96 protein-coding genes, 58 tRNA genes, 2 rRNA genes and 4 other annotated features (2 of these 160 running past the window's edge) are annotated in these 111,916 nt (G+C 35.4%); of the genes, 142 read left to right on the top strand and 14 right to left on the bottom strand.

Annotation, left to right across the window (positions count from 1 at the left end):
• A protein-coding gene (locus tag J0J69_RS05600; RefSeq protein ID WP_055243893.1) for a M18 family aminopeptidase crosses the window boundary here: on the top strand, positions 1-535 show its 3' end. It extends 761 nt beyond the left edge of the window; the window shows 535 of its 1,296 coding nt (coding positions 762-1,296); its start codon lies beyond the left edge, outside the window; it ends in the stop codon at positions 533-535.
• A 31-nt stretch (positions 536-566) separates the two neighbouring features.
• On the opposite strand, the gene J0J69_RS05595 is transcribed toward J0J69_RS05600, so the two are convergent.
• The 3 genes from J0J69_RS05595 to yidD all read right to left on the bottom strand — a co-directional run bounded on the left by J0J69_RS05595 (position 567) and on the right by yidD (position 3,531).
• Positions 567-2,468, bottom strand: coding sequence for an ABC-F family ATP-binding cassette domain-containing protein (locus J0J69_RS05595; protein ID WP_237252730.1), 1,902 nt, complete (start codon positions 2,466-2,468; stop codon positions 567-569).
• Positions 2,469-2,570: 102 nt separating this feature from the next.
• Positions 2,571-3,185, bottom strand: coding sequence for a trimeric intracellular cation channel family protein (locus J0J69_RS05590; RefSeq protein WP_055243886.1), 615 nt, complete (start codon positions 3,183-3,185; stop codon positions 2,571-2,573).
• A 91-nt stretch (positions 3,186-3,276) separates the two neighbouring features.
• The gene (gene yidD / locus J0J69_RS05585) at positions 3,277-3,531 is read right to left on the bottom strand and encodes a membrane protein insertion efficiency factor YidD (RefSeq protein WP_055305745.1); all 255 of its coding nucleotides are present in this window, start codon (positions 3,529-3,531) and stop codon (positions 3,277-3,279) included.
• Positions 3,532-3,678: 147 nt separating this feature from the next.
• Between yidD and asnB (J0J69_RS05580) the strand changes: the two genes are divergently transcribed.
• From asnB (J0J69_RS05580) to J0J69_RS05535, 10 genes are all read left to right on the top strand, one after another.
• On the top strand, positions 3,679-5,487 hold the full coding sequence (asnB, locus tag J0J69_RS05580; protein ID WP_212726095.1) for an asparagine synthase (glutamine-hydrolyzing): 1,809 nt from the start codon (positions 3,679-3,681) through the stop codon (positions 5,485-5,487).
• Between the two features lie 130 nt (positions 5,488-5,617).
• A complete protein-coding gene (locus tag J0J69_RS05575; RefSeq protein ID WP_212726096.1) occupies positions 5,618-6,382 on the top strand; it encodes a DUF2953 domain-containing protein in 765 nt (254 codons plus the stop codon).
• Between the two features lie 4 nt (positions 6,383-6,386).
• Positions 6,387-6,806, top strand: coding sequence for a GerW family sporulation protein (gene ytfJ, locus J0J69_RS05570; RefSeq protein ID WP_055243870.1), 420 nt, complete (start codon positions 6,387-6,389; stop codon positions 6,804-6,806).
• Between the two features lie 336 nt (positions 6,807-7,142).
• Positions 7,143-8,129 (top strand): class I SAM-dependent methyltransferase, encoded by a 987-nt coding sequence (locus J0J69_RS05565; protein WP_055243868.1) that lies wholly within the window; start codon positions 7,143-7,145, stop codon positions 8,127-8,129.
• Positions 8,130-8,145: 16 nt separating this feature from the next.
• Positions 8,146-9,333: an acetate/propionate family kinase gene (locus J0J69_RS05560; RefSeq protein ID WP_055305748.1), complete on the top strand. Its 1,188-nt coding sequence runs from the start codon at positions 8,146-8,148 to the stop codon at positions 9,331-9,333.
• 130 nt (positions 9,334-9,463) lie between these two features.
• A complete protein-coding gene (locus J0J69_RS05555) occupies positions 9,464-10,423 on the top strand; it encodes a DHH family phosphoesterase (RefSeq protein WP_055305742.1) in 960 nt (319 codons plus the stop codon).
• A 52-nt stretch (positions 10,424-10,475) separates the two neighbouring features.
• Positions 10,476-13,586, top strand: a complete 3,111-nt coding sequence (dnaE, locus tag J0J69_RS05550; RefSeq protein WP_237252722.1) for a DNA polymerase III subunit alpha — start codon at positions 10,476-10,478, stop codon at positions 13,584-13,586.
• A gap of 111 nt (positions 13,587-13,697) precedes the next feature.
• Positions 13,698-14,657, top strand: coding sequence for a 6-phosphofructokinase (gene pfkA / locus J0J69_RS05545; protein WP_055243861.1), 960 nt, complete (start codon positions 13,698-13,700; stop codon positions 14,655-14,657).
• A 59-nt stretch (positions 14,658-14,716) separates the two neighbouring features.
• Positions 14,717-16,150, top strand: coding sequence for a pyruvate kinase (pyk, locus tag J0J69_RS05540; RefSeq protein ID WP_055243859.1), 1,434 nt, complete (start codon positions 14,717-14,719; stop codon positions 16,148-16,150).
• A gap of 59 nt (positions 16,151-16,209) precedes the next feature.
• Positions 16,210-16,713: an NUDIX hydrolase gene (locus J0J69_RS05535; RefSeq protein ID WP_212726097.1), complete on the top strand. Its 504-nt coding sequence runs from the start codon at positions 16,210-16,212 to the stop codon at positions 16,711-16,713.
• A 31-nt stretch (positions 16,714-16,744) separates the two neighbouring features.
• Here J0J69_RS05535 and J0J69_RS05530 read toward each other — a convergent pair whose 3' ends face one another.
• The 3 genes from J0J69_RS05530 to J0J69_RS05520 all read right to left on the bottom strand — a co-directional run bounded on the left by J0J69_RS05530 (position 16,745) and on the right by J0J69_RS05520 (position 19,343).
• The gene (locus tag J0J69_RS05530; protein ID WP_237252724.1) at positions 16,745-17,191 is read right to left on the bottom strand and encodes a hypothetical protein; all 447 of its coding nucleotides are present in this window, start codon (positions 17,189-17,191) and stop codon (positions 16,745-16,747) included.
• A gap of 145 nt (positions 17,192-17,336) precedes the next feature.
• Positions 17,337-18,368, bottom strand: a complete 1,032-nt coding sequence (locus J0J69_RS05525) for an FAD:protein FMN transferase (protein ID WP_055305739.1) — start codon at positions 18,366-18,368, stop codon at positions 17,337-17,339.
• A 99-nt stretch (positions 18,369-18,467) separates the two neighbouring features.
• On the bottom strand, positions 18,468-19,343 hold the full coding sequence (locus J0J69_RS05520) for an FMN-binding protein (RefSeq protein WP_212726098.1): 876 nt from the start codon (positions 19,341-19,343) through the stop codon (positions 18,468-18,470).
• Positions 19,344-19,735: 392 nt separating this feature from the next.
• Between J0J69_RS05520 and J0J69_RS05515 the strand changes: the two genes are divergently transcribed.
• The 11 genes from J0J69_RS05515 to tnpA (J0J69_RS05465) all read left to right on the top strand — a co-directional run bounded on the left by J0J69_RS05515 (position 19,736) and on the right by tnpA (J0J69_RS05465) (position 31,945).
• A complete protein-coding gene (locus tag J0J69_RS05515; protein WP_212726099.1) occupies positions 19,736-21,733 on the top strand; it encodes an NAD(P)/FAD-dependent oxidoreductase in 1,998 nt (665 codons plus the stop codon).
• A 128-nt stretch (positions 21,734-21,861) separates the two neighbouring features.
• Positions 21,862-22,827 carry a polyprenyl synthetase family protein gene (locus J0J69_RS05510; RefSeq protein ID WP_055305737.1) on the top strand — a complete coding sequence of 322 codons (966 nt, stop codon included), beginning with the start codon at positions 21,862-21,864 and terminating at the stop codon, positions 22,825-22,827.
• Between the two features lie 218 nt (positions 22,828-23,045).
• On the top strand, positions 23,046-24,623 hold the full coding sequence (gene ptsG, locus J0J69_RS05505) for a glucose-specific PTS transporter subunit IIBC (protein WP_055276447.1): 1,578 nt from the start codon (positions 23,046-23,048) through the stop codon (positions 24,621-24,623).
• A 125-nt stretch (positions 24,624-24,748) separates the two neighbouring features.
• A complete protein-coding gene (locus J0J69_RS05500) occupies positions 24,749-25,252 on the top strand; it encodes a PTS sugar transporter subunit IIA (RefSeq protein ID WP_055243840.1) in 504 nt (167 codons plus the stop codon).
• 86 nt (positions 25,253-25,338) lie between these two features.
• Positions 25,339-25,602, top strand: a complete 264-nt coding sequence (locus J0J69_RS05495) for a phosphocarrier protein HPr (protein WP_212725021.1) — start codon at positions 25,339-25,341, stop codon at positions 25,600-25,602.
• A gap of 181 nt (positions 25,603-25,783) precedes the next feature.
• Entirely contained in the window at positions 25,784-27,493 is a 1,710-nt protein-coding gene (gene ptsP / locus J0J69_RS05490; RefSeq protein ID WP_055276445.1) for a phosphoenolpyruvate--protein phosphotransferase, read from the top strand.
• A gap of 117 nt (positions 27,494-27,610) precedes the next feature.
• Positions 27,611-28,396: a polysaccharide deacetylase family protein gene (locus J0J69_RS05485; protein ID WP_237252726.1), complete on the top strand. Its 786-nt coding sequence runs from the start codon at positions 27,611-27,613 to the stop codon at positions 28,394-28,396.
• Positions 28,397-28,538: 142 nt separating this feature from the next.
• Entirely contained in the window at positions 28,539-29,405 is an 867-nt protein-coding gene (locus tag J0J69_RS05480) for a polysaccharide deacetylase family protein (protein ID WP_212725020.1), read from the top strand.
• Between the two features lie 15 nt (positions 29,406-29,420).
• A complete protein-coding gene (locus J0J69_RS05475) occupies positions 29,421-30,104 on the top strand; it encodes a hypothetical protein (RefSeq protein ID WP_212725019.1) in 684 nt (227 codons plus the stop codon).
• 344 nt (positions 30,105-30,448) lie between these two features.
• Positions 30,449-31,309, top strand: coding sequence for an NAD(P)-dependent oxidoreductase (locus tag J0J69_RS05470; protein ID WP_212725018.1), 861 nt, complete (start codon positions 30,449-30,451; stop codon positions 31,307-31,309).
• 180 nt (positions 31,310-31,489) lie between these two features.
• The gene (gene tnpA / locus J0J69_RS05465; protein WP_055166236.1) at positions 31,490-31,945 is read left to right on the top strand and encodes an IS200/IS605 family transposase; all 456 of its coding nucleotides are present in this window, start codon (positions 31,490-31,492) and stop codon (positions 31,943-31,945) included.
• Between the two features lie 148 nt (positions 31,946-32,093).
• Here tnpA (J0J69_RS05465) and J0J69_RS05460 read toward each other — a convergent pair whose 3' ends face one another.
• Both J0J69_RS05460 and J0J69_RS05455 read right to left on the bottom strand, forming a co-directional pair.
• Complete coding sequence (locus tag J0J69_RS05460; RefSeq protein ID WP_237252680.1) at positions 32,094-32,486, bottom strand: hypothetical protein; 393 nt, start codon at positions 32,484-32,486, stop codon at positions 32,094-32,096.
• A gap of 71 nt (positions 32,487-32,557) precedes the next feature.
• Positions 32,558-33,358 (bottom strand): metallophosphoesterase, encoded by an 801-nt coding sequence (locus J0J69_RS05455; protein ID WP_212724799.1) that lies wholly within the window; start codon positions 33,356-33,358, stop codon positions 32,558-32,560.
• A gap of 522 nt (positions 33,359-33,880) precedes the next feature.
• Here J0J69_RS05455 and polA point away from each other — a divergent pair.
• On the top strand, positions 33,881-36,517 hold the full coding sequence (polA, locus tag J0J69_RS05450) for a DNA polymerase I (protein ID WP_055243309.1): 2,637 nt from the start codon (positions 33,881-33,883) through the stop codon (positions 36,515-36,517).
• A gap of 68 nt (positions 36,518-36,585) precedes the next feature.
• On the opposite strand, the gene J0J69_RS05445 is transcribed toward polA, so the two are convergent.
• Positions 36,586-37,083: a GNAT family N-acetyltransferase gene (locus J0J69_RS05445; RefSeq protein WP_212724798.1), complete on the bottom strand. Its 498-nt coding sequence runs from the start codon at positions 37,081-37,083 to the stop codon at positions 36,586-36,588.
• Between the two features lie 426 nt (positions 37,084-37,509).
• Between J0J69_RS05445 and J0J69_RS05440 the strand changes: the two genes are divergently transcribed.
• The 19 genes from J0J69_RS05440 (at position 37,510) to radC (ending at position 60,931) form a co-directional block, all read left to right on the top strand.
• Positions 37,510-38,940, top strand: a complete 1,431-nt coding sequence (locus tag J0J69_RS05440; protein WP_212726040.1) for a hypothetical protein — start codon at positions 37,510-37,512, stop codon at positions 38,938-38,940.
• Positions 38,941-38,975: 35 nt separating this feature from the next.
• The gene (gene mutM, locus J0J69_RS05435; RefSeq protein WP_055305586.1) at positions 38,976-39,821 is read left to right on the top strand and encodes a DNA-formamidopyrimidine glycosylase; all 846 of its coding nucleotides are present in this window, start codon (positions 38,976-38,978) and stop codon (positions 39,819-39,821) included.
• Positions 39,822-40,439, top strand: coding sequence for a dephospho-CoA kinase (gene coaE / locus J0J69_RS05430; protein WP_212724796.1), 618 nt, complete (start codon positions 39,822-39,824; stop codon positions 40,437-40,439).
• A gap of 44 nt (positions 40,440-40,483) precedes the next feature.
• Positions 40,484-40,849 (top strand): hypothetical protein, encoded by a 366-nt coding sequence (locus J0J69_RS05425; protein ID WP_055243304.1) that lies wholly within the window; start codon positions 40,484-40,486, stop codon positions 40,847-40,849.
• A 74-nt stretch (positions 40,850-40,923) separates the two neighbouring features.
• A complete protein-coding gene (locus tag J0J69_RS05420) occupies positions 40,924-42,282 on the top strand; it encodes a replication initiation and membrane attachment family protein (RefSeq protein ID WP_055305596.1) in 1,359 nt (452 codons plus the stop codon).
• Between the two features lie 5 nt (positions 42,283-42,287).
• Complete coding sequence (gene dnaI, locus J0J69_RS05415; RefSeq protein ID WP_055243303.1) at positions 42,288-43,196, top strand: primosomal protein DnaI; 909 nt, start codon at positions 42,288-42,290, stop codon at positions 43,194-43,196.
• 86 nt (positions 43,197-43,282) lie between these two features.
• Positions 43,283-43,497 (top strand) — a binding site (T-box leader).
• 80 nt (positions 43,498-43,577) lie between these two features.
• On the top strand, positions 43,578-45,515 hold the full coding sequence (thrS, locus tag J0J69_RS05410) for a threonine--tRNA ligase (RefSeq protein WP_055243302.1): 1,938 nt from the start codon (positions 43,578-43,580) through the stop codon (positions 45,513-45,515).
• 166 nt (positions 45,516-45,681) lie between these two features.
• Positions 45,682-46,668, top strand: coding sequence for a CvpA family protein (locus J0J69_RS05405; RefSeq protein WP_212726039.1), 987 nt, complete (start codon positions 45,682-45,684; stop codon positions 46,666-46,668).
• A 54-nt stretch (positions 46,669-46,722) separates the two neighbouring features.
• Positions 46,723-46,862: a sequence feature (ribosomal protein L20 leader region), on the top strand.
• A 25-nt stretch (positions 46,863-46,887) separates the two neighbouring features.
• On the top strand, positions 46,888-47,424 hold the full coding sequence (gene infC / locus J0J69_RS05400) for a translation initiation factor IF-3 (protein ID WP_201023070.1): 537 nt from the start codon (positions 46,888-46,890) through the stop codon (positions 47,422-47,424).
• Positions 47,425-47,448: 24 nt separating this feature from the next.
• Complete coding sequence (gene rpmI, locus J0J69_RS05395; RefSeq protein WP_055243299.1) at positions 47,449-47,646, top strand: 50S ribosomal protein L35; 198 nt, start codon at positions 47,449-47,451, stop codon at positions 47,644-47,646.
• Between the two features lie 43 nt (positions 47,647-47,689).
• Entirely contained in the window at positions 47,690-48,049 is a 360-nt protein-coding gene (rplT, locus tag J0J69_RS05390) for a 50S ribosomal protein L20 (protein WP_055243298.1), read from the top strand.
• A 193-nt stretch (positions 48,050-48,242) separates the two neighbouring features.
• Positions 48,243-49,328, top strand: coding sequence for a M42 family metallopeptidase (locus J0J69_RS05385; protein WP_055276430.1), 1,086 nt, complete (start codon positions 48,243-48,245; stop codon positions 49,326-49,328).
• 578 nt (positions 49,329-49,906) lie between these two features.
• Positions 49,907-51,337: a hypothetical protein gene (locus tag J0J69_RS05380; protein WP_055276428.1), complete on the top strand. Its 1,431-nt coding sequence runs from the start codon at positions 49,907-49,909 to the stop codon at positions 51,335-51,337.
• On the top strand, positions 51,321-52,304 hold the full coding sequence (locus J0J69_RS05375; RefSeq protein ID WP_212724794.1) for a phosphotransferase: 984 nt from the start codon (positions 51,321-51,323) through the stop codon (positions 52,302-52,304). The genes J0J69_RS05380 and J0J69_RS05375 overlap by 17 nt, the downstream gene beginning before the upstream one ends.
• 315 nt (positions 52,305-52,619) lie before the next feature.
• Positions 52,620-52,839: a binding site (T-box leader), on the top strand.
• Positions 52,840-54,795: 1,956 nt separating this feature from the next.
• Complete coding sequence (locus J0J69_RS05370) at positions 54,796-57,432, top strand: valine--tRNA ligase (protein ID WP_212726038.1); 2,637 nt, start codon at positions 54,796-54,798, stop codon at positions 57,430-57,432.
• 211 nt (positions 57,433-57,643) lie between these two features.
• Complete coding sequence (locus J0J69_RS05365) at positions 57,644-58,138, top strand: PASTA domain-containing protein (protein ID WP_055243293.1); 495 nt, start codon at positions 57,644-57,646, stop codon at positions 58,136-58,138.
• A 20-nt stretch (positions 58,139-58,158) separates the two neighbouring features.
• Positions 58,159-59,439, top strand: a complete 1,281-nt coding sequence (locus tag J0J69_RS05360) for a bifunctional folylpolyglutamate synthase/dihydrofolate synthase (protein WP_055243292.1) — start codon at positions 58,159-58,161, stop codon at positions 59,437-59,439.
• Positions 59,440-59,540: 101 nt separating this feature from the next.
• The gene (locus tag J0J69_RS05355; protein ID WP_237252676.1) at positions 59,541-60,224 is read left to right on the top strand and encodes an SPOR domain-containing protein; all 684 of its coding nucleotides are present in this window, start codon (positions 59,541-59,543) and stop codon (positions 60,222-60,224) included.
• Between the two features lie 23 nt (positions 60,225-60,247).
• On the top strand, positions 60,248-60,931 hold the full coding sequence (gene radC / locus J0J69_RS05350) for a RadC family protein (RefSeq protein ID WP_272875256.1): 684 nt from the start codon (positions 60,248-60,250) through the stop codon (positions 60,929-60,931).
• 55 nt (positions 60,932-60,986) lie between these two features.
• Here the strand turns inward: radC and J0J69_RS05345 are convergent, their stop codons facing one another.
• Positions 60,987-61,340 (bottom strand): DUF1622 domain-containing protein, encoded by a 354-nt coding sequence (locus J0J69_RS05345; protein WP_256637936.1) that lies wholly within the window; start codon positions 61,338-61,340, stop codon positions 60,987-60,989.
• Between the two features lie 204 nt (positions 61,341-61,544).
• Here J0J69_RS05345 and asnB (J0J69_RS05340) point away from each other — a divergent pair, with 204 nt between their 5' ends.
• The 16 genes from asnB (J0J69_RS05340) to J0J69_RS05265 all read left to right on the top strand — a co-directional run bounded on the left by asnB (J0J69_RS05340) (position 61,545) and on the right by J0J69_RS05265 (position 75,606).
• On the top strand, positions 61,545-63,128 hold the full coding sequence (asnB, locus tag J0J69_RS05340) for an asparagine synthase B (RefSeq protein ID WP_212724791.1): 1,584 nt from the start codon (positions 61,545-61,547) through the stop codon (positions 63,126-63,128).
• A gap of 22 nt (positions 63,129-63,150) precedes the next feature.
• On the top strand, positions 63,151-63,720 hold the full coding sequence (locus J0J69_RS05335) for a GNAT family N-acetyltransferase (RefSeq protein ID WP_055243290.1): 570 nt from the start codon (positions 63,151-63,153) through the stop codon (positions 63,718-63,720).
• Positions 63,721-63,906: 186 nt separating this feature from the next.
• On the top strand, positions 63,907-64,758 hold the full coding sequence (mreC, locus tag J0J69_RS05330; RefSeq protein ID WP_212724790.1) for a rod shape-determining protein MreC: 852 nt from the start codon (positions 63,907-63,909) through the stop codon (positions 64,756-64,758).
• A complete protein-coding gene (mreD, locus tag J0J69_RS05325; protein ID WP_212724789.1) occupies positions 64,751-65,269 on the top strand; it encodes a rod shape-determining protein MreD in 519 nt (172 codons plus the stop codon). The genes mreC and mreD overlap by 8 nt, the downstream gene beginning before the upstream one ends.
• Positions 65,270-65,738: 469 nt before the next feature.
• A complete protein-coding gene (locus J0J69_RS05320) occupies positions 65,739-66,302 on the top strand; it encodes a hypothetical protein (protein WP_256637935.1) in 564 nt (187 codons plus the stop codon).
• A gap of 265 nt (positions 66,303-66,567) precedes the next feature.
• Complete coding sequence (locus tag J0J69_RS05315) at positions 66,568-67,368, top strand: M23 family metallopeptidase (protein WP_212724787.1); 801 nt, start codon at positions 66,568-66,570, stop codon at positions 67,366-67,368.
• 15 nt (positions 67,369-67,383) lie between these two features.
• Positions 67,384-68,202, top strand: a complete 819-nt coding sequence (locus J0J69_RS05310) for a metalloprotease (protein ID WP_212724786.1) — start codon at positions 67,384-67,386, stop codon at positions 68,200-68,202.
• A 58-nt stretch (positions 68,203-68,260) separates the two neighbouring features.
• Positions 68,261-68,626 carry a response regulator gene (locus tag J0J69_RS05305; protein ID WP_212724800.1) on the top strand — a complete coding sequence of 122 codons (366 nt, stop codon included), beginning with the start codon at positions 68,261-68,263 and terminating at the stop codon, positions 68,624-68,626.
• Positions 68,627-68,803: 177 nt separating this feature from the next.
• Positions 68,804-68,879, top strand: a sequence feature (ribosomal protein L21 leader region).
• Between the two features lie 17 nt (positions 68,880-68,896).
• Positions 68,897-69,205 carry a 50S ribosomal protein L21 gene (rplU, locus tag J0J69_RS05300; RefSeq protein WP_055243284.1) on the top strand — a complete coding sequence of 103 codons (309 nt, stop codon included), beginning with the start codon at positions 68,897-68,899 and terminating at the stop codon, positions 69,203-69,205.
• A 10-nt stretch (positions 69,206-69,215) separates the two neighbouring features.
• Positions 69,216-69,527, top strand: a complete 312-nt coding sequence (locus J0J69_RS05295; RefSeq protein ID WP_212724785.1) for a ribosomal-processing cysteine protease Prp — start codon at positions 69,216-69,218, stop codon at positions 69,525-69,527.
• An 11-nt stretch (positions 69,528-69,538) separates the two neighbouring features.
• Positions 69,539-69,823: a 50S ribosomal protein L27 gene (rpmA, locus tag J0J69_RS05290; protein WP_055243282.1), complete on the top strand. Its 285-nt coding sequence runs from the start codon at positions 69,539-69,541 to the stop codon at positions 69,821-69,823.
• Between the two features lie 147 nt (positions 69,824-69,970).
• A complete protein-coding gene (gene obgE / locus J0J69_RS05285; RefSeq protein ID WP_305888111.1) occupies positions 69,971-71,254 on the top strand; it encodes a GTPase ObgE in 1,284 nt (427 codons plus the stop codon).
• Between the two features lie 630 nt (positions 71,255-71,884).
• Complete coding sequence (locus J0J69_RS05280) at positions 71,885-72,820, top strand: LysM peptidoglycan-binding domain-containing protein (RefSeq protein WP_055276416.1); 936 nt, start codon at positions 71,885-71,887, stop codon at positions 72,818-72,820.
• 781 nt (positions 72,821-73,601) lie between these two features.
• Positions 73,602-74,087: a peptidylprolyl isomerase gene (locus J0J69_RS05275; protein ID WP_343288202.1), complete on the top strand. Its 486-nt coding sequence runs from the start codon at positions 73,602-73,604 to the stop codon at positions 74,085-74,087.
• A gap of 105 nt (positions 74,088-74,192) precedes the next feature.
• Positions 74,193-74,750: a PepSY domain-containing protein gene (locus tag J0J69_RS05270; protein ID WP_055242537.1), complete on the top strand. Its 558-nt coding sequence runs from the start codon at positions 74,193-74,195 to the stop codon at positions 74,748-74,750.
• Between the two features lie 79 nt (positions 74,751-74,829).
• Positions 74,830-75,606: a hypothetical protein gene (locus tag J0J69_RS05265; RefSeq protein ID WP_055242536.1), complete on the top strand. Its 777-nt coding sequence runs from the start codon at positions 74,830-74,832 to the stop codon at positions 75,604-75,606.
• A gap of 533 nt (positions 75,607-76,139) precedes the next feature.
• On the opposite strand, the gene J0J69_RS05260 is transcribed toward J0J69_RS05265, so the two are convergent.
• Positions 76,140-77,087 (bottom strand): pectinesterase family protein, encoded by a 948-nt coding sequence (locus J0J69_RS05260; RefSeq protein ID WP_212724783.1) that lies wholly within the window; start codon positions 77,085-77,087, stop codon positions 76,140-76,142.
• Positions 77,088-77,259: 172 nt separating this feature from the next.
• Between J0J69_RS05260 and J0J69_RS05255 the strand changes: the two genes are divergently transcribed.
• Positions 77,260-77,739, top strand: coding sequence for a hypothetical protein (locus J0J69_RS05255; protein WP_055242534.1), 480 nt, complete (start codon positions 77,260-77,262; stop codon positions 77,737-77,739).
• Here the strand turns inward: J0J69_RS05255 and J0J69_RS05250 are convergent.
• Positions 77,731-78,906: an MFS transporter gene (locus J0J69_RS05250; protein ID WP_212724782.1), complete on the bottom strand. Its 1,176-nt coding sequence runs from the start codon at positions 78,904-78,906 to the stop codon at positions 77,731-77,733. The two genes, J0J69_RS05255 and J0J69_RS05250, sit on opposite strands and share 9 nt — an antisense overlap.
• Positions 78,907-79,130: 224 nt before the next feature.
• Between J0J69_RS05250 and J0J69_RS05245 the strand changes: the two genes are divergently transcribed.
• The 73 genes from J0J69_RS05245 (at position 79,131) to J0J69_RS04885 (ending at position 101,896) form a co-directional block, all read left to right on the top strand.
• Complete coding sequence (locus J0J69_RS05245; RefSeq protein ID WP_055242532.1) at positions 79,131-79,934, top strand: hypothetical protein; 804 nt, start codon at positions 79,131-79,133, stop codon at positions 79,932-79,934.
• Positions 79,935-80,046: 112 nt separating this feature from the next.
• A complete protein-coding gene (locus J0J69_RS05240) occupies positions 80,047-81,081 on the top strand; it encodes an aromatic acid exporter family protein (RefSeq protein WP_055242531.1) in 1,035 nt (344 codons plus the stop codon).
• A gap of 194 nt (positions 81,082-81,275) precedes the next feature.
• The gene (locus J0J69_RS05235) at positions 81,276-82,448 is read left to right on the top strand and encodes a THUMP domain-containing class I SAM-dependent RNA methyltransferase (protein WP_055242530.1); all 1,173 of its coding nucleotides are present in this window, start codon (positions 81,276-81,278) and stop codon (positions 82,446-82,448) included.
• A gap of 209 nt (positions 82,449-82,657) precedes the next feature.
• Positions 82,658-82,858 (top strand): cold-shock protein, encoded by a 201-nt coding sequence (locus tag J0J69_RS05230; RefSeq protein ID WP_212724781.1) that lies wholly within the window; start codon positions 82,658-82,660, stop codon positions 82,856-82,858.
• A 174-nt stretch (positions 82,859-83,032) separates the two neighbouring features.
• A complete protein-coding gene (gene tnpA, locus J0J69_RS05225; protein ID WP_212724780.1) occupies positions 83,033-83,506 on the top strand; it encodes an IS200/IS605 family transposase in 474 nt (157 codons plus the stop codon).
• Between the two features lie 196 nt (positions 83,507-83,702).
• Positions 83,703-83,990, top strand: coding sequence for a rhodanese-like domain-containing protein (locus J0J69_RS05220; RefSeq protein WP_055245309.1), 288 nt, complete (start codon positions 83,703-83,705; stop codon positions 83,988-83,990).
• Between the two features lie 231 nt (positions 83,991-84,221).
• Positions 84,222-85,064, top strand: coding sequence for a phosphatase PAP2 family protein (locus tag J0J69_RS05215; RefSeq protein WP_237252671.1), 843 nt, complete (start codon positions 84,222-84,224; stop codon positions 85,062-85,064).
• 165 nt (positions 85,065-85,229) lie between these two features.
• A tRNA-Glu gene (locus J0J69_RS05210) sits at positions 85,230-85,306 on the top strand.
• Between the two features lie 8 nt (positions 85,307-85,314).
• Positions 85,315-85,390: transfer RNA gene (locus J0J69_RS05205), tRNA-Thr, on the top strand.
• 14 nt (positions 85,391-85,404) lie between these two features.
• Positions 85,405-85,478, top strand: a tRNA-Trp gene (locus J0J69_RS05200).
• A 2-nt stretch (positions 85,479-85,480) separates the two neighbouring features.
• Positions 85,481-85,556: transfer RNA gene (locus tag J0J69_RS05195), tRNA-His, on the top strand.
• Between the two features lie 4 nt (positions 85,557-85,560).
• Positions 85,561-85,634 (top strand) — tRNA-Gly (locus tag J0J69_RS05190).
• Positions 85,635-85,882: 248 nt separating this feature from the next.
• Positions 85,883-85,959 (top strand) — tRNA-Glu (locus tag J0J69_RS05185).
• A 6-nt stretch (positions 85,960-85,965) separates the two neighbouring features.
• Positions 85,966-86,041 (top strand) — tRNA-Val (locus J0J69_RS05180).
• A 7-nt stretch (positions 86,042-86,048) separates the two neighbouring features.
• Positions 86,049-86,123, top strand: a tRNA-Gln gene (locus J0J69_RS05175).
• Between the two features lie 5 nt (positions 86,124-86,128).
• Positions 86,129-86,204 (top strand) — tRNA-Lys (locus J0J69_RS05170).
• A 39-nt stretch (positions 86,205-86,243) separates the two neighbouring features.
• A tRNA-Leu gene (locus tag J0J69_RS05165) sits at positions 86,244-86,332 on the top strand.
• 8 nt (positions 86,333-86,340) lie between these two features.
• Positions 86,341-86,417, top strand: a tRNA-Arg gene (locus J0J69_RS05160).
• Positions 86,418-86,425: 8 nt separating this feature from the next.
• Positions 86,426-86,502: transfer RNA gene (locus J0J69_RS05155), tRNA-Pro, on the top strand.
• A gap of 19 nt (positions 86,503-86,521) precedes the next feature.
• Positions 86,522-86,598, top strand: a tRNA-Met gene (locus tag J0J69_RS05150).
• Between the two features lie 19 nt (positions 86,599-86,617).
• Positions 86,618-86,710: transfer RNA gene (locus J0J69_RS05145), tRNA-Ser, on the top strand.
• Between the two features lie 21 nt (positions 86,711-86,731).
• A tRNA-Met gene (locus tag J0J69_RS05140) sits at positions 86,732-86,807 on the top strand.
• Positions 86,808-86,810: 3 nt separating this feature from the next.
• Positions 86,811-86,886, top strand: a tRNA-Asp gene (locus J0J69_RS05135).
• 10 nt (positions 86,887-86,896) lie between these two features.
• Positions 86,897-86,972 (top strand) — tRNA-Phe (locus tag J0J69_RS05130).
• A gap of 9 nt (positions 86,973-86,981) precedes the next feature.
• Positions 86,982-87,057 (top strand) — tRNA-Asp (locus J0J69_RS05125).
• A gap of 9 nt (positions 87,058-87,066) precedes the next feature.
• Positions 87,067-87,142 (top strand) — tRNA-Lys (locus J0J69_RS05120).
• 39 nt (positions 87,143-87,181) lie between these two features.
• Positions 87,182-87,270, top strand: a tRNA-Leu gene (locus J0J69_RS05115).
• Positions 87,271-87,278: 8 nt separating this feature from the next.
• Positions 87,279-87,355 (top strand) — tRNA-Arg (locus J0J69_RS05110).
• Positions 87,356-87,460: 105 nt separating this feature from the next.
• Positions 87,461-87,534 (top strand) — tRNA-Trp (locus J0J69_RS05105).
• Between the two features lie 2 nt (positions 87,535-87,536).
• A tRNA-His gene (locus J0J69_RS05100) sits at positions 87,537-87,612 on the top strand.
• 4 nt (positions 87,613-87,616) lie between these two features.
• Positions 87,617-87,690 (top strand) — tRNA-Gly (locus J0J69_RS05095).
• Between the two features lie 429 nt (positions 87,691-88,119).
• The gene (locus J0J69_RS05090; protein ID WP_237252669.1) at positions 88,120-88,584 is read left to right on the top strand and encodes a DUF4825 domain-containing protein; all 465 of its coding nucleotides are present in this window, start codon (positions 88,120-88,122) and stop codon (positions 88,582-88,584) included.
• A gap of 897 nt (positions 88,585-89,481) precedes the next feature.
• A tRNA-Glu gene (locus J0J69_RS05085) sits at positions 89,482-89,558 on the top strand.
• 6 nt (positions 89,559-89,564) lie between these two features.
• Positions 89,565-89,640: transfer RNA gene (locus J0J69_RS05080), tRNA-Val, on the top strand.
• 13 nt (positions 89,641-89,653) lie between these two features.
• Positions 89,654-89,729, top strand: a tRNA-Thr gene (locus J0J69_RS05075).
• A gap of 3 nt (positions 89,730-89,732) precedes the next feature.
• Positions 89,733-89,817, top strand: a tRNA-Tyr gene (locus J0J69_RS05070).
• A gap of 9 nt (positions 89,818-89,826) precedes the next feature.
• Positions 89,827-89,901 (top strand) — tRNA-Gln (locus tag J0J69_RS05065).
• 5 nt (positions 89,902-89,906) lie between these two features.
• A tRNA-Lys gene (locus J0J69_RS05060) sits at positions 89,907-89,982 on the top strand.
• Between the two features lie 39 nt (positions 89,983-90,021).
• Positions 90,022-90,110, top strand: a tRNA-Leu gene (locus tag J0J69_RS05055).
• Positions 90,111-90,119: 9 nt separating this feature from the next.
• Positions 90,120-90,228, top strand: a 5S ribosomal RNA gene (rrf, locus tag J0J69_RS05050).
• Between the two features lie 6 nt (positions 90,229-90,234).
• Positions 90,235-90,311, top strand: a tRNA-Asn gene (locus tag J0J69_RS05045).
• Between the two features lie 7 nt (positions 90,312-90,318).
• Positions 90,319-90,395 (top strand) — tRNA-Pro (locus tag J0J69_RS05040).
• A gap of 16 nt (positions 90,396-90,411) precedes the next feature.
• Positions 90,412-90,487, top strand: a tRNA-Ala gene (locus J0J69_RS05035).
• A 26-nt stretch (positions 90,488-90,513) separates the two neighbouring features.
• Positions 90,514-90,590, top strand: a tRNA-Met gene (locus tag J0J69_RS05030).
• Between the two features lie 19 nt (positions 90,591-90,609).
• A tRNA-Ser gene (locus J0J69_RS05025) sits at positions 90,610-90,702 on the top strand.
• Between the two features lie 21 nt (positions 90,703-90,723).
• A tRNA-Met gene (locus J0J69_RS05020) sits at positions 90,724-90,799 on the top strand.
• Between the two features lie 3 nt (positions 90,800-90,802).
• A tRNA-Asp gene (locus J0J69_RS05015) sits at positions 90,803-90,878 on the top strand.
• Between the two features lie 10 nt (positions 90,879-90,888).
• A tRNA-Phe gene (locus tag J0J69_RS05010) sits at positions 90,889-90,964 on the top strand.
• Between the two features lie 6 nt (positions 90,965-90,970).
• Positions 90,971-91,046, top strand: a tRNA-Val gene (locus tag J0J69_RS05005).
• 13 nt (positions 91,047-91,059) lie between these two features.
• Positions 91,060-91,135: transfer RNA gene (locus tag J0J69_RS05000), tRNA-Thr, on the top strand.
• A 3-nt stretch (positions 91,136-91,138) separates the two neighbouring features.
• Positions 91,139-91,223, top strand: a tRNA-Tyr gene (locus J0J69_RS04995).
• Between the two features lie 9 nt (positions 91,224-91,232).
• Positions 91,233-91,307, top strand: a tRNA-Gln gene (locus J0J69_RS04990).
• 5 nt (positions 91,308-91,312) lie between these two features.
• Positions 91,313-91,388, top strand: a tRNA-Lys gene (locus J0J69_RS04985).
• A 39-nt stretch (positions 91,389-91,427) separates the two neighbouring features.
• A tRNA-Leu gene (locus tag J0J69_RS04980) sits at positions 91,428-91,516 on the top strand.
• Positions 91,517-91,525: 9 nt separating this feature from the next.
• A 5S ribosomal RNA gene (gene rrf, locus J0J69_RS04975) occupies positions 91,526-91,634 on the top strand.
• Positions 91,635-91,640: 6 nt separating this feature from the next.
• Positions 91,641-91,717: transfer RNA gene (locus J0J69_RS04970), tRNA-Asn, on the top strand.
• A 13-nt stretch (positions 91,718-91,730) separates the two neighbouring features.
• Positions 91,731-91,807 (top strand) — tRNA-Glu (locus J0J69_RS04965).
• Between the two features lie 6 nt (positions 91,808-91,813).
• Positions 91,814-91,889 (top strand) — tRNA-Val (locus J0J69_RS04960).
• 13 nt (positions 91,890-91,902) lie between these two features.
• Positions 91,903-91,978: transfer RNA gene (locus J0J69_RS04955), tRNA-Thr, on the top strand.
• 14 nt (positions 91,979-91,992) lie between these two features.
• Positions 91,993-92,066 (top strand) — tRNA-Trp (locus tag J0J69_RS04950).
• A gap of 2 nt (positions 92,067-92,068) precedes the next feature.
• Positions 92,069-92,144: transfer RNA gene (locus J0J69_RS04945), tRNA-His, on the top strand.
• A 4-nt stretch (positions 92,145-92,148) separates the two neighbouring features.
• A tRNA-Gly gene (locus J0J69_RS04940) sits at positions 92,149-92,222 on the top strand.
• A 99-nt stretch (positions 92,223-92,321) separates the two neighbouring features.
• Positions 92,322-93,656: a CoA-disulfide reductase gene (locus tag J0J69_RS04935; protein WP_237252733.1), complete on the top strand. Its 1,335-nt coding sequence runs from the start codon at positions 92,322-92,324 to the stop codon at positions 93,654-93,656.
• Between the two features lie 88 nt (positions 93,657-93,744).
• Positions 93,745-94,065: a hypothetical protein gene (locus J0J69_RS04930; protein WP_068758931.1), complete on the top strand. Its 321-nt coding sequence runs from the start codon at positions 93,745-93,747 to the stop codon at positions 94,063-94,065.
• 116 nt (positions 94,066-94,181) lie between these two features.
• Positions 94,182-98,591, top strand: coding sequence for a PDDEXK-like endonuclease domain-containing protein (locus J0J69_RS04925; protein ID WP_212725206.1), 4,410 nt, complete (start codon positions 94,182-94,184; stop codon positions 98,589-98,591).
• Positions 98,592-98,732: 141 nt separating this feature from the next.
• Positions 98,733-98,809, top strand: a tRNA-Glu gene (locus tag J0J69_RS04920).
• 130 nt (positions 98,810-98,939) lie between these two features.
• Positions 98,940-99,015, top strand: a tRNA-Thr gene (locus J0J69_RS04915).
• Between the two features lie 8 nt (positions 99,016-99,023).
• Positions 99,024-99,099: transfer RNA gene (locus tag J0J69_RS04910), tRNA-Val, on the top strand.
• A gap of 130 nt (positions 99,100-99,229) precedes the next feature.
• Positions 99,230-99,304, top strand: a tRNA-Gln gene (locus tag J0J69_RS04905).
• Between the two features lie 10 nt (positions 99,305-99,314).
• A tRNA-Lys gene (locus tag J0J69_RS04900) sits at positions 99,315-99,390 on the top strand.
• Positions 99,391-99,452: 62 nt separating this feature from the next.
• Positions 99,453-99,536: transfer RNA gene (locus J0J69_RS04895), tRNA-Leu, on the top strand.
• A 167-nt stretch (positions 99,537-99,703) separates the two neighbouring features.
• Positions 99,704-100,603: a cation diffusion facilitator family transporter gene (locus tag J0J69_RS04890; protein WP_055274732.1), complete on the top strand. Its 900-nt coding sequence runs from the start codon at positions 99,704-99,706 to the stop codon at positions 100,601-100,603.
• Positions 100,604-100,840: 237 nt separating this feature from the next.
• Positions 100,841-101,896 carry a patatin-like phospholipase family protein gene (locus J0J69_RS04885; protein WP_055274733.1) on the top strand — a complete coding sequence of 352 codons (1,056 nt, stop codon included), beginning with the start codon at positions 100,841-100,843 and terminating at the stop codon, positions 101,894-101,896.
• Positions 101,897-102,602: 706 nt separating this feature from the next.
• On the opposite strand, the gene J0J69_RS04880 is transcribed toward J0J69_RS04885, so the two are convergent.
• The gene (locus J0J69_RS04880; protein WP_212725208.1) at positions 102,603-103,964 is read right to left on the bottom strand and encodes a sodium-dependent transporter; all 1,362 of its coding nucleotides are present in this window, start codon (positions 103,962-103,964) and stop codon (positions 102,603-102,605) included.
• 316 nt (positions 103,965-104,280) lie between these two features.
• Between J0J69_RS04880 and J0J69_RS04875 the strand changes: the two genes are divergently transcribed.
• The 10 genes from J0J69_RS04875 to J0J69_RS04830 all read left to right on the top strand — a co-directional run bounded on the left by J0J69_RS04875 (position 104,281) and on the right by J0J69_RS04830 (position 111,534).
• Entirely contained in the window at positions 104,281-104,595 is a 315-nt protein-coding gene (locus J0J69_RS04875; RefSeq protein WP_055245049.1) for a DUF1540 domain-containing protein, read from the top strand.
• Between the two features lie 101 nt (positions 104,596-104,696).
• Positions 104,697-105,398: a 5'-nucleotidase gene (locus J0J69_RS04870; RefSeq protein ID WP_212725209.1), complete on the top strand. Its 702-nt coding sequence runs from the start codon at positions 104,697-104,699 to the stop codon at positions 105,396-105,398.
• Positions 105,399-105,816: 418 nt separating this feature from the next.
• A complete protein-coding gene (locus J0J69_RS04865) occupies positions 105,817-106,794 on the top strand; it encodes a 5'-nucleotidase (RefSeq protein WP_068758926.1) in 978 nt (325 codons plus the stop codon).
• Between the two features lie 32 nt (positions 106,795-106,826).
• On the top strand, positions 106,827-107,084 hold the full coding sequence (locus J0J69_RS04860) for a zinc ribbon domain-containing protein (RefSeq protein ID WP_068758925.1): 258 nt from the start codon (positions 106,827-106,829) through the stop codon (positions 107,082-107,084).
• 278 nt (positions 107,085-107,362) lie between these two features.
• Positions 107,363-107,791 (top strand): helix-turn-helix domain-containing protein, encoded by a 429-nt coding sequence (locus J0J69_RS04855; RefSeq protein ID WP_212726105.1) that lies wholly within the window; start codon positions 107,363-107,365, stop codon positions 107,789-107,791.
• Between the two features lie 115 nt (positions 107,792-107,906).
• On the top strand, positions 107,907-108,881 hold the full coding sequence (locus J0J69_RS04850; protein ID WP_212726104.1) for an aldo/keto reductase: 975 nt from the start codon (positions 107,907-107,909) through the stop codon (positions 108,879-108,881).
• A gap of 106 nt (positions 108,882-108,987) precedes the next feature.
• On the top strand, positions 108,988-109,791 hold the full coding sequence (locus tag J0J69_RS04845; protein WP_212726103.1) for a hypothetical protein: 804 nt from the start codon (positions 108,988-108,990) through the stop codon (positions 109,789-109,791).
• Positions 109,792-110,080: 289 nt separating this feature from the next.
• The gene (locus tag J0J69_RS04840) at positions 110,081-110,584 is read left to right on the top strand and encodes an ATP:cob(I)alamin adenosyltransferase (protein WP_068758922.1); all 504 of its coding nucleotides are present in this window, start codon (positions 110,081-110,083) and stop codon (positions 110,582-110,584) included.
• A 12-nt stretch (positions 110,585-110,596) separates the two neighbouring features.
• The gene (locus J0J69_RS04835) at positions 110,597-111,040 is read left to right on the top strand and encodes a DUF4430 domain-containing protein (RefSeq protein WP_212726102.1); all 444 of its coding nucleotides are present in this window, start codon (positions 110,597-110,599) and stop codon (positions 111,038-111,040) included.
• A 2-nt stretch (positions 111,041-111,042) separates the two neighbouring features.
• Positions 111,043-111,534: a hypothetical protein gene (locus J0J69_RS04830; RefSeq protein WP_212724839.1), complete on the top strand. Its 492-nt coding sequence runs from the start codon at positions 111,043-111,045 to the stop codon at positions 111,532-111,534.
• Between the two features lie 36 nt (positions 111,535-111,570).
• Here the strand turns inward: J0J69_RS04830 and J0J69_RS04825 are convergent, their stop codons facing one another.
• On the bottom strand, positions 111,571-111,916 hold the end of the coding sequence (locus tag J0J69_RS04825) for a site-2 protease family protein (protein ID WP_212724838.1). The gene runs 473 nt beyond the window's last position; the window shows 346 of its 819 coding nt (coding positions 474-819); its start codon lies beyond the right edge, outside the window; it ends in the stop codon at positions 111,571-111,573.

The raw sequence follows: 111,916 nt of genomic DNA, 5'->3' as shown, positions 1-111,916 counted from the left end.
AACTGCTGCAACGAAAATGATGATCTGTATGGATAATGAGGAAATTGGAAGCTTAACTGCACAAGGGGCTAACTCAAACTTCATTCCAAATATCATTGAACGAGTAACATTAGCGTTAGGAAAAGACCGTGAGGGAATGCATCGTACTTTAGCAAATTCAGTTATGATTTCAGCTGACTTAGCACATGCGGTTCATCCTAATGTATCTGAAAAACATGATCCGACACATCGTCCAGTATTAGGGAAAGGACCAGTACTTAAAATTGCTGCTTCTGGTTCATATAGTACAGATAGCCATTGTATGGCAATTTTTGAAGGATTATGTCAAACAGCCGAAGTACCATATCAAAAATTCTATAATCGTTCAGATGTACGTGGTGGAACAACAATTGGTCCAGTTACATCATCAATTTTAACGATTCCGGTTATGGATATGGGGGCTCCTTTACTTGGGATGCACTCAATTCGTGAATTAGCTTCAGTTGAAGATCACGATTTTACGGTTAAATTATTTACAACATTCTTTGGATTATAAAAAATACTCGACCTTTTGGTCGAGTATTTTTTTATTTTTTAGAATTTTCAATTTCTTCAGCTAATTGATTTAGGTATTCCCAACGCTCATATTTATGAGCTAATGTTTCTTCAACGACTGATTTTTCTGACATAATTTCTTGTAATTTAACGTAGTCAGTGGCGTATTGAACGAGTTGTTCATCTAATTGTGAGATTTTTTCTTCTAGCTCAGCAATTTCATCATCAATCGTTTCAAATTCTTTTTGCTCAGCAAAGGTAAATTTAATTTTTTTCTCAAGACGTGGCTTTGCTTTTAGTGTTTCTTTAACTTTAACTTCTTCTTGTGCAGCTTCTTGAGCTAAAGCGTTAGCTTCTTGAAAAACAAGGTAATCACTGTAGTTACCTGTATAAATAGTGATGTGCCCGTTTCCTTCATAGGCAAAGATTTTATTACAGATACGATCTAAGAAGTAACGGTCATGAGAAACGGTAATCACAATTCCGTTAAATTCGTCAAGATAGTCTTCTAAGCGGCGTAATGTATCGATGTCTAAGTCATTGGTTGGCTCATCTAGTAGTAAGACGTTTGGTGCATCCATTAAAATACGTAATAAGTATAGACGACGACGTTCTCCCCCTGATAAAGTACCAATTTGAGAATATTGTAGATGTCCGTCGAATAAGAAACGTTCACACATTTGTGAAGCCGTGATACGGGTTCCATCGGCTGTTTCAATATATTCACGTTTCTCTTTAATATAATCGATAGCTCTCATGGTTGGTTTCATTTCTTCACTTTCTTGAGCAAAGCAACCGATCTTAACTGTTTCTCCAATATCAATGGTTCCTGAATCAGGTTTAATTTTTCCGCGAATTAAATTGATTAATGTGGATTTTCCAATTCCATTTGGTCCAACAATTCCGATACGATCCGTTCTTGCTAGTGTGTAGTCAAGATCTTGAATGAGGCAACGGTCTCCATAAGATTTAGAGACGTGGTTAAACTCCATGATTTTACGACCAAGACGCGTGGAAGCAACTGAGATATCAAGATTTTCTTGGGTAGTTGGTTTTTCTTGATTTTTAAGTTCGTCAAATCGTTGCAAACGAGCTTTTTGTTTGGTTGAACGTGCTTGTGCCCCACGACGTACCCAGGCTAATTCTTTTCTTAATAAGTTTTGACGTTTATCTTCCATAGCTGCTTCTAATTGAAGACGTTCCATTTTCTTTTCAAGGAATAATGAATAGTTTCCATCGTAGCTATATAATTTTCCTTTATCTAATTCAATGATACGGTTTGTGACACGATCTAAGAAGTAACGGTCATGGGTAATCATTAAGAGTGACCCTTTACGTCCATTTAAGTAGTCTTCTAATTTAGTGATCGTTTCGTTATCTAAGTGGTTGGTAGGCTCATCTAAGATTAATAATTCACATGGTGTGATAAGAGCTGAAGCAAGAGCGACACGTTTACGTTGTCCCCCTGATAGTTCTTTCACCTTTTGTGAGAAATTCGTGATTCCAAGTTTAGTTAAAACAGATTTGGCCTCGCTTTCTAAATCCCATAAGTTTAAGCGGTCGATTTGATCTTGTAGCTTTAATAAACGTTCATTGATTTCGTCATTATATTCGTTTTGTAAGACATCAAGAATTTCTTGGTAGTCACGTAATAGCTTCATTTCAGGAGAATTTCCTTTGAAGACTTGCTCTAAAACGGTTGCTTCTTCATCAAAGTGTGGGTTTTGTGAGAGGTATTCTATGCGAACACGATTTCCTTTTGTAATTTTTCCTGTTTCAGGTGTTTCAACACCAGCAATAATTTTTAAAAGAGTTGATTTCCCTGTTCCGTTAACTCCGATAATTCCAATTTTTTCTCCTTCACTGATTCCAAATGAAATATCTTTGAGCAATGTTTTAACGGAGTAGCTTTTACTTATATTTTCAATTGTCATTAAATTCAACTTTATCACCACTACATTTCTAAAATTATAGAACTATTATACCGTGTTTTAAATTCAGAGCAAAGAAAAAACCCGATTTATCATGTAATCGGGTTAGAAATGAATTTCTTCTTTATCTGCATAAGGGAGTTCAATATGATAATAGAGCGTGATAAGTCGAATAAACAAAATTAATCCTAAGCATAAATACGAACTTAGCGTTATTCCTAGTATTGGATGAATAAACCAAAAACAGATTGCTCCTATTAAAGAAGCAACAGCATAAACTTCGCGTTTTAAAATGGTAGGAACTCGCTGAGCTAAGACGTCACGAATAACTCCACCACCTACTGCTGTAATGACAGAGACAAATAAGAAAGTCATAAAATTATAATTAGATTCAATGGCCTTCATTCCCGCTGCAATAGTAAATACGGCTAAACCGAGCGCATCTAAAATGATAAATGAATTTCTCCATTTTATTTGTCCACGAAATAAGATGACTAAATAGGTTGCAATTATGATCACTAATAAGTATTGATAGTTGGAAAAAAAGACGGGGATTCCAACATCAGTGACGACATCTCGAATGACACCACCTCCAATGGCAGTTACAGTTGCTAAAATTAAAATTCCGAATAGGTCCATTTTCTTTTCCATGGCACAAATAGCTCCGGATGCAGCAAATACAAATAAACCAATATACTCAAAGAGTGTAATTAAATCCATCCTTTCATCTCCTTTTATCGATCGAATTTTACAATGTTATGAGTATAGCAATCCTGTTGTTTTATGTCAATTATTCAAATGAAAAAATAGTTTACTTTTGAGAATGGGGAGTATCTTTATGATGTTTGCAGCATTTGGATGGGACAGGGTCATAGCCCATTTTTCCCCATGGGTGACAACGTAAAATTCGCTTAGCTGCTAGATAACCACCTTTAATAGCACCATGTGTTTCGATGGCCTCGATGGCATAATGAGAGCAGGTTGGGATAAAGCGACAGCTTGGAGCTGATTGTACAGAAATATATTTTTGATAAAAACGAATCATTTTAATCATTAGACGTTTCATATGAGAAAATGTCCTTTCTTGTAAATATAAAAATATATTAACAGAAGTGAAAACTTGTTTCAACCTCGTAGGTTTTTGCATAGGATATGTCGTACAAATTATTTTTATTTTATCCCACTAAAGAGATTTTGATGAGGTGATGTAGAGATGTGTGGAATTTTTGGAGTCGTTAATTATCAATTGAATGAGGTGAAGACACCTTATGATATGAGTTGCGTGCAAGCTGTTTTACATCGTGGACCGGATGAAGGTGGAACCTTTTATGATAAACATGTATTTTTAGGACACCGTCGTTTATCAGTCGTTGATATTGAGCAAGGAAAACAACCAATGGCGTTTCACCATTATACAATGGTATACAACGGTGAGCTATATAATACAGAGGAAATTCGTCAAGAGTTATTAGAGGCAGGTTATACATTTAAAGGTCATTCAGATACAGAAGTATTGTTAAAAGCGTATGTGTGTTTTGGAGAAAAAGTAGTTGAAAAATTAAATGGGATTTATGCATTTGCCGTATGGAATAGTAAAGAGCAAAGTCTGTATGTCGCGCGCGATCGTGCGGGGGTAAAACCTTTATATTATTGTTTATTACCAGACGGATTAATTTTTGCATCAGAGCAAAAACAGATTTTACAGTATACGCGCAAAAATGAAATAACATTAGAAGGATTTAAAGAACTATTAGGGGTTGGCCCTTCTCATACACCAGGTCATGGATTATATAAAGGGATTGAAGAGTTAAAACCAGGTTATTATATGAAAGTTTCGGCTGGTCATGTTGAATTGACTCAATACTGGGAGCTTGAAGCTAACGAGCATAAAGATGATTTTGAAACAACTGTTGCTAAAACGAGAGAAATTTTATTAGATGCGATTAAGCGTCAATTAGTATCTGATGTTCCATTGTGTACTTTTTTATCAGGAGGTATTGATTCATCTGCGATTACCGCGATTGCGGCAAGTCAAATGAAAAATCTTCATACGTTTTCTATTGATTATGAAGATAATTTAAAATATTTCAAAAAAACAGATTTTACGGTATCCCAAGATAATGATTTTATTAAATTAATCTCCGATTTAAATCATACAAATCATCATTATTGTGTCATTAGTAATCAAGACTTGGCTGATGCTTTGACGGATGCTGTTCATTTTCATGATATGCCGGGAATGGCAGATGTAGATTCGTCACTTTATTGGTTCTGTAAAAAAATTAAAGAGGATTTTACCGTGAGTTTGTCAGGAGAATGTGCAGATGAGATTTTTGGTGGTTATCCTTGGTTTTACCGCGAACCAATGAATGGAATGTTTCCATGGCTTCGAGATTTGGCTATCCGTAATACGTTATTAAAACCAGAGTGGCAAGAAAAATTAGATTTGGTCGGGTATGCGACAGAAAGATTTAATGAATCAGTAGCGATGGCACCTATTTTAGAGGGTGATAGTGACTTAAATAATGAAAAACGCCAGTTAACTTATTTGAATACGAAATGGTTTATGACAACGCTTCTTGACCGAAAAGATCGGATGAGTATGGGAGCTAGTCTTGAGGTTCGTGTCCCATTTGCGGATCATCGTTTGATGGAATATTTATACAATATTCCATGGGAGATGAAATTTTATGATGGAATGGAAAAAGGGTTGTTACGTAAAGCATTAGAGGGGGTGCTTCCTGATGAGGTGTTATATCGTAAAAAAAATCCGTATCCAAAAACACATAACCCTCACTATACTGAATTAATTCAAACATTGTTAAGAGAAGCATTGAGTGATTCTGATTCAATTTTACATGAGATTTTTGATGAGCAAAAATTATGGGCACTTGCGAATACCAATGAAGAAATTATTACGCGTCCATGGTTTGGACAATTAATGACTCAACCTCAATTAATTGCTTATTTATATCAATTTCATGTTTGGTTTAAAGAGTATCATATGTCATTTATTGAATAAGAGAAAAGTCGTTAGCAGTAGTGCTAGCGACTTTTTTTGCTAGAGGGGAGGGGGGAGAAGTGAAAGGCAGGAATAAAATTTTTTATTTGAAGCATACTATCAGAAAAGACTAAATTAAGGGGATTAGATTATGCGATGGATTGGTTATTTTTTGTTAGTACTCTCGGGGATTATCATTCTGTTATTATTCATTAGAATTAAAATAGAAATTTTTGTTCAAAATCAATATGGATGGATTGAACTAAGATATTTATGGTTTAAATATCGAGTCAATGTTGATGATGTCTTAAGTGAGTCGATGAAAGAAGAGGCAAGTCAACAAATTCATGAAGTTAAAAAGGTAGCAGAAGAGAAAGCTACAAAGACTGAAGTAAAGGAAGCCGTTAAAGTTAAGGTGAAATCTAAAGTGCTAACGGTTGAACAACCTGAAACAAAAGGACGAAAGGTTGAAAAAGTGACGCTTAAGAAAAAAGAAAAGGTTAAAGAGAAGAAGGTGAAGCAGAAATTAGATTTCAAGGAGATTAAGCAAATGATTCACCGAGGAAAGGTGATTTTAAAAGAGGCGAGAACCGTTCTTATCCGGCTAACCACAAAAATTAGAATTCAGAAATTAGACTCGGTTGTTGAGTTTAGTTTAGATGACGCGATGACAACCGGATGTCTACTTGGAGTGATTTGGGGCGTTCAAGCAAATATTTATCGGTTTATTGAGCGTTATGTGAAAAAAATTGATTCGTATCACTTTGATGTGACAAGCAAGTTTAGTGGAAATTCGATTTTCCTAAATCTCTCATGTATACTCTCGTTTCGAATCGTTGATATTATAATTGTTCTTTTATTATCTTTTAAAGAATTGTTAACGATTAAACAAATGCTTAAGTTAGAGGAGGAATGATATCATGGCTGAACATCCAATTCATAATTTGATGAAAATCTCCATGGAAAATATTAAACAGATGGTGGACGTTGATACGATTGTTGGGAATCCAGTGAAAACTGAAAATGGAGAAACTATTATTCCAGTTTCAAAAGTGAGTTTTGGATTTGCAGCGGGTGGTAGTGAATTTGAAGCGGAACGTAAAACATCATCTAATGATCAACCCCCATTTGGAGGTGGAAGTGGAGGTGGAGTTTCCATTACACCAATTGCTTTCTTAGTCGTAAATCAATCAGGTGTCGAATTAAAGCATATTGAGGAACGTACCTCTTTATATGAACGATTATTAGATCAAGCACCTAAAGTCATTAATAGTATCATGAATGAATTTGATAAATCAGGAATTAAATCATCTCAAGGAATGGAAGGAAAAAATGAGTAAAACAGCCGTTTTACTCATTTTTTTGCTCTGTTAGACAAACGTGTTGAAATTCAATTAGTCATGATACGGTAAAGTGACAATAGATTAAATTAGAAAAATCGTTGTTAATAAGAATGTCTTTACCACCCAAAATATCTAATACAACTTTTTTTAAAAAAACATCTAGATGAATTAAGCGTATGCGCTGCCGAAGAAACTCATTGAGGTTTAAGTTTAAGCGCTTTTTCACAAACTCCAAAATAAGATAAACGTTATAACATTTTTTGGAGTAAAACAGTGACATTGGCTTTAAGTTGTAGTAAAATCAATGTGTATATCATGAAGAGGTGATTTTTAGTGCTTAGACCTGAAGTAATTGAACAACTATTTGATCTCGTAGATGAAACCTCGATGATCATTAGCTCAGAGCTTAAGATGAGTTATTTACATGCGATGTGTGAATCTTGTCAAAATATCATGTCGCAAGAGATTAACCAATCAATAAATGAAGAGTCAAAGAAAGCTTTGCAAACACATTATGCAACATTAGAGGGGTTAGAGTTTACGCAAGAGGAAATTAGAAAAGCGCTTCAATTAGCGATTTTGAAAGGACTAAAATCAGAACGTTTAACCAATGCGATTATGACACCAGATTCAATAGCTCTTATTTTGGGGTATTTAATCTCTAAGTTTGTTAAAAACTTTAATGAAGTTCGTCTAGGTGATTTAACAGTAGGAACTGGAAATTTATTAACGGCTGTTTTAAATCATTTAGGGACTGAACCACAGGAGATTTATGGAGTCGAAGTCAATCATGATTTATTAAAAATTGCATGTACACTTTCTGATATGCAAGAATATGCGGTTCAGTTTTATCAACAAAGCTCGTTAAAACCATTATTTATCGATCCGCTCGATTTAATTATAGGAGATTTACCTGAGGGAGACTTATCACAGGAAGAAATGAATGAATTAGGATTAACGTTAGCTGCTCAAGGGATCAACTATCTACCGTATTTATTAATTGAGAACCATTTAAATTATTTAAAACCAGGTGGGTATGCCTTTTACGTCATTCCAAATGATTTATTTAGTCAACCTCAGTCACATGCGTTTCATCAGTTACTGACATCAAAAGCAAATATTCAAGCTTTATTACAGTTACCGACAACTCTATTTAAACAAGATGAGCTTGGAAAAAGCTTATTTATTGTACAAAAAAATGGGGAACAGGTTAAACCAGTTAATGAAGTGTTAATTGCACAATTACCAAACTTCAATGATCCGCATCAATTTAATAAGATGCTAACTCGTATTGAAAATTGGATTAAACTTAACAAATAAAATGGAGGGTATGGTCATGACTAAAATTTTATCAGTCAATGCAGGAAGTTCATCATTAAAATTTCAATTATTAGAGATGCCAGCTCAAACAGTAATCACTAAAGGGTTAGTTGAGCGTATCGGATTTGAAGACGGAGTTTTCAATATCAAATTTGAAGATCAAAAAATTGAAAAAGTATTACCAATTAAAGATCATAGTGTAGCGGTTCAATTATTAGTAGAAGCTTTATTAGATTTAAAAATCGTTTCTAGCTACGATGAAATTAGTGGAGTTGGACACCGTGTTGTTCATGGTGGAGAGAAATTCGATCGCTCAGTAGTTGTGACACCAGAAGTGTTAGCAGAAATTGAAGCTTTATCAGAGTTAGCGCCACTTCATAACCCTGCAAATGCTTTAGGAATTAAAGCATTCATGAAAGAATTACCACATGCAGTTTCTGTAGCGGTATTCGATACAGCATTCCATCAAACAATGGAAAAAGATGCTTACTTATATCCAGTAAAATACGACTGGTATACAAAATATGGGGTACGTAAATATGGATTCCACGGAACTTCTCACCAGTATGTAGCAGAGCGTTGTGCTGAGTTATTAGAAAAACCATTAGCGGATACTAAAATTATCACAATTCACATTGGTAACGGTGGTTCTTTATCAGCAGTTAAAGGTGGACACTCAGTTGATACAACAATGGGATTCACTCCATTAGCAGGAATTATGATGGGAACTCGTTCAGGTGATATCGATCCAGCTGTTTTACCATTCGTTATGGAAAAAGAAAATTTAACAATTGATCAAGCGGTTAATGCGTTAAATAAAGAATCAGGGTTATATGGAGTATCTGGGGCTTCTTCAGATATGCGTGATATCTTAAAATTAGTAGCAGAAGGTGATGAGCGTGGAACAATCGCGTTTAATTTATATATTAAACGTATCTGCGATTACATTGGATCTTACTTCTTATACTTAGACGGTGTAGATGCTATTGTTTTCACTGCAGGTATTGGAGAAAATTCTATTCCAGTTCGTAAAGCAGTTGTTCAGCGTTTAGGTGCTTTAGGAATTCAATTAGATGAGCAAGCAAATAACGTAATGGGAGAAGAAGCGTTAATTTCAACGGCTGATTCAAAAATCAAAGTGTTTGCGATTCCAACAAATGAAGAGTTAATGATTGCAAAAGATACTTACGCATTTGTTAAGTAATTCATATAAATAACAAAAAGCGAGATTCTATAAAGAATCTCGCTTTTTTTGATAGCTAAGGGATTAAAACGTCAATTTATGTTTAGTTATGTTATAATTTAATCATGATAAACGGGTTAGAGGTGAAATTATGTTAAATGAAATTTGGAGCGAAATCGTCGCTTTTGATAAGATTATTATTCATCGTCACGTTAGTCCGGATCCAGATGCATTAGGATCTCAGTTAGGATTAGCGGCTTTGATTCATGAGAATTATCCAGAGAAATTTGTTAAAACTGTTGGTTTTACTGAGCCATCACTTGCATGGATGGGAGTTATGGATGAGGTGAAGGATGAAGAGTATGAGGGGGCATTGGTTTTTGTAATGGATACTGCCAATTCAGCTCGTATTGATGATGGACGTTTTAAGTTAGGTGCGAAACTTATCAAGCTAGATCATCATCCAGTGGTTGAAGACTATGCGGATCTTAATTATGTAAATACGAATGCAACAGCGACATCAGAAATTGTTGTCAGTTTATTTTTAGCTAATAAAGAACAATATGATTTGAAAATGTCCTTAGAAGCTGCACAACATTTGTATACAGGAATTATTGCAGATAGTGGACGTTTCTTATATGACAATACGACAACAGCCACTTTAGGAGCAGCAAGCTTTTTATATGATTGTGGAATTGATCGTAATAAAATTCATGAATTATTATATCGCCGTCCACTAAATATTGTTCAGGCCCAAGGATTTGTTTTAAGTCAATTTGAAGTGAGTGAAGCAGGTGTTGCTTATTTTAAGATGTCAAAGGATGTTCAAGATTCTTATGGATTAACGACTGGAACACGTTCGGCATTAGTAAATACATTAGCTAATATCGAAGGGATTCGAGTATGGGTATGCTTTTTTGAAAATGAAGATGGGCGTATTCGTGCCAATATTCGATCAAACGGGCCGATTATTAATGAGGTAGCCGCTCGATTTGAAGGTGGAGGTCATCCTAAAGCATCGGGTGCGATAGTCAAAGCATGGGATGATTGTCAAGCATTATTGGATGAACTAGAACAAGTGTGTCATACTTATGTTAAAGAATTAAACTAACGTTTTGATGTATAAAATCTTATGATTTTGGAAAGACTATTGACAATTGCCAATGGTCTTTTTCTATGTTAAAATCGATGCGAACAAATGTTTTTATTTTGAAGAAATGGTAGGGGTTCGAATGGGATTTACACATTTACAGGTACGGTCAGCCTATTCTTTATTAAATAGTTCTATCAAATTAGCTGATTATGTGAGTTTAGCCACTTTAAATCAATTCAAGTCATTGGCTTTAGTCGAAGAAGGGTCGATGCATAGTGCGATAAAGTTTTATATTGCATGTCAAAAAGCAGGGATTAAACCGATTATTGGGATGAGTTTGAAGATTAGAGGTGAAGGTTTTGAAGATGAGTGGACGTTATTAGCTAAAAATAGTAAAGGTTATGAAACTTTATTAAAGTTAGCTTCTTTGACAGCACTAGAAGATGGGGGAGCTGATGTTGAAGAGGTAATCGCACAATCATCAAACTTGATCGTTATTACGAGTGGCGAACGTGGTGTTTTAGTTTCTGCTATTGAGCAGCATCAAGAAGAACGTTTAAATAGATATTATCATCAGTATTTAAAGCGCCTTGAACATCTCTATATTGGACTTTTACGTGTTAATCATCTGACGTATGAAGTCTCTCGCCATCTGATTCATTGGTCTGAAAGGGTTGGACTAAAGACAGTGGCCTTAAACGATGTACGTTATATTAGGAAAGAAGATGCAAAAACTTTAACCTTTTTGAGAGCCATTAAAGAGAATCAATCGATTGGTCAAACTGACATTCAAGATGTGGAGCGATATTTTAAAACGGAAGAGGAGATGCGTGCTTTATTTGCTGATTGTCCGCAGGCCATTGATATGACAGAGGAGATTGTTGCTAGCTGTACAGTAAAGATTCCGTTACATCAGCAATTGTTACCGAAGTTTCCTACGCCTGAGGGAGCCTCTTCTGATAGTTATTTAGAGGCATTATGTTATAAAGGGTTGATGAAACGTTATGGTGATAACCTGTCACCTGTTCATAAAAATCGTTTGAGTTATGAGCTGTCTATCATTAAGGAAATGGGATTTGCTGATTATTTCTTGATTGTTTGGGATTTTATTAAGTATGCGAAGATGAATCAAATTTTTGTTGGCCCGGGTAGGGGGTCTGCTGCTGGATCGATTGTGTCTTACGTTTTAGGAATTACTAATGTCGATCCAATTAAATATAATCTTTTATTTGAACGATTTTTAAATCCTGAACGTATATCCATGCCAGATATTGACATAGATTTTCAAGATAATCGACGTGATGAAGTGATTCAATATGTACAGACTAAGTATGGTTCTAGATGTGTTGTTCAGATTGCGACATTTGGAACATTTCAATCACGTTCCGCTTGGCGTGATTTAGCGCGTATTCATGATGTTGAGACTCAGTTAATTAATAAAGTAGCGGGATATATTTATTCTGGCGTTACATTAAAGGATATTTATGAACAAAGTCGTGAGTTACGAGAGTTCTTTTCAAGTTATCCCAAGCTAGAAGTGATTTATCAAGAAGCAATGAAAATTGAGGGGTTACCTCGTCATACTTCAATTCACGCTGCAGGGGTCATTATTAGTGATCATGATTTAACGGATTATACAGCGATTATGGAAGGACCAACAGGAGTTTACGTGTCGCAATATGAAGCGGAGGATTTAGAAGCGATTGGTCTATTAAAGATGGATTTTTTAGGACTTAAAAATTTAAACATGCTTCAACAAATCATTACATTGATTAAGAAGAAGTCTGATCCAACGTTTGATTTAACGGCTATTGATTCTAATGATGCGAAGACTTACGAGATGATTGCGAAGGGGCAGACAACTGGGGTGTTTCAACTAGAGTCTGAGGGAATGCGTCAAGTTTTAAAGAAAGTTTGTCCAACGTCTTTAGAAGATATTGTGGCATGTAATGCTTTATTTAGACCGGGACCCATGGAGAGTATTCCTCTTTTTGCGGCCCGTAAACATCATGAACAGCCAGTGGATTATTATCACCCGAGTTTACAGGGTATCTTACATAACACTTATGGAATCATTGTTTATCAAGAACAGATTATGCAAATTGCCAATGTCGTTTCTGGCTATACATTAGGAGAAGCTGATGTTTTACGACGCGCAGTTTCGAAAAAGAAAAAGGATGTATTAGAGGAAGAAGAGCGAAAGTTTGTGGCTAAAGCAGTCGAACGAGGTTATCCAATTGAAATTGCCAGTCAACTATATGCTCTTATTTTAAAGTTTGCGAATTATGGATTTAATCGTAGTCATGCCGTAGCATATAGTATGATTGCTTATCAAATGGCATACTTAAAAGCACATTATCCCGCTTATTTTATGAGTGTTGCTTTAACGAATGTCATTGGAAGTGAGCGTCATACTTCACAGTATATTCGTGAAGCTAAGCAATTAAACTTATCTATCTTACCTCCTTCTGTGAATAAGAGTGGTTTGAGTTATCAGATTGAAGAAAATCAAATTCGATTTAGCTTGTTACCGATTAAGCATATTGGTTTGAATTTAGCGCGTCAATTAATTGAGGAACGTGAAGCGGGATTGTTTAAATCGGTATATGACTTTGTTGTTAGGACAAGACGATTTATGAATCAGCGAGCATATGAAGGATTAATTGATGTTGGAGCATTAGATGAGTTTGGATATAATAGAACAACACTACATCATAATTTAGGAGCTATCTTAGATTTTTCAAAGTATGATGGTGGGTTATTCGAGACTGATTTTGAAATTCAAGTTTTACACAAGGATTTATCAAAGCTAGAAATGATGAAGCGTGAGAAAGAATTATTAGGATTTTACTTAAATTCTCATCCGATTCATATGCTAGCAAAAGCTGCCCAGGAAAATGGCTGGTATTATCCAAGTGACATTATGAATATTAATCTATCACAAGCTACTTTTATCGGATTTGTAGAAAAATTTAGAGAAATTAGAGATAAAAAAGGAAAGTTGATGGCATTTATGGATATTACTGATGAACACATGTCATTAACTGTAACGGTTTTCTCAGATGTCTATACAAGTGAGTATAAAAGTCTTTTAGGAAAAGTGATAGCGGTTAACGGAAGAATTAATATGCGAAATAATGAAAAAAATCTCAATCTTAGCAAAATAATAGCGGTTTCATGACGAAAACCGATAGGAAAAAGATTTATAAATATTGAAATTATTGATATAATATGTGAGGAATAATCTTCATTAAATGGATGATGATCAAAATTCTAGTGTGAGGTGAACACTATGGTAAAAAGAATTGGTGTGCTTACTAGTGGTGGAGATGCACCTGGTATGAACGCAGCCATTCGTGCCGTTGTAAGAGCAGGTATTGCTAACAATATTGAAGTATTCGGTATTTACAATGGATATGCTGGTTTAGTTAAAGGCGATATTAAACCATTAACTAATAGTGATGTTGGTGGCATCATTAACCGCGGAGGTACATTCTTAGGTTCAGCACGTCTTCCTGAGTTCAAAAACATTGAAGTTCGTGAACTTGGTGTAGAGCAACTGAAAAAACATGGAATTGAAGCATTAGTTGTTATCGGTGGCGACGGTTCTTATATGGGAGCTAAAAAATTAACTGAGATGGGAATCAACTGTATCGCATTACCAGGTACAATTGATAACGACATCGTAAGTAGTGACTTTACAATTGGATTCGATACTGCTTTAAATACAGTTGTCGATGCAATTGATCGTTTACGTGATACATCAGCATCACATGCTCGTTGTAGTGTTGTTGAAATCATGGGACGTCACTGTGGTGACTTAACTGTTTGGGGAGCTATTGCTAGCGGTGCCGAAGAGTTAATCGTTCCTGAAAAAGGAATCAATATGGATGAAATTGTTGCTCAGATTGAAGAAGGTAAAAAACGTCAAAAGAAACATTTCATCGTTACTTTAGCTGAATTAATGACAGATGCTCATGAATTAGCTAAAGAAATCGAAAAACGCACTGGTGTTGAAACTCGTGCAACTGTTTTAGGACACACTCAACGTGGTGGTGCTCCAACAGCAGCTGACCGTGTTTTAGCAGGTCGTATGGGTGCTTATGCCGTAGATTTATTAATCGAAGGTCAAGGTGGACGTTGTGTGGGAATTCGTGATAACAAATTAACACATTACGATATTTTAGAAGCACTTGATTTACCACGTGTATTCGATGAAACATTATATAACTTAGCTAAACAATTATCTTAATTTGAATGAATTATTGAAGTAAGATTATTGAATATATTTTAAAAGGAGCGTACTAGGATATGAAACAAACTTTCAAAAACACAAAAATGATTTGTACAATTGGTCCTAAATCAGAATCAAAAGAAATGTTATCAAAATTAGTTGATGCAGGAATGAACTGTGTTCGTTGTAACTTCTCTCACGGTGATCATGCAGAGCAAAAAGCTCGTATGGATTTAATCCGTGAAATCAACAAAGAAAAAGGAACTCATGTTGCAGTATTATTAGATACTAAAGGACCTGAAATCCGTACTCACTTATTCGAAAATGGTGGAGTTGACTTAGTTGCTGGTCAAACTGTACGCGTTGCTATGAACGAAGTATTAGGAACAGCTGAAAAATTCTCTATCACTTACCCAGGATTAATCAACGACGTTAAAGTTGGTGGAACAATCTTAGTTGATGATGGATATGTTGAATTAACAGTTAACGAATTAGATCAAGCTAACCAAGAAATCGTATGTACAGTTAAAAACTCTGCATTCATTAAAGACCGTCGTGGAATCAACGTTCCAGGTGCTAAATTAAACATGCCATTCATTTCTGAAAAAGACCGTGCAGACATGATCTTCGGATGTGAAATGCAAGTTGATTACATCGCTGCATCATTCGTTCGTCGTGCAGAAGACGTATTAGCTATCCGTGAAATCTTCGCTGAGCAAGGAAACACTCATACTCAAATCATCGCTAAAATCGAAAACCAAGAAGGTGTTGACAACATGGATTCAATCCTTGAAGTTGTTGACGGAATCATGGTTGCTCGTGGAGATTTAGGGGTAGAAGTACCTGCTGAAGAAGTACCATTAATCCAAAAAGAAATCATTGCTAAATGTAATGCTGCAGGAAAAATCGTTGTAACTGCAACTCAAATGTTAGAGTCTATGCAAAAAAATCCACGTCCTACACGTGCCGAAGTATCTGACGTTGCTAACGCAATCTTCGACGGATCTGATGCAATCATGTTATCAGGAGAGTCTGCTGCAGGACAATATCCATTAGAAGCTGTTGAAACTATGGCTCGTATCGCTCGTCGTACAGAGCAAGCTTTAGATCACCAAGAAATCATCGCTCGCGCTATGGCTTCATCTACACGTAACGTATCTTCAGCTATGGGATTAGCTGTTGCTGATACTGTAGAAGATTTAGGAGCTCAAGCTGTTATCGCTTGTACACAATCAGGAGCTACTGCTCGTGCAATCTCTAAATACCGTCCATCTGCACCAGTTGTTGCTGCAACTTCTTGTGAAAAAACAGCTACATCTTTAGCATTATACTGGGGAGTTCAACCAGTTGTTGTTGCTGAAACATCAAACACTGATGAATTATTAGCTACAGCTGCTAAAGTTGCTGAAGACTTCGCTGGATTAGAAGCTGGAGAAATCGCAGTAGTTACTGCTGGATTACCTGCAGGTGAAGGAAACACTAACTTAATGAAAATTCACGAAGTTAAATAATTAACTTGTGATGATTAAAAGAGGGAATTTTCCCTCTTTTTTTTATAATGAGGTGAACAATGTTAGAGACAACATTATGTTATATCTTTAAAGATGAAAAAGTGTTAATGCTTTATCGTAATAAAAAGGAAAAAGATGTTCATGAAGGGAAATGGAATGGATTGGGTGGAAAAGTAGAGGCTAATGAAACAACACTTGAGTGTGTCATTCGTGAAGTTTTAGAAGAATCTGGGTTAAAGATTATTGAACCTAGTTTAATAGGTGCTTGTTTTTATCCAAACTTTAATGGACTAGAAGAAATGATGTATGTTTATGTTGCGAAGCAATATAAAGGTAAAATTTCTGAGTGTGATGAAGGCGAACTGCATTGGATGATGAAGAATGAAATTATGAATTTAAATGTTTGGGAAAGTGACCGTTTGTTTCTTCCATACGTTCTAAATGAGGATTATTTTGTCGCGCAGTTTCAGTATGATGAGTTTGATTTTATTGGGGGAGAGTGTAAAGTAGTTACTCCTTTGATATTAGAAAAGTTTATTGAAAGCAAAAAAAGAACGGTGTGAAGCCGTTCTTTTATATTAAGGTGTTATTATATTAGCACATTGGTGTTCTTGGTCCGCATGAGTTTTGTTGCATGGCTAATGCGCACCAGTCTTCGTTACGGAGTCCATGGTCATATTGGTGAGTTTCCATTCCTTCTTGTTTACAGATTACATAATCATGATGATTATGATGATGGTGAACATTGCGTACAACAACTGGTACGATATGTTCTACTCGATGATGATGGTGTACTTCTGGCATACAACATACAGTAGGCTCAACGACTTGGCAGCAACTTTCAAATTGCATAGGTCCACAAACTGGTGCTGGCATTGGATAGGCAGGTTGCATTGGTGCAACTTGAGGAGCCATAACTTTTGTTTCACATGCTTCAGGTACGTTGACCATCTCTGTTTTTACTGGCATTGGTTGTTGCATAGTAGGCATTGCATACATCATTGGATCTTTATATCCTCCACATCTATTATATCCATTCATAACTCATAACATCCTTTCCTCAGTAATTCAATTACAATATAGTATATTACAGGAGGTTGAAATGGGTTTGGCGGAAGCCCAAATTAATTATTTTTCTATACAATTTAACTATAAAAAAAGACCAAAAGTATTGGTCTTTTTTGTTTTATTGTACAAGGGTAAATGTATCGTCAGTTAATTGAAAGTAATCTAGAAATCCTGATGTTGCATAGAGTTGCTTTTCATCCGTAACATATAGTGCTTCAACCCCAGAAATTGACTCAATTAAATTTAATCCTTGTTCAATCCCAAGAGCAAAAGCTGTTGTAGATAAGGCATCGGCAGTCATTGAACTATCAGCAATAATGGTGACTGACATGACATTATTTTGAACAGGATATCCTGTTTGCGGATCTAAAATGTGATGATAAATAACTCCATCTTGCTCAAAATAACGTTCATAAGTTCCAGATGTTACAACTGTTTTATCTTTGACACTGGCAATTCCAAGATACTCACCACGTGTTGAAAAGGGATTTTGGACTCCAATTTTCCAAGCTGCTTGGTTGGGTTTCTCACCATATGCATAAACATTTCCACCTAGGTTGATGATGGCATGCTTATTTCCATGTTGTTTTAAGATAGAGGCGGTAACGTCTGCTGCGTATCCTTTAGCAATTCCCCCTAAATCAATCATCATATGGGGCTGAGTTAGTTTTATTGTAAGATCTTTTTCATTTAACTCCACGTTTTTATAGTTGATTAAAGTTAAACTGTTTTCGATTTCTGAAGCCTCTGGAACATGGGCATCATCAAATCCAATTTCCCATAGCTTAACTAATGGTCCAACCGTAATATCAAACTTACCTTTTGCCAGTTCCGAATATGTTAAACCGGCTTTAATGACATCAAATGTGTTTTGAGAAACCTTCACTGCTTCTAACCCTGCTTGACGATTAATTTCAATAATTTCACTGGTTGTTGCATTATTAATTGTCATCATTGTTTCAATTTCTTCAATCGCATTGAAAATTTCATCAAAAATCTCTTGTTTAGGATTATCGTACAACGTAATATTGACAATTGTACCAAGTAAAAATTTATTTTGTGATACAGGCTCAACTGGTGTTTCTTCTTTTGTTTGACAACCTACTAATAGAAGTAGGAAGACAAACAAAAAGGGCTTCATATGTTTCATAGTTGTCTCCTCCATTTTTTTCTCTTTAATAGGATATCATATTCTAGACTATAAAAAAAAGATAAGATTTTCAACTTGTGAAAATCTTATCTTTTCAATTTAGTCTAATAATGGACCACTAGCCAGTGCTTTTATAGCTAGTTCGATAAATTGATGGACTTCAATTGTTACTCCATTGACATCAGTTGTTTTATTTTGTTCATTGAATGTCATTTGCATGGGATCTTGAATTTCAATTAAATGCTGTTCTAAGAGGTTGGCTTGCTGATTCCAGTGCTTTGAGTACGCTTCTTCATCTAATACCTGATTAGCTGCTTTTAGATTGTTAGTAGGAACGGTATCCCAATGAGCAGCAATAATATATCCGTTTTCAATTAGCATATTAATCGTGTGTTTCATTCCATTATTACTATCTTCTGTTTCGGCAAAGTATTGTCCATTTTGATAAGGACCTATTTCAATTGGTCCTTCTGTCATCGCAGTATTGAATAATTCAATAAACGGAGAGAGGTCAATTGTAATACCTTCAATAGTAGGAATGGTGTCCGCTGTCAATAATTCATGATAATCTTGATCGTTTATAAGATAGGACTCTATTAATTGTAGTTGTTCATGCCATTTGAGATCTGATGAATCAATAGTGTCCGATATATATTCTCCATTAATCGATAGAGTTCGTTTATAGGTTGTTGCTTGTTCATTGACCGCATCAAATGTGATACTTTCAATTTTTCCATTAACGACTTCAAAGTTAACGATATTTTTCCATCCATCAGTAGAATATGTATCCGCTTCAGCGAAATAATGACCATCATTTAGTGTCTGAATTGGAGTACTCAAGTCGTTAGATTCAATCGTTAATAATTTAACATTATCTGATTGCAAGAGTACCTCAGTATGAGTATCATTTGCATCGCAAGCGCCTAGTAGGCTAATCATTGAAATGATGGTCAGTGATATGGTTTTATATTTCATAAACTGTCCTCCTATTATTTCAAGTTAAAGTCCTTTTTGTTATTTTAACATAGCTCGAGCAAAGTTGATATGGGCAAATGTTACTTTTATTGTCGAAGAAAAACTAGATCAGTTTCAAAAAGTGAAATTTAATTCAGAGGTAATGATGTTTAGTCATAGATAAATATTAATAGGGAAAATAAGCAGGCTAACAAAAAGATTGTATTTGTGAAAAAATGTGATAAAATATTAGTGAACTAAATGGATTTCTAGTTTGAGAGATTAACTTTCCTATTTAATAAAGTATTGTGTCGAAATAAAGGGCTGACACTGAATATGGTATTAGGGGAAGTTACTTTTTTTATGACGGTGAGAGGTTATAAAGAAAGCGTGGTTATTTGAGGAGGAGTTTCATGAAGAAAGTAGTAGTACTTGGTGGAGGATATGCAGGTGTCCTTACAGCTAAGAAATTAGCCAAAAAATTCAAGAAGAACAAAGATGTTCAAATTACATTAATTGATAAGCAATCGTATCATACAATGTTGACGGAGTTACATGAGGTAGCTGCAGGACGTGTTAACGAAGAATCAATTCGTATGGATTTAAAGAGTATCTTTGCAGGACGTAATGTCAATGTTGTGTTAGATGAAATTAAGAATATTGATTTTGAACAAAAGGTTTTAACATCTAACGATGCAACGTATGAGTATGATTATTTAGTGATGGGAACTGGATGTAAACCAACATTCTTTGGTATTCCAGGATCTGAAAATGCACATCAATTATGGTCTTATACTGATGCAGTTAACTTACGTGAACACATTTTAAATATGTTCCGTCAAGCTGCTTTAACAGCAGATAAAGAGAAGCGTCGTGAGTTATTAACATTTGTTACAGTTGGGGCTGGATTCACTGGTGTTGAGATGGCTGGTGAATTAGGTGAATGGAAAGATGAATTATGTCGTTCATTCCATATTGATAAAGATGAAGTGACTTTATACGTGGTTGATTTTGCACCAAAAGTGTTACCAATGTATCCAGATAAATTAGTTCGCAAAGCAGAGCGTCGTTTAATTAAATTAGGAAATGAATTAGTGATGAATTCTGCGGTAAGTGAAATTCATGAAGATAAAGTAGTTTTAAATAAAGGTGAAAAAGTCATCAATACACGTACTGTTATTTGGGCAGCAGGTATTGAAGGTTCAGATATTGTTGATCAAGCTCAAGTTGAAAAAGCTGGTCGTGGACGTATTGTGACAAATGGTCACTTACAAGCAAAAGATTATCAAGATGTTTATGTCGTTGGAGATAATATTTTCTATATTCCTGAAGGAGAAGAACGTCCAGTTCCTCAGATGGTTGAAAATGCAGAGCATTCAGCACCAGTTGTTGCGCATAATATTGCCGTAGATATTAAAGGTGGAGAATATAAAACTTATAAACCAACATTCCACGGTTCAATGGTATGTATTGGATCTCGTTATGGAGTAGCTCAAGTTGGAATGCCGGGGATGTGGTTCAATTTATCAGGATTCTTCGCAATGGCATCAAAGCATTTAATTAACTTAGTATACTTTGTTCAAGTTTTAGGATTCAATAAAATTTGGTCATATTTAATGCATGAGTTCTTCCATACAAAAAATAACCGTTCAATGGTAGGTGGATTATTATCTAATTCAGCTCCAGTATTCTGGAAGTTCCCATTACGTGTATTTGTCGGATTTATGTGGTTACAACAAGGTTTATCAAAATTACCTAAAATTATTCATGATTTCAATAATGTATTCTTATTACCACAACCTCCAAAAGCGGACGCATTAGGTGCAGCATCAGGAGCAGTAACTGAAGCTGTAACAGCAGCGTCAGGAGCGGTAGCTGAAGCTGTAACAGCGGCGTCAGGAGCGGTAACTGAAGCTGTAACAGCAGCGTCAGGTGCAGTTAATGAAGTGGCAAATCAGGTGGCTTCAAATGGTGGAGATATCTTTACAATGTTAGCTGATTTAATTCATGATTTTATGAATTGGATTGCAGTCTTACCTGTTCCAGGATTTGTTGAAAATATGGTAGGATGGTCAATGGATGCCTTCTTCTATACTCCAGATGGAACACAATTTACCCAATTAGCAACCTTAGTTCAAGGTGGAATGATCTTCGGAGAAATCATCTTCGGTGGTATGTTAATTATCGGTTTATTCACTCCAGTCGCAGCGATTGCAACAATTGCAATGGGATGTATGATTTGGGCTTCGGGTATGGCGCCAACTGAAATGTTATGGTACTTAGTTGGAGGATTCGCTTTAATTGGAAACTCTGGAATGGTATTAGGTTTAGATTATTATGTTTGGCCTTGGTTACGCGAGATGATGAAACGTATTCCATTATTAAGAAAATGGTATCTATACGTTGATTAATTTATAATATAACAATTGGGGAAACATAGTTAATACGATAGCGTATTGGCTATGTTTTTCTTCTGATAGCCGGTATTTTCAACGGGTTGATATATAGGGTAGTATTCCAATGATGTAGGTGATAACGTATGAATTCATTTTGGCAAGAAAAAACCGCGATGATTGCTCACCTTAATGAGGTTGATCAAGTTATAGGGAAACAATTAACAGTTAAGCAACGAAAGATGAATGAAATATTACAAGATCTAGCATCATCAGGTGGAAAGCGAATTCGACCTGGATTATGTATTATTGGGGCTGGATTCGGATCTAAACCAATTGAATCCATTTATCCACTAGCCGCGGTTCTTGAAATGTTACATTTAGCCACTCTTGTTCATGATGATATTATTGATGATGCAACACATCGTCGTGGAGCATTAACAACGCAACAAAAGTATGGAAAAGATTATGCTGTTTATACTGGTGATTACATCTTTACCAAATGCTTTGAAATCTTAGCAGAAAATTATGAACTTCATCATATGAAGGAATTATCAAAGGCGGTTTCTCGTGTCTGTGTTGGTGAAATTGAACAATTTGATGGTCGTTTTAAATCGCATACTTCTGTTAAGAAATATTTAAAAATTGTGGGCGCTAAAACATCTGCACTTTTAGCAACTAGCTTAGCAGTTGGTGCTTATGAAGCGGGGTGTGATGAACGATTCTGCAAAAAGCTTGGTAAGATTGGACTGCATGTTGGGAATGCTTTTCAAATTATCGATGATATTTTAGATTATACGGGGGATGAGGCTCGAGTTGGTAAGACATTAGGAAATGACTTAAAACAGGGGTACTACACATTACCATTAATTTATGCTTTAAGAAAAAATGATTCAGTTCTAAATAGGTTATTAGCAGCTGATGTTTATGATGATGAAACAATCAAACGTATTATTGTTCGTGTGAATGAGTTAGGTGGTGTACGTCAAGCACAATTACTTGCTGAGAAATACACCATTAAATCTTTAAAAGAAATCTCATCTCTTCCAACGTGTCAATCACGAGATGATTTAGAATGGATTACAAAGCGACTATTAGTAAGAGAGCATTAGAGTTATTCTAATGTTCTTTTTTTATCTTAACGTTATAAGGTTATATTGTTATCGTAACCAAAACCGTGAAAAAGTGACAAAAATATGGATTTGTTATCTACATAATATAGGGTATATAGGTTAAAATATAGAAAGTGGTACTTGTTTAATTTTTTAATAACAAAGAGAGAGTGAATCGCCGTACTACTTATAGTTTATTTTTGAAAGGAGATTTAAAAATGAAAACTTTACAACGAATTGGTAAGGCATTTATGGTGCCAGTCGCCTTATTACCAATTGCCGGATTGTTATTAGGAATTGGGGCATCAATGCAACAATCACTTTTAAATTATCTTCCATTTTTAGATAATGAGTTCTGGCAAACAGTTGCAGCCGTTATGAATCAATCGGGTCAAATTGTATTTGATAATTTACCTTTGTTGTTTGCAATCGGAGTTGCTTCAGGATTAACTGGAGATAAAGGAGTCGCTGCACTGGCTGCAACAGTTGGTTTTTTAATTATGAATGTTGTAACAGGAATTTTTATGCCTGATACGTTGCCTGAAAAGTTATATGCAAATATCTTAGGAATTGAGACTTTACAAACTTCTGTTTTTGGTGGGGTTATCATTGGGTTATTAACGGCTTATTTATATAATAAGTTTTATAATGTTAAGTTCCCAGATATTTTATCTTTCTTTGCAGGAGCACGTTTTGTTCCAATTATTACAGCATTATCATCTATTTTAGTCGGAATTATTTTAGCCTTCATTTGGCCACCAATTGGTAATTTAATTGCAAGCTTCGGTAATATTGTTGCATCTGAAGGAACGAATCCACTTTATATTTGGCTATATGGAACAGCAGAGCGTGCTTTAATTCCATTTGGCTTACATCATGTTTTCTATTTCCCTCTTTGGTATACAGAAGCAGGAGGAATTTATACATCAATAGATGGTGTTGTTGCAATGGGCGATCAAAGAATTTGGTTCCAACAATTATCTGATTTTTCAAACTACGGTTACCAAGCGATGCTTGAAAATGTCCAAGCTCAAGGAGCGACATTAGCTGGACGCTTCATGACAGGAAAATATCCATTTATGATTTTTGGACTTCCAGCTGCTGCCTATGCCATGTATCAAGAAGCAACTCCTGAACGTCGAAAAGCCGTAAGTGGTTTACTTTTATCAGCCGGATTAACAGTAGCGTTAACGGGAATTAGTGAACCTATTGAATTTACATTCTTATTTGTTGCTCCCGTGTTATTTGCAATTCATGCTGTATTAGCTGGATTATCATTTATGTTAATGTATTTATTTAATGTTCATGTTGGAATGACATTCTCTGGAGGATTAATTGATTTAGTGGTTTATGGAATTTTACCAGGAAATGAGTTTACTAGTTGGATTCGTATTCTTTTAGTGGGAATTTTCTACGCCCCACTGTATTACTTTATTTTCCGATTTGCGATTCGACGTTTTAATTTGCCGACACCAGGACGCGGTGAATCGGAAGATAAGTTAGTATCTAAAGCTGATTATCAAGCATCTAAATCAGTATCTCGTGATGAAAAAGCTGCTGCAATTTTATCTGCTTTAGGTGGATCAGGAAATATTGACACCTTAGATGCATGTATGTCACGTTTACGTGTTTCAGTGCATGATATTGATGAAGTTGATCAATTAAAAATTAAAGAATTGGGAGCTTCAGGGATTTTCGTTTCAGGTAATAATTTACAAGCAATCTTTGGAACAACATCAGATCAGCTAAAATCCCAAATTGAAGAAATTATTCGCGAATCAGAAAAAAATAAGTAAAAAATAGTTGAAAAGAATAATAGTTGACCGTAGAAAGCGCTTTTATTTTAAAAAAAAGTAAAATACATCTATATTTGTTGAAAAAAAACACTATAATAGATATGAAAGATATTAGGAGGTGCACCATGGGAATTTTTGACACATTCAAAAACTTATTCAGCAAAAAGACTGAAGAACCAAAAAAAGGAATCTTTGCTCCAATTTCTGGTACATTATTACCGATTAGCGAAGTTCCAGATCCAGTATTCAGTCAAAAAATGATGGGAGACGGATTTGCTATCGAGCCAACTGAAGGAAAAGTATATTCTCCAGTTACAGGTAAAGTATTAAATGTTTTCCCAACAAAACACGCTGTAGCATTAGAATCTAACGAAGGGCATGAAATCTTAATTCACTTCGGTATGGATACTGTTACATTAAAAGGTGAAGGATTCACTGCTCATGTTGGAGAGGGAGATACAGTAACACCTGATACATTATTATTATCAGTTGATTTAGATGCTGTACGTCCAAAAGTACCATCATTAGTGACACCAGTTGTTTTCACTAACTTAGGTGATAAAGCAATCGAGTTAAAGAAAACAGGGTCAGTAACACACGGTGAAGCTAGCATTTTAGAAATTAAATAAATTTGTGAATTATATAACTTGATTTTTAGAGATTGACACGTTACAATAAACGTAGAAATCACTTATGGAAAGAGGAGCGATTATTGATGGAAAAGATCTTCAAAATTACAGATGAAACTGGATTACATGCTCGTCCTGCTACAGTATTAGTAAATACAGCTAGCAAATTCAATGCAGAAATCTCATTAACATACCGTGACAAAAAAGTTAACTTAAAATCAATCATGGGTGTTATGTCTTTAGGAATCCAACAAGGTGCTGAGATTACAATCTCTGCTGAAGGTGATGATGCTGAAGCAGCAATCGTAGCTTTAACAGAAACTATCACAACTCAAGGATTAGGTGAATAATACTTATCTAATTTAGATACAATAGTACTGGGAAACCAGTACTTTTTGTTTACCTATTTTTGGATAATAATGTGACAAAATAACATATGTAACAGGTTACATATAAAAGTTTATTGTGTAACCAGTTTTATCTGTTATAATAATTAGGTATATATCCAGTGAAAATGAAAGGGGTAGCATTGTGAATATTAAAGGTATCGCAGCGTCAAATGGTATTGCAATTGCAAAAGCATTTAAATTAATTGAACCAGAATTAACTGTAGTGAAAGCTACAATTTCAGATGTTGAGGCAGAAATCAACTTATATAAAGAGGCTTTAGTTAAAACAACTGAAGAGTTACAAAAAATCAAAGTTAAAGCTGCACAAAACTTAAGTGAAGAAGAAGCAGCAGTGTTTGATGCTCACATCAATATGGCAAATGATCCTGAGTTATTAAGCCAAACAACAGATAAAATCAAATCTGAAAGCGTTAATGCTGCTTATGCATTTGATGAAGTTTCAAATATGTTCATCATGATGTTCGAAAGCATGGATAACGAATACTTCCGTGAGCGTGCAGCAGATATTAAAGATATTAAAAAACGTATTTTAGCTCATTTATTAGGAGTTAAAGTAAATGATCCAAGTACAATCGATGAGCAAGTTGTTATCATCGCTGAAGACTTAACACCATCTGATACAGCTCAATTAGATCGTAACTTCGTTAAAGGATTTGCTACAAACATTGGGGGACGTACATCTCACTCTGCAATCATGGCACGTTCTTTAGAAATCCCAGCAGTAGTTGGTACAAAAACAATCTTAGAAGATGTTAAAGATGGGGATATGATCATCTTAGACGGATTAGAAGGAAATGTAATCGTTAACCCAACAGCTGAGCAAGTAGCTCACTATGAAGAAGTAGCTAAACAATACGAAGCTCAAAAAGCTGAATGGGCTAAATTAAAAAATGAAAAAACGGTTTCTAAAGATGGACAACACGTTGAGTTAGCTGCTAACATCGGAACTCCAAAAGATGTTGAAGGTGTTTTAGCTAACGGTGGAGAAGCAGTAGGATTATACCGTACTGAGTTCTTATACATGGGACGTGACAACTTCCCAACTGAAGAAGAGCAATTCGAAGCATACAAAGCAGTATTAGAAGCAATGGGAGATAAACCAGTTGTTGTTCGTACATTAGACATTGGTGGGGATAAAGAGTTACCATACTTACACTTACCAAAAGAAATGAACCCATTCTTAGGATACCGTGCGATCCGTTTATGCTTAGATGATACAGATTTATTCCGTACTCAATTACGTGCTTTATTACGTGCGAGTGCTTACGGAAAATTACGTATCATGTTCCCAATGATTGCAACATTAAATGAATTCCGTTCTGCAAAAGCATTATTATTAGAAGAAAAAGCTAAATTAGTTGCAGAAGGTGTAACAGTTTCTGAAGAAATCGAAGTTGGTATGATGGTTGAAATTCCGTCAGCAGCAGTATTAGCTGATCAATTCGCCAAAGAAGTAGACTTCTTCTCAATCGGAACAAATGACTTAATCCAATACACAATGGCTGCAGACCGTATGAATGAGAAAGTTTCATACTTATATCAACCATATAACCCAAGTATTTTACGTTTAGTAAAAATGGTTATTGATGCAGCACACAAAGAAGGTAAATGGACTGGAATGTGTGGAGAAATGGCTGGAGATCAAACTGCTATTCCATTATTATTAGGATTAGGATTAGATGAATTCTCAATGTCAGCAACTTCAATCTTACCTGCTCGTTCATTAATCAGTAAATTATCAAAAGCTGAGATGGCTGACTTAGCTGCTGAGGCATTAAATAAATCAACAGTTGAAGAAGTTATCGAATTAGTAGAAAGCATTCAAAAATAATGAATTTTAAGTGTGAAGAATTTTCTTCACACTTTTTTATTTCGACAAGAAACGCGATAATTTGAAGGAAAATGTCGCATAATATAAAGGAAGTTTATATGAAAAGAGTTGAAAAAAATGAGAAATTCATTATTTGATGAGAAATTAAATACACGTTTAAAGTCATTTTTATTTTTAATATTTGGAGTTATATTAATGGCTTTATGTTGTATGAATATGATAACAATAAAGGCAGCAACCGTTGATGATCGAATAGAACATTTTATTTATCAAGATCCAAAACCAGAAAAAGTCGTTTATCTCACATTTGATGATGGGCCATCTAAATATACATTAGATTTATTAAATTTATTAGATAAAGAAGATATTTCTGCTATTTTTTTTGTTATTGGTGAAAATATTGATCTTTTATCAAATGCAGATGAAGTTCTTAATGAAGTCCTAAAAAGAGGGCACTATATTGGACTGCATAGTATGACGCATAATATGGATAAGTTATATAATGTTTCAGGAGCCCCACAAAACTTCGTAAATGAAATGCTAGAAGTTAAGGGGAAAATCAAAGAGTTAACAGGTTTTGAAAGTAATCTATGTCGACCACCTTATGGAGGAAAGACACATTTTAAAGAGGGGCATTATAGAGCATTAGAGGAAGCTGGACTTGAGTGTGTGGATTGGAATGTGGATTCATTAGATTGGGCGAAATCAAGTGCTGATGCAATTTTTAATCAAGTCATTGCAGATTTAAAACACAGTAATTATCCAAATGAGGTTGTGTTATTATTTCATGAGAAAGAATTAACCTTAGAAGTGTTACCACGAGTAATTGAATATTATCGTAATCAAGGATATGTTTTTATGCCTTATTATGAGGGAGAAGAATTTGATTGTATGAAAAAATAGTCAATTTTATTATGTGGCAAAAAGAAATAATATAATCCATAAATTACCTTGTGATTTTGTAGAATAATGTTGGAATTTCGAATGCATTTTCACAACGGGTATTGTATAATTAAAACAAATACAACAGATGGAGGGAAAAGTAGTGGCAAGACAACAATATTATTCAAATTATGGTAGTTATGGTCGCCGCAATCGTGTAAAACCACAGACTTATATTGTTTTTACATTAGTGGCTTTTTTACTTGTTGTTGGAAGTTTTGTATTTAATATTTTTCAACAAGTAAATAGTTTGAGTGTGGCAACCGTTGAGCCAAGTTCTTTAAATTTTGAACCAATTACGACGGTTAATAGCTGGCATAATAAAGAGGCTAAATTTGTTTATTTAACTTTTGATGATGGACCATCTCAAAATGCAGAGAAAATCTTAGATATTTTAGATAGTTATGATATTAAAGGAACATTTTTTGTTCTAGGATCATCAATTGATAGATATAGTGGTTCAAAAGATATCTTAAAGCGTATGGCAGATACCGGTCACTACATTGGGATGCACTCGATGACGCATGATTATTCAACCTTATATGGTGAGGAAAATGCAGCTCAAAACTTTGCTGGTGAGATGTTAGAAGAACAGGCACTCCTTAAAGAAATTACGGGTGGATTTGAAAGTGAATTATGTCGTGCCCCTTATGGGACAGGTGGAGGAACTTTTACAGATGCTCACGTTGAAGAGTTAAATAAAATCGGGGTTAAATGCTGGGACTGGGATGTTGATTCATTAGATTGGGAATCAGGAGCTTCAGTCGATAGTATTATGAAAAATATTGAATATTGTATGAATTTGTGGAATTATCCAAGACAAACCGTTGTTTTATTCCATGAAAAAGACGTCACAGTGGAAGTCTTACCAAAAGTTATTCAATATTATACTGACTTAGGATATGAGTTTTTACCATATAATCCGGATAATCACATTGTTAAAAATCTATTCGGAAGCGATGATTTATAGGGAAGGAGTGAGTATATGCGTAAACCATTTTTACCATTTGTTATTATTGGATTAATCGCGGCTATTGGGGTATTCTTTGCTCTTACTTATAAATTCCCTGAAGTTGAAGCATTCCAATTTTATCAACAAATTGATCAAGAGATTGTAAACTGTGAGAAAAAATCACCGGATACATTAGAAATGACATTAAATGCGTTACAATCACATGTGCGTGAGATTATTCTAGTAGGACAAACTTATGATGGAAGTCAGGATGTAACAGAGTTATTTACATCATTTAATACAGAATATGAAGTGTTAAAAGATTACACAGCTAATGTTGTGACATGTATGAATAGTGAGTTAGAAGAAGTTAATTTTGATAAAGTAGAATCAACATTATCAAAACTTCCTGAAAACTTAGCATCATTAGGTAAACAAATGTCAGTTTTACAACAAGCACGAACGGAGAAATTAGTTGTTTTAAATGCTGAGTTAGAGGTACTAGCAAAAGAGCTAACTAATTTTGAAGAAATGTTCTATAATACAAAAACAAGTGAAGCAGTTCAATACTTCCAAACTATTAATATGATTTTTAATACGATTGAAGAATTACATACAGAGTATATGAAATCAATTGAAGAGTATTATGCGGTGAAAACAGAATACTATGAAGCGATTGCCAATAAAGGTGTGCTAGACTATTTATTAAAAAAATAATTTTAAAGCTATGAATTTATTTCATAGCTTTTTTTACATTCAAGTATGTTATAATTTATGTAAGTCCACATAAGTTTTTTATAGGGTAAAAAACTTTTAAGATCCTACCAGAGGAGGAAACATGCTTCGCATGGCAGGCAGGTGACCCTAGCCCTAGTAGTTGAGGATTAGATTCCTTTCAGAAATCGCTAGGTGACCCATACCCTACCAGCGGAGGAAACATGCTTCGCATGGCAGGTGACCCACGGCATAATTATTAAGTATTTAGGTTGCCGTAGTAAATGTAGAAAGTATTTGTGTTTGTATATAGTGATTAATCGTGTCAAAGAAAGAGGGGGAAGTTCATGAAGATTGGATTTATTGGAATTGGTGTCATGGGTCAAGCAATGGCAGGTCATCTGTTAAAAGCGGGTCATGACTTATATGTTTATAATCGTACAAAAAGTAAAGCTGATCGCTTAGTCGAGGCTGGGGCTATTTGGTGTGATGATGTAAAGAGTATTGCAACAACTTGTGATTTAATATTTACCATTATTGGCGTGCCAGCAGATGTTGAAAGCGTGTATTTAGGTGAAGATGGTTTAGTGAATCATGCAAAAGCTCATTCAATTTTAGTTGATATGACAACCTCGACACCAGATTTAGCAAAACGTATTTATGAAGCAGGGCAAGCTAAAGGATTACAGTGTTTAGATGCACCTGTTACAGGTGGAGATGTTGGGGCGAAAAATGGAACGTTAACGATTATGGTTGGTGGAGACAAAGAAGCATATGATGAAATTTTACCGATTTTAGAGTTAATGGGTCAAACGATTGTTTATATGGGGTCTGCGGGTAGTGGTCAACATACAAAAATGGCGAATCAAATTGCCATTGCAGGAGCGGCTATCGGAATGGTTGAGGCCCTTGCTTATTCTAAAGGAGCTGGACTAGATTTAGAGACTGTTTTAAAGGCAGTAACGAGCGGATCGGCAGCAAGCTGGCAATTAAGCAATATGGCGCCACGTATTATTAAAGATGACTTTAATCCAGGCTTCTTTATTAAACACTTTATTAAAGATATGCGTATCGCTTGTAGTGAATCGAAGGCAATGAATGTTGATTTACCAGGACTTGAGTTAGTCTTAAGCCTGTATGAAGAATGTCAAAAAAGAGAGTTAGAAAACTGTGGAACACAAGCTCTCTATAAATTATATGAAAAATAAAAGTAGACCCGAGGTCTACTTTTTTATTAAAGGCTTTAGCCTGTTGAGCTCGCGAAGCGTGCGAAACATAAAACCACCTGCTATGCGGGCGGGAAATAAGGGTTATACCACTAAAAAATCACCTTTCTTCCTATAATAGAGTTGTTCAGGCTACTATTTTAGAAGAGAAAGGTGATTTTTATGGCCAATAAGGCAAATAGTTTATCTCACACAAAGTGGATGTGTAAGTATCACATTGTGTTTACTCCTAAGTATAGACGAAAAATAATTTATAATCAATATAAAACCAGTATAAGAGATATATTAAAACAATTATGTGCCTACAAAGGAGTAGAAATAATAGAAGGACATCTGATGCCAGATCATGTCCATATGTTAGTAAGTATCCCACCAAAAATGAGTGTCTCAAGTTTCATGGGATATTTGAAGGGGAAAAGTGCATTGATGATTTTTGATAAACATGCAAATTTAAAATATAAATTTGGAAATAGACACTTTTGGGCCGAAGGATATTACGTAAGTACAGTTGGATTAAATGAAGCAACGATTAAGAAATATATACAGGAACAAGAAAGCCATGATATAGCCATGGATAAATTAAGTGTAAAAGAATATGAAGACCCTTTTAAAGGGTAGCTAGCCATACGAAAACTCCTTTAGGAGTAAGCAAAAGCGGCAAAGGCAAGTAGCTTGAACAAAGTGAAAGCTAGCGCCTTGAGACGCTAGCCGGTAACAAGGGCTTATAGACCTAGTGAAAACCACCCGTTTGACGGGTGGTTTTTATTTATGATAAATAATATTTATTACTTTCTAATACGGTTGTTTCAGTCGGCATGACTGGATTATAAGGTCCATAATATCCAGTTTGTGAGGCTTGTTGTTGATAAACGGGATAAGATGGTTGTGTATATACTGGTTGTTGGTAGTACACCGGTTGGTAAACGGGTTGATAGACAGGATAGGCATATCCCCCTCCTCCACAACAAGGGCGACCACCACCCCATCCATCAAATAATAGTCCTCCTAAAGCTAACCCGCCGATAAAAGGTAAAAATCCCCATCGTTCATCTTGCTCAATCCCAGGTATCGCTGATAAATTAGGGACTTGATTGGTTAATGGTGCAGCTGTTCGATAAGAAACTTGAGACGGCACGCTATTTGGATAATTCATTGGCATCAATTCAGACTCCTCCTTCATCTTGCAGTCCTAATTTATGATATGCAAGGGGGATGACATCTGACTCACTTTTATTCTTTGATTAAAAGGAATGAATAAAGTGTCGGACGAGTTAATAAGTTACCTATGTTATTTGGTCGATTTAATCCACGGTTGACTTGTAAGGTTAATTGATCGGCAAAGCGATAAGTTCCTGAATAAAATTGAGAACAACCTGATGTACTAGATTGTCCTCTACAATGTCCAGATAGTTGAACTTCAATTGGATAATCGGTTACTTTTGCAGCTAATGTTGGTTCATGAAGGAGTAGAATGTTAAAATTATTCGTATTAGTAGATTGTGAAAGCAAGGTATTCAAATCAGGTGAGCTTGATAACGAATCAATCCCGATAAAATTAATGCCTTCACTGCTACCGTTATAGAGTTCAAGTGACTCATTACGAAGGATTTTAAAAGAAGATGTCGTAAGAATATGACTGATTTCATCTGGCTGGCTTAAATCTTTATCCCCTAAGATGGCAAGCTTGGCCAGAGAAGATTTTAATTGAGAGAGAATCTCGATTGTTTGTGAACTTAGACTTGAAGTGACGGCTCCTTTTTCAAATAGATCCCCGGTAAAAAGAATAATGTCTGCTTCAAGACGGTTGATTTCGTTTACAGATTTTTCAAGAAGCACTAAATCTTCTTCATTTTTAAGATGTAAATCGCTAAATTGGATTAGTCGGACTCCATCAAAACTGCTTGGAATATTTAGACTGTTAATAATGGTTTCTTCTACTTTAATGCTATATTTTAAAATACATAGCGAGTAAAAGAAAAATACAATAATAATTGCTGCAACTGAGAGTACATAGATAGGGAATTTCTTCATAATAAATTCATCCTTTACCAAAAAAACTTTTATGACGATATTATATCATAGTTTTTTTAGTTCTATATAGAAACAGATGAATAACATACATTTACTACATCATACCTAAAGTCATCAACAGTTATGATGGAAATTAGTTGATATTGAAGAATAAGTGGATAAGATGGTAAAGCATAAATAAAAAACAAAAGATACGTGTCATGGATGTATATTCACTTCTTTTACCCCAAAAGCTAGAACTAAGAATGCTGCAGTAGATGATGGCAGGAAGCCAATGAGCCAGAATGAGTGAGTCTATTGATAAAAGATGAAGAAGTAGAGGTGTGCCTCCGGTTAGGGGAAAGGTTAGAAGGAGTGTAATATTAAAAAGTAGAAAGAGTTGTGGAGATTTTGTGTTTGAATTTTGATTCATTTGAGCACCGTCCTTGTAAAAATATGTTTTAAACAGTTTTGATGTGTTAAAATAATAGTACAATATAGTAAACAAGGCATAAAAATATGCTAGAGATAAGGGTTGATGCAATGAATACATTAGTTTTAATAGACGGAAATAGTTTAATGTACCGTGCATATTATGCAACAGCATATAGCGGGAATTTAATGAAGACAAGCACGGGTATTTTTACAAATGCGTTATATGGTTTTGTCAATATGATGAATAAAGTCATGGATGAGTATAATCACACGCACATGCTAGTGGCCTTTGATGCAGGGAAAACCACATTTAGACATGAGTTTTTAGATAGTTATAAAGATGGACGTAAACCGATGCCAGATGAACTACGTTCACAAATTAATTTAATTAAAAAATATTTAGACTTATTAGGAGTGAAACGTTTAGAATTACCGACTTATGAAGCCGATGATATTATCGGAACATTAGCGACACTTGGTGAGCAAACGGATTTTGAAAAAATTCATATCATTACGGGAGATAAAGACTTACTTCAAATGGCCGATGAAAAGACGACGGTTCATATTACACGAAAAGGGGTAACTGATATTGAGTCATTTACGCCAGAAGCAGTCTTTGCTAAATATGAATTATCACCAAGTCAGATTGTTGATCTAAAAGGGTTAATGGGGGATCCATCAGATAACTTACCAGGAATCCCAGGGGTTGGAGAAAAAACAGCGATTAAATTATTAAAACAATTCGGAACAGTTGAAAATCTAGTAACTCATACAGATGAGTTAAAAGGGAAAATGAAAGAAAAAGTGGAAGCTAATGTTGAACAGGCCTTGCTTTGTAAACGTATGGCAACGATTCATAGAGAAGTTCCACTTCCAGTTACATTTGACGATTTATTCTATCAAGGACCAGAGACAGCAGAACTCATGAACTTCTTTAAGGAGATGGAGTTTAATGCCTTTCTAAAAAAAATGAAGCTTGAAGAAGTAAAAGAAGAAAAGCCGAAAGCACCGATTCGTATCATTTTAGAAGCGGGAGAGTTAGAAACGTTAAGTTATCAAAATAGTGCAATTCATGTAGAGATTTTTGAGGAAAACTACCATCAGGCTAATATTTTAGGAATTGCGATTGTAAATGAGACAGACGCTTATTATGTGCCTTTTGAAGTGGCAAAGGAAAGCCAAGCATTCATGTCATTTTTAGCGGATGAAGGTGTTAAAAAATCAGTATTTGATGTGAAGCGTTCACGTGTTGCGTTAATGTGGCAAGGATTTGATTTACGTGGTGTTGATTTTGACTTATTATTAGCGACATATGTCATTAATCCAACGAATGTAAGTAATGAATTCAAAAAAGTAGCTCTACATTATGATTATGACGATGTGTTATATGATGAAGAAGTGTATGGAAAAGGGGCGAAACGTGCCGTTGCACCGATCGAGAAAGTGGCCCAACATTCCATTGATATTGCAACTGCTGTGTTTAAGTTAAAAGAAACCGCGATTGAGCAATTAAAAGAACAAGAGCAGTTAAGTTTATTTGAAGAGATGGAAATGCCTCTTGCTGAAGTACTAGCAGTGATGGAGTATAACGGAATGTCTCTTGATCTAACGACATTAGATGAAATGGGTCAAGATTTAAAAGGGCGTATTGAAGCATTAGAATCCCAAATCTTTGATCATGTGGGAGCACCGTTTAATATCAATTCACCGAAGCAATTAGGAGAGGTATTATTCGAAAAATTAGGGTTACCGGTTGTTAAGAAAACGAAAACAGGCTATTCAACGAATGCAGATGTATTAGAAAAGTTAAGTGATGCTCATCCAATTATTAAATTAATTATGGAGTATCGTACGTTAACGAAATTGTATTCGACTTATATTGAAGGGTTGAAAAAAGCGTGCTATGAAGATGGAAAAGTCCACACGATTTTCAACCAGGCGCTGACTCAAACCGGACGTCTTTCTTCAATTGAACCAAATCTTCAAAATATTCCGATTCGCTTAGAGGAGGGACGCATGATTCGTCGTGCGTTTGTGCCAAGTCAAGAAGGATGGGTGATTTTAGGAGCTGACTACTCGCAAATCGAACTTCGAATTTTAGCTCATATTTCAAATACCGAGTCGTTAATTGATGCCTTCAAACATGGAGAGGATATTCATAAGAAAACAGCGATGGATGTCTTTAAAGTGTCAGAAGAAGAGATGACATCAGATTTACGTCGCTCAGCGAAAGCGATTAACTTCGGGATTATTTATGGAATGAGTGCCTTCGGCTTATCGGAAAATTTAAATATTACACAAAAAGAGGCGAAAAAATATATTGATCATTATTTAGAAACTTACTCAGGAATTCATCAGTATATGGAAGATACAGTGAAGTATGCGAAGTTTAATGGTTATGTCTCAACGTTATTTAACCGTCGTCGTTATATTCCTGAATTAACACAGAAAAACTATGCGATTCGTCAATTTGGTGAGCGTACCGCAATGAATGCTCCAATTCAGGGGACAGCTGCCGATATCATCAAAAAAGCGATGATTGATGTTCATCAAGCGATGCTTGAGAAAAACGTAAAATCACGTTTATTACTTCAAGTACACGATGAATTAATCTTTGAAGTTCCACAAGAAGAACTAGATATGATGATTGAATTAGTGACGAAAACAATGGAAAACGTCGTCGAACTCCAAGTTCCATTAAAAGCCGACTACTCATACGGACCAACTTGGTACGATGCTAAGTAAGAAGTATTCTAAATAAATAATAACAAAAGGACATCCCATTCATTGGTGATGTCCTTTTGTGTGTTAAATTAATCACGGTTTGTTGAGGTTAGGGTGTTGTTAGTTGTTTTTTCTTCTAACTGTGCTTCGTAAATTCTAGAGGTCTCTCCCCAAGGATGGTAGCCTAACCCTACATAGTGAAAATCATATTTTTCATAGTATCCGATATGATCGGTACAAAGATAAAGTGAATTAAACCCTAGTTTTTTTGCCTCTTGTTTGATGTGTTCAATAAGGATTGAGCCATATGCATGATGGCGCTCATGTTCTTCGATGTATAGAGCACATAGCCAAGGATAGAGGTCCATTCGACTAATAAAATCATTTGTAATTAACCCTGCACAACCGATAATTTTATCTTCCTTTAATAGGAGATACCACTGAGGTAGCGGACTTTTTGTGTTGAGTGAATGAAGAATACAATCTTCATAAACCTTTAGGCTTTCTGGTGAAGCCCATTTTCCCTGGAAATAACTAATCGCCTGAGTTACAAACTCGGGGTTGGAAGAGACAGAAATCACATGCATAAGATCACTCCGTTTGGTTTAGAATAACTTATTCTATGAAAGGAGGATAACATCTATTCATAGATTTTCTTATAATCCTCTAAAGGTTTTAATTTAATATGAGAGGCTGAAAAAACAGTTTTACAGTGGCTAATTGAATGAGATTTAAAGTTAGAAGATGAGTCGTTATTTGAAGCGGGATATAAGTATTTAAAATAAAGTGAGGCTAATGATGAGGCGTATTTTATCTAGTTTGAACAGGATAGTCGTCTGATTTTTGTTGAATCTTTTTATGGGATAGGTGGTGCTTAATGAATGAATTAAGCACCATTTTTTTATGGTGTTGTATGTTGTTCATGACATTGTGAAAAAATGGAATAATTGATGAATTGCGTAGTGGTTGTATGATAAAATGATTATAAAAGTAGTTTAGCTGGGGTGTAGTTAATGGAGGGTGTAAAAAAGACTAGGGGATGTCAATTTTTTTCGCTTAAAGTTGGATTGGTTTTAGCGATTGTTTTTATTTTTGGAGGTGCTTTTTATTATAATCATCATGTGATTTTGTATCGAAATCAATTGAATCTTTTGGTAAGTTATTTATACGATGAAGTGTCACCTAATCAGGTAGGGGCTGTCTATCAGCGTATGCTTAATGTTGATAGTGATTATCGTGAACGAATTAAGAACGATTTAGAACCGGCTATGATTAGTCGGTATCAATATTATGCGAATCTTTATATGCTTCGAAAGATTGAGTATGAAGAGTATTTGCAATATGAACAAGTCATTGAACCATTATTTTTCTCAAATGATGAGGTTATAGAGACGATAGGTCAGGTCGAAAAATACTATCAATCTCAGCGCGCTTATTTAAAAGGATTCAGTCTTCAACAGCAAGGGTTGATTGAGGAGGCAATTGATTCTTATCAAGAAGTGATGTTTAACGACGAATATTATTATGAACTAGCTAAAATACAAAGACGTGAATGTATTCAAAGTATCAAAAATCAATATTTAACGGAAGCTCATCAGTACTATGAGCAAAAAAATTATATTGAAGCGATTCGACGTCTGGATTACTTGACGCAAACGGATCAAGATGAATTAGTTAACGCTTTGAAATGGTACTATGAGTCTGAATTCTATGTCGAAGCAATTAAAACAGTTGATGATTTCCTGGCAAAAGATGAACTAGCAAGTGCTATCTCGTATTTACAGCAAATATCTGATTCATTTAGTACACAGTATGCGGAGACACTTGAGTTAAAAAGATCAGAGATTAGTTTGCAACGAATGAAACGTCGAGATAAGGTGATGAGCAAGTATGCGGCTAAAATTCAAGTAAATTTAAATGCTGAAAATGGTCACCAAATCATCTCTTATAATGGGATTCCATTACAAGCTACCACGTCATTTAATGTGATTTCTTTTGCAACCAATACTTTTACAACTGTGAAAAAAGAAGTAGATGAAAGTGTAGAAGAGGAGCAAGCCGAACAATATATAAATGTGATGCCTTTACTCGTGACTAATAGTGAGTTAACAAGTGCAACCATGTCAATTTTACTTGGCTATTATAGTGAGTTTTTGAATGATTTTGAGCAAGTTGACATTTATGCAGAGAATCAATTATTATATTCTTTTGATATTGATTCGACACAAAAAAGACAAGTTTGGATTGATGAGTGTGTGATTGAGTGGAGCGAAGTGGAGCTTTCAACACAGGCGGTATATGAATTACTGAATGAAGTTCAGGCCACAACATCGTTAAGCATTGTGTTCCGAGGCCCTCTGATGAACCATTCATTTGAATTAGAATTAGTTGAGAATGCAGTATTAATCATGATGGCTGATATTTATCAGTCAATTAATAAATAAACAACTAGATTAGACGAAAAAGGAAGTTAGATAGTATGCCAGAATTACCAGAAGTTGAAACCGTTAAAGAGGCATTGAATCAAACGGTAAAAGGTCAAACCATTAAAGACATTGAACTTCGTTATGAGCCCATGGTAAAAAATATGAGTGCAGATGAATTTAAGGAAAAATTAATTAATCAAACCATTCAAGAAGTGAGTCGACGAGGGAAGTATTTAGTCTTTCATTTTGATGATTATCAATTGTTATCTCATCTACGAATGGAAGGAAAGTATTTTTATGTGGATTCTGATTTTGAATTAAATCCTCATGTTCATGCGATTTTCACGTTAGAAAATGGAAAACGATTATTATATCAAGATACACGTAAATTCGGAACGTATCATTTATACGATAAAGCCATTGATTTAGAAACGACGGCGCCGTTTCAAGTGTTAGGTTTAGAGCCTTTTGCAACAGAGTTTACACCATCATATGTGAAAGAAAAAATTCAGAACAAAAAGAAACCGATTAAATCATTGTTACTTGATCAAACAGTTGTATGTGGACTTGGAAATATTTATGTCGATGAAGTTCTTTATCGTGCCCGATTGCATCCATTAACTTCAAGCTCAGAATTAACAGACAAAGACATTGCAAATGTGGTAAAATATACGGTAGAAGTATTAGCGCGTGCGATTGAATTAGGTGGAACGACGATTCGTACGTTTCGTTCCTCGCATGGAGTTTCTGGAACTTTTCAAAATGAGCTGTTAGTTCATCAACGAAAAGGAGAGAACTGTTACGAGTGTCACACACCGATTGAGAAAATTAAAGTCGGTGGACGTGGGACCTATTTCTGTCCAACGTGTCAGAAGTTAACGGCGAAGGAGATGAAGTAAATGTTAGTCGTTGGATTAACAGGTGGGATTTCATCTGGAAAAAGCACAGTTACTTCATGGTTTTTAGAAAAGGGAATTGTTGTTTTAGATGCAGATCGTATTGTGAGACAACTTCAGAAGCCAGGAAGTCAGTTACTGTATGATTTAGCGCATGAGTTTGGCTCATCTGTGATTAAGGAAAATGGAGAATTAGCTCGTGATGTACTAGGTTCGATTATTTTTCATGATGAGTCGGCAAAGTATAAGTTAAATGAGATGATTCATCCGCTAGTCAAACAAAAACTAGTGGAGGGAATTGAAGTTGCGAAACGAAATGGGGAACAACTTGTAGTACTTGATGTCCCGCTACTGTTTGAAAGTGATTTTGAATCATTAGCTGATTGTACATTAGTTGTTTATGTTCCACGTGACATTCAAGTAAAACGTTTGATGAAGCGTGATGGAATTGATGAGGATTACGCGTTAGCGAAAATTAATTCACAAATGTCACTCGAACAAAAGCGAGATCGTGCTGATTATGTTTTAACTAATGAGCGCTCCATGAGTGAGTTACGAACTCAATTTGAGGAGATGTTTGAGATGCTTTGGGAAAAAGCATGTCAGACTTCTTTAGATTAGTCTTGACATATAGAGTTGCTATGAAATGATGGGAGGAATTAAAAATGGGATTTATGGACATGTTTAAAACGCACTTCGAGTCGGGGGAAAGGGCGACAGATGAGGTGTTGATGACACACTATTATAAAAATAATTATCAACAAACAAAGGCAGGATTGTTAGAGGTCGCTAAAGAGTTAGATTTCAATGTTGCCTTTGAAGACGATATTCGTCAAGAATTAATGTTGAAACGTAAAGATTGTGAGGTTATCGTCACGATTGTAAAAATTAATCCAATCGAAACGACGGTGGATTTTACAGTCAATACAGCAGGTCTAATCAGCTTTGGAAAAGGAAAGAAAGTCATTCAGTCTTTATATCAAGCATTAGATAAGCGATTAATGTTTAAAGGTCTTGCTTTAAACCGATAATATAAGAAATCAATCCCTATTTTAAATAGGGATTTCACATTTTAACAGAAGGAGTGTTTGTGGTGGATACAACGATGATTAAACCGAATACAGAATTCGAACTTTGTGTCACACAAATGATGACTTCGGAAGAATTGCAAATTTTAACGTTACTTTATCAACCTATTATCGGCTCTGTGGCCGTTAGCTTATATATGACTTTAAATACATTAGCTAGTAAAAGTAGTCCCTCTTTATTTTCACATCACTTATTATTACAAGTTTTAAATGTTGGAGTAGAAGATTTATTGGCTTTACGATATAAGTTAGAAGCAGTTGGATTGATTCAAGTGTATGTCACCGAAGAAGATCATCATTTGACATATTATTTAAAGAAACCGATGCAGGCAAAAGCCTTTTTTAATGATGGGATTATTAACGTCTTTTTAAATTTAAAAGTTGGAAATCATGATTATCAGCAATTAAAACAATTATTTGTTCAAGAACTCCCACACATTCAAGGACAAAATATTTCAAAACCTTTCAATGAAGTTTTTGATACAACGGTTCTTATGCGTTCTTCTGCTACTTTACAGGCAAGTCCTTTACCGACAGTGGCGGATAATCAAAAGGGTGTTAAATTAGAATTAGCATTTGATCAAGAATTGTTATTTGCCTTACTGAAGCAGTTTGGAATGGATGATCAGATATTATCTGATAAGCTATTAGATCAAATTAATAAAATTGCCTTTTTATATAAGCTAGATGAACATGAACTAGCGCGTCTCATTTTTGATGCCCTTGATACGGATGGCTTTGTGAATTTAGAAGTGTTCCGCAAGCAAGCGAAACAATACTTCCAATTCTTGAATAAAGGTAAGCCGATTGAGGTTGTGGAGATGCCAAAAACTAAACAGGAGGCGCCACTTATGGATGAGACACAAGCTGCTTTATCAAAAGAAAAGCAATTACTTGTCCATTTATCGCAAAATCCAATTGATTTCCTACGTTTTAAATATCACCAAAAAGAGCCCGTTCCAGCTGATCGGCAGTTAGTAGAGTGGTTAATGGTCGATCAACAGATGGCACCAGGAGTTGTTAATGTTTTAATTGATTATGTATTAAATATTTCAGATGGGCGTTTGCCAAAACAATTGGTTGAAAAAATTGCGGGTGAATGGCAACGTAAAGAAATTAATACAACTGAAAAGGCTATGGTACAAGTTAAGACAATGTTAAAAGCAAAACAAAAACGTGAAATTGAAAAAACAATGCCAGCAGCAGCGAAGGTGTATCCAAAGACAGCTCGAGTCGTACGACAAGAACAAGTGCCAGATTGGTTAAAGGCAAATGCACAACGTGTCGAAGAGAAGAAGTCATTAACGGATGACGATTTACAAAAGATCGAACGTATGAAACAATTACAAAGTCAACTTTTAAATCAGAAAGGGTGAGAGTGGTGCAACGAATTGGAGATTTAATGGCTAGACCAGCAGGGGCGAAGGAAGCTTATACGGAAATTTTAAATGAACCTGAGATTGCAAAAGCATTACATCAATATCAAGATGACATTGATCCATCTTTAATCTCGAATTATATTTCTGATTTAGATGAGTTTTTAAGAAATAAAGAAAAGTGTAACGGATGTGTAGGATTAAATAGTTGTAGGCAACCTATTAAAGGCCATTATCCAACACTGAAACCTTCTTATAAGCAATTAAAGGTGGCGTATACGCCATGTCAGTATGCGTTAAATCAAAAACATTTAGAAAATATTAAGAGTTTCCATATGCCGGCTGATATTTTAAATGCAAATTTCGAACAATTTATTATGGATCCGGAGCGTGCCGAGTTTTATGAAAAGGCATCGTTGTTCATCCATGAATATATGACGACAAAAAAAGGGCGTGGGCTTTATCTATATGGTCCATTTGGAACTGGAAAGACATATATGTTAAGTGCAATTGCTAACATTTTATCTCAACGAGGAATTGTTTGTGGACTTGTTTATTTTCCAGAATTAATTGCTGAAATTAAATCAGGATTTAATAGTGAAAACAGTAGTGCGTATGATAAGATTGAGCAATTAAAACAAATTGAAGTGCTTATGCTTGATGACATCGGAAGTGAGTCCATGACGAGCTGGATGCGTGACGAAGTGTTGGGGCGAATTTTAAACTATCGTATGCACCAAGGATTGCCAACCTTCTTTACTTCAAATCTCGATTATAATCAGCTTCAACATCATTATTCCTATACGCAAAAAGGTGAAGTGGAAGAAATTAAAGGAGCTCGTGTATTAGAACGCATTAAAGCTTTAACAACCCCTGTGGCCATTACAGGAACAAATTATCGCCAAAAACGATAAAAATTGAAGTATTTTTTCTTGATTTCAAAAAAATCATGCATTATAATATGAATCAGACATATAATATATAGGTAATTCGTCACATATTAAAAGTTTTGATAAGGATAAGGTTTAATAAAAACGACTTTTTAGAGAGGAAATCCTCGGCTGTAAGATTTCTAAGAACGCTTATTAAATTACTCCCTTTGAACTGGACTTGAAAAAGATTCCCGCTGGCTGCGTTAAAGCTGAATTAAGTTGCTGATAAAGTCTTTTACTTTATCGGAAATAGGATGGTACCGCGATTTCAATCGTTCCTACTCGTTAAGATTAGGAGCGATTTTTTTATATTCATAAAAATTCGCTCCGATCATCATGAATCACAAAAAGGAGGAAAACACTATGATTAACATTACTTTCCCAGATGGAAATGTGAAACAGTTTGAAAATGGAATTACTGCTGAAGCGATTGCTCAATCAATTTCACCAGGATTACGTAAACGTTGTGTGGCAGCTAAATTAAACGGACATTTATATGATTTAACTCGTCCAATCGAGGCAGATGCAAAAATCGAGTTAATTACAAATGATCGCCCTGAAGCTTGGGAAATCATTAATCACTCTGCGGCTCATTTAATGGCAGCAGCGATTAAACGTCTATATCCAGATGCAAAATTCGGAGTAGGACCAGCTATCGAAGATGGATTCTATTACGATATCGATACAGAAGCAAAAATCACTGAATCAGATTTAGCAGCGATTGAAAAAATGATGCAAAAAATTTCTTCAGAAGCTTTACCAATTATCCGTCGTGAATTAAGCCGTGAAGAGGCAAAAGAATTCTTTGCCAATGATGAATATAAATTAGAATTAATTGATGCTATTAAAGAAGGAGAAGTTATTACAACTTACTCTGAAGGAGATTTCACTGACTTATGTAGTGGAGTTCACGTGGGTAATACAAAAGATGTTAAATTCTTTAAATTATTAAATGTAGCGGGAGCTTACTGGCGTGGAGATAGTGATAACAAAATGTTAACTCGTATTTACGGGGCAGCTGCTTTAACAAAAGATCAATTAGCTGAACACTTACGTATTTTAGAAGAACGTAAAGAGCGTGATCATAAAAAAATCGGACGTGAATTAGAATTATTCACATTCAGTCCATTAGTTGGACAAGGACTACCAATCTGGTTACCAAACGGGATGAAAGTTCGTCAACAAATTGAGCGTTATATTATCGATCTAGAAGAAGAGTATGGATATCAACACGTTGCAACTCCAGTTATGGGATCAGTTGATTTATACCGTACATCAGGACACTGGGCACATTACAAAGAAGATATGTTCGTGCCAATGGAAATGGACAATGAAGAATTAGTTTTACGACCAATGTCTTGTCCTCATCACATGATGGTTTATAAAACAAAATTACGTTCATATCGTGATTTACCAATTCGATATGCAGAGCAAGTTATCCAACATCGCTTTGAAGCATCAGGTGCTTTAACAGGTCTTGAGCGTGTTCGTGCGATGACGTTAACTGATTCACATATCTTTGTTCGTCCAGATCAAATTAAAGAAGAATTCTCACGTTGTTTAGAGTTAATTCATCGCGTGATCAAAGATTTCGGTGTAGAAATCAACTACTATCGTTTATCTTTACGTGATCCAAATAACAAAGAGAAATACTTCGATGATGATAAAATGTGGGAAAATGCAGAATCAATGTTACGTGAAACATTAATTGAAAATAATATCCCATTCATTGAAGCAGAAGGGGAAGCAGCCTTCTATGGTCCTAAACTTGATATCCAAATCAAAACAGCATTAGGGCACGATATCACAATGTCAACAATTCAATTAGACTTCTTATTACCAGAACGTTTCGATTTAACTTATGTTTCTGAAACTGGAGAAAAAGTACGTCCAGTTGTAATGCACCGTGGATTAATCGGAACTTATGAACGTTTCATGGCTTACTTAATTGAAACATATAAAGGAGCATTCCCATTATGGTTAGCACCAACTCAAGTAACAGTGATTCCGGTTAACAACCAATATCACTTAGAGTATGCAAAAGAAGTAGTGAAAGAATTACGTAAATATAAAATTCGCTTAGAACTTGATGATCGCGAAGAGAAAATGGGTTACAAAATCCGCGAATCACAAACTAAGAAAATCCCAATGTCTATCGTATTAGGAGACAAAGAGGTTGCAAATAATGAAGTAACATTCCGTCGCTTCGGAGAGCAAAAAACTGAAACATTACCACTTAAAGAATTCGTTCACTTCTTAGTTGAAGAAATCGCTGAGCGTAAAAATCATAAACCTGAATAATGAATAGAAAAAGGAGACATCGTCTCCTTTTTTTATATTTTTGAATAAAATCGATAAAAATCACAATAATGAAGGTAATATAATATGTCATTTATATCTAGAATATAGGGAAGAATAGTTATAGATATAAACATCCAAAGTGGTGGCAGTCATGGGGGGAATGGAAGTGATAAAAATTTTAGTTGTTGATTTAATTATATTCATCGTTTTTTGTATCGCATCAATCGTTGGTTATCAACGTTCTTATCGAATTAGTCTTGTCAATTTAGTGATTCACCTCTTTTCAATTTTTTTATCAGCTTTAGTAGCGGGGGCACTTGTCAATAAAGTGGTATCTTATCTTCCTAAGAAGCTTAAAGTATCTTTATTTGTACCAGATAGTTTTTATTATTTAATTGAGCCTTATGAAGAAAATATCATTCCTTTTATTGTTTTTTTTATTTTGTTTGTCGTTGCATTTGTGATTATTAAGAGTGTAGTTTATGTTTTTTCAGTTAATTATGAATGGCATCAATATTTTTTTCCATCCGCAAAATTTAATCGGATTGGTGATGGTTTGTTAAGTGTTTTATTAAGTATTTTAAATGCATATACGTACGTTATCGTGATCGTTATTATTTTAGCCTTTCCACTATTTGATTTCGTTAAACCTTATTCACTGAGCAATTTATTACTTAAGGTGAATCCGTATGTGTCTCATTTAGTGGAGGAATTTTATCAACCGTATGAAGACGTGAAAAAGAGTATTGATTTATTTGGCAATGAATTAGATGATCTCTTTGCTAATAATAAAGTTAATCTGAATCAATTAGAGCAGTTTATTAAGAAACACCCGAATCAACGTCAAGAAATTCAAGCGGCATTTAAAGAGTTTCTTCCTTTTATGGCCACGACGTCAGTATATTTAAGTTTCTTTCTTGATAATAAAATAGATGCACATGAGATGGAGGCTTACTTAACTAGCATGAAGACGTATATCGATCATAATGTCATCACATTGGAAATTTTTAATTCTTATTATAAAGAGTTGATTCGCAATGGAACGTATGATAGACTTATTGAGGATGAAGTCATCAGTGATGAAGCTTTGAAGACTTTAATCAATAGCGGCATGCTAAATGATGATAATCTAAAAAAGTTAAAGAATATGTAACACTTCATTGACATATACTAATTGAGGTGTTATAATCAATAAATGTGAATATCATGTGGAAAGAAGAAGTACCCACTTCTCACCTGATTAGCTAGAGCTGATAGGTTAAACGTCACTATCGTTACGACGATATTGTTAATGTGATTGTGATTTAAACGTGGGCGCTTACTAAGTGCTTACGTTTTTCTTTTTTTCCATGAATGTTCTATAAAATTGGAGGTGCTCATCATTAGCAAGAAGAATGTAAAAAACGAGAGCTTAATCAATGAAGATATCCGCGCTAAGGAAATGTTAGTGATTGGTCCTAACCGCGAACAACTTGGTTTAATGCAACGTAAAGATGCATTACGTGCTGCTTCTGAGAAAAACTTAGATTTAGTATGTGTTGCACCACAAGCAAATCCTATTGTTTGTCGTATTATGGACTACGGTAAATACCGTTATGAACAACAACGTCACGCTCGTGAGGCTAGAAAAAACCAAACAACTGTGACTTTAAAAGAAGTTCGCTTAAGTCCTAACATCGAACAGCATGACTTTAATACAAAATTAAAAAATGCTCAAAAATTCCTTACAAAAGGTGATAAAGTTAAAGTTAGCGTACGTTTCAAAGGTCGCGAAATCGCACACACTGAATTCGGACGTAATGTTTTAACTCGCTTTGCTGAAGGGTGTGCTGAAATTGCGGATCTTGAATCAAATCCAAAACTTGACGGACGCTCAATGTTTCTCGTTTTAGCACCAAAGAAAAAGTAGAAAAGATAAAGGAGGAACTCTACCATGCCAAAAATGAAATCTCATCGTGGAGCTGCTAAACGCTTTAAACGTACAGGATCAGGGAAATTAAAACGTTCTCACGCTTATACAAGCCACTTAGCTCATAACAAAACAACTAAACAAAAGAAACACTTAGCTAAAGCTGCTATCGTATCAAACAGCGACTACAAACGTATCAAAGATATGTTATATAGCTTATAATAATCACTAAACATTTTTCGTAACAACAAAGGAGGAACTCATTATGCCACGTGTAAAAGGTGGAGTTGTATCACGCAAACGTCGTAAACGCGTTTTAAAATTAGCAAAAGGTTACTTTGGATCTAAACATACATTATACAAAACAGCAAACGAGCAAGTAATGAAATCATTACAATATGCTTACCGTGACCGTCGTCAGAAAAAACGTGACTTCCGTAAATTATGGATCACTCGTATCAACGCTGCTGCTCGTATGAACGGATTATCATACAGCAAATTAATGCACGGATTAAAATTAGCTGGAATCGAAGTTAACCGTAAAATGTTAGCAGATTTAGCTGTATCTGATGCTGCTGCATTCGCTACTTTAGCAAACACTGCTAAAGAAGCAATGAACAAATAATTAATTTGATCATTATTTTTAAAATCTTATTAGACACTACTACTTGGTAGTGTCTTTTTTTATAATCAAGTCTTTGATTAGGTAAAAAGTTTGTTGATGTCGAATAAAAAGATATTTCAAATCTATTTCCAATTATTAGATAAAGTGATATGATACTATTTATAGAAAATTATAACTAGGAGGAGAGAACGTAATGAATCAACTAGATCAAACATTAACGTTTTTAAAGGAAATTACAGATGCGAATGCTGTTCCAGGGCAAGAACGTCAAGCGCGTGAAGTGATGAAAAAATATATCGGGGATAGTGCCGATGAAATTTATCAAGATAACATTGGATCATTAATTGCGAAAAAAGTAGGGGAAGAAGATGGTCCTAAAATTTTAATTGCAGGACATATGGATGAAGTTGGATTCATGGTTCGCCAAATTGATGATAATGGATATATTAAATTTGTGACATTAGGTGGATGGTGGGGGCAAGTTATGCTTGCTCAACAAGTGACTATCACAACTAACTCAGGCAAAACTTATCATGGAGTAATCGGATCAATTCCTCCTCATATTTTATCTGCAGAAGCTCGTCAAAAACCGATGGATATTAAAGATATGTACATTGATTTAGGTGTAGATAGTAAAGAAGAAGTTGAAGCGTTAGGGATTCGTCCAGGAGATATGATTACGCCATATATCGAATTCCGCACGATGGCCAATGAAAAATATTTATTAGCAAAAGCATGGGATAACCGTATTGGATGTGCTGTAGCAGTTGAAGTATTAAATAACTTAAAAGGAGAACATCATCCAAACATTGTTTATGGTGTAGGAACGGTTCAAGAAGAAGTCGGATGTCGTGGAGCTGCAACGACTAGTCAAATGATTAATCCATCAATCGTCTTTGCATTAGACGTTGGATTAGCTGGTGATGTGCCTGGTGTAACAAATCAAATTCAAGCTAAAATGGGGAAAGGTCCAATCATCACGTTAATTGATGGTGGATTAATTGGTCATAAAGGATTACGTGACTTTGTCGTTGAAGTCGCAGAAGAATTAAATATTCCTTACCAATTTGATGTGACACCTGGTGGAGCAACGGATGCTGCTAAAATGCATTTAGCACATGATGGAGCACCAGCGATGTCAGTGGGTATTGCTTCTCGTTATATTCACTCTCATACATCAATGATTCATCGTGATGACTATGAAAATACAGTTAAATTAATGACTGAAGTGGTTAAACGTTTAAATAAAGAAACTGTTCATAAAATTACGTTTGAATAGTCGTTCATATAATTAAAGGCACTCCAAAAAGAGTGCCTTTTTTGAGATGTTTTAACAATAAAAAAGACAGCTAAACGAGAAGATTAACTGTCTTTTTTGTTGTTAATTAGAGAAAAGAATCATTATAATGGATTCTTTTTGAGAAAGATGAGGTCCATTCAACCTCAAAAGGGTAATTATAAAACATTGGAATGGAAAGAGAATAAATAAGTTGGTACAACTGGATAGAGTATGTTATACCAACAAGGGTAGTGTTATGTTATCCAATTATTGGATAACAGTATTATACCATAAACTTTTTTAAAAATATAGATTATCAGATTAAAAATGTTGAATATTGGTAAAAATTCGAATTTTAACGAAGTACTTGTCATATATTTGATGAAATTACGGGATAAGGGATGATGGGAAATATAGAAAGGTGTTTAAAATAACAGCTGACGGTTACTACAAAGAGAAATTTAAAGTTTCATAAGCAAAAAAAGCCCGTAGATGCGTGGCTAAGCTAATGAATAAGTCTCATATTTTTATGATTATAGAATATAATGAACTGAAATATCAAATTAGGAGGGTCTAGCATGAGTTATTCATTTAATTGGGATTGTACATTACCGATCAGTAACATAGAAGATATCGTATCAATTAATATTGTTCCGCAGACAAAAGCGTATGATGAAGGAGATTATTTATCATTACGTGGACAAGTTTTAATTGATGGAGAGTATGTCACAAATCACGGAACACAAGAAACATTTACAGAGTATATTCCACTTGATATTACATTACCAAATAATGGACGTGGTAGTGAAATTAAAACGGATATTACAAATTTTGATTATGAGGTACAAGATGGAAATAATTTATTTTTAACATTAAATCTTAGTTTAGATGGTTATGATTGGGAGAGTCCAATTACACTTGTAGAAGAAGATCATGAAATTGAGGGTCAAACACAAGCTCCTGTTATGTTTACAAAAGAAGCTGCTGTTGTACCGTCAGGGCATGAAGTAGTTGCTGAAGCACCCGTAACTCAAGAAAATGTAGTGGTTGAACCAGAAGTATTAGAAGTGGTAGAAGAGGATGAGACTGATGATTTAGATTACATTGATTTTGATGAAGTTGTTTTAGATCATAAGGAAGACGCTGTTGATCCATCATTAGCTACAGAACGTAAAGAAGTATTAACAGATAAAATTAAACAATTTCTTAATAAACAACCGGTACCGGTTGAAGAATCAGTAGTAGAATCAGTTGTTGAAGAGGTGGTAGAACCGGTTGTTGAAAAACAAGTGAATGAAACGAAAAAGTCAGAACCATTCCTTGAAAAAGTCGTTGAAAAGGCAAAAGAAATTGTACCGGAAGTCATTGTTGAGAAGGTGACTAACGACGTAACACCAACAGAGATTGTTGAAGAGGCGGCACCAATTGTGGAAGAAGTTGTAGAGAAGGTAGTGGAGAAGGTGAAACCAAAACCTGTTGCGCCAATCCCGACAGTGACTAAAGTACAAAAGGTAGAAGAGCAGCCAGTGACACCAGTGGTAGAAGAAGAGGATGAAGAAATTCTTCCATTCCCGTTAAAAACAGAACCAGTTGTTGAGGAAGTACCTGTTGAAACTAAAAAATCTGATATTTTTGAAATGTTATATTCATTAGAAGAAACAGAACCAGTGGTAGAAGAAGTAATGCAAGCTCCAGTTGTAGAAGAAGTGCCGATGGTAGAGGAAACACTTGTCTCTCAACCAGAAGTAATCGTAGAAGATGAAGTGGTTGAAGAACCTGAGGTAATCGCACCAATTTCAACTTATTCAGGGGAAGATTCAATTGCAAATCAATTTTTAGATGGGGAGAGTATTTTAAAAATTATTTTCGTTCAAGAAGAGGAAACAACAATTACAAATATTTGCACGAAATACAATGTTCCTGAAAAAGCTATTTATAATCTGGAACAATTAAATTCACCGTTACATTGTGGTGATCGTGTGATGATTAACTATGGCAAATTACGATGAGATAAAAGTTTTTGTTGAAACCCATTATGATTTAGCCGTTGAGTCTGTGACTCCCATTACTCATAAATCAATGAAGGTTAGGGCCTCAAATCATGATTATCTATTGAAAGTCGCGAGTGGGGATGATGACTTTATCATGAAGCAACTTTTTGCTTATAAAGCATTATCCCGTAATGTTTTACCCATTTATCGAACAAAAGATAACCAACACTATGTTCCATGGCGAGATCATTTCTTTTATTTGACGGATTATGTTCAAACTATTCCGTTGCCGCTTGAACAACAAATCCATTATTATATTGAATTATTAGGTAAATTACACTCAGAGACTAGCTTAGAAGTCGATGTTAGTGATGATGAATTACAGCGTATCTATAATAAAGACTATAAAAGATTACAAGATAGTTATGATAGTCTTCAAAAAAATATGGAAGTTTATGAATTACAGAGAGATCGTTCACCATTTGAGTGGTACTTTATGATGGTATATCCGATGCTTTATACAATGCTTCACCATGCGCATGATGAATTAAAGAAATTTTATGATTTAATTAAACGAGAGAAAAAATTACCTATCAGCTTAATACATGGTGATGTGAATGTGGCAAATTTACTAGTCACAGAGAAATCAACTTATTTAATTAATTTTGAGAAAAGTATGTTTTCCATTTCTTCGTTAGACATGTATTATTTTTTAGAAAACTATCATCAAGTTCCAGGACTACATTCGATTATTTTAGATTATGTGAAAAATGAAAAGGCCGCAGCTTTGCGGCACTATTTCTTTTTTCGCTCTCTTTGCATTGATTTAGACGAACTTAATCAAACATTACAAGATCATTCACTTATTAATATTGCGTTATTAAATGAATGTATTGCGCCTCATTTAATGGCGTTGCAGGTTTATAATCAATTTAACAAACCCACCACAACAAACCAAGCAAGCCCCCAAGGATCATCAACATAACAAAATCAAATTGAGAAAATGAGAAAATAATTAGATAGAGTTGATAAAAAAATAATAATGCGATGATTGAACGTAATGATAGTAAATAGGATCTAAATCTGCCTCCTCCTCGCTGATAACGTCCCATATACTCACCCCCTATAATATAGTTTATGCGTGATGAATATGTGGTAACAGTTGGTTGGTGAAAAAGTCAAAATTATTTAGGAGAAACTTAAAATGTGAAGATTTAAGGGAATTCATCTGAATTTCTCTAGTAACTCTTGAATAAATTTATGCATTGTTGTAGAATACTAACATATATATTGTGATAGTTGAAAAACGATGACCAGGAGGAGTAGAAGTTCCCTCACATTTAAGAGAGAAGTTCAATTGGTGAAAGAACTTTATGTGATAGCTTTGAAGGTAGCCTGTGAGTTGAGTTTCTGAAATAAATAGTAAGAAATTCCGTTAGCTGCGTTAAAGCATGAAGTGGTAAGTCAATAAACTTACAATCAAGGTGGTACCGCGGAATCTTAAGCATTTCGTCCTTATTAGGACGGAATGCTTTTTTAGTTATACTAATCAAGCATAGCTTGAAGTGTAACTATACATCGCAATAGCCGATGTTATCCTTAAATGCTTTTAGTTGTAGACGTCAGCCTTAAGATGTTTTGTCATCGAAGATGCTAGATTGTGATGAAACGATGTATTAAATATGAGATGCTAAAGTTCTTAAAAACAGTCTTGTGTCTTTAACATGGAAGTGAAATCAAATTAGAAACGATGCAAAATTAGAAAGGATTTATCTTAAATAAGATTAGGCAAGAGCGATAAAATCGATGTAGACTAATTCAAAGATTTTATATTTTCATCCCCTACCAATCGAGGAAATGTACGATCTTCGCTACGTACGGTAGGGAACCCATTATCCAGGTGGTCGTTATGAAATCTTACTAGCTTTACTAGCTGAGTTGAATCATGTGCACGGCTCATTTTGAATAAAACAAGCAGAGGCAATCAAGCAGCTGTATATTTGAAGATTTTATATTTTCATACCCTACCAATCGACGAAAGCTACGAACGTTGTTACGTAGCGTAGGGAACCCATACCCTACCAATGGAGGAAATGCACGATCTTCGCTACGTGCGGTAGGGAACCCATTATCCAGGTGGTTATCGTGAAGTCTTACTAATATGACAAGCTTAGTTGGATGATGCTAAAGATTATTCTTGAATGAGAAACAAGCGGAAACAATGAGGCAAATGTATATTAAAGATTTTATCTCTCCATTATCCAGGTGGTCGTCATAAAATCTTGCTAGTTTTACTGATTTAGTCAAATGATAGGAAGTGCTCGTTACAAAAAGAAACAATAAAACAAGTATGATTAATCGTAAGAATGTATATGATCCATACCCTAGTAGTTGAAGATACATTTTCTTCAAAAATGCCAGGGAACCCATACCCTAGTAGTTGAGGAAATATTTTCTACGAAAATGCTAGGGAACCCATTATCCAGGTGGTTCAATGATGCATCTTTATTAGTTTTACTTGTTTACGTAAAATCTATTAATTGCCTTTTTTAATTAGGATAAAAACTTAATAATAGAAGCAATGGGACTATTTCTTAAAAGTTTTATTGATCCGGACCCTAGTAGTTGAGGATACATTTTCTACGAAAATGCCAGGGAACCCATCCCCTACCAGTTGAGGAAATGCACGAGCTTTGCCACGTGCGGTAGGGAACCCATACCCTACCAGTTGAGGAAATGCACGAGCTTTGCCACGTGCGGTAGGGAACCCATAAGAGGTAGGAATGAATAAAAGTTGAATGAAGTTACGGATATAAGTAAGAGACACGACTTGATACCGAGAAGATTAGCTATCTGATTAACATTACACTTAAGAGATGTCGATATAAATGGGGTAAACAAAAGTCCCGCTTAAGATTCCATTTAGACTAAGTTAATATTTGTCACGAATGAGACATAAACCAAAGTATTACTTAGAGGTATTTGAGTTTAAATATTTTATATTATGTATTATCCAGGTGGTCTCGCGCAGATATTGTTACATTTGTTTTAACTTGATTTTTCATTTAGATATAGGGATTCAACACATATCATTTAGTCATCCATTTGGTATTTGTCGCAACTTCACCAGGTTGTGTAAAGATTATTCCAACCCGTTTTAGGGATCTAACAAATATCATGACACATCCATTTGATATTTGCCGCAACTTCTTCAAGTTGTGCTAAGATTATTCCAAAAATTTTTTAGTTGAGAACCTATAACTGAGTGAGAAAGCAAATGTAAGGTTAATGTTTCATGATTCTAGTGTGATGCAAGTCCACACATGATGTAAGATTTTTGAACGCTTTGATTATTGAGTTTTTGGTGCCTATCCTTCATAAAAGTAGTAAGGAATAAGACATCAACGAGTAGAGCTGAAATTAAATAGATGGCATTCGTTCCATCTATCACAAAATAAGAAAAGGAGGACACTAAAATGACGAAAAACTTAGCACCTAAGTATAATCATTTAGATGTAGAACAAGGTAAATATGCATTTTGGTATGAGCAAGATTGTTTCAAAGCTCAACCACAATCAAATAAACCGAAGTATACGATCGTTATTCCACCACCAAACGTAACAGGTAAGTTACACTTAGGGCACGCATGGGATACATCATTACAAGATATTATTATTCGTATGAAACGTATGCAAGGATTTGATGCGTTATGGTTACCAGGTATGGACCACGCAGGAATCGCAACTCAAGCAAAAGTTGATGCTCGTTTAAAAGAGCAAGGTGTTTCTCGTTACGATATCGGGCGTGAAGCATTCTTAGAAAAAGCTTGGGAATGGAAAGAAGAATATGCAGGATTCATTCGTCAACAATGGGAAAAGATGGGACTTTCATTAGATTACTCTCGTGAACGTTTCACATTAGATGAAGGATTATCAAAAGCTGTTCGTAAAGTTTTCGTTCAATTATATGAAAAAGGATTAATCTATCGTGGTGAGCGTATTATTAACTGGGATCCAGCTGCACGTACGGCTTTATCAGATATCGAGGTTATCCATAAAGAAATCGAAGGGGCATTCTACCACTTCAAATACATGATTGAAGGAACAAATGAGTTCTTAGAAGTTGCCACAACTCGTCCTGAAACAATGTTCGGAGACGTAGCTGTTGCGGTTCACCCTGAAGATGAGCGTTACCAACACTTATTAGGTAAAAACGTCTTAATCCCAGGAAACAACAAACCAATTCCAGTTATCGCTGATGAGTACGTTGAAATGGACTTTGGAACAGGTGCTGTTAAAATTACACCAGCTCACGATCCAAACGACTTCGAAGTTGGAAACCGTCATGATTTAGCTCGTCCAATCTGTATGAACTTAGATGGAACAATGAATGAATTAGCAGGTAAATACAATGGGATGGATCGTTTCGATGCCCGTCGTCAATTAGTAGCTGACTTAGAGGAAGCGGGATTAGTAGTAAAAATCGAAAAACACGTTCATTCAGTTGGACACTCTGAGCGTACAGATGCAGTCGTTGAACCATACTTATCAACTCAATGGTTCGTTAAAATGGAAGAATTAGCAGCACGTTCAGTTGCTAACCAATCAACAGATAACAAAGTAAACTTTGTACCAGACCGTTTCGAAAATACATTCTTACGTTGGATGGAAAACATTCATGACTGGTGTATTTCACGTCAGTTATGGTGGGGACACCAAATTCCAGCCTGGTATCATAAAGAAACAGGTGAAATGTACGTAGGAGAAGAGGCTCCAGCAGACATTGAAAACTGGAACCAAGATGAAGACGTATTAGATACATGGTTCTCATCTGCATTATGGCCATTCACAACATTAGGTTGGCCAGATGTTGAATGTGAAGACTTCAAAGCTTACTTCCCAACGGATACATTAGTTACTGGATATGACATCATCTTCTTCTGGGTATCTCGTATGATCTTCCAAAGTTTGGAGTTCACAGATGAGCGTCCATTCAAAAATGTTTTAATCCATGGATTAGTTCGTGATGCTGAAGGACGTAAAATGAGTAAATCATTAGGTAACGGGGTTGACCCAATGGACGTTATTGAGAAATACGGGGCAGATAGCTTACGTTACTTCTTAACAACAAACTCAGCACCAGGTCAAGACTTACGTTATATCGAAGAAAAAGTTGAATCAACATGGAACTTCATCAATAAAATTTGGAATGCTTCTCGTTTCGTTATCATGAACTTAGACGGAATGACTTGTGAAGATGTGAAATTAGAAGAAGCAACATTAAATGTTGCAGATCAATGGATCTTAGGACGTTTAAATGAAACAATCGAAGCGATCAACTACAATGCTGATAAATTCGAATTTGGTGAAGTAGGACGTCATTTATATAACTTTATCTGGGAAGACTTCTGTAACTGGTACATCGAAATGGCGAAGTTACCATTACAAGGTGAAGATGAAGAAGCAAAACGCTCAACTCGTATGGTCTTAACTTACGTCTTAGAATCAATCGTGAAATTATTACACCCATTCATGCCATTCGTAACAGAAGAAATCTATCAAATGATTACTCGTGGAAATACGGCGTGTGCGGTAGCTGCTTGGCCGGTTGTTAAACCAGAGTATAACAATGAAAAAGCAATCAATAACTTCACGTTATTAATGGATATCATCCGCTCAGTACGTAACATCCGTGCAGAAGTTGATGCACCAATGAGCAAACAAATCCGTATCTTCATCAATGCTAAATCAGAAGAGGTATTAGAAAACTTAAGTACAAACCAAGCGTACTTAAAACGTTTCTGTAACCCAAGTGAATTAGTGATTGAAAAAGATTTAACAGTAGAAGAAGAAACAATGACAGTCGTTGTTACAGGTGCAGACATTTTCTTACCAACTGAAGGATTAATCGATGTAAGTGCTGAAATTGAACGTTTAAATAATGAGCTAAAAAAATTAGCAGCAGAAGTTAAACGTGGAGAATCAAAACTTGCAAATGAAAAATTCGTCGCGAAAGCACCTGCTCACTTAGTTGAAGAAGAACGTAACAAATTAGCAGACTACAAAGAAAAGTATGCAACAGTTGAAGCACGTTTAACTCAACTTCAAAAATAATCTGATATGAAAGCTCTCGGTTTATCCGAGAGCTTTTTTGTATGAATCAAGTGGAAAGAACGTTTTACCCTTTTAAAAAGTAAGTTTAGTTGGTAGAATTATGATAGGATTTTAATATTTTAGTTATCAAGTATAACTTTGGAAGAGATTTATAGATTTAGATAAATTGGGAAAACTATTTTATTATTTGAATACATAAGGATGTGTGGGAATGGGCAAAAAAAAGAAACGAAAAAAGTATCGATTAAATGCTAGATTTTATTGTTGGATTTTTGGATTATCGATTGCAATTGCCTTAGTCATAAACGCTAAATCAACACTTAAATTGAATACGATTCCAAATTTTCATGGGTGGCCAGCAGATGAAGTGATGAAATATGATGAATCACATGAGAATATTTCAATTATTTATGAATTAGCTTATTCATATGATGTCTTACAAAACTGTGTCATGGAACAATCTATTAAACCAAGAACAAAAATTGGTGATGATCCACTAATTTTAACACTACAAGTGTCAAAAGGATTTCCGGTAATGGAGGATTTTACTGGAAAGACTTTGATGGAATTAAAAGAATTCGCAGATTTATATGATTTAAAGATTGAATCTCAAGCGGAAGAAGGGATCATTGAGACACAATCCGTTTTAGCGGGTGAGTTGTTAACAAAGGGAATGGCAGTGTCCGTCACCATTAAAACAGAATAATCAAAGCAGGTGAGAACAACATGTTTAGAAGTGGAAAAGAAGTTATCGAATGGGTATCAGAACAATTGCGATTTGGAATTCGTCCAGGACTTGAACGCATGCAGGCAGCGCTTGACCGTCTAGATAACCCACATTTAAAAATACAAACGATTCATATTGCGGGGACAAATGGGAAAGGATCGACGGTCACGTATTTACGTTCTGTGTTACAAGATGCGGGCTATCAGGTAGGGACTTTTACTTCTCCTTATATTGAAACATTTAATGAACGAATCTCATTAAATGGAATACCAATTAGTGATGATGACCTAGCTTGGTGTGCGAATGTCATTAAGCCAGTAGTAGAAGAAATTAATAAAACTAATATTGGACCATTTACAGAGTTTGAAATTATTACATTAATTTCATTTATTTATTTTAAACACCACCAAGTCGATGTCGTGCTCTATGAAGTAGGGCTAGGTGGACGTTTTGATGCAACAAATGTTATTTCACCAATCGTTTGTGGAATTACGAATATTGGTCATGATCATGAAGCGATTTTAGGAGATACATTAATGAAAATTGCTCATGAAAAACTAGGAATTGTGAAGCAAGGGATTCCACTGGTTACTACAGAAGAAAATTTAGAAGTATTAACAGAATTTAAGATAATTGCATCAGAAAAAAAGAGTCAGCTGATCGAAGCACTCGAAGTTTATAAACCAGCGAATATTCATTTAACTCCAGAAGGGGTTAAGTTTGATTGGCCTCAGTTAAAAGATGTGGAGCTAACGATGAAAGGGGCTCATCAAATTAAAAATGCAACACTTGCATACGCCATCTTACAATATTTAAAACAAAAAAGGATTTTCAACATTTCTGATGTAAATATATATAGGGGGATGAAACAAGCGTTTTGGAAAGGAAGATTTGAAGTTATTCATGAACAACCAGCAATTATTTTAGATGGAGCGCACAACTTAGAAGGGATGACACAATTGTGTGAGACACTTAAAAATCTTTACCCAACCAATCGTCGCCTGTTTATGGTAAGTATTTTAAAAGATAAAGATTACACGCAAATGTTTGATGTCTTAGATGAAACAGCTGATCACGTGTACTTCACTACGTTTGATTTTCCACGTGCGCAATCTGCAAAAGAGCAGTATGAGGTGTTTAATCGACCTCATTCATCGTATGAGGAAGACTTCCATGAACTGATTGATTATTTATTAGGTGAACTGGAGGACGAGGATTGTCTGGTGATTACTGGATCACTTTACTTTATCTCAGATGTACGAAAATCATTAATGAAGTGAGATTTAGACAATTTTTTTGAATGACTTTTGATATGATGATACCCAGACAAACGAAGGATTGTAGACGAAGCAATGACTGAAGATGATAGGGTGGGGTCATGATGAAAAAGAAGAAATTTAAGAAGTTTAAATTGAAAATTAATTTTAAAACAATTCAGCCATTAATTTTATTAACTTTAATTTTTACGATGTTAGGATTATCCTTTGGAAAATTATTAGATAACTTTTTAGTGCCGACACAAGGACCTACAGCAACAGTAGGGGGACCAAATGATCAACCTCAAGAGCTAGAAAAGTCCAAAGATGTAGAAGCTGAAGAGGGGCAATCTGATGCATCTGAAAGCACGACGGCTGAAAACGAAATCTATGTAATGCAACTTGGGGTTTATGAAACATACGATAATGTTTTAAGTTTAGCGGGAGAGTTAAAGCAATTGGGTTATAATTATGGAATTTTAAAAGTTGATGGAAAGTACTCCGTGTTTTCTCATGTTTCGGGTACTAAAGAAAGTTTGGCTCCAGTTCAAGAAGCGCTGAAAGAGAAGCAAATTAATTGCTTTATCAAAGCGGTGGAAGTTTCAACAGATGATTTAAAGTGGAATTACTTTTTACAAGCTGTGAAACAGAAACCATTTGAGATGACTGGAGATTTTATTCAAACATTCACGGATGATGAAATGCATATATGGGGATATTATGTCACACTTTCAACAGCCTCTTTTGATGCGCTCTCAACGGAGCGTCAGAAAATGTTGCTTGAAATTTATCAATGGTTAAATGGATAAGAATAGGATGTGATGGACACTTCATGGAATCTTTTATGATTCGTGATTTACCTTTTGAAGAACGACCACGAGAGCGGCTATTATCAGAAGGTGCGACTTTTTTATCGAATGCAGAATTATTAGCGATTTTACTGCGGACAGGGAGTAGAGGTCAATCAGCACTTGGACTAGCACAGATGATTTTACAACAAACACAAGGTTTAAAATTACTGAATGAAATTACGGTCGAAGAATTAATGAGTATCCATGGAATCGGTGAAAGCAAGGCAATTCAGATTTTAGCGAGTATTGAACTGGGCAAACGAATTGCAAAAGCGAAGCATGTGAAACTAGATTCTATTTTATCACCTAGTGATTGTGTCTCCTTTTTATCGGCAGAGATGAAGCATTTAACGCAAGAGCATTTTGTGGTATTATTCTTAGATACGAAAAATTATATTATTGGGAAAAAGACGATTTTTATCGGTTCACTTAATAAAGCGATCGTTCATCCGCGAGAAGTTTTTAAAGAAGCGATTAAACGATCATCGGCATCGGTGATTTGTGCGCATAATCATCCCAGTGGGGATCCAACTCCTTCCCAGCAAGATATTCAATTGACACATCGATTGTATGAAGCTGGGGAGTTAATCGGGATTAAACTACTTGATCACTTGATTATAGGTGATGAGCAGTTTACAAGTTTAAAAGAAAAAGGGTATCTATAATGTCTTTACATGTAATAGACAAACATAATAAAAAGCTCTCTTAATTGAGAGCTTTTTATGTTCGCCCGGAATGGATATTTTTTTGTTTCGCATCTTCTTTCATTTCCCATTCGATGACGATAGTCATTACAACACGAAGTAAAAAGATAGATCCTAAAATAAGCAGCTCGCTTAAACTTTGAATAAGAACAGTTTTTAAAATTTCAGCAGCTAACTTAAATTCCAGTCCGGTCGCCATTGAATTAGCAAATTGATGTTTGACTGGATAGTGATCTTTAAAGATTAAAGTCTTCATATAATGATAGAAGGCGCGAAATGCACCAAGTGTAATAATAAAAATACCCATAGTTTCTAGAATTCCAATAATTATCGGGAGAATCTCATCAACAAAGTTTTTAAGCATAAACATAAAAAAAGTTCCTTTCAAAAATGATAAGATAGTGATAGTTTATCCGCAAAAAACATGACTTATGCCAAACTTGATTAAGCTCAATTCAAGAAAACTCGAAAAAGATGAGATAAAATCAAAAAAAGTAGTTATTTTAGAATCGCTTACTAGCATATGATTAAAGAAAAGGGAGTAATAGGCAGTCGTCGAAGGGGGATGAAATCAATGTGTGGATTTATGGTTTATACGGCAAATGATATAAAGGTAGAGGATTTTGAAGAAAGCTTTATTCGTATTTCATATCGGGGACCAGATTTTTGTGTTATTGAAAATCGTGAACGAGGACTTTGGGGCTTTCATCGATTATCAATCATGGGCTTAACAAAGTCTGGAAATCAACCGTTTGAACTTCATGGAAATTTAGTCGTTTGTAATGGAGAACTGTACGGGTTTAAAGAATGGAGGGAACAACTAAAACATAAATATACGTTTTACTCAGATAGTGATTGCGAAATTATTTTACCGCTTTATGAAACGTATGGATTAGACTTTTTTAAACAATTAGACGCAGAATTTGCACTTGTGATTTATGATGCAAAAAAAGATGATTTTATTGCTGGACGAGATCCGATTGGCATTCGACCACTCTTTTATGGCTACTCTAAGAATAGTCATAAAATCATGTTTGCTTCTGAAGCGAAGGCATTAGTCAAGTTATGTGATGAAGTTTATCCATTTCCACCGGGATATTACTATGCGGATGGTGCGTTTACATGCTATTATGATGCGGCACAGTCATCAGGGTTTTATAATGGAAGTATCGAAGAGATTACGAAAGAGATTAATACCCGCTTAATTGAAGGTGTTCGTAAGCGATTGGATGCGGATGTTCCTGTTGGATTCTTGTTAAGTGGGGGACTTGATTCCAGTTTAGTTTGTAGTATTGCTGCCAAGTTGTTGAACCGACCGATTAAAACTTTTGCCATTGGTATGGAGACAGACGCAATTGATTTAAAATATGCAAAAGAAGTGGCCGACTACATTGGTTCTGATCATACAGAAGTCATTATTAATAAAGATGATGTGATTAATTGTTTAGAAGAAGTAATTTATATTTTAGAAACTTACGATATCACAACGATTCGTGCTTCAATAGGAATGTATTTATTATGTAAGGCAATTCGAGAACAAACCGATGTTAAAGTGCTATTAACCGGTGAAATCAGTGATGAATTGTTTGGCTATAAATATACAGACTATGCACCAAGTGCAACAGCTTTCCAAGAGGAATCTCAAAAACGAATTCGCGAGCTTTATATGTATGACGTTTTACGAGCTGATCGTTGCATTTCAGCCAATTCCATTGAAGCGCGCGTGCCATTTGGTGATCTAGCCTTCGTTGATTACGTCATGGGCGTGAATCCACAACTCAAATTAAACCAGTATAATAAAGGAAAATATTTGTTACGCAAGGCTTTTGTTGGTGACTATTTACCCCAAAGTATTTTAATGAGAGAAAAGGCTGCTTTTTCAGATGCAGTGGGACATTCCTTAGTCGATATTTTAAAAGATTATGCCGAATCTCAGTATACAGATGAGGTGTTTGAGAAAAAAGTGAAAAATTACGAAGGTGATTGTGTTCCATTTACGAAAGAATCTTTACTTTATCGTGAGATTTTTGATCGGCACTTTAATGGACATGCGAAATGGATTAAAGACTATTGGATGCCGAATAAAGCGTGGGAAGGGTGTAATGTCTTAGATCCGAGTGCCCGAGTCTTAGCTAATTATGGTGATAGTGGAAAATAAGAGATTTAAAGGAGTTTAAGGAATGAAACATTTAGGAACATGCCGGCTTGATACATCGCGACTTTATTTAAGAAGATTTAAAGTCAGCGATGCAACAATGGTTTTTGAAAATTGGAGTAGTGATGATGAAGTGACTCAGTTTGTTGCATGGCCGACTCATGAAGATTTAGAAACAACCGAGCGAATTTTAGTGAATTGGGAAGCGGCTTATCAACTGTTAAATACGTATCAGTGGGCGATTGTCGATCGTCAAAGTGATGAAGTGATTGGCTCGATTTCTTTGTTTCAATTTCATCGTCGAGGGCGACGTCATTACTGTGAACTTGGGTATTGTCTTGCAAAACGGTATTGGAATCAAGGCTTGACGACTGAAGCAGCTAAAACCGTTCTTCAGTTTGCTTTTGAACAAATTGGAGTTGACGGTGTGATTGCTAAACATGATGTTCGAAACGTTGCCTCTGGCAGAGTGATGCAAAAACTAGGAATGACTCATGATAAATTAGTCAGACGAGCGGTATTAAATGGACGTCGCGAATGGGTGGACTGTGACACGTATGTCATCCTTAAAGAAAACTTTGATTTAGATGGATAGAAGATGGAAAGTTCCTGCCACATACAGCGGGAATTTTTTAATGATGTAAAGTCAAATCTCATGGAAAAAGTGTGAAAACTTTCTGAGTTAGTGTTTATGTGACTAAATAGACTTGTTTCATACATATCAATTATATATAATAAGCAATATAAAAAAGATTATTGTAAAGACGTAGGATGTGTTCGAATGAAGGGTGTTAACCATTTAAAAGTGTTTGGGATTATCGTATTAATTTTTATGACGTTAATTACAGTCGGTTATACAATGCATCAAGAGACGAAAAATTCAGTTCCTGAACGTGTCATTAAGGATGGAATGACCGTCGTTCAAACGGGCTATACAGGAATTGTTGAAGGATTTAAACGATTCGTAACGAATATCAATGATTTATTCCATACTTATGAAGAAAATAAATTATTAAAGCAACAAATGTACAATTATGAGGCATTAGAAGTTTATACGCATCAATTAGAAGAACAGCTGGCTTCACTAGAAGAATTGCAAAGTACAGGAATTTCTTTAACGAGTTATGAAACGATTAATGCCACAACAGTCATGCGTAACGTTGATCAATGGCATGATTTTATCTTCATTAATAAAGGAAGTAAACAAGGGATTAAAGAGAACATGGCTGTTTTATCTAAAGAGGGTTTCTTAATTGGAAAAGTCATTTCAACCAATGATTTATCAGCTAAAGTGAAATTGATTAAAAATCAAGATTTTGGAAGTAAAGTTTCAGCGATTATTGATGGAAAAGAAGGTTCTATTGGAACGGTTGAAGGTTATGACTACACAACTGATGAATTAGTGATGACACAAGTTTCAAAAGAGGTGGCTGTAGAAGAAGGGGATGCTGTGATTACTAGTGGATTAGGTGGTGTTTATCCGCGTTCATTATTAATTGGATATGTCGATCGCATTGAAGTAAGCAAAGATGGATTAACACAAACACTTTATCTAAAAGGTGAGAAAAACTATGATAATATGGACTACGTCATCGTGGTTGCACGCGAGGCGGTGACATCAAACAATGAGTAGATTAATTATTACTTTTGTAACTTGCTTTGTGTTAGATAATCTATTAGTCATTTTCTTACCGATTCAACCGATAGTTGGTCATTATATGATTATTCCAAATGTTTTTTTAATTTGCTTAGCCTTATTTACTTTTTATGATAAAGGGATTCGCCCCATTATTTTTGCCTGCATTTTTGGCTTACTCTATGATATTTGTTATACTGATTTAATTGGACTATATACGTGCCTGTTTCCGATTATTACATTCATTTTATTACGATTTATCTCGCAAACGATGCCAGTTAATTTATTATCTATGATGGCATTAGTGATGGGAGTGGTTGTTTTTGAGGAGTGGTTTGTCTATTTTATCGTCAATACGATGAAGACCACGAATATGTCAGTCATGATATTTATTAAATTTATTTTAATTCCAACTGCGATTTTTAATACTTTAATCACGATCCCGCTATATCCTATTTTAAAGTCACAGTTTAGAAAATATCAGCGACAGTTTTTAAACGAGTTTTAACTAAAAAAGACACTAATTATTATCAAGACTAAATTTCAAAAAATATTGAATTATCAATCATTTCATATATTAAATATGACTAATATATGAATATAAAAAGTGAGACAGTTATTGTCTCACTTTTTATATTCTCAATAATAATCATTAATCATTATTAACACTTTGTGTTACTTCTGTTGCATCTAACTTTATTTGATAACTTTGTTTATCTCCATTTGTTTTAGTGATAGTCACTTCAATATCGTGTAGTTGTAGGAACTTATGATGCTCGGGGCGTAAAAATTACTAATAGTAGTGTTACTTATGAAAAATAAAAACACAATTCAGTGTTTTTTATTTTTTTCGGGGGAAAGTAACTAATAAAGAAAGGAGAAATACCATGACTAAAAAATATGTGCTTTCTATATTAACTTTACTAATGGTTTTTAGTTGTATAAGAGTTAATGCAAAATCAGTAGATCCTTATATAATGAATAAAAATGAGCAAGAATATATAAATGTTGAATTTCAAGAGTCTTTTTATACGGTTAAAATAAAGGTAAGTAATGGTGAAATTGTTGGATGGAGCGAATTAACTCAAACAACAAAGAATATGACAGATGAAGATTTAGCTCTAATGCTTATCGATTGTGCAGAACTTCTTTATGGAAAAGGTACTGAACGTTATGAGTTAAATAGAGATAAATTCATTACATTACTTGAAGAAGGAAAGTTTAACTACTCCGATTTCATTACTTTTCAAGATAAAGATATTCAACCTAGATGTGAATTCCTAATAGATTTAGATCAATATATGAATATTACATTTAGTGATTCAAGTTTTGGTGTAGCAGTTAGAGGTCATGATGGAGAAATTACTGGATATGGACCATGTCCCCAATCAGATATGACAGATGAAAAAATGGCCCAAATGGTTATCGATTGTGCTGAAGTTATTTTTGGAAAAGATACTGAACGTTATGAGTTAAATAAAGAGAAATTCACAACATTATATGAAGAAGGTGGTATGCAGTGGTACGATAAAAAAGAATAAAAGAATATGATAGTTAAAAAAGAGCTATTAATTTTAAAGAGGGATAATTTATTGATGTTATTTAAGTAAAATAACCATTAAGGAGTGTCTTTTTTGATTAGCTTTCAGTCAGAGGACAACGGGAGGCAATGAGTTGTTGGATAAAGAATGGATCACATTAAAAATAAGTAGAGTCATCGGAATAGATGTTCTAATCTAATGTTAACTTTCATATGATGCATTGAACACGCTAGCGCACATGAAAGAATAGTTAGGAGGAATTTTTGTGGCCAATCATAAAAGAAATCGTCCACCTTATCGCTCTACCTATAGTGGTTATCAAGCTAACCATTCATCACCTTACTATAGACGAAAACAGCAAGAAGATGAGAGTATCATGTTTATCCGACGTTTTATGCGCCAATCTATGATTTGTTTATGTTTATTGATGAGTGTATTAGTCATTCAAAAACTCCCTAATGTTCCCCTTTATGAGAGTGTAAAGAGTGCAATGATGGGAAGTTTTCCGTTTGCTAAGTATGAACAAATGTATCAACAGTACCTTTCAAATATGTTACCATTTGAGTTTAGATTGCCTCAAACGGATGACTCTACTTCTCTTGTCAGTGGAACACAAGGAACAACAGTTGATGAATTAGGGAATCCGATTGAAGGTGAAGGAACTAGTACGGATCCAATTTTTGATGTCTCACAAGCCATTAACGATGCTTATAATAATATGGTGTTAAAAGATTATGAAAATGGAGTTATTATTCAAATCAAACAAGATGAAGAAATACATAGCTTTGTTCCAGGGATTGTGTTAAATGTGGGGGTAGATGATAAAATTAGTAATTTTATGAATATTCAGTTAGAAAATGAATGGACGCTAACTGTTGGATTTTTAGAGAACCGAAAAGTTAGCCAATATCAGCATATTAAAGTTGGAGATGTCTTAGGTGTCGGTTCTATCCTTGATGTACCAGGAACAGATTTTGGTGATGAGGCTTTTTACTACTTATCTTTAAAAGATAAAGAGGGTCAATACCAAGATATTGCTGCTTACTTAGAATTATTGATGCAATAATTAGGAGGCTTACTCATGCGTAAAAACCGATTAAAGTTTGATTACTCTTTTTATGCAATGACCCTCTTAGCTATTATACTTGGCTATTTAAATGAATATTTTATCTTTGCTTTAACGATCATAGTTCATGAATGTGGTCATCTTATGATGGCCTTTTTTTATAAATGGGAACTCGAAGAACTCAAATTTTTCGCCTTCGGTGGAATTATGGAGTTCAAAGGAGAGTTGAATAAATCAAATATTGAAGATTTTATTGTTAGTAGTGGAGGTGTGTTGTTTAATTTCGTCACCCTCATTATTTTAATCTTAATGCGAGAGAAAATGAGTGCTTTTGTTAATATGACTTTATATGATTACGCCATATGGGCTCAGCTATTTGTCATTATATTCAATCTCATTCCGCTGCCACCACTTGATGGCAGTCGGTTAATTAATGCTATTTTATGTTGTTTTTTTCCATACAAAACTGTTTTACACATCATTAGATGGTTAAATATAGGATTAATCACTATTTTTATAGCTATAACAATTTTATACGATATTCGACAATTATTTATCATTGTGAGTTTTTTAACATATTCGACATTAAGATATAATAAGCACATTTATTTTCTTTTTCAACGCTTTCTTTTACAGAAGAAAATGTATATAAATGTTGATTTACCAAGAAAAATCGTAAAAGTTAGGAATGATTCTTTAGAAGATAATATCTATCGAGGTTATTTAAATTTATTTCAAGTCAAAAATCGGCTGCATGATGAGATAAAATGGTTAAAGTTAAAATATGAAGAAAATCCATCTCTAATTGTTGACGCTCAAATTAAAACTGACTAAAATGATAAATACAAAATGAATGAAACTTAAGTTGGAGGCGGAGTTAAAGGTGGCACAAATGACAGATGATTTTTCCGTATTAGTAGTAGATGATAATGAAATTAACCTGATGTTAATGGAAGATATATTAGATGTAATGGAGATTAAAAAAGTTAAAACAATCGATAGTGGAATACAAGCTGTTCAAGAAATCGAAGAAAATCCTAACTATGATGTCGTCGTCATGGATATTTGTATGCCGGGAATGGACGGTTATGAAGCATCAAAGAAATTACGACATCTAGGATATCGAGGCCGAATTGTTGCCTTAACAGCTAATCTATTATCAAAAGAAGATCCAAAATTTCAAGAAGCAATGATGGATGACATCTTATTAAAGCCAATTGATTTAAATACAATAAAAAAAGTCTTATGCTATTCATAAAAGTATAAGACTTTTTGTTTAAATAAAAGTAAGATGAGTGATAATAGAGTATCAAGCTTTTGAAAACGTTAATTTTATCAGAACTTAAAAATAATCGAAAAAGGTAGACATAACCATAGATAAATGATTGACGAATGATATTGGCTTTGATATAATGAATCATGTTGTTAGCACCTTAGGGTACTACAACCGCACGGATAAGGTCAAAATATGTCTTTGACATATACCTTTAATGGCGAGTCTTAGTTAAATTTTAAGGAGGTGCAGGTAATGTACGCTATTATCAAAACTGGTGGTAAACAATTAAAAGTTGAAGTAGGTCAAGCTATCTACGTTGAAAAATTAAATGTTGCTGAAGGTGAAGTTGTTACTTTCGACGAAGTATTATTCGTTGGTGGAGAAAACGCTAAAGTTGGTGCTCCATTAGTAGAAGGTGCAACTGTAACTGCTAAGGTTGAAAAACACGGTAAAGGTGAAAAAATCATCGTGTTCAAATACAAACCTAAAAAAGGTTACAAAAAGAAACAAGGTCACCGTCAACCATACACTAAAGTGGTTATCGAAGCTATCAACGCTTAATTATTAGACGATGATTACAGCCAATTTTAACTATCAAAATAATAAAGTTGAGTCATTTGAAATCAGCGGCCATGCCTTTGCGGGTGAACCGGGCGAAGACTTAGTCTGCGCTGCGGTGAGCGCTGTAACATTTGGCTTAACCAATTCCATTATCAACTTAGACGAATCAGAACTTAGTATAAAAATGGAAGATGGTTATTTATTAGTTGAAAATCTTCCCGTAAGTGATGCGTGTCAAACGCTCATCTATGGAATGATTACTTCTTTACAAACAATTGAAGAAGATCAATTTAAATACTTAACAGTTATAGAAAACAAGTAGGAGGTGGCCCCATGTTAAAGTTAAATTTACAATTTTTCGCATCTAAAAAAGGTGTTGGTTCTACAAAGAACGGTCGTGACTCTGAGTCTAAACGTTTAGGAGCTAAATTAGCTGATGGACAATACGCTTCTGCAGGATCAATTATCTACCGTCAACGCGGAACTAAAATTTATCCAGGAACAAACGTAGGTATGGGTGTGGATCACACTTTATTCTGTAAAATCGATGGTATCGTTAAATTCGAACGTTTAGGACGTGACAAAAAACAAGTTTCTGTATACCCAGAAGCTAAGTAATCGATTTAATAAATCCCCTAATCATCTGATTAGGGGTTTATTTTTATGTTCATTTCTTGTATGAGTTTACAAATTTGTTTTAATAATATAGAAGAATACCAAATTGAAACTAGTCATAGTTTCATGAGATAGAATTGAGGGATGCACTTGTTTATCGATCAAGTCAAACTTAAAGTGACGGCTGGTAACGGTGGAAACGGTGCCGTAGCTTTCCGTCGTGAAAAATATATTGCTAACGGTGGTCCTGCTGGTGGTGACGGTGGAAACGGTGGTAGCGTCGTTTTCGTTGCTGACGAAGGATTATCAACATTATTAGATTTACGTTATAACCGTGTCTTACAAGCTAAAAACGGTGAAAATGGGATGGCGAAAAGCTGCCATGGTAAAAACTCAGACGATTTAGTCGTAAAAGTTCCAGTTGGAACAATCGTTTATGATAACAGCACGAACTTAATCATTGCGGATTTAACTGAAAATGGTCAACGTGCGATTATCGCAAAAGGAGGACGTGGAGGACGTGGAAATATCCACTTCGCAACACCTCGTAATACAGCGCCAGAACTTGCTGAAAATGGTGAGTTAGGGCAAAAACGTGAAGTTCGCGTTGAATTAAAAGTATTAGCTGACGTTGGATTAGTTGGATTCCCAAGTGTCGGGAAATCAACATTAATCTCAGTTGTTTCAGCATGTAAACCAAAAATTGCAGCATACCACTTCACAACATTAGTTCCTAACTTAGGAGTTGTTGGAGTTCCTGATGGTCGTTCATTCGTTATGGCCGATTTACCAGGATTAATCGAAGGCGCTGCGAGTGGTGCAGGACTTGGACATCAATTCTTACGCCATATTGAACGCACTCGTGTTATCTTACACGTCATTGATATGTCAGGTATGGAAGGACGAGATCCTTATGAAGATTACGTAACTATCAATAACGAGTTAGCACAATACCGTTACAAATTATTAGAACGTCCTCAAATTGTCGTTGCTAATAAAATGGATATCGGTGATGCAGAAGAAAACCTAAAAGCGTTCAAAGAAAAAGTTGGAGATGACGTGACAATCGTTGAAATTTCAGCGGCAACTCGTCAAGGAATCGACCAATTATTATACAAAACAGCTGATTTATTAGAGAAAACACCTCAATTCCCATTATATGATGAGGATGAAGTGGAGCAATCAGTAACATATAAATTCAAACCTGAAGAAGCGAAATTCCATATCTCTCGTGGAGATGATGGAGTATACGTTGTTACAGGAGCGCACGTGGAAAAAATCTTCCATCAAACAGACTTCAACCGTGAAGCATCAGTTATGCGATTTGCACGTCAATTACGTCAAATCGGTGTTGATCAAGCCTTACGTGACCTTGGAGTGGAAGATGGAGATCTTGTACGTATCCTTAACTTTGAGTTCGAATTCAAAGACTAAAACACCCAGCCACTTTACGCGATGTAAGGTGGCTTTTTTTATATCATATTGGGAAGATAAGTGATTTTAAATAGTTAAAAATGATAGGATACTGTAACAATCATCTGATGCTTACATCAACTAGCTTACCAATTTAAAGCGTAACTTATTGGATTTGAGAAGGTAGCACCGTTAAAAGAAAGGGTGTAAGGCTTACTGAAAAGTTCGTTACAAATTTATAGATATTACTTAGATGAAAACTTAGCTGGCATCATTACAATTGAAAAATTAGAGATTAACATTGATATTTATTAGATCATGGTTCATCCGGTTTACTTTAGACAATCTTTTTCAACACCATCACCGGCGTATATGGGAGGAAACGGAATTGCTTTTTAAATGATAAATTCAATAAAGAATCTTCCAACGATTTGATGCTCTATAAATAATGATTGTTGAATTACAAGTGATATAAAAATTAAAGAAGAATAAATGTTAATCAAACTAACGAAGGGTTATACTGAGCATTGAAATGTCGAGTGAACTTTATCTTCTTTTAAGGGAAAAAGCTCACTTCGCATAAGTTTGTTATATTCGTGAAAATCTCATCATATATTGTAAAGAGATAATGTAGAGAGGAGAATCAGACTTATGAAAATCCACATTGTACAGAGAAACGACACGTTTCAATCGATTGCGGAGAAATACAATGTCAGTGTTCAAGATTTGATTGGGATGAATACTCATATCAATCATTTAACTGGCCTTGTACCTGGATTAAAAGTCAAAGTTCCTTCACCTGCCCGAAAAGAAGAATCAAATGTCGCACAACACATTCAAAAATATTATCCGAATTTAGATACTAGCCCTATTGAACTTAAGACTGTTACAACAGTTGAACCTGAACCGGTTGTGGTGAAGCAAGAAGCACCTATTGTACAGCAAGTGCAACAAGTTGAACAGGTGCAACAAGTGCAGCAAGCTCAACCGGCACCTGTTCAACAGGTCCAACAGGCACAACAAGTGCAACAACCAACACCGACTCAAGTGACAAAGGTGAAAGAAGAAGCGATTCCAGTTCCGCTAAAACCTATCCAGACGGAGGTTCCGATACAACCGAATGATGGCGTAAAAGTTGGAATAGGAGGAGTTGCTGCTAGTGTTGAACAATATAACGTTTCGGTGAATCAAAAAAACTATCAACAATCTAATCAAACAACAGCTCAAACACAAACACAGGGAGTAGCTGCGCAACCTCTTCCTTATCCATTGCCTCTGACACCATCTATGCTTTATTCACCTTATAAACCAAGCTGTTCGTCAGGTCCAATGCCTTATCCGGCACCATATGCGAATCCTTATGCTGTTGGTCCATACGTTAACCCTTATCCAGTTTCTTATGGAACTCCATATGGGGCTGCCCCATATGGGATGAGAAGTCCACAAGATGAGCGTTTCTTTATCGGTGGATTTGGTTATCCATTCTTCGGTGGATGGGGATGGGGAGGCTACTATCCATATTATGGTGGATGGGGATGGGGAGGTTATCCTTCTTACGGTGGATGGTATCGAAACCCTTATCTATAACATCGTATTTCCTAAAAAGAAGATGTCTGACATCTTCTTTTTTTATTGAGACCTTAGATAGAAAAATAATAAGAGGTAAGGAATTTAAAAAGAGTGAATCATATAGTGACTGATATATAAGGTAAGACAATTATGTGTTGATTTCATGATGACATCTATATAAGTTGAGATAATTTTTCTTCACAGGAAATTTTTAAGCTCTATCAGTGGCGGATATATTTACTTCGTAAATGGTAGGTGACCCATTCCCTACCAATGGTAGATACATTTACTTCGTAAATGGTAGGTGACCCATTCCCTACCAATGGTAGATACATTTACTTCGTAAATGGTAGGTGACCCATTCCCTACCAATGGTAGATACATTTACTTCGTAAATGGTAGGTGACCCCTGGACTATAGGATGTGTTAGTACCCAAAGGGCATAAGAGACGAAACTGATGATAAAAATGTAAAAGGTATTGCTGGTTATATATAGATGTTGCTATCGTGGTTGATGAGAAGTGGTCATTAGAAATGAAAATAAGCTCTTCCTATTATAGAGGAGGTATGACGAGTCATTTCTTCAATCTTATCTCAAAAAATAGATGAAGCTTCACAATTAGTTTTTATTTTGCTACAATCAAAGTATTATAATAAAAAGGAGAATATGATGAAATTGAAATGGAGAAAACTTACATTAGTCTTGTTGCTTATGATGACACTGGTTGGATGTCAATCAAAACCAAAAGAATTAATTGCACCAGAGGTTGAAGTACCTGAAAACTTACCCCTTGTTACGATGGAAATTAAGGATTTCGGAACCATTCAAGCTGAACTATATCCGCATATTGCACCGAATACCGTGAATAACTTTATCTCATTAATTAATCAAGGGTTTTATAATGGACTAACTATTCACCGAATTGAAAAAGGATTTGTTTTACAAGGGGGCGATCCAAATGGAATTGGAACGGGTGGACCAGGTTATGCGATTGCTGGAGAATTCATCAATAATGGATTCCAAAATGATTTAAAACATACGGAAGGTGTGTTATCGATGGCTCGCACCAACCAACCAGATAGTGCAGGAAGTCAATTCTTTATTATGTTAGATGATGCACCTCATTTAGATGGTCATTATGCAGCCTTTGGGCGAGTCACATCTGGAATGGATGTTGCACATGATATTGAAGTAGCGGGAACAAGTAATGGACCAGTTGTGATTGAGTCAATGACAGTTAACACTTATGGAATTGAATATTCTGCACCAGACGTTATTCAATAAAATGGGTCCATTTTGGACTCATTTTTTTATCCAAAGATTGTTTTAAACCTCAAACAATGGTTCATACTAAAAAACGTTAGATTAGAAATCATGAGGTTAATAAACATGAAAAAATATAGACATTATTTATTAATTGGGGGAGCTCTTTTAGCATTAACGGCTTGTTCAAATACAAAGTCTTCAACCACGACTCAAACCCCAACTAATAATGGAACAGTTAATGAAACGGGTACTACGCAAGTTAAAGGCGGTGATATGCCAATTGAAGATATCTTAATTCAAGCTCGAAAATCCATTGGAAATGGAATTGTGACAAGTGTTGATTATGAGGTAGGTCACCCAAATTATTATGAAGTTGATATTTATGTTGAAAATCAGAAATATGAACTTCAATTTGATGCGCTAACTGGAGAAATTTTTAAACAAGAACAAACATCAGAAAATCCAACTATTTTAGATGGAGTGAATATTTCGATTGATGAAGCGATCTCAATTGCGGCTGCTCAATCAAATGGTGGGCTTGTTCATTCAATTCATTTACAACCAAAAGAAATTGGTGTTGTTTATGAAGCAACAGCCATTAAAAATAATAAAGAACAAAAAATTGAAATTAGTGCTACTGATGGAAAAGTGATTTCATTTGAAGAAGAAGTGAATGATTAATTTTAAGCAAAAGATGACATTTATCCTCCAATATGAACATATGATGAATTGAATAGGAGAATAGGGAGTAGGGAGATAAATGGATGATGTTAATCGTGCGTATCAAATTCTTGGGGTAACACCCACCATGTCACTAGAAGAAATAGAGGCAGTTTATGATGAACTACTAGAAAAATATGAACATCTTGCAGACGATAATATGTATTATAAAGAAAAGATAGCGGAGTGGACGGATGCTTTTGACTGTATCATTGACCACCGAATCGATATTACAGAACATCCTTCTTATCAAAATCATTCAGATCAAAGATGGTTATCTAGCCTTGTTGTCGTCAAATTAGTTTTTATCGTTATCATTGCCTGTATAGTGATTAAACAAATTGGGTGGTTAGAAACACCTAACCAATCGGTAAGTAATGGCTCAAGTATCTACGAGTTATCGAATAACTTTGAACTTTCTTTGTCTAAATTTAGCGAGTTTACTGATTGGGATTGGGGATATTATGAGGATGGCGACCAATGGACCATTATTTTAGCAATCGAAGTTTCAAAGGCTGATGAAGAGGGAGCGCTCATCAATGCCTATAATTTTCGATTAGAAGAAGACTGCCCTACAACATTAATCACAAAAGATATTTATTCAGATGAAGAGTTAAATCAAGTTCATTATTTAGGAGGCTATAGTGAGCTCGTACCACTTAATCAGAAGTTTGGCGTTGTTTTTAACGTAGCAGCTTTTGAACAAGGTGAAGAACGCATTCTTTACTATTATTATCCCGATGGAAGCAAGCACGAAGTGGGACGTCTAATTTTTGACGTCTTGAATAATAAAGAAGATCAGGGGATTTTTATCTAAATAAAAATAGACAAGTCTAAACTTGTCCATTTTTTTATGTTTTTATATAAGTCCCCATAAGTTTTTCACAACGTAAAAACTAAATCCCTTGCATTAGAGGATTAGGTTTCTTCTGGAAATTGCTAGGTTATCCATTTATTACCAATGATAGGTGATCCCTGGACTATAGGATGTCTTAGTATTAAAGTTTTTTGATAACTAAGATTGATTTTAGAAAGGTGAAATAAATTTCGGTTTGTATCTAGTTATTTTTGATAAAAAATAATTTCTTTAGAACTTATACAGGATAAAATATCGAATCGAATTATATGAGTACTATTGATTTTGTTCGTTTTCTAATTTTATTTAGGCTTAAGGTTCATAATTATTATTAATCAATACTTGAGCCCCACACAAAATCTTAAAGAGGAATATATCAAGCAATTAATTGATGATGTATCGTATCAACGCGGATATACCCGATTATTTAATAGTTTAGATCATTAATGGTTAATTTCCCTAGTTTGTGCGGTGATACTGTCATTCGTGAGACCTTAGTTTGGATCCCAATTTCCTAATACTTTTTCTTTTTTATAAAATACGGCTTCTTCGGGCGACAATTCTTTAGAGAAATTGACTCGTTGATGAGATTTCGCACCAGGACCAAAATTTTGAAATTCATAAAACTTAATAGAATCATGAGCATCGATTTTTCCCCAGTCATCCCATCCCGCTGCATGGATATGAGGACCTAAATAACAGTTTAAAAATGCCACATGTGCAAACCTTCGCCAAGGTCGTCCTAAAAAGACAGATCCTTTTGGGGCATTACTGACTAACTTACAGTGATTAAAGACATAACCGTAAGCTTCTTCTTTAGGTGTCGATGCGGCTGTCACATAACTAAATCCATCTAGGGCATTTGAAAAAATTATACAGTTCTCAAAATAAGCTGTTGCTCCACCAAAGATAAAATCAATATCTCCTCGTAAATAACATCGTTCGTAATAATGCCGACCGACTTTTCTTGGAAAATACTCACCAGGTCCAATAAAAGAGCCAGGAATAACTGGAGTAGATGGGAGTGGAGCCGTAAATAAAGTATCTTGATTTCCTAAAAAGCAGCAATCTTTAAAATGAATACAATCCCCATCAACATACAAGGCGATTGCTTGACCTACATCTTTCCCCTTTCCAGACTTGTTTTCAAACGTTAGGTTAGAAAATGTAAGGTGATTCCCATGAATAAACATCGTATAGCTTCTAAATGTTTGTAATAAAGTTCCATCTGCTAATACCTTTTTAGCATAATCATCAAATGTAATCACGGTACTTTCTGCATCTTCACCGATAAAGGTGACATGAGAATGATTCAGATACAGCTTTTCATGATAAACACCTCGTTTAATAAAAATAGTGGTAGGATCTTTTCCTTTTAATGAATCAATGGCGGCTTGAATTGATTGAAAGTCTCCACTACCATCTAACGCTACAATTAGCATTTAGTCATCCCTCTATTCTTTTTTAGTTTATTCGTTTATATTGTAGATATAAGATTAAAAAAGTTATGTCGAAGTATAGTTTATCGTTCAAGAAAAAAATAATAGAAAAACTGGATACTTTTAAATTGCTTTAAATAAACTAGAATAAGAGTGAAAAAAAGGGAGTGATAGGATGGAAATAAAAATTATGAGTCAACAAGAAGCTCAAAATTGGAGCTATGATCAATGGATGGGAGTTGCACTACTTATCTCAATTCTTGGAACTCATTCAAAGATCCCAACTTTTTATAAAAATCCTCGCATTATTGAAAAGATATCCCTAACATTTGATGATATTCAAACCGTTCAAGAGAATCATACTTTACTATCAGAGGAACACTGTTTACAAATTCGTGATTTTGTATTAGAGCATGCGGAAGAAGTAGAGTGTATTGTTATTCATTGCTATACTGGTGTTTCAAGAGCAGCAGCTATTGCCTTCGCGATTTGTCATCTATTAAACTTAGATGATACGTGGATTTGGGTATCGGAGCGTTATTATCCAAATAAATACTGTGTTCATAAATTAAATCGAGTTCTAAATCTAGGGCTGACCGAGCAAGATATTCAATCTCGTTATCAATATAAAGAAAAAAAACATCAGCTAAGCTGATGTTTTTTTCTCTCGACGATATTGTAAGATTAAGATAAGGCAAGCGATTAAAGCCATAACACTCCCAACTAAGAATGGAAGTTTACTACCAAAATCATATAAGAACCCAGCCATTAATGAACCAATGACCATTCCGACTGAACGCGCCGAGTTTTGAATCCCCATAATTTCTCCCGCATTATCTTTCGCATGCTTTGAAATCATACTTTGATAAATTGGCTGAGCAAGCGGCATTACAATAAAGAAAATAACTAAGAAGATTCCCATCACAATTAGATTTGAGCTATACGCCCAAATGAACAAAGATCCTCCGGTAAGGGCAATTACAACGATTAACGTTTTTAGCTCATCGTACTTCGCTGCTAAACGAGGATTAACCAAGAAATTAACTAAAACAGCACAAATTGGAACAATGCTTAAAATTAAACCATTTAATTGTGTTGGTAATTTTAAATCTGATTCAACGAAGTATCCAATAGTTGAATTATAAGACGTTGTTGTAATATTCATGAATGCTACTGTTAAAATAAGAGCACCCAATATAGATTTAAAATCAAGACTCGATTTTTTTAATTTTAAGTGATTTAATGCTAATACTGCTTTTCCTTCTTTTTTCTTTTCTAATGTTTCATTAGTCAAGAAGAACAAAGCAACGGTTATAGCAATACAGGCAGCAAATTGAACGATAAAGCTATATTTATAATTAGTGGCTCCAAGCCAACCTCCGATATTAGAACCAACGGCTGATCCCATCGCTGTCGTTGCAGCTAAGTAGGCTAATGATTTGGCACGATTTTCAGGTGATGACAAATCACTAATACACGCCATCACAACGGCAATATAACTCACACTTAAAACTCCACCTAGTACCCTGAAGGCTGAAATAAGAGCTGCACTTTGACTTAAACCAAAACCAAGTTGAGCTGTTCCGTATCCGAGAACACCAATCATTAAAAATCGTTTACGTCCTTTGTAATCAGATAGACTTCCCCAAATAGGTGAAAAGATATAACTCCCAATTGACATTAATGCAAAAAATAAACCAAACATATATGACGGTAATTCTAATTCATTAATTAAACGAGGTGTCACAGGATGTGCGAAATTGAAAACCGCCATAATTAAAAAGTTAAAAAATAAGAACTTTCTTAAAGACTTTTGTTTCATAAATCCTCCTTATAAAATTGTCACTAGTTATCATTATATAAAATTTAGCAGATAACTACAAACTTTAAAGTTTAAAAAGTCGAATGAAATTCCCTCATTCTTTATCATATCAATCCATTAAATGGCGTATGCTTCTAGTAACAGGCAAATGAACCGGATCAATACACAATCAAACATTTTTGAAAGGGGGAAGTTGCAAATCAAGCGATTTTGCAACGAGACAGATGGGCACAAAAAATAAAAGCTACTATCGCAACTGGTACCAACATTGGAAAGAAGAAGAACAAGAAAAACTAGAACAATCAATGAATGAAGTACGAGCATATCAACACAACATTGAGTCAACACAATATAAAGCAAATCATGATTTGAGTCGGCAATACGGGGGATACACCCAGTCTGTGCATCGGAAATCACAATCACCATACAGTGCCACACGCCGCAAATCGCAAATGGCAGACATCAATCTATCTAATCAAAATCAATTTTCAGATATCTTACGAGGTCTTCTTGTTGGGTTACCGCTCGTCGTTGTTTTACTGACTCTACTTTATGCAGGGGGTGTCATCCCGCAAGAAACTGTCAATCGCTTATTTGGTATGACGACTACAAGTCCAGTCACAGAATACATTGAACAATACGACGAACTTATGGTTTTACATAACAATATCAACAAAAGTTTATCTGAACATATTGGCGCTAACAATATTACACCAACCTATCTTCAAGAATTAAAATCACAGCAACAAAATATCATCAATAAAACACAAGAACTCCTTGCCAATAAAGATGAAAGTTTTAGTGAAATGGGACGCCTATTAAATCTTAAACTTATGAGTTTAGATCAGCTTATCAATCAAGTCACAAGTAGCGAAAGTGTGACAGAAGAAATCACTCAATCATACAATCAATTTGTTAGTGATCAAAATGAAGTTGCAAATCAAATTGTGCTTGCTTTAACAAGTTTATTAGATAACAACAACATTAAGTACACGAAACAAGTTAATGGAAGCATTCAAATTAAATAAAAAATCCATTCAATATTTTATTGAATGGATTTTTTATTGTTTTCACAAATTTGGGTAAAATATGTTAAAATGGTCATGCTATAACATAGAAACATACGCTTTGGAGGAATATATGAACCGTAGGATTAGTAAAACATTAGGCTTAAGTCAAGAAGCCTACTTATTTGACTCACCACTATATTTAACAAAGTCACTACTCGCTATCGCTACAGGATATATCATCGGAAAACAATTTCCAATTGCTCAGTTAGATATGATTTCAGTTTTACTTGGAGTCATGTACAATTTGGAACCATTGAATCGAACAGGTGTTCGTAGTGGTGTCAGTCAATTGATTGCCTCGACGATTGGTGCCGCAGCTACGGGAATCTTAGTGCTAGCATTTGGAGTTAATGTTTTTAGTATTAGTATTGGAATGGTTCTAACACTATACGTCTGCTTAAAAATTAACTGGCGTCTTGTTTCGCCCGTTGCCATCTTTACATCGATTTACATGACTCAATATATACAAGTGAATGAAGCGGGATTACCTAGCATATGGCTAACCTTTCGTTTACGCATCATCGCCCTTGGTTTAGGGGTATTAATTGCGTTATTTTATAACTATATATTTTCAAACCTATACTATCGTAAATTTGCTAAAAAGAGATTGCAATATGCCAATGAACAAGTCCTTAATGGCCTAATATATACAGCGAAAGTATTTCAACGAACATTACCACGTGGAAAAAGAGGCTATATTCAGCTATTCAGTCAACAAATGAATGATTTAGACTTAGTATATTCAAACATTGAGGCCCTTAAAACAGAATTTACTATATTGAAAAAAGAAGTCAAACTAAAAGAAGTGAATAAACTACAAGAAATTGCTGAACTTTACCGAGATATTAATCATTTAACGTATGACTTGAACTTTTTATTAGAATCGACACCAGATGTCGTATTAGATAAAGAGTTAGAACTTTCTTTAGAAGAAGTTATTGTCGTATTAGAATCGACAGATTATACGAATTCAATTGTTCCGCCTTTACATGACTTAAAAGTTGAAAAGCACTATCTTGATATAGGAAATCCATTTGCTGAACGTATTCATAAAATCTGTGAAAAAGTAAATCTAGTGGTAGAAAAATTACAACATCTTCAATAAGACATAAAAAGATAATTATTGCCACGTTTGACGATTAGTGATAAACTTAAAAATGGTATTTTAGGCCACCTTAAAAACAGAGTTTTGAGAGCTCTTGAAAATGGATAAAATAAAAGTGTATTGAACATAAATGTCATCTCAGTAACTATTCGTCCATGACGAATGGCTACTTTAAGATAAGGAGAAATAGAAATATGGATTATCAATTAATTGCAACGACCACATTTGGAATCGAAGCTGTTACAGCAAAAGAATTAAGACAACTAGGATATGAAGACTTAAAATTAGAAAATGGTAAAGTTCATTTCGAAGGAGACGAAATGGATATCGCAATTACTAATACATGGTTACGTACTGCTGATCGTGTCTTAATCAAAGTAGCAGAATTTGAAGCAACAACATTCGAAGACTTATTCAATCAAACAGAAGCGATTGATTGGAGTCAATATATCCCGGTGAACGGAAAAATGCACGTTGTTGGGAAATCAATTAAATCAACATTACATAGTGTACCAGATTGTCAGGCTATCGTTAAAAAAGCAGTTGTAAAAAGCATGCAACGTGCTTATAACCAAGATTGGTTCACAGAAGATGGACCAGTTTATAAAATTGAAGTAGCTTTATTAAAAGATGTAGTTACTTTAACAATTGATACAACAGGACCAGGATTACATAAACGTGGATACCGTGAATTTGCTGGTGAAGCACCATTAAAAGAAACATTAGCAGCTTCATTAATTTTATTATCTCGTTGGAAACCAGAACGTTTATTAGTTGACCCATTCTGTGGTTCAGGAACAATCTTAATCGAAGCGGCATTAATCGGAAACAACATTGCACCAGGATTAAATCGTAACTTCGTTTGTGAAGAGTGGCCTTCAATGGATAAAGAAATCTTTGAACAAGTACGTGACAGTGCACGTAAGGCAATCAAAAACAACTCATTACGCATGTTCGGATACGATATCGATCCTCAAGTTTTACGTACAGCGCGTCAAAATGCTGAAAAGGCAGGAGTAGCAAAATCAATTGAATTCCATCAATTAGATTTCCATAAATTCTCTTCAAACTATAAGTATGCCTACATGATTACAAATCCACCATATGGTGAGCGTATCGGAGAAGAAGATGAAGTCTTCAAATTAAACAAAAAATTAGGAATGATGAAACGTAAATTATCAACATGGGATTTTAATATCTTAACTTCATTCTCTAAATTTGAAAAAGCATTTGGTCGTGAAGCAGATAAAAACCGTAAATTATACAATGGACGTATCTTAACACGCTACTACCAATACTTTGATAATAATTTAAAACAAAAATATGGAGTAGTAATGGCTCAAACAGAGACAACAACAGAAGAATAATTTAAGAAGTGGCCCTTTGACGGTCACTTTTTAAATTTATACTAAAATAAAACTTTAAAAATATGTATATTAAGTTAAAAAAAGGCCATCATATAAGCGATAGTTCCATTACACTTAAAAGCATATCTAACCAAGTGAAGATTTTAAGATATCGATTTTAAATGACGGTAACTAGTTAATATGATTTATATTTTGGAGGTTTTTCAAATATGGCAATAGGAACAGTAAAATGGTTTAATGCTGACAAAGGTTACGGATTCATTACAGTAGATAATGGTGATGAAGTATTTGTACATTTCTCAGAAATTCAAGGAGAAGGATTTAAGACACTAGAAGAAGGACAAAAAGTAGAATTTGAAGTAACACAAGGTAATCGTGGTCCTCAAGCTTCAAATGTTCAAAAATTATAGAATAAAAAGAGTCGATCAACTATCGGCTCTTTTTTATTGTATAAATGAAAACCACCTGCTATGCAGGTGGTTCTAAAAAGCTTTTAGCGTGGTAATAAACATAAAAAAACCTCCTAATGTATAAGATAAAAAAGGTTTCCCGACCACTTTATCAATACATTAGGAGGTTTATCCATGAAGGACAACAACAGTTTAGCACATACGACTTGGAATTGTAAATACCATATTGTGTTTGCGCCGAAATATAGAAGACAAGCTATTTATGGAAAATATAAAGCAAGTATTGGACAAATCATTAGAGAACTCTGTCAAAGAAAAGGGGTAGAAATTATTGAAGCAAATGCATGTCGAGATCATATTCATATGTTAGTCAGTATTCCTCCAAAACTAAGTGTATCCGCATTTATGGGCTATTTAAAGGGAAAAAGTAGCTTAATGATTTTTGATAGACATGCGCATTTAAAGTATAGGTATGGGAATCGAAAATTTTGGTGTCGAGGATACTATGTAGATACAGTAGGAAGGAATAGAAAGAAGATAGAACAATACATCAGAGATCAACTTCGAGAAGATTATCTAGCAGATCAGCTAACCTTATTTGAAGAATATGATCCATTTACAGGACAAAAAAATCCAAAGAAAAAATAAGAGATCCTTTTAGGATCAGTGAGTAAAAGTGGTGCAGAAGGGAAACCGATTCAGAGGGCCTTTGGCCCTGGCCGGTAACAGAGGCTTTCAGCCGCAGAGAAAACCACCAGTTCTACTGGTGTTTTTTTAAAAAAAGTATTACATTGTTATTTAATGAGATAACGTGTTAGAATGAAAAGATAGCAAGGTGAATACAATGAAATCAGTCCATATTAATGATATAAAATCAAATTTAAATTCAATTAACTTAATTGATATTCGAGAAAGTATAGAGTTCTTATCGCTGCCTAAATTAGCACAAGCTACACATATTCCAATGTCTGAATTACTTCAAGCTCCAGAAGATTTTTTAAATAAAGAAATATCGTATTATTTAATCTGTCGATCGGGGGCCCGTACTTTTCGAGTAACAGAATATCTTGAACATCTAGGTTATGATGTTATTAATGTTGAAGGTGGCATGCTTGAATACTATAGTAAATAAAAAATTCTCTTCTTAAAAGAGAATTTTTTATTTATGGTTATCCTGAGAGTAATAGGTGGTCTAAGTAGGATGTTAACATAATAAAATATATTATGATAATATTTCTAAACTAGGAGAGAGGACTATTAGAGAGAAAATAGAAAAAAATTTTGAGTTAAAGTGTTTATATAGTCTTATTTAATTTATCGTATAGGGCTAGTAATGAAAAAATAAATAAAGGGGGATATCATGATGGAACTAGATATTCTAAGATTCATTCAGAGTTTTCACACACCATTTTTAGATCAATTATTTGAAATGATAACGATACTTGGTGAAAGTTCACTAATTATCTCTATAATTTTAGGAATATATTGGTGTATTGATAAAACAAGTGGAGAGTATGTTGCTTACTCCTTGTTTAGTAGCTTAATGCTGAATAATACAGTCAAAAATATTGTAAAAGCTAAAAGACCAATTGGTGAAGAAGGGATTCGCTCACTTAGAGTTCATACCGCAACAGGATACTCATTTCCAAGTGGTCATTCTCAAGCAGCAGCCTCAACTTACGGAGCACTATATCTTTTATTAAAAAAATATAAGTATTCTATTTTTTTTATCTTAATTATTATATTAGTTGGATTATCTCGACTATATTTAGGAGTACATTATCCAAAAGATGTTGTAGGTGGGATAATTATTGGTAGCTTAATGAGCTATATTACATATAGATTGTTTGTGAAAGTAGAAAATAGAAAATTACTATATTTATTAACGTTATTGGTATTCTTACCTGCTATCTTTAATTCATCTAGTGATTTTGCTAGATCAATAGGAGGATATAGTGGCTTCGTATTGGGGATATGGTTTGAAATGAGGTATGTCAATTTTCAGCTGAGTAGAAGTGTTTTTAGGCGAACCATGTGCTTTATAATAGGAATTAGCTCCCTTCTTAGCATAAAAATGTTATTTAGCTGTTTTATGGTGGAAACTGATTATGCAAAATTTATAAGCAATATGATTATTTCGTTTTATGGTTTTGGTCTGTATCCATATTTGTTTAATAAGGTTAGCCTAAGGAGTAGAATCAATTAATTTTACTCCTATTTATTTTCGAAAAAAGCATTTGACATTATTCGACAATGATGATAATATAATAAAGCGTTGAACAGCAATGAGAAAAAAAGAAAATAAAGATAAAAAAGTGTTTGACAGAAGTCGACAAAGATGATAAGATAATCAAGTCGCACTAAGGGAACAGGCCCGTTGGTGAAGCGGTTTAACACACATGCCTTTCACGCATGCATACACGGGTTCGAATCCCGTACGGGTCACCATTATATAAGCCGGAATAGCTCAATTGGTAGAGCAACTGACTTGTAATCAGTAGGTTGCGGGTTCAAGTCCTGCTTCCGGCACCATTAATTAAATAAGTAGGGGTGTAGTTTAACGGTAGAACAGCGGTCTCCAAAACCGTTAGTGTGGGTTCGATTCCTGCCACCCCTGCCATGGCGATTGTGGCGAAGTGGTTAACGCATCGGATTGTGGCTCCGACATTCGTGGGTTCGATTCCCATCAGTCGCCCCAATACGCGGGTGTAGTTTAATGGTAGAACTTCAGCCTTCCAAGCTGACTGTGAGAGTTCGATTCTCTTCACCCGCTCCAATATGATTATTAACATCATTTAAGGTGTTTTTGATTGTAATGTATATATTTGTTAGAATTGACCTTTTTTTGAAGAAAAGTAAGGCTTCTAATAGAAATCAGACAGAAAACATTTGATGCTATTCAACAATAATGATAATTATAATACAGCGTTGAATAGCAATAAGAAGAAAAGAAAATAAAGATAAAAAAGTGTTTGACAGAAGTCGACAAAGATGATAAGATAATCAAGTCGCACTAAGGGAACAGGCCCGTTGGTGAAGCGGTTTAACACACATGCCTTTCACGCATGCATACACGGGTTCGAATCCCGTACGGGTCACCATTAAGTGGAGGATTAGCTCAGCTGGGAGAGCATCTGCCTTACAAGCAGAGGGTCGGCGGTTCGAGCCCGTCATCCTCCACCATAAACATTGGGCTATAGCCAAGCGGTAAGGCAACGGACTTTGACTCCGTCATGCGCTGGTTCGAATCCAGCTAGCCCAGCCAATGATGTCCTGCTAGCTCAGTTGGTAGAGCATCTGACTTTTAATCAGAGGGTCAGAGGTTCGAGTCCTCTGCAGGACACCATTTTCAAAAAATAGGCGCGTGCCTTGAAATAAACGAAATGCCTGGGTGGCGGAACTGGTAGACGCACAGGACTTAAAATCCTGCGGGTGGTGACACCCGTGCCGGTTCGATTCCGGCCCTAGGCACCAATTAAATAGCGCCCATAGCTCAATTGGATAGAGCGTTTGACTACGGATCAAAAGGTTAGGGGTTCGACTCCTCTTGGGCGCGCCATAAAAGTTCGGGAAGTGGCTCAGCTTGGTAGAGCACCTGGTTTGGGACCAGGGGGTCGCAGGTTCGAATCCTGTCTTCCCGACCATTAAAAATAAATAACAAAAGGCGGAGTAGCTCAACTGGCTAGAGCGTACGGTTCATACCCGTGAGGTTGGGGGTTCGAGTCCCTCCTCCGCTACCAAAGAGAATATGGATAAAATGGAGGAATACCCAAGTCCGGCTGAAGGGATCGGTCTTGAAAACCGACAGGGCGTGAAAGCGTCGCGGGGGTTCGAATCCCTCTTCCTCCGCCATATTAAATTTAAATATAACATCGCGGGGTGGAGCAGTTGGTAGCTCGTCGGGCTCATAACCCGAAGGTCGCAGGTTCAAGTCCTGTCCCCGCAACCAAAAGGTCCAGTGGTGTAGCGGTTAACATGCCTGCCTGTCACGCAGGAGATCGCGGGTTCGATTCCCGTCTGGACCGCCATTTTAAAAAAGGCTTGGTAGCTCAGTCGGTAGAGCAAAGGACTGAAAATCCTTGTGTCGGCGGTTCGATTCCGTCCCAAGCCACCATTCAATAAAGGTCCAGTGGTGTAGCGGTTAACATGCCTGCCTGTCACGCAGGAGATCGCGGGTTCGATTCCCGTCTGGACCGCCATTTTAAAAAGTCCTGCTAGCTCAGTTGGTAGAGCATCTGACTTTTAATCAGAGGGTCAGAGGTTCGAGTCCTCTGCAGGACACCATTTTTAAGAAATAGGCGCGTGCCTTGAAATAAATGAAATGCCTGGGTGGCGGAACTGGTAGACGCACAGGACTTAAAATCCTGCGGGTGGTGACACCCGTGCCGGTTCGATTCCGGCCCTAGGCACCAACTAAATAGCGCCCATAGCTCAATTGGATAGAGCGTTTGACTACGGATCAAAAGGTTAGGGGTTCGACTCCTCTTGGGCGCGCCATTAAATGATTTAATGGCCCGTTGGTGAAGCGGTTTAACACACATGCCTTTCACGCATGCATACACGGGTTCAAGTCCTGCTTCCGGCACCATTAATTAAATAATTAGGGGTGTAGTTTAACGGTAGAACAGCGGTCTCCAAAACCGTTAGTGTGGGTTCGATTCCTGCCACCCCTGCCATGGCGATTGTGGCGAAGTGGTTAACGCATCGGATTGTGGCTCCGACATTCGTGGGTTCGATTCCCATCAGTCGCCCCAATACGCGGGTGTAGTTTAATGGTAGAACTTCAGCCTTCCAAGCTGACTGTGAGAGTTCGATTCTCTTCACCCGCTCCAATATGATTATTAACATCCTTCGGGATGTTTTTTTTTGTTCTGAATAAAACGATATATATAAAGTCATATACAATAGAAAATTACCCTGATTTTAGAATCTAGTAGTAATTCACTGTTTCAATTTTTATAACTAAAGAAAATTGATATGATCACGCTAATACTTTATAGATGAAGAAGGTTACTTTAACTATTTATCTATTAAATTGTTAATTCCTTCTGTTAGAAGTTTAAGAATAGTATACCTTTATTAACTAGTTTTAGAAATGGAGACAGATAGTTATTATAAGATGTTAAATATAAATCAAATGGTTCTGTTTTAGAAGAGTGTTGATATGTCATATGTTCAACCCCGAATTCTGTAATATTAAATGTAATAATTGAGATGAAAAACCTAATTTCACTGTATAATATGAAATAGGGGGTATAGTAATGAAGAAGTTAATTATGTTTTCGATTTTAACTTTATTAGGTCTTGTAGGTTGTGAAAAAGCTACTCCTGTTACTTCTATGACTGAATTATTAAATTATAAAGATTCTTATGTGGGTGATAATTCTGCTGTCGGTAATATTATCGGAAGATTACCAGCTCATGAGTACTTAGATAGTTTTGAATTACAAACAAGTCAGGAACCTTATGAGATTACGATTAATTACAAACTATTTGATGAGGCGACGGTTGAGTTAGAAGACGGTTCAACATCAAAAGCTTCCTTAAATGAGATTTTACAAGGTAACTCGATGACTATATTATCGCTTGTTAAAAATGCAGAGATTATCAATTTCAAGGTTGGAGATCAGGACACTGTAACTTTTGATAGGGCTACATTAGTCGATAACTATGGCAAGCTTTTAGAAAGTATCTCAGAAGAGTGTTATCTTTGCAAAATTTTATAAAAACTTACTAAATAAAAAAAGATGTTCGCTGTCAACATCTTTTTATTATATTTCAATCAACATTTATCTAAAACACAGCGAATCAAATTTACTTAGTATAGTGTTAGCATAATAGAATTTTTCAAATAAGGAATTATAATTCATCAAATTAGGGTTGTTGACTCCATATCAGATGTGTTCGTATAATAGCTTTGAATAATCATGAGCCTCAAATTTAATAGTGATTAATCCTAATTTCTTTCTTTATTTTAAAATATGGAAATACATCTTTTGATAGTCTGCTTTTTTTAGATATGTTACTAGTTGATTAGAGAGTAAGGAAGATGGATTAAAAATGAAGAAAAGGATATTATTATAGATTTTTCATATAAAAACAATCCTCAGTCTAACAGCGTATAATTTCATATAGATCAGGTTTCACTATTTAGTTTGAATTATTTAAGATAATCTTCTTGAAATGAAGATTTATGAGGTTTAGCCCAGCATTATAATAAGATATCATTTATGAAGTTTACTTGATGCTTTTTTTATTTTAACGTATCTAAAAGACGAGGCTTTTTAGAAAATTATTTATTAATCATATTAAATAAATTTCGATTCAAATACATCATTTTGTTGTTTGGATAACGGTAAACATAATACTTTAATTTGGTATAATTATGGTAGTCAGCTCAAATTTAATATACTGTTGGAAAGTAAGGATATTCTTTTACTGATGATAGAACAAATTATTATATAAAAAATAAAAAAAGCCATTGACATAGATAGATGGGCATGATAAACTAATTGAGTGCTGATTTTTAGGATAACAAACCTAAAGATGTCAAAAAAAATAAAAAAAGTGTTTGACATAAAATGACAAACATGGTAAACTAAAGAAGTCGAATTAAGGGAACAGGCCCGTTGGTGAAGCGGTTTAACACACATGCCTTTCACGCATGCATACACGGGTTCGAATCCCGTACGGGTCACCATTAAGTGGAGGATTAGCTCAGCTGGGAGAGCATCTGCCTTACAAGCAGAGGGTCGGCGGTTCGAGCCCGTCATCCTCCACCATAATTAAATAAATGCCGGAATAGCTCAATTGGTAGAGCAACTGACTTGTAATCAGTAGGTTGCGGGTTCAAGTCCTGCTTCCGGCACCAGCTGGTGGGGTAGCGAAGTGGCTAAACGCGGCGGACTGTAAATCCGCTCTCTCCGAGTTCGGCGGTTCGAATCCGTCCCCCACCACCACTTTAATCATGGGCTATAGCCAAGCGGTAAGGCAACGGACTTTGACTCCGTCATGCGCTGGTTCGAATCCAGCTAGCCCAGCCAATGATGTCCTGCTAGCTCAGTTGGTAGAGCATCTGACTTTTAATCAGAGGGTCAGAGGTTCGAGTCCTCTGCAGGACACCATTTTCAAAAAATAGGCGCGTGCCTTGAAATAAACGAAATGCCTGGGTGGCGGAACTGGTAGACGCACAGGACTTAAAATCCTGCGGGTGGTGACACCCGTGCCGGTTCGATTCCGGCCCTAGGCACCAATTAAATAGTCTAGTGATGATGGCAAGGAGGTCACACCTGTTCCCATACCGAACACAGAAGTTAAGCTCCTTAGCGCCGAGGGTAGTACGCAAGTGCGAGAGTAGGACGTCGCTAGGCAAAAATGCCTCAATAGCTCAGTTGGTTAGAGCACTTGACTGTTAATCAAGGGGTCCTAGGTTCGAGTCCTAGTTGGGGCGCCATAAAACTCGGGAAGTGGCTCAGCTTGGTAGAGCACCTGGTTTGGGACCAGGGGGTCGCAGGTTCGAATCCTGTCTTCCCGACCATTAAATAAATACCCATGGGGACTTAGCTCAGCTGGGAGAGCGCCTGCCTTGCACGCAGGAGGTCAGGGGTTCGATCCCCCTAGTCTCCACCAATTAAATATTAGCAAATACAATAAATGGCGGAGTAGCTCAACTGGCTAGAGCGTACGGTTCATACCCGTGAGGTTGGGGGTTCGAGTCCCTCCTCCGCTACCAAAGAGAATATGGATAAAATGGAGGAATACCCAAGTCCGGCTGAAGGGATCGGTCTTGAAAACCGACAGGGCGTGAAAGCGTCGCGGGGGTTCGAATCCCTCTTCCTCCGCCATATTAAATTTAAATATAACATCGCGGGGTGGAGCAGTTGGTAGCTCGTCGGGCTCATAACCCGAAGGTCGCAGGTTCAAGTCCTGTCCCCGCAACCAAAAGGTCCAGTGGTGTAGCGGTTAACATGCCTGCCTGTCACGCAGGAGATCGCGGGTTCGATTCCCGTCTGGACCGCCATTTTAAAAAAGGCTTGGTAGCTCAGTCGGTAGAGCAAAGGACTGAAAATCCTTGTGTCGGCGGTTCGATTCCGTCCCAAGCCACCATTAAGTGGAGGATTAGCTCAGCTGGGAGAGCATCTGCCTTACAAGCAGAGGGTCGGCGGTTCGAGCCCGTCATCCTCCACCATAATTAAATAAATGCCGGAATAGCTCAATTGGTAGAGCAACTGACTTGTAATCAGTAGGTTGCGGGTTCAAGTCCTGCTTCCGGCACCAGCTGGTGGGGTAGCGAAGTGGCTAAACGCGGCGGACTGTAAATCCGCTCTCTCCGAGTTCGGCGGTTCGAATCCGTCCCCCACCACCACTTTAATCATGGGCTATAGCCAAGCGGTAAGGCAACGGACTTTGACTCCGTCATGCGCTGGTTCGAATCCAGCTAGCCCAGCCAATGATGTCCTGCTAGCTCAGTTGGTAGAGCATCTGACTTTTAATCAGAGGGTCAGAGGTTCGAGTCCTCTGCAGGACACCATTTTCAAAAAATAGGCGCGTGCCTTGAAATAAACGAAATGCCTGGGTGGCGGAACTGGTAGACGCACAGGACTTAAAATCCTGCGGGTGGTGACACCCGTGCCGGTTCGATTCCGGCCCTAGGCACCAATTAAATAGTCTAGTGATGATGGCAAGGAGGTCACACCTGTTCCCATACCGAACACAGAAGTTAAGCTCCTTAGCGCCGAGGGTAGTACGCAAGTGCGAGAGTAGGACGTCGCTAGGCAAAAATGCCTCAATAGCTCAGTTGGTTAGAGCACTTGACTGTTAATCAAGGGGTCCTAGGTTCGAGTCCTAGTTGGGGCGCCATTAATTACTTAATGGCCCGTTGGTGAAGCGGTTTAACACACATGCCTTTCACGCATGCATACACGGGTTCGAATCCCGTACGGGTCACCATTAAGTGGAGGATTAGCTCAGCTGGGAGAGCATCTGCCTTACAAGCAGAGGGTCGGCGGTTCGAGCCCGTCATCCTCCACCATAATTAAATAAATGCCGGAATAGCTCAATTGGTAGAGCAACTGACTTGTAATCAGTAGGTTGCGGGTTCAAGTCCTGCTTCCGGCACCATTAATTAAATAATTAGGGGTGTAGTTTAACGGTAGAACAGCGGTCTCCAAAACCGTTAGTGTGGGTTCGATTCCTGCCACCCCTGCCATGGCGATTGTGGCGAAGTGGTTAACGCATCGGATTGTGGCTCCGACATTCGTGGGTTCGATTCCCATCAGTCGCCCCAATACGCGGGTGTAGTTTAATGGTAGAACTTCAGCCTTCCAAGCTGACTGTGAGAGTTCGATTCTCTTCACCCGCTCCAATATGATTATTAACATCCTTCGGGGTGTTTTTTTTTGCTACATTTCATATGGATAGATTATAAGCTATGATGAAATTTTCTAACCTAAGGAGGTTTATTATGAAAGTCATTATTGTAGGTGGTGTTGCTGCAGGAATGAGTGCAGCAGCTAAATTAAAACGTGCTAATAAAGAAGCACAAATCACAGTATATGAAAAGTCTAGACATGTTTCTTTTGGTGCATGTGGTTTACCGTATTTTGTTGGAAACTTCTTTGAAGATTCACAAAAGATGATTGCTAGAACGGTTGAACAATTTAATGCATCTGGAATTACAGTTAATATTGAACATGAAGTACTTAATGTGGATACCGATAATAAATGTATCACGGTTAAAAATTTATTAACTGGTGAGACATTCACAGATACATATGATAAGTTAATGATTGCTACTGGTGCTAGTGCCATTATTCCTCCAATCAAAAATGTCGATTTAAAACATGTGTATACGTTAAAGAGCATGGAGGATGGAGAAGCTTTAAAACATGCTATGCAAAATGAGGCATTAAAACGTGTAGCAATTGTTGGAGCGGGGTTTATTGGATTAGAAGTAGTCGAAGCTGCTAAACAATACGGAAAAGAGGTTCATGTTTTCCAATTAAATGATCGTGTTTTAGTGGATACATTTGATAAAGAAATTACAGATTTATTAGAAGAAGAGTTACGTGCACATGATGTTCACTTACATTTATCACAAACGGTTACTGAGTTAGTCGGAGATGAGGCAGTCACTCAAATTAAAACAAATGATGAAACATTTGACGTTGATATTGTTGTTTTAACGGCTGGTGTTCGTCCAAATACTAGCTTCTTAAAAGGTACTGGAATTGAGATGTTACGTAATGGTGCTTTAGTCATTGATCATGAAGGTCGTACTTCTATTGAAGATATTTATGCTGCGGGTGATTGTGCAAGTATTAATCATATTTTAAAATCTGAACCTGCATATATTCCTTTAGCCACTGTCGCAAATAAGATGGGACGTATTATTGGTGAAAACTTAGCAGGTGCTCATCATACGTTCAACGGATCTTTAGCTTCAGCTTGTTTAAAAGTTATGAATTTAGAGGCTGGGCGTACAGGATTATCTGAACAAGAAGCGATTAATCTAGGAATTAATTATAAAACTGTATTCATTACAGATATGAATCAAACGTCTTATTATCCAGGGCAATCAAAAATTAATGTTAAATTAATTTATAATGCTGACACAAAAGTTATCTTAGGTGGACAAATTGTTGGGCGTAAAGATGCTGTTCAACGTGTTAACGTTTTAGCTACAGCTATTTTTGCTGGTTTAACCACTGATCAATTAGCGATGTTAGATTTATGCTATGCACCACCATTCGCAAGAACATGGGATGTTTTAAATATTGCAGGTAGCGTGGCAAAATAATTTAAAAGGGGTGATTCGTGAGAACGCCCCTTTTTTGTGTCGTTTTTTAGTCTTTTTAATATAATAGTTAGTAGGAGGAGGGATTATTATGGAAAAGAATAATATTACTCCTATTAGTTGTTATGGTGATTCTTTAGTTTATGAAGAACTTAATAAGGAAGAGTTAAAGGAAGCTGGCGTTGTGATTGATTATGTGGGTGATGAGGTTGTAGATTGTGATATATATAAAGATTATGATAATAAGAAACGTAGATGGTGGTTTAAGTATTTAATGTTTCTTTTTCTAGTTCTTTCTTTTTTAATGATTGTTGTGATAGGAAGTATACGTCTTTCAACGAAGGATCATGATTTTATGGAACAGCTACAAGGGGTATATATGGTAAATGAAGGTTCTAAAAATGGTGTCTAGTCTTTGACTGGTCACCTTTTTTAGATTTTGTCGGAATATGTATGTATATATAGGTGCGGAGATTGTTGCTTTTCGTGATATAATGAAGAAAAGTGTGAGTTAAAGGAGTGAAAATTTTGGACAAGAAGGTAAAGCAGTTATTTGAATATCTATTAGCACTCCGCCATTTAACAAGTCAACCGATTCGTGAGTTGAAGCAGTATGAAAAGTCTTGGATGCTAGATGAGTTGCCACTTGGGGATGGATGTTTTTTAGGAGGAGATGGTGTTGATGCAGACGCTTATCTTGAGGTGCACCAACAAGTCTTTAAAAATGATTATCCAATGTTTGATCATAAATTAGGGAGAATTTTTGAATTATTACAATTTGACTATACTAAGGATGGAAGTGTGATTTGCTCGGGTGTTGAATTAGAAGAAATTATGAATCAAAACTGGGAACAGCTTCAAAAAAAGGTGAGTCATGTTCATCAGGGGAAGATCGAGTTAACCCAATGGGAAAGATTTTTAATCCAACATTCTGAGATGTTTATTGAGGTTAATGAAGCGCTCGACAAAATGAAAGATTTACCCCTTCATATGAAGTATTGTTTAAAGATGTATGAGACGTGGATTGAAGAGTGGAAAGAATGGGCTCTTAATCAAAAGCGTAAACGCCAGATTCAAAAAATGTATGATTACTTTTTCCAACTGAGACAGATGATGAAATCAGAAGAGCAATCTCTTGAAATTATGATGGGAATTGGTGTGTTATCTTATCAATTAAAATATCCAATTCATCACCCGATGCTCGTTATGAAATTGGAGTTAGATTTTGATGCCGAAAGAGGTGTGGCGAAGTTATTGCCGAGCACGAGAGGATATCAATTAGATTTAGAAGTTTTAGCCGGTGTTGAGTTTGCGAATCAGCAGGAAATCATGCAACTGAAGGAAGCTGTGTCTGGATCGATGATCTCTCCGTTTGATATTGAGGAGTCGGAGGGAATTTTACGTCAATTGATTCATTATATGCATCCAAATGGATTGTATTTAGGAAAAGATGAGGTAGAACCTGTTAGTAAGTTTCCAATGGTTAAGCAACAGAGTGTGATTTTCATTCGAAAGCGTTCAGAAGCCTTATTAAAAGAGGATTTACAGTCGACGATTGAGTATCTTGAAGAAGGTGGAAGAATTCCAAAAACGATTCAAGCAATTATTGATGTAGATGGATTGAGGCAATCACAGGATGAATTAAAGGATTGGGTAGGCATTGGAGAACAATTATTATTTCCACTTCCTGCGAATGAAGAGCAAAAGGATATTGCTAGACGTTTAGCAAATAATGTTGCTGTAACAGTACAAGGCCCTCCAGGAACCGGGAAAAGTCATACGATTGTTAATTTGATTGCTCATTTATTAGCGCATGGAAAGCGTGTATTGGTGACAAGTGAGAAAGATAAGGCATTACGTGTGTTAATTGATAAGTTACCGGAAGAAATTCAATCGTTGTGTGTGTCGTTTTTAGGTGGAGATCGTCAATCACTTGCGCAGATTGAGCAATCAATTCGAATGATTTCTGAAGGATTAGCGACCTATGATACAAAGCTTTTAGATAAAGAGATTCAAGTGTTGAGTCGCCAGTTAGATATGGTACGACGCCAGATGAGTATTACAAAGAATAATATTGTTCGTTTCAAGGAATTAGATTCAAAAGGTCAAGTTTGGAAGGATAAGATTTGTCAACCTTATGAGATGGCGCAATTAGTGGCAGAACAGGTGGACCGATTTGGCTGGGTTAAGGATAAAGTCTCAATGGATGCAGTGTCTCCACTAACTGAAGATCAGTTTGTGACGTTGTGGGAGTTAAAAGGGATGCTTCCTGCACAGCATAAAGATTTAGCTCAATTAAAGTTACCAGCGTTAAGTCGTTTAATGAGCGTTGAGGAGTATCGCAAGTTATTAAGTGAAGAGCAGTGTTACTCGACGCGAATTCAAGAGCTTAAGTTGATGCCAAAGCTATACGAGTTTGAAGAGAATCGTACGTTTATTGATGAACTTGGACGTCAACTAGAACCATTATGTCAAAAGCTTGAGAAGCTACAAGATCCACTGGAACAACGGATACTTGAAGAATGCTTGTTAAATGAAGAACGATCATTGATTTGGGAGACTGTCTTTAATCGTCTAAAAGATATCATTATGAAAGTCAATGAAATAGAAGTATTGATTGTTAATGATGTGGTTGAGTGTGATTACTATGATCATCCAAAGTATGAAAGTATCATTACTTCTTTGAAAGAACGTCTTCAAGCGGGTAAAGGGATTGGAGGACTTTATTTAACATTTAATTCTGATATTCGTGCCTTTTATGAAAATACGCGTATTAATGGTCAAAAACTTTCAACGTTAGATGATTTAAATCGCATTGAATCCCAAAGACAAAAGCTCGAATTGTTAGCTAAGTTTGCAAAGATTTGGAATAAGAATATGGCACCTAATGGTGGTGAGTTTATTGATGGTAATGAAAGTCAGGTATTGTTTGCTCATAATCAAAAGATGAAGCAATTTAGTATTATTATGGAATGCCTTGAAGAAATTCAGCAATTAAATGACTTTTTATCACCAATTGTTCAAGGGTATAAAAAAATTGGTTATGAAAATTTATCTGATTTAAAGGCGTTATCTTATTCGATTGAATTGACGCAAAATAAAATAAGACAAAAAGGGTGGCAAGAGGTTTATCAAGTTCTTTTAAGTAAATATAAGCCACTACTTATCGGTGAACAACTTCATTCAGTTGGTCAGGAGCTTTATAATGCTTTAGTGAATAAAGATTTAGAGTTATTTGCTGAAATATTAGGGAAAATCCAGTCATTAAATCAGATTAAAGAGCAATATCAAATCTTTTATGGATTGCTGCATGAACTAAAGGTGGCGATGCCGTTATTTGCGAATGAGTTAGTGAATACAATCGGTATGGTGGAGCCGATGCCTGGAAGTTTGGCTGAGATTTTTGATTATGCGAAGTTAACGACGTTTTTAGATTCACTTGAAGATTGGAAAAATGGTGAGCTTGAGTTAAAGATGCAAATGCTTGAAAAAGAAGAAATCTCATTGATTAAGCAATTAATTTTCAAAATGACGTGGAAGAATCAGTTAGATCGTGTGACGCCTGAAGAGGACCGTGCGCTTCAAACATGGATGCAGAAGATGAATCGAATTGGAAAAGGAACGGGACGACAGGCGCAGAAGTTTAGACGTGAGGCTCGTGTTGAGATGGAGAAGTGCCAAAGTGCGATTCCAGTTTGGATTATGCCGGTCAAAGAGGCCATTGAGAATTTTAAGGTGAATCCTGATTTATTTGATGTGGTTATTATTGATGAAAGTAGTCAGTGTAATGTGTTAAGTTTACCGATTTTAATGCGTGGAAAAAAGGTGGTTATTGTTGGAGATGATCAGCAGATTAGTCCAATGATGCCGGGGATTTCTGAGGCGTCAGTTAAAGATTTGATGAGTCGATATTTGTATAATATTGAAAATGGGAATTCATATGATTTCCAAACGTCTCTTTATGATATTGCTTGCCGCGTCTTTTCGAGTAAAGGAAAGCTCATGTTAAAGGAACATTTCCGTTGTGTACCTGAAATTATCGGATTCTCAAATGAGTTAGCTTATCATAATGAAATGATTCCGCTTAAATTACCCGTTTTATCTGAACAGTTTAATCCTGCTGTGATGGCAATTTATGTTGAAGATGGTGCTCGAGATGAGAAGAAGACGAATTTAAATGAGGCGAAGCGAATTGTTTCTGATATTAAAGCTTGTGTTGAAAATCCAATATATGATGGAAAAAGCATGGGTGTGATTTCTTTACTTGGTGCTGAGCAAGCGAAGTTAATTCAGAAACTCTTATTAGATGCGGTTGGGGAGAAGGTCATGGTTGAGCGTCAGATTATTTGTGGCGATGCTTATTCGTTCCAAGGAGATGAGCGTGATGTGATGTTCTTATCCTTAGTTATCGCACCTAATATGCGTTACAATGCATTAAATAAGAAGATGTACACGCAACGTTTTAATGTTGCAGCTAGTCGCGCGAAGTGTCAGATGCGTCTATATCATTCGGTTTCTATTAGCGAGTTATCAGCGGAAGATTTACGTTATGAATTATTAGCTTATTGTCAAAATCCAAAACCGATGTATGAGTTAATAAGTCATGAGTGTGAAACGTTGCTAGAACGTGATGTGATGAAAGCTATTGAATCTCGTGGTTATGTTGTGAAGTCGAAGGTGTCCATTGGAAAGTATCAAATGGATTTAGTGGTTGAAGGAGAGCGTCAACGTTTAGCGATTGAATGTGACGGTGATACGTTCTATGGTGTTGAAAAGATTGAACAAGATCTTGAGCGTCAAGGCGTGCTTGAACGTGCTGGATGGCATTTTATCCATATTCGTGGAAGTATCTTTTATCGAAATCAAGAACTTGCACTTCAACCTGTTTTTGAAAAACTTAAAGAGCTCGGAATTGAAGGTGAAAAAAATCTATCGTAAGATAGATTTTTTTTGTATAAAGCGATGATTTTTGCTCATAGTATAAAAAGAGAAAAATTTCGGCAAAAAGTTTGAATAATTTGTTGACACAATTCGACAGGCGTGATATTATATATGTGTACCAAGCGGAACGACAGAAAAGGCCCGTTGGTGAAGCGGTTTAACACACATGCCTTTCACGCATGCATACACGGGTTCGAATCCCGTACGGGTCACCATTAAAAGAAAAGCAAAAATGAGCGTTTATAACACGCTGAAAGTGGAAAGAACAATGAAATAACTAGAGGTTATGAATTGTTATTGAACTTTACAAGTGTTATGCGAGTGTTGCTAGACAATGTAAAAAAAGCCGGAATAGCTCAATTGGTAGAGCAACTGACTTGTAATCAGTAGGTTGCGGGTTCAAGTCCTGTTTCCGGCACCATAAAATATGGAGGATTAGCTCAGCTGGGAGAGCATCTGCCTTACAAGCAGAGGGTCGGCGGTTCGAGCCCGTCATCCTCCACCATAACAAGAAAAGCATAAGCGAGCGTTTATAACACGCTGAAAGTGAAAAGAATGATAAAATAACTAAAAGTTATGAATCATTATTGAACTTTACAAGTGTTATGCGAGTGTTGCTAGACAATAAGAAAAAATGGGCTATAGCCAAGCGGTAAGGCAACGGACTTTGACTCCGTCATGCGCTGGTTCGAATCCAGCTAGCCCAGCCAATTAAATTGTGTCCTGCTAGCTCAGTTGGTAGAGCATCTGACTTTTAATCAGAGGGTCAGAGGTTCGAGTCCTCTGCAGGACACCATTTTTTTTATTTTCTACTTGTTTTTTATTGAAAAGATGATATAATAAAAAAGTAATCAAATTGCGGGTGTGGCGGAATTGGCAGACGCGCTAGATTTAGGCTCTAGTACCTTTGGTGTGCAGGTTCAACTCCTGTCACCCGCACCATTTAATATCATGAAGGACATCCTCACCGGGATGTCTTTTTTGTTGTTTTTTAATTAGATATAGTTGTCTAAAAGAACGTTTTTATATTAGTATCGATTTTTTTATGCGTAATTTTTCATTTACTTTAATATAATAGAATATAAAATGATAAAGAAAGTTGTGAAAGAATGGATAGGCGCTTAGAAGAGAAGAGAGAACGAATAGCTTTGAAAATTTCTTTAGGAGCAGGGGTTTTATTTGTATTAGCGGAGCTTCTGATGGCTATTCTGTCAAAGTCGCAAGCTGTTTTAATGGATTCAATTTATGATGCATCAGAGTTGATGATGATCTTATTTTCATTAAAGCTTGTTCCACTACTTTATAAGCCAGTCAGTGAAAAACAACCTTATGGTTATTCGCAAGTTGAATCGTTGTTTATTGCGATTAAAGGGTTTGTGTTAGCTTCTGTGACAGTGGCACTTGTCGTAAACAATGTACAGTTGATGTTTCATGGGGGGCGTGATATTCAGTTTACGCAAATTGCTTATTTTGAGTTGTTTGCAGCAGGTTTGAGTGTGATTGTAATCTTAATATTGAGGCGCTTAAATCGAGATTCAAATTCCCCTATTTTGAAAACAGAAATGATGGAGTGGTCCATTGATGCGATTGCAAGTTTTGGGATGTCAGTTGCTTTTTTGGTTCCTACATTTGTTAGTCATCCTTGGTTCGATGCTTTGTTGCCTTATTTAGATCAAATCATTGCGATTTTTTTGTCGTGTTTTATTTTACCGTTACCAATTCGTGCCGTTTTAACAGCGATGAGAGATATTTTTTTAATGGCTCCTGAAGAGGAAACAATGGTATTAATTAAAGACAAATGTGAACCCATTCTAAAGTCGTATCATTTGCATGAAACAACGTATGATGTAGTGCGCACAGGCAGAAAGATTTGGATTTCTATTTATGTACTTCCTAATGATGATTATGTATCGGTTAGGTTGTATTCTAAAGTTCAGGATTTATTAGAAGAGGCATTACAAAATGATTTTTCTGATTTTTATATCGAATTATTACCTGATATTTTATAAGGGACTAGTTGCTAGTCTCTTTTTTGTATATTTGACAATCACTTACTATGCCTGTGGTTCAGAAAGCTATTAGTATGCTATTAAAAATAAAAATCCTTCTAAGATGAAAAGATAAGGCCAGTTTTTCGCCTATCCAGTTTAATAAAGGATATAAATAGTCAGGCACATCTGATATGGAATGATTAATTATTATATTGTATATATGCTCATATATTAATTAGTAGGAGGGGGATAGAGATGAAAAGGAAAATTCGAGTGCTATCGATTGATGGAGGTGGAATACGCGGAATTATTCCAGCTAAAATTATGATAAAGATAGAAGAGTTGTTGCAAGAGTATAGTAAAAATCCCAATACAAGAATTAGTGATTATTTTGATTTGATTGCTGGAACGAGTACAGGAAGTATCTTAGCAGGCTTGTATCTTTGTCCAGATGGTTTTGGAAGTACTCATGCAAAGTATAGTGCTAAAGAGGTATTAGATTTGTACTTAGCTCATGGAGGTGAAATGTTTGAACGGTCATGGAAAACGCAAATCATAGATTATTTTGGCTTAACGAGTCCTTTATATAAGGCTGAAAAGCTTGAAAAGATGTTAGCTGATTATTTTGGTGACTTACGGTTAGAAGATTTGGTGAAACCATGTTTGTTTCCAGCGTATGATGTGGAACATGGGGAAGCCATTTTTTTTAATCAGATGAATGCTTATCGAGAGGTTGATAAAAATTTTTTAGTTCGAGAGGTGATTCGGGCTTCAACAGCTGCTCCTACGTATTTTCCGGTTGCTAAGTTAAATAATCAGTCTAAAGAAGAGTCATACTCCTTAATTGATGGGGGAATGTTTGCGAATAATCCTGCGTTATGCGCTTATGTTGAAGCTTGTAAGTTTCCTTTTCAACCGTCACCAGATGATATTATGATTTTGTCATTAGGGACAGGTTCTAAAGGTAAAACGTATCCGTATGAATCATCTAAAAGATGGGGAAAAGTGGGATGGGTGGTCCCTGTCATTGATATTTATGGTTCAGCAGGTTCTCAGACCGTTGATCATCAATTAAAAGTCCTGTATCGGTGCCAGCATATTCGGGATCAATATTTTAGAATTGAACCAGATTTAAGTCAATTTGATGTCAGTCCTCATATGGATAATGCCAGTATAAAAAATATAAAAGCATTGGAAGCAGTTGGTGAAAAAATGGTGGAAGAACATCTGGATAAAATAAAAGCTTTTACTCGTAAATTGTATATTAGTCAAATTGGATGTCAGCCAGATGAGTTTTATCGCATGAAATAATCGGATATTTTTTTGAGAAAGATAGTGTTTGGAGGATGAGTCATTCTATCGGATTTATAAAGAGGGTTAATTGATACAGTAAATGATCTAATTAAGATTTATTTGAATGAGCATCAATTAGCTAAGATTTCAATCAATATTTTTAATAATTTTATTGAGTGAGGTTGTTAAAACTGAAAACTTTCTTTTTGTGTTTTTAGGATTGGCAGAGTGGAATGTTTAACTATATGAAATGAAGGTATTAAGGGAGGAATGTATGGATTTCTTCGTGTTTTATTATGAGATTTAGAGGTTGATGAAGATGGGGATTTTAGTAACATTAAAAATACCTCATCAGAAAGTTTTGTTAGAAGTTAGAACAATTAAAGTTTGTTGTTACTGTTCACGAATAACAGAAAAAGAGAAAGCCAAAACTTTCTCTTTTTTTATGTTATTCATCTTCAAATAAAATCATTTGACGTATTTTTTTAGTAAAGGAGGAGAATAATACAGATGAATTTTGAAAAAATAGATATAGATTAGTAAATTTTAAAAGTTGAACTAATTGATGATTATTCATGTCTATTGACCTCCTCATATGAATTGAATTACTGTCTTCATAATTATTATGAACGGAAAATGTCAAAGTATATTGAAAGATTAATGTTAGATATATGAAATAATGCATAAAAAAACTGTTTCATCATGAAACAGTTTTTAGAATTGCTTAGCTAAATAAGGCTTGGATTCCAGTTAAGAATACGATAGCAATAGCGACAGGTGCAACAAATTTTGTCACTGTGATGTAAGCCATTGTATTTTTAATTGATTTTGATCCTTGTTGTAATTCATCTTTAATGTCAGATTTTTTCATGATAAATCCTAAGAAAATCATGATTAATAATCCACCAATTGGAAGTAATACGTTAGCTGATAATAAATCCATCCAATCAAATAATGTATGCCCATTGAAGACTAAAGCTGAATCCGATGTTTGTGATAAAGCACAGAATGTTGAGATTACAATAACTGCTAATGTTGTTAATCCCATTGCTTTACGACGGTTAACTTTTAATTCTTCCGTAACATAAGCGATGATAACTTCGAAGATTGAGACAACTGAAGTTAAAGCTGCAATAAATAATAATAAGAAGAATAACGCACCGAAGATAACTCCACCAGGCATTTGTAAGAAGACATTTGGTAAAGTAATGAAGACTAAACCAGGTCCGGCTGTTGGATCAATACCAAATGCGAATACAGCTGGGAAGATGGCTAGTCCAGCAAGTAAAGCAATCATTGTATCTGCTGCTGCAATTGAGAAAGTTACGGATGTTAAGTTTTCTTTTTTACTAATGTAAGAACCGTATGTTAACATCGTCCCCATTCCAACACTTAGTGAGAAGAATGAGTGTCCTAAAGCATCTAAAATAGCCTTTATTGATAATTCACTAAAATCTGGTTTTAATAAGAACTGAATTCCTTCACCTGCTCCCGGTAATGTGATAGCACGAATAACTAATAAAACGATAATTCCAACAAGTCCAGGCATTAATATTTTAGTGTATTTCTCAATTCCATCTTTGATTCCACCAAATAAAATAGCAAGTGATAAGATAATGAAAATCACTGTATAAATGATTGGTGTTGAACTTGATGAGAAGTTATTAAAAGTGTCAGTAATTTGTGCTGCTGACATTCCAGCAAATGAATTAGTAATGGTTAAAATGAAATAATGGATGGTATATCCTGCAATGACTGTATAGAAACCTAAAATCATGAAGGCACTAATAATTCCCATCCATCCAATTGCTGACCATTTCGTGTTGGGTGCAATCTTTTTAAATGAACGAACCGCATTGGCCTGACCGCGGCGTCCAATAATGAACTCAGCCAATAAAACTGGAATCCCTACTGCTAAAATTGAAATTAAATAAACTAAAATAAAGGCTGATCCACCGTTTTCTCCTACGATGTACGGGAACTTCCAAATGTTTCCTAGACCAACTGCTGAACCTGCAGCAGCTGCGATTAGTCCAAAACGTGAACTAAATCCGTCACGTTTCGCAGTTGTTGCTTGTTGACTCATATTCAATTCCTCCTACTGTTCTACCAAGCATTTAACTTTTTTGTTAAATGTTTCTACCTATACTTCTTTTATAACTTTCTAAACCTACCTACCTACAAAACGTTCAAATAAGGTCTAACTTATAAAAGTGACTTTATTTTAACATGCAATTTTTGATTTGAAAAGTAAAATGATTATAGAAATAAAAAAAGTCAAATTTTAAGTAAAAAAATCGTTTTGTATCAATTTTATCTTCATGAAAGGAGAATATTTTGTATCAATAAAGGGGAAAATACATGAGGTAAACTATATAGTTGCCACAAATGGAGGTTGTATTATGTCAATCAAATGCGGTGCACATAATTGTGTACATAATGATAATAATGGAAATTGCTATGCTGGAGTTGTCAATGTTCGAGGAACACATGCATTAACAACAGATGAAACATTATGTAAAAGCTTTGCTGATCAAGATTTAAAAGCAGACGCCGAATTTGCGACAGAATTTAATGCTGCACCTAAGAAAGCAGGTGTTAATAATATTAAATGTAGTGCCTGTCATTGTAAACATAATGATCATCAAAAATGTTATGCTGAAGACGTTCAAATTAATCATGTGACAGCTAGCTGCGAAACATTTGAACAACATTAAAAAGAGGGCTTCTATAGAGAAGCCTTTTTTCTTTAAGGGAAGTTCTAAATGATAGAGGAATCTTCATATACTGTCATACATATGTTAGGGGAGCGAATTAGATGGAGATGTTGAAGATTGGAGTAGATTTACGTGCTGTATTTCAGATGAATGAAGTGTGTGAGGGAACTTATGTAAAGGGAGTTTTATTTTCTTTTTTACAACAATTAATGAAATTCAATCATCAAATTATTGAAATCTTCATTTTTTCAGCCGATAATCCATCTATTTCCCCAATGGTTTTTGAAAGCTTATCTGTTCACCAATTAAATATTGATCAAGTTATTTTTACAGGAGGGGAGTCATTAATTTCTTATTTACAGGCATTAGAAGTGGAAGTGTATTTCTCTGCTGATGAGTTCATGGTTGCAAAAGCGCAAGCAGTGGGAATTTTAGCAGGTGTAATCTCGAATAAAATTCCGATTTCAACCTTAAGTATTGCCTTTGATCATCGTTTGTTTTTAGATCAGGTCACTTATAGTGGTCTTGGCAAGTGGATTCCACTATTAGGTTATATTCAACAACAAGATAAACAATCTTTATCGATTGAACTGATGACGACTCGTTCATATAGTGTCGATCGTTGGATAAAGGAGTTGTTTAAAGACGCTCAATGTAAGATTAATGCAGTTTGTTTTATTGCCTCCGGAAAGGGCGCTGATTTAATGGAGTTATATAACGTTCATATTTATTTTGAAGGAGAGCAGCGGGAACCACTATCACCTCTCCCAAACTCTGAATGTATTTTAAATATTGATTTTTGAAGCAAGTATGCTTTAGAAGGTGGCATATCATTTTTGGAACAGACGATTAGAAAGCATAGATGAGGCGGGACATTATCATGAGTCACTTGATGAACATTATTTAATATTGATGGCGTTATCAAGTAACTTAATTTATGAATTTATATGGGAGCTTTTAGAGATAGTTTTTTTAGTATTTAAGGTTAATTTTTGGTTGCTTTGTCTATTTAATACGATTAACGTTCATTGTTGATTAATTTCAAAGAAAGGTGTTTAACATTAATTATATTGTTTTAGAAGGGGATTTTAGAGTAAACAACAGCTTTTTTATATTAGACATCAGTTGACTTATATTGATAAAATGGGAAAAAATATATATAATGAGTGTATAAAGTTATCCACATATAATGTTAAATATGAGTGTAAGAGGTGAGTAAAGGTGGCATATGATTTAAGCGATAAGTTAGTGGTGGCAATTTCAAGTCGTGCTTTATTTGATCTTGAACATGAAAATCAAATTTTTGAGAACAATGGAATTGAAGCATATACACATTATCAAATTGAGCATGAGAATACTGTCTTACCAAAGGGGACAGCTTTTCCGTTAATTGAAGCTTTACTAAGCTTAAATGAGAAGTTTGAAGAGCCAATTGTTGAGGTGATTATTTTATCAAGTAATAGTCCAGAGACAGGATTGCGTGTTTTTAATAGTATCTCAGAATATGGATTAGATATTGTCCGAGCAGCCTTTACGGGTGGGGAGGCTAAACACCCTTATTTAGAGGCATTTAATATTGATCTATTTCTATCTCGTAATGAAAAAGAAGTTCAAGATGCGATTGATCAAGGGGTTGCAGCTGCTCTAGTTTATGATGCACCTCGTGATTATCATCCAAACCAAAAAGAAATCCGTATTGCTTTTGATGCAGATGCGGTTGTGTTCTCTGATGAATCTGAATTAATTTATAAACAAGAAGGATTAGAAGCTTTCTATGAAAACGAAAATGCAAATGCTGAAAATGCAATGAATGAAGGTCCATTTGCGAAATTATTGAAGACACTTTCTAAAATTAAAGAAAAAGATGATTCACTACTAAAAATTGCGATTGTGACGGCGAGAAATTCACCGGCTCATAAACGTGTTATTTTAACGTTACGCAAATGGGGATGTAAAATAGATGAGATGTTCTTCTTAGGGGGCGTTGCCAAGGATAAAGTTTTAAAAGCCTTTAATGCACATATTTTCTTTGATGACCAAGATTATCATGTAGGTCCTGCTTCACAATTGATTCCCTCAGGCCGCGTTCCTTATAAATCAGATTCCAAATTACATCAATTTCAACAACATCAAGTTGAGCAACAACCGGAGTATCATGAAAATCACGAACATTATGAACATCATGGCGAACAATCCTAGTAGTAATTTCATCAAGAAGGAAGTGAATTAAAATGGAGAAAGTTTGTCAAAGTTGTGGTTTACCATTAAATGAACGTATTTTAGGGAACGAAAATAATGGAACCTTCTCTCAAGAATATTGTTATTTATGTTATCGTAATGGGAAATTTATTCTTCCCAATTTAACAATTGATGAAATGAAACAACAAATTTCAAAAATAGTGAATCAATCGCCAGGGAATAAATTTCAAAAGTGGTTAACAAAACAGGTACTTTGTTTACAATTAAAAACATTAAAACGTTGGAAATAGTTAAAAGGTTAAAATCTATTCTGGATTTTAACCTTTTTTTGAATAAAAAAAAGTGAACTGTCAACTTATTTTTCGTGTTAATTTTATATTTTTTCAGGACACAACTCTTTAAAAATGGAAAAAATTAGTTTATAATGTTTTGTAATTAGTACTAATCAATAGGAGTTTTTATCTTAATTCAAGGAAGAGTAAGTCGTCCGGTTATTAGATTACATTTATGTGAGTGAATCAAGAAGTCAACTAAGAATGGAGAGTGAATGGAGAAGGGGAGTGAGCCTATGAAAAAAGTTTGTCAGAAATGTTTACATGAGTTAGAGGTCAAGACGACATCAATACAGTCTGGATTTGGAAACTTAAAGTTACATATTGAGGGAATTACTGTTTATGTTTGTCCTTGCTGTGGTGATACAACGCTGGAGTCGACTGATGTACTCGTTCTTCAAAAGTTAAGTGAAACGCTTAGTGAATCTGGAGCGAAAAAACGGACACAATCATTAGTGACAAAAGAAGACGAGCGTGAAATTTTAACGCTTTCGGAAGTGGCTTCGTTATTAAGAGTTAGTCATCAAACCATTTATAATATGATTAAAGATGGCCGTTTAAAAGGCCATAAAGTCGGCCGTGAATGGCGATTTATCAAAAAAGATATTGATGCCTATATTTTATCAGAACAAAAGCAATCATTTGATGATTTATTAAAGGTATAATTGAGGAAATCAGAGCAATAAAAGTGACAGATGTGAAAACGTCTGTCATTTTTGTTTAATAGTGATTTAATATAGGATATAATGGATGTTAAGTTGATGAGGAAAGGGGTTTATTATGAAGAAAACACAATTAGGAAAAAGTGATTTAATGGTCTCACAAATTGCTTTAGGATGTATGGGATTAGGTGGAGAATGGGATGCTAAGATACCGCTAACAAAATCAGATGAAGTGGCAGCTATAAAAGCAGTTGAGGCGGCATTAGAACAAGGGATTAATTTCTTTGATCATGCTGATATTTATAAGGGTGGAAAAGCCGAAACAGTATTTTCTTCGATTTGGGATGCCAAATTAGTAGACCGTGAATCAATTTTTATCCAATCTAAATGTGGGATTCGTTTAATGAATGATTTATATGAAGGATCGGCTCCGCATTATGACTTTAGTTATGAACATATTATGCATTCAGTTGATGGTATCTTAAGTCGTTTAAAGGTTGATTATTTAGATAGTTTATTATTACATCGACCAGATACCTTAATGGAGCCTGAGGAGGTAGCTAAAGCCTTCTCTAAACTTAAAGAAAGTGGGAAGGTTCGTTATTTTGGAGTTAGTAACCATAATGGCGCACAAATTGACTTCTTACAGTCTTATTTAGATGAACCATTAGTTGCCAATCAGATGGAACTGTCGTTATTACAATCTAATCTAATTGATGAAGGATTGAATGTCAATTCACTAGTGAATCCGTTAGATTATCGAAGTCAAGGGACACTGGAATATTGTCGTCATCATCAAATCACGTTGCAAGCCTGGTCACCGCTAGCAGGTGGTTCTTTAACAAAAGAGGAAGTGTCATCAGAACATGAAGAGATGATTAAACTCATTCAGTTGTATGCTAATGAATATGGAGTGAGTCGTGAAGCGATTATGGTCGCTTGGCTATTGCGTCATCCTGCACAAATTCAGCCGATTGTTGGAACGAAGACGCCTGCTCGCTTACAGGCGATTTGTGAAGCGATGAAGGTGACATTAACACGAGAACAGTGGTATCGATTATATAACAGTGGTTTAGGAAGAAAATTATTATAAGGTAGCAAGAGCGAATCGCTCTTGCTTTTTTTATTAGGGCAGGGGGTATAACTTTATCTATTTGAGTTCATTTTAATAGTAGAAAAGTCAAAAGGGATGAAGATAGATGAAACAGAAAAAATTTAGATTATTGTTATTACTTGTAGCCATGTTAGGCCTCTGTGGTTGTCAGATGGAGGTACCAGATGGAAAAGTGGACCGACATTACGTTGGTGTTGGAGAAATTGAGTTTATTGATGCATCTGTTGAACAAGAAGAAGGTAGTGATTTAGCTATCTATCAAACAAGAATAAAAAATAATTCTAAGCATACGATTAAAGGATTAACGATTGAGGTAGAGTTAGAAAATGGTCGTCATACGACCATTGTGACGCAAGATACATTACAGCCAAATGATATAAGTGGCTGGATTCGTTGTGTTGGACCAAGTAGTTTACAGATAGATGATCTTAAAATGACGCGCTTTACGATTAAAATGGTTGATGATAATTACCAAGAGACCGTTGTGACCTACGATGTTGGACGGGATTTTTATACTTACAATCAATTAACTAAACAAGAAATGATTGATCCATTAGTTAAAGTAGAAGAGATTGAGTTTGTGGAGGCTACGTTACTGAAAAAAGAGGATGACGAGGTCGTGTTACAGACGTATTTAAGAAATAATTCAGATTATAATCTCCAAAGTGTGATGTATACATTTGAAGATGAAGACGGAGAAACTTATACATTATATAGTCCATTAGAGATTGAAAGTCAGCATCAAAGTTCACTTTTAACAATATCTAGTTTACCGAGTACTAATTGGGATGATTATCAATTTAAGAGTGTAAACTATACCTACCTGGATCAGGAGACCCTTGTTCATATGATGTATGATGTTCGTTTAAAGCAATATTTTATCAAATAAAAAAACACTGAATGTTTTCAGTGTTTTTTTATACTGCTTTATTCAAGGAAGAATCTATTGTGATGCTAAGACACCGACGTCTCTTATCACATGATTAGAAGATATGAAAGTGTACCGTTTTTATTATGGTTTATTTTATTAATAAGAATACGAGATTTTAAAAATTTCTTTTCTTTTATCTTTCATAGTTGTTAGTTTTTAATGGTTTCGCTATAATAGGATAGCAACTAACAGAGTGACGTGGAATAATATTGAAGGCCATGCATAAAACGTAGGGAGAGGTAAAATCATGAGTCAAAATTGGGATTTAATTGCGTATCCTTTTTTAAACGAAAAAGGTCGTTTAGTGGACCATGAAGTATTAACGGATACATTATCATCAACACTTGGGATGATTTGTTCTTTATCCACCCCACTTAAGGAAGAGACATGGTGGTTAATGGAGATGGTCTTACATTTAAATGGATCGATTCGAGGTCGCTTAGCCGTCAGTGAGGAGGATTTGAACAAAGGGTTAGACATGCTTCATACGTTAAAGGAAAAAAATAAGGAACGTCTGAATCGTTTTGTTTATCCGACAGGGCATGAAGTTTCTTCTTGGTATCATATTGCAAGATGTCAAGCGAAGCAAGTTGTTCGTAATTTATATTTATTAGAGCAAGACGGGCTAGATGTTCCGCAGTTGGTCATTGATTTTGCTAATTTGATTGCTAATTTATTATTTGCTTTCTCTGTTGAAGTGAATGCTGTATTTGAAGTTGATGAAGTTGAGTTTATCTCAAAATCGTATTAAGGAGGATTTTTCATGAAATTGAATGTGAAAAAGGCATTAATCGCATTGGTAGCGATTGTAGCTGTTGTCGTGATTGGATTTACTATTTCACCGATGAGTAAACAAGAGGGAGAGAAGTCAATTACGATTACGATCTTAAATGATGAGAGCAAAGAAACGTTATTAGATAATAAAGTATTAAAAACGGATGCTGAGTCTTTAGGAGAAGTTTTAGTACAGTATAAAGACGAGTTACAGCTAGAAGCTGAAGAGTCTGAATACGGTCTATATATTACTGGATTTTTAGGGTTAAGTGCAAAGGAAAATGGAGCAACAGGTCCTTGGTGGATGTATAGTTATGAATCACCTTCTCAAGGATTAGAGATGCCAATTGGACAAGCACCAGGTGTTGATAGCTTAATGATTCACGATGGAGATATGGTAACATTCAGTTATACAAGTAACATGGGTTGGTAAGAATGAGTGTGAAAGAAATGACAAGAGTGTCGCTATTGGCGACACTCTTATTTATCATTTATAGCTGTGGTTCAATGGTCATGTATGTCGAACTCTTTAATTTCACTGTGCTATTGTACAGTGTGACGCTTCCGAAGAAACATGCTTTTTTGACTGTATTATTATTTTGTTTATTATTGTTACTGGTATATGGGATTCAATTATGGACGCTCATGTATGCTCTCGTTTTTCCGAGCTATACTTTGATTTATCACCTGTTTGGGAAACGATTGAAATCGGAATATTTTTTAGCCGTTTTAGGGTTTGTTTTAGCCTTTTTATGTGGGACGTTAATCGATTTACCGTTTATGATGATGAGTGGAATGACATCGAAAGCACTTTGGATTCGTTTGTTACTTGGTTTTCAAGTGTCACTTGGAAATGGATTAAGCACATTTTTAGCGACGTTATTTTTATATCCACCACTTTCAAAAGTGATTAAAAAGATGAGTTAAAGTAAAAGGTCTGATGCTAATTAGTGGCTCAGACCTTTATTTATTAAGTTTAAAATGCTGAATAATTGAAGTGAGAAGTCGTTTAATCAAAATTGTTCCGATAATGATAAGTGCCCACTTAATCATGACTTTTGTGGATAGGTGGTTTTGAGTGAGGTAGCGATAAATTTCATTGATGAGTGGTAAACAGGCGATAGTGATGAGTAGAATGCCGACGAGTTGGTTGATGCTTGTTTTGATTAAATTGAGTTGTTTGGCTGAGATACCGATTTTATATAGTAATGGATCAGTATAGAGTGACAGCATTTGGCCGCCATCAAAGAATGGGATGGGGAGAAGGTTAAAGAGAAAGAGTAATAAATTCATGAAAATGAAGATGAAG

This window comes from Turicibacter bilis, assembly GCF_024499055.1.
Lineage (GTDB): Bacteria > Bacillota_I > Bacilli_A > MOL361 > Turicibacteraceae > Turicibacter > Turicibacter bilis.
This window is presented reverse-complemented; position numbering and strand designations above follow the sequence as displayed.

Bases quoted from the DNA above. Each gene is read 5' to 3' on its own strand.
- J0J69_RS05595 (WP_237252730.1), bottom strand. From the start codon at position 2,468: ATGACAATTGAAAATATAAGTAAAAGCTACTCCGTTAAAACATTGCTC.
- J0J69_RS05590 (WP_055243886.1), bottom strand. From the start codon at position 3,185: ATGGATTTAATTACACTCTTTGAGTATATTGGTTTATTTGTATTTGCT.
- yidD (WP_055305745.1), bottom strand. From the start codon at position 3,531: ATGAAACGTCTAATGATTAAAATGATTCGTTTTTATCAAAAATATATT.
- asnB (WP_212726095.1), top strand. From the start codon at position 3,679: ATGTGTGGAATTTTTGGAGTCGTTAATTATCAATTGAATGAGGTGAAG.
- J0J69_RS05575 (WP_212726096.1), top strand. From the start codon at position 5,618: ATGCGATGGATTGGTTATTTTTTGTTAGTACTCTCGGGGATTATCATT.
- ytfJ (WP_055243870.1), top strand. From the start codon at position 6,387: ATGGCTGAACATCCAATTCATAATTTGATGAAAATCTCCATGGAAAAT.
- J0J69_RS05560 (WP_055305748.1), top strand. From the start codon at position 8,146: ATGACTAAAATTTTATCAGTCAATGCAGGAAGTTCATCATTAAAATTT.
- J0J69_RS05555 (WP_055305742.1), top strand. From the start codon at position 9,464: ATGTTAAATGAAATTTGGAGCGAAATCGTCGCTTTTGATAAGATTATT.
- dnaE (WP_237252722.1), top strand. From the start codon at position 10,476: ATGGTCTTTTTCTATGTTAAAATCGATGCGAACAAATGTTTTTATTTT.
- pfkA (WP_055243861.1), top strand. From the start codon at position 13,698: ATGGTAAAAAGAATTGGTGTGCTTACTAGTGGTGGAGATGCACCTGGT.
- pyk (WP_055243859.1), top strand. From the start codon at position 14,717: ATGAAACAAACTTTCAAAAACACAAAAATGATTTGTACAATTGGTCCT.
- J0J69_RS05535 (WP_212726097.1), top strand. From the start codon at position 16,210: ATGTTAGAGACAACATTATGTTATATCTTTAAAGATGAAAAAGTGTTA.
- J0J69_RS05530 (WP_237252724.1), bottom strand. From the start codon at position 17,191: ATGAATGGATATAATAGATGTGGAGGATATAAAGATCCAATGATGTAT.
- J0J69_RS05525 (WP_055305739.1), bottom strand. From the start codon at position 18,368: ATGAAACATATGAAGCCCTTTTTGTTTGTCTTCCTACTTCTATTAGTA.
- J0J69_RS05520 (WP_212726098.1), bottom strand. From the start codon at position 19,343: ATGAAATATAAAACCATATCACTGACCATCATTTCAATGATTAGCCTA.
- J0J69_RS05515 (WP_212726099.1), top strand. From the start codon at position 19,736: ATGAAGAAAGTAGTAGTACTTGGTGGAGGATATGCAGGTGTCCTTACA.
- J0J69_RS05510 (WP_055305737.1), top strand. From the start codon at position 21,862: ATGAATTCATTTTGGCAAGAAAAAACCGCGATGATTGCTCACCTTAAT.
- ptsG (WP_055276447.1), top strand. From the start codon at position 23,046: ATGAAAACTTTACAACGAATTGGTAAGGCATTTATGGTGCCAGTCGCC.
- J0J69_RS05500 (WP_055243840.1), top strand. From the start codon at position 24,749: ATGGGAATTTTTGACACATTCAAAAACTTATTCAGCAAAAAGACTGAA.
- J0J69_RS05495 (WP_212725021.1), top strand. From the start codon at position 25,339: ATGGAAAAGATCTTCAAAATTACAGATGAAACTGGATTACATGCTCGT.
- J0J69_RS05485 (WP_237252726.1), top strand. From the start codon at position 27,611: ATGAGAAATTCATTATTTGATGAGAAATTAAATACACGTTTAAAGTCA.
- J0J69_RS05475 (WP_212725019.1), top strand. From the start codon at position 29,421: ATGCGTAAACCATTTTTACCATTTGTTATTATTGGATTAATCGCGGCT.
- J0J69_RS05470 (WP_212725018.1), top strand. From the start codon at position 30,449: ATGAAGATTGGATTTATTGGAATTGGTGTCATGGGTCAAGCAATGGCA.
- tnpA (WP_055166236.1), top strand. From the start codon at position 31,490: ATGGCCAATAAGGCAAATAGTTTATCTCACACAAAGTGGATGTGTAAG.
- J0J69_RS05460 (WP_237252680.1), bottom strand. From the start codon at position 32,486: ATGCCAATGAATTATCCAAATAGCGTGCCGTCTCAAGTTTCTTATCGA.
- J0J69_RS05455 (WP_212724799.1), bottom strand. From the start codon at position 33,358: ATGAAGAAATTCCCTATCTATGTACTCTCAGTTGCAGCAATTATTATT.
- polA (WP_055243309.1), top strand. From the start codon at position 33,881: ATGAATACATTAGTTTTAATAGACGGAAATAGTTTAATGTACCGTGCA.
- J0J69_RS05445 (WP_212724798.1), bottom strand. From the start codon at position 37,083: ATGCATGTGATTTCTGTCTCTTCCAACCCCGAGTTTGTAACTCAGGCG.
- J0J69_RS05440 (WP_212726040.1), top strand. From the start codon at position 37,510: ATGGAGGGTGTAAAAAAGACTAGGGGATGTCAATTTTTTTCGCTTAAA.
- mutM (WP_055305586.1), top strand. From the start codon at position 38,976: ATGCCAGAATTACCAGAAGTTGAAACCGTTAAAGAGGCATTGAATCAA.
- coaE (WP_212724796.1), top strand. From the start codon at position 39,822: ATGTTAGTCGTTGGATTAACAGGTGGGATTTCATCTGGAAAAAGCACA.
- J0J69_RS05425 (WP_055243304.1), top strand. From the start codon at position 40,484: ATGGGATTTATGGACATGTTTAAAACGCACTTCGAGTCGGGGGAAAGG.
- J0J69_RS05420 (WP_055305596.1), top strand. From the start codon at position 40,924: ATGATTAAACCGAATACAGAATTCGAACTTTGTGTCACACAAATGATG.
- thrS (WP_055243302.1), top strand. From the start codon at position 43,578: ATGATTAACATTACTTTCCCAGATGGAAATGTGAAACAGTTTGAAAAT.
- rpmI (WP_055243299.1), top strand. From the start codon at position 47,449: ATGCCAAAAATGAAATCTCATCGTGGAGCTGCTAAACGCTTTAAACGT.
- rplT (WP_055243298.1), top strand. From the start codon at position 47,690: ATGCCACGTGTAAAAGGTGGAGTTGTATCACGCAAACGTCGTAAACGC.
- J0J69_RS05385 (WP_055276430.1), top strand. From the start codon at position 48,243: ATGAATCAACTAGATCAAACATTAACGTTTTTAAAGGAAATTACAGAT.
- J0J69_RS05380 (WP_055276428.1), top strand. From the start codon at position 49,907: ATGAGTTATTCATTTAATTGGGATTGTACATTACCGATCAGTAACATA.
- J0J69_RS05375 (WP_212724794.1), top strand. From the start codon at position 51,321: ATGGCAAATTACGATGAGATAAAAGTTTTTGTTGAAACCCATTATGAT.
- J0J69_RS05370 (WP_212726038.1), top strand. From the start codon at position 54,796: ATGACGAAAAACTTAGCACCTAAGTATAATCATTTAGATGTAGAACAA.
- J0J69_RS05365 (WP_055243293.1), top strand. From the start codon at position 57,644: ATGGGCAAAAAAAAGAAACGAAAAAAGTATCGATTAAATGCTAGATTT.
- J0J69_RS05360 (WP_055243292.1), top strand. From the start codon at position 58,159: ATGTTTAGAAGTGGAAAAGAAGTTATCGAATGGGTATCAGAACAATTG.
- J0J69_RS05355 (WP_237252676.1), top strand. From the start codon at position 59,541: ATGAAAAAGAAGAAATTTAAGAAGTTTAAATTGAAAATTAATTTTAAA.
- radC (WP_272875256.1), top strand. From the start codon at position 60,248: ATGGAATCTTTTATGATTCGTGATTTACCTTTTGAAGAACGACCACGA.
- J0J69_RS05345 (WP_256637936.1), bottom strand. From the start codon at position 61,340: ATGTTTATGCTTAAAAACTTTGTTGATGAGATTCTCCCGATAATTATT.
- asnB (WP_212724791.1), top strand. From the start codon at position 61,545: ATGTGTGGATTTATGGTTTATACGGCAAATGATATAAAGGTAGAGGAT.
- J0J69_RS05335 (WP_055243290.1), top strand. From the start codon at position 63,151: ATGAAACATTTAGGAACATGCCGGCTTGATACATCGCGACTTTATTTA.
- mreC (WP_212724790.1), top strand. From the start codon at position 63,907: ATGAAGGGTGTTAACCATTTAAAAGTGTTTGGGATTATCGTATTAATT.
- mreD (WP_212724789.1), top strand. From the start codon at position 64,751: ATGAGTAGATTAATTATTACTTTTGTAACTTGCTTTGTGTTAGATAAT.
- J0J69_RS05320 (WP_256637935.1), top strand. From the start codon at position 65,739: ATGAATAAAAATGAGCAAGAATATATAAATGTTGAATTTCAAGAGTCT.
- J0J69_RS05310 (WP_212724786.1), top strand. From the start codon at position 67,384: ATGCGTAAAAACCGATTAAAGTTTGATTACTCTTTTTATGCAATGACC.
- J0J69_RS05305 (WP_212724800.1), top strand. From the start codon at position 68,261: ATGACAGATGATTTTTCCGTATTAGTAGTAGATGATAATGAAATTAAC.
- rplU (WP_055243284.1), top strand. From the start codon at position 68,897: ATGTACGCTATTATCAAAACTGGTGGTAAACAATTAAAAGTTGAAGTA.
- J0J69_RS05295 (WP_212724785.1), top strand. From the start codon at position 69,216: ATGATTACAGCCAATTTTAACTATCAAAATAATAAAGTTGAGTCATTT.
- rpmA (WP_055243282.1), top strand. From the start codon at position 69,539: ATGTTAAAGTTAAATTTACAATTTTTCGCATCTAAAAAAGGTGTTGGT.
- J0J69_RS05280 (WP_055276416.1), top strand. From the start codon at position 71,885: ATGAAAATCCACATTGTACAGAGAAACGACACGTTTCAATCGATTGCG.
- J0J69_RS05275 (WP_343288202.1), top strand. From the start codon at position 73,602: ATGGAAATTAAGGATTTCGGAACCATTCAAGCTGAACTATATCCGCAT.
- J0J69_RS05270 (WP_055242537.1), top strand. From the start codon at position 74,193: ATGAAAAAATATAGACATTATTTATTAATTGGGGGAGCTCTTTTAGCA.
- J0J69_RS05265 (WP_055242536.1), top strand. From the start codon at position 74,830: ATGGATGATGTTAATCGTGCGTATCAAATTCTTGGGGTAACACCCACC.
- J0J69_RS05260 (WP_212724783.1), bottom strand. From the start codon at position 77,087: ATGCTAATTGTAGCGTTAGATGGTAGTGGAGACTTTCAATCAATTCAA.
- J0J69_RS05255 (WP_055242534.1), top strand. From the start codon at position 77,260: ATGGAAATAAAAATTATGAGTCAACAAGAAGCTCAAAATTGGAGCTAT.
- J0J69_RS05250 (WP_212724782.1), bottom strand. From the start codon at position 78,906: ATGAAACAAAAGTCTTTAAGAAAGTTCTTATTTTTTAACTTTTTAATT.
- J0J69_RS05245 (WP_055242532.1), top strand. From the start codon at position 79,131: ATGGGCACAAAAAATAAAAGCTACTATCGCAACTGGTACCAACATTGG.
- J0J69_RS05240 (WP_055242531.1), top strand. From the start codon at position 80,047: ATGAACCGTAGGATTAGTAAAACATTAGGCTTAAGTCAAGAAGCCTAC.
- J0J69_RS05235 (WP_055242530.1), top strand. From the start codon at position 81,276: ATGGATTATCAATTAATTGCAACGACCACATTTGGAATCGAAGCTGTT.
- J0J69_RS05230 (WP_212724781.1), top strand. From the start codon at position 82,658: ATGGCAATAGGAACAGTAAAATGGTTTAATGCTGACAAAGGTTACGGA.
- tnpA (WP_212724780.1), top strand. From the start codon at position 83,033: ATGAAGGACAACAACAGTTTAGCACATACGACTTGGAATTGTAAATAC.
- J0J69_RS05220 (WP_055245309.1), top strand. From the start codon at position 83,703: ATGAAATCAGTCCATATTAATGATATAAAATCAAATTTAAATTCAATT.
- J0J69_RS05215 (WP_237252671.1), top strand. From the start codon at position 84,222: ATGGAACTAGATATTCTAAGATTCATTCAGAGTTTTCACACACCATTT.
- J0J69_RS05090 (WP_237252669.1), top strand. From the start codon at position 88,120: ATGAAGAAGTTAATTATGTTTTCGATTTTAACTTTATTAGGTCTTGTA.
- J0J69_RS04935 (WP_237252733.1), top strand. From the start codon at position 92,322: ATGAAAGTCATTATTGTAGGTGGTGTTGCTGCAGGAATGAGTGCAGCA.
- J0J69_RS04930 (WP_068758931.1), top strand. From the start codon at position 93,745: ATGGAAAAGAATAATATTACTCCTATTAGTTGTTATGGTGATTCTTTA.
- J0J69_RS04890 (WP_055274732.1), top strand. From the start codon at position 99,704: ATGGATAGGCGCTTAGAAGAGAAGAGAGAACGAATAGCTTTGAAAATT.
- J0J69_RS04885 (WP_055274733.1), top strand. From the start codon at position 100,841: ATGAAAAGGAAAATTCGAGTGCTATCGATTGATGGAGGTGGAATACGC.
- J0J69_RS04880 (WP_212725208.1), bottom strand. From the start codon at position 103,964: ATGAGTCAACAAGCAACAACTGCGAAACGTGACGGATTTAGTTCACGT.
- J0J69_RS04875 (WP_055245049.1), top strand. From the start codon at position 104,281: ATGTCAATCAAATGCGGTGCACATAATTGTGTACATAATGATAATAAT.
- J0J69_RS04870 (WP_212725209.1), top strand. From the start codon at position 104,697: ATGGAGATGTTGAAGATTGGAGTAGATTTACGTGCTGTATTTCAGATG.
- J0J69_RS04860 (WP_068758925.1), top strand. From the start codon at position 106,827: ATGGAGAAAGTTTGTCAAAGTTGTGGTTTACCATTAAATGAACGTATT.
- J0J69_RS04855 (WP_212726105.1), top strand. From the start codon at position 107,363: ATGAAAAAAGTTTGTCAGAAATGTTTACATGAGTTAGAGGTCAAGACG.
- J0J69_RS04850 (WP_212726104.1), top strand. From the start codon at position 107,907: ATGAAGAAAACACAATTAGGAAAAAGTGATTTAATGGTCTCACAAATT.
- J0J69_RS04845 (WP_212726103.1), top strand. From the start codon at position 108,988: ATGAAACAGAAAAAATTTAGATTATTGTTATTACTTGTAGCCATGTTA.
- J0J69_RS04840 (WP_068758922.1), top strand. From the start codon at position 110,081: ATGAGTCAAAATTGGGATTTAATTGCGTATCCTTTTTTAAACGAAAAA.
- J0J69_RS04835 (WP_212726102.1), top strand. From the start codon at position 110,597: ATGAAATTGAATGTGAAAAAGGCATTAATCGCATTGGTAGCGATTGTA.
- J0J69_RS04830 (WP_212724839.1), top strand. From the start codon at position 111,043: ATGAGTGTGAAAGAAATGACAAGAGTGTCGCTATTGGCGACACTCTTA.